We start from the raw sequence: 112,500 nt of genomic DNA, 5'->3' as shown, positions 1-112,500 counted from the left end.
CCGCGCCTGCGGCGTCCCCGGCCGCGCCGACGACCGCGGCGGACGAGGCCCCGCTGCATCTGCTGCGCCGCCGCGTCGGGCAGGCCGTCTCCGGGGGGCGCCGGGTGCTGGCCTTCCCGGACGCCGGTTCTGCCGACGGCGGACGGCTGCGCGCGGCGGGGATGGCCACCGCCGGGGATCTGCTCGACGAGCTCCGGGCCGCCGCCGCGGACCGCTCACGGGACGCCTTCGGACGGCTCCTCCCGGCCGACACCGCCCGGTTCACCCGTGCCTGGCTGGCGTCCGCGTGCTATCTGGCCGAGGCCGAGCGGGCCCTGTGCACGGCGGCGTGGGGCGGCGGTGCCATGCGGGACGTGACGGCTCCCGCCCCGGCCGGAGGGAGGTGAGCACGGGCTCCCGCGCGGACGGTGAAAACGCGTCGACAGCGGACGGTCCGGCCCGGCAGGGTGGCTGCCCATGACGAGCAGCGACCTGTGGGACCGTGCCACCGCCGAGCGTTACGACGCCGAGGAGACCGAGCGGTCCTCGGCCGCCGTGCTCGGGCCGACCCTGGACTTCCTGGCCGGGCTGGCCGGGAGCGGCCGGGCCCTGGAGTTCGCCATCGGCACCGGGCGGGTGGGGGTCCCGCTGCGGGAGCGCGGGGTGCCCGTGGCGGGCATCGAACTGTCCGAGCACATGGCGGCGGTCCTGCGGCGCAAGGCCGGCGAGGAGACGCTCCCGGTGACCATCGGGGACATGGCGACGACCGTCGTCGCGGGTGAGTTCGCCCTGGTCTACGTCGTCTACAACACGATCGCGAACCTGCTCACCCAGGACGAGCAGGTCGAGTGCTTCCGCAACGCCGCGCGTCATCTGGCTCCGGGCGGCAGGTTCGTGGTGGAGCTGCTGGTGCCGCCGCTGCGACTCCTGCCGCCCGGTCAGGTCGCGGTGCCCTTCGACGTCTCGGAGCGGCACCTGGGCTTCGACACCTACGACCTGGTCGAGCAGCGGCTCGTCTCGCACCACTTCACCCGCGACGGTGAGGACGGCCGTTACCGGCGCGGCAGCTCCCGGCAGCGGTACGCGTGGCCCGCCGAGCTCGATCTGATGGCGCGGATCGCGGGCCTCGCGCCGGAGCGGCGCGTCGCGGACTGGGACGGCTCACCGTTCACGGCGGATTCCCCGAAGCACGTCTCGGTGTGGCGCAAGCCGCTGTGAACCCGCCGTGCGGCGCCGGGGCGCGGCACGCGGGGGCTGCTATCCGAGGAACGACAGGCGCACCTGGCGCCGGGGGTTGTCCTTGTTCGTGTCCACCAGGCACACCGACTGCCAGGTGCCCAGCTCCAGCCGTCCGTCCACGACCGGGAGCGTCGCGTGGGGCGGGACGAGGGCCGGCAGGACGTGGTCGCGGCCGTGGCCCGGGCTGCCGTGGCGGTGCTGCCAGCGGTCGTCGGCGGGCAGGAGGGTGTGCAGGGCGGCGAGGAGGTCGTCGTCGCTGCCCGCGCCGGTCTCGATGACCGCGACACCCGCGGTGGCATGCGGGACGAAGACGTTGAGCAGTCCGTCGCGGCCCGCGGCCGTCTCGCGCAGGAACGCCTCGCAGTCGCGGGTGAGGTCGACGACGGCCTCGCGGGAGCCGGAGGAGATGGTCAGGACCCGGGTGGTGAACGCAGCTGGCATGACCTCATCCTCGTCCATCGGCCCGCCCGGTGGCGCGGGAAGATCCTCGCATCCGGCACCGTTGGTTGATACGTGAACGACATGCGTGAGGTCGAGGTGGCCGTCCTCGGGGCCGGGCAGGCCGGTCTGTCCGCGGCCTATCACCTGCGGCGCACCGGCTTCGTGCCGGAGCGCGGCTTCGTGGTGCTGGACCACTCCCCGGGGCCCGGGGGCGCGTGGCAGTTCCGGTGGCCGTCGCTGACGTACGGCAAGGTGCACGGGATGCACTCGCTGCCGGGCATGGAGCTGACCGGCGCCGATCCGGCACGGCCGTCGTCGCAGGTGGTCGCCGGGTACTTCGCCGCCTACGAGCGTGCCTTCGGGCTGCGGGTGCGACGCCCCGTGGACGTCCGCGCCGTCCGGGACGACGCGGACGGACGGCTGCTGGTGGAGACCTCGGCCGGCACCTGGTCGGCACGTGCGGTGATCAACGCGACGGGCACCTGGGACCGGCCGTTCTGGCCGCGCTACCCGGGCCGGGAGACTTTCCGGGGACGTCAGCTGCACACCGCGGGGTACCCGGGGCCGGAGGCCTTCGCCGGGCTGCGGGTGGTCGTGGTGGGCGGGGGCGCCTCGGGGACCCAGCATCTGCTGGAGATCGCCCCGTACGCGGCCGCCACCACCTGGGTCACCCGGCGGCCGCCGGTGTTCCGGGAGGGTCCCTTCGACGAGGGCGCGGGGCGCGCCGCGGTGGCCCTCGTCGAGGACCGGGTGCGGCAGGGGCTGCCGCCCCGGAGCGTGGTGTCCGTGACCGGCCTGCCGCTCAGCGATGCGGTCCGGCAGGGCCTCGCGGACGGGGTGCTGGACCGGCTGCCGGTGTTCGACCGGATCACGCCCACCGGTGTGGAGTGGGACGACGGGCGGCGCGTGGACGCCGATGTCATCCTGTGGGCGACCGGTTTCCGGCCCGCCGTCGGCCATCTCGGGCCGCTGCGGCTGCGCGAGCCGGGCGGCGGTATCCGGGTCGAGGGGACCAGGGCGGTCTCCGACCGGCGGGTCCATCTCGTCGGATACGGTCCTTCGGCCAGCACGGTCGGCGCCAACCGTGCCGGCCGCGCGGCGGTACGGGACATCAGGAAACTGCTGGCCGGGGAGCCCGTCACCGTCTGACGCCCCTCCGGGTCACTTCGCCGCCGAGGGGTTCGCACTCCGCTGTGCCGCGTTGAACTCGGCCACGTTGCGCTGGTGTTCGGCGAAGTCGGCGGTGAAGCGGGTGTCTCCGGGCCTGACCGTGACGAAGTACAGCCAGTCGCCCGGCGGCGGGTTGACCGCCGCGTGCATGGCGTCCTCGCCCGGGTTGCCGATGGGCGTGGGCGGCAGCCCCATGCGCCGGTAGGAGTTGTACGGGCTGTCGAGCCCGGTGTCGCCGACCGTGGTCTTCAGCGTGCTGCGGTTGAGCGCGTAGTTCAGGGTGGAGTCCATCTGGAGCGGCATGCCTCTGGCGAGTCTGTTGAAGACGACCCGGGCCACCTTGCCCATGTCGGCCTTCGTCGCGGCCTCGGCCTGCACGATGCTGGCGACGGTGACGGCCTGGTAGACGTTCATGGCGTTGCGCTGTGCGCCCGCCGCGACCGGGGCACCGTTGAACCTGCGGTTCGCCGTGTCGACCATGACCGACAGCAGTTTCTGCGGAGCCGTCTTCCCGGGATCGGCGGGAAGCGGGTACGTGGCGGGGAAGAGGTAGCCCTCGGGGTTGCCGTCGGCGTCGTCCGGGAGTCTGAGGCCGGCCTTGGCGACCGACTTCTGGGTGCTGCCGGGCGGCAGGGCGAGGGCCTTGTCGACGGCCTGGTAGACGCGGCTCGCGCGCCAGCCCTCCGGGATCACCAGGGCGGTGGGCCGGGTCTCCTCGGCGCCGCCGAGCACCAGCAGCGGCACCGCCACGGCGGTGCCGGCCACTACGGCCCCGGTCGCGACCAGGACGAGACGGCCCCGGCGCGTCAGCCGGATCGTGCTCCGTGGCGGAGTGTTCGTCTGCATGCGGGCACGGTAACCCGCATACCGTCAAAAACCTGGCATATCGTCAGCTCGTCGGCTCCAGTCGGGCGTCCCGGCGCACCAGTGCCGCGTACCGTCCGTCGACACCGAGGAGTTCCTCGTGGGTGCCGCGTTCGGCCGTGTGCCCGGAGTCGAGGACCACGATCTGGTCGGCGCCGCGGACCGTGGACAGCCGGTGCGCGATGGTGAGCGTGGTGCGGTTGGCGGACAGGGCGTCGATGGCCTCCTGCACGGCGTGCTCGGTGCGGGTGTCCAGGGCGCTGGTCGCCTCGTCGAGGATGAGGACCGGCGGGTCGCGCAGGATGGTGCGGGCGATGGCCAGGCGCTGCTTCTCACCTCCCGAGAAGCGGTGCCCGCGCTCACCGACCACGGTGTCGTAGCCGTCGGGCAGCGCGGCTATGTGGTCGTGGATCTGGGCCGCCTCGGCCGCCGCCCGCAGTTCGCCGTCGGTGGCGTCGGGCTTGGCGAAGCGGAGGTTGTCGGCGACGGACGCGTGGAAGAGGTACGTCTCCTGGGAGACGACGCCGACCGCACGGGCGAGGGTGTCGAAGTCGAGGTCGCGCACGTCGACCCCGTCCAGGGTGACGCGTCCGCCGGTCACGTCGTAGAGCCGGGGCACCAGATAGCCCAGGGTCGACTTCCCGGCACCGGTCGGGCCGACGATCGCGAGACTGCCCCCGGCGGGGACGGTGATGTCGACGCCGTCGAGGACGGGACCGCTCCTGCCGTCGTAGCGGAACTCGACGTTCTCGAACCGCACCTCGCCCTTGATCCGGTCGAGGTGGACCGGGTCCTCGCGCTCGGTGATGTCGACCGGCAGGTCGAGGTACTCGAAGATGCGCTGGAACAGGGCGAGCGAGGTCTGTATCTGGACTCCCGTCGCCAGCAGGCTGACCGTGGGCCGGAACAGACCCTGCTGGAGCGAGACGAAGGCGACGATCGTGCCGATGGACGCCTGCGGACCGCCGAACTGGAGGGCCATCCCGGCGGTCCAGTAGATGACGGCGGGCATCGCGGCCATCACGATCGTGATCACGGCCATGCGCCAGCGGCCGGCCATGTTCGACCTCACCTCGAGGTCGACCAGACGCTCGGACTCGTCCGCGAAGGACGCCGTGAGCGACTCGGCACGGCCCATGGTGCGGCCGAGCAGGATGCCGCTGACCGAGAGCGACTCGGTGACGGTGGCGGCCATCGCGGCCATCTGCTTCTGGCGCTGGGTGGTGATCCTCTTGCGCTCGTTGCCCACCCGGCGGCTGATCCACACGAAGACCGGCAGCAGGAGCAGCGAGACCAGGGTCAGCCGCCAGTCGAGGGCGATCATCGCGACGACGGTGGCGACCACGCTGGTGAGGTTGGAGACCAGCGAGGTGGCGGTGGAGGTGACGGTGGCCTGCATGCCGCCGATGTCGTTGGCGATGCGGGACTGGACCTCGCCGGTGCGGGTGCGCGTGAAGAACGCGAGCGACATGCGCTGCAGCCGGCCGTAGACCGCCGTGCGCAGGTCGTGCATGACACGCTGCCCGACGGTCGTGGAGATCAGGGTCTGCAGCACTCCGAAGATGCTCGTCAGCACGGCGCTGAGGATCATGCCGAGGGCGAGCAGGCTCAGCAGACCCGTGCGCCGCTGGGGGATGGCGGTGTCGAGGATGGCCTTGAGCAGGAAGGGCGAGGCGACCGAGACCAGCGAGGCGGCGGCGACGAGGACACCGACGACCGCGAGACGGCCGCGGTAGGGACGGAAGAGCCGGAGGATGCGCCGCACCTGCCGGGGCTGTTCCCCGGCGTCGGCGGGCGGGGTCCAGGAGGGTTGACTGTCGGGATGCATGGGCTCCTACGGAGAGGTCGGCGCCGGCCGCGGACCCTGCCGGACCGGTTCACGGCCGGTGCCGGCGGTCCTGCCGACGGTGACTGACGGATCGCAGCTCATTGTTACCTATACTCACAATGAACCGCATCCTGTTATTGTTCCCGCATGACCTCCCCGGACAGCGACGCCCTGCTCGCCGAGCAACTGCTGCGTCTCACCCGCCGGGTGCACCGCATCCAGAAGCGTCATCTGGAACAGCGCGACCTGGGCATCACCCCGGCCCAGTCCCGGCTGCTGCGCACCCTTGCGCACTACGGCTCGCCGCCCCGCATGGCAGATCTGGCCGAGCGGCTGGAGGTGGTGCCCCGGGCCGTGACGACGCTGGTCGACGGCCTGGAGGCGAACGGCAAGGTGCGCCGGGCCCCCGACCCGACCAACCGGCGGGTCATCCGCATAGAACTCACCGAGGACGGCCGCAGGGCGCTGCGCGAACTGCGCGGCGCACGCCGGTCGGCGGCGGAGGAGATCCTGGCGCCGCTGACCGACGAACAGCGAGCGGTGTTCGGCGGCCTGCTGGACACCCTGATGGACGGGGACGCCGCCCGCCTCTGCTGACCCCGGGCACCCCGTGCGCGCCGGGCGCACGGGCCGCTCAGGGTCTTCCGGCCGGCTCCCGCCCCGGCCGCGCGGTCCGCCGACGCGCCGCCCGCCTGCCCCCGGTGCACCGCCGCGCACCGGTCCGCGGCGGCATCGCGCTCCGGATGATGGGACAGGGATCCGGGGGCGGCCGGACCTGCACGGCGGACAGCCGGTGCGGTGCGCCGACGTGACGGTTCCGTGCGCCGCTGTGGAAAACCGTTTGATTTCGTCGGCGTCCCGGCGCCAGTCTGTCAGCTCGCCGCCACCCGCCCCGCGGCGTCCCCCTCCCGTTCCCCTCCCCCTGACACGACGAGCCACTGGGACGTCATGCAGATCCAAGACCTACCGTTCTCCGACCCCGGTGTGCCGGACACGCGCTCGGGTCCCCGGTTCCTGTGGTGGCTGGGCCGGAACCAGCTGGGCGGCCAGTTCAGGTCGCTGGCCTGGGGGCTGGTGCACTTCATCGCTGTCTCCGGCCTCCCGTTCCTCGTGGGCCGTGCCGTGCAGGCGGTGGTGGACCGTTCGGGCACCCGGCTCGCCCTGACCGGCGGTCTGATGGTGCTGTGCGGCGCGGCGATCGCGCTGGGCGACACCTTTCTGCACCGGGCCGCGATCACCAACTGGATCACTGCCGCGGCCCGGGTCCAGCAGCTGCTCGCCCGCAAGGCCGCCGGGCTCGGCTCCGCCCTCACCCGGCGGGTCGCGGCCGGTGAGGTGGTGGCCGTCTCCACCGGTGACGTCGAGAAGATCGGCTGGTTCGTGGAGTCCGTCTCCCGTTTCACCGCCGCCGCCCTGACCGTCGTGGCGGTCTGCGTCGCCCTGCTGGTCTACCAGCCCGCCCTCGGCGTGATCGTCGCCGTCGGCCTGCCCGTGATGGCCCTCGCGGTGCTGCCGCTGCTGCCCCGCGCCACCCGGCGGGCCGACCTGCAGCGCGAGAAGGCGGGCCGCGCCACCGAACTGGCCTCGGACACCGTGGCCGGGCTGCGGGTGCTGCGCGGCATCGGCGGGGAGGAGCTCTTCCTCGACCGCTACCGCCGCGCCTCCCAGGAGGTCCGCCACGCCGCCGTGCGCAGCGCCCGGATGTGGTCTCTCATCTCCGCGATCCAGGTGCTGATGCCGGGACTGCTGCTGATCGCCGTCGTGTGGTACGGCGTCCGGCTGGCCCGCGAGGGCCGGATCGGCGTGGGCGAACTGGTCACCGTCTACAGCTCGGTGATGGTCCTCACCTATCCTTTGCGGCATTTCGAGGAGATCGCCATGGCGTACTCCTTCTCCCGCCCGTCGGCCCGGCGTGCCGCACACGTGCTGTCGCTGGAGCGCCCCACCGGCGCCGGGGGCGGGGGCGCGCGGGGGGCGGAACCGCCGTCCGGCAGCGATCTGTACGACCCCGCCACCGGTCTGCTGGCCCCCGCGGGCCTGCTCACCGCGGTGGTGTGCGGCGACCCCGACGCGGCGGGCCGGCTCGCGGAGCGGCTCGGCGGGCACCCCGCGGAGGGCGGCCCGTCGGTCCTGCTGGGCGGTGTACCGCTGGACGGGCTCCCCCTGGACACGGCCCGCAGGGCCGTCCTCGTCCAGGACAAGGACCCGGTGCTGCTCTCCGGTTCGCTGCGCGAACTCCTCGACGTGCCCGCCTCCGGCGGCGTGGGCGCCGGGGACGCGCTGGCCGCCGCACACTGCGAGGACGTCCTCGCGTCGCTCGTCGAGGGGTCGCTGGACGCCGCCGACCCGATGGACGCGCGGATCACCGAGCGCGGCAGATCCCTGTCGGGCGGCCAGCGCCAGCGGCTCGCGCTGGCCCGCTCGCTGCTGACGGACCCGGAGGTCCTCGTGCTCGACGAGCCGACCTCCGCGGTGGACTCCCATACCGAGGCCCGGGTCGCGGAGGGCGTACGGCGGCTGCGGGCAGGACGCACGACGGTCGTGTTCACCTCCTCACCGCTCCTCCTGGACCGCGCCGACCGGGTGGTGCTCGTCCACGCGGGCGAGGTGCGGGCGGTGGGCACGCACCGCGAACTGGTCCGCGCCGAGCCGCGGTACCGGGCGGTGGTGACCAGGGAGACCGGCGCCGAGCCCGGCGGCACCGCGGACGACGCGCCGGACACCCTGGAAGAGCTGGAGAAGCTGGAAGAGATCGAGGAAAGCGCATGATCGGCGTCGCACCACCGGTGTACGACCCCGCGGCGCCGACGACGGCGACCACACTGCCCGTCGGCGGCCCCGCGACGGTGCGCGCCTACGTGGCCGAGCTGCTGCGCAGACACCGCCGTGCCTTTGTGCTGCTCATCGCGGTGAACACGGCCGCGGTGCTCGCCTCGATGACCGGTCCGTGGCTGCTGGGCGACCTCGTCGAGCGGGTGTCGCACCCCGCGCGCGAGCTGCGCCTCGGGCCGACCGTCGCGGTGTTCACGGCAGCTCTGCTGGTCCAGGCCGTCTTCGTACGGCAGGTACGGCTTCGGGGCGCGGTTCTCGGCGAGCGGATGCTGGCCGACCTGCGCGAGGACTTCCTGGTGCGCTCGGTCGGGCTGCCGCCGGGCGTCCTGGAGCGCGCGGGCACCGGCGACCTGCTCTCCCGCATCACGACGGACATCGACCGGCTGGCCAACGCCATGCGGGAGGCCGTGCCCCAGCTCACGATCGGCGTGATGTGGGTGGTGCTGCTGCTGGGCGGTCTCGTGGTCACCGCCCCGCCGCTGGCCGCCGCGGTGCTGCTGGCCGTACCGGCGATGGTGATCGGCTGCCGCTGGTACTTCCGCCGGGCACCGTCCGCGTACCGTTCCGAGGCCGCGGGATACGCGGCCGTGGCCGCCGCCCTCGCCGAGACCGTGGACGCCGGACGCACCGTCGAGGCCCACCGTCTCGGGCGCCGCCGTGTCGAGCTGTCTGAGCGGCGGGTCAAGGAGTGGACCGCCTGGGAGAACTACACGCTGTGGCTGCGGTCGGTCCTCTTCCCGGTCATCAATCTCACCCATGTGACCGTCCTCCTGTCCGTGCTCATGGTCGGCGGGGTGTTCGTCCTGCACGGCTGGGTCGGCGTCGGCCAGCTGACGACGGGCGCGCTCATCGCGCAGATGCTCGTCGATCCGGTGAACCTGATCCTGCGCTGGTACGACGAACTCCAGGTGGCGCAGGTGTCGCTGGCCCGTCTGGTCGGCGTCCGGGACATCGAGCCGGAGGCGGGTGACGCCGGACCGGCGCCGGAGGGCCGGCAGGTGCACGCGGACCGGGTGCGTTTCGGCTACCGCGAGGGTGTCGACGTACTGCGCCGGGTGTCCCTCGAGGTGGCGCCCGGCACCCGGCTGGCCCTCGTCGGGCCCTCGGGGGCCGGCAAGTCCACGCTCGGGCGGCTGCTCGCCGGGATCTACGCGCCCCGGGAGGGGCGGGTCACCCTCGGCGGCGCCGAGCTGTCCCGGATGCCCGCCGAACGCGTCCGTGCGCATGTCGCCCTGGTCAACCAGGAGCACCACGTCTTCGTGGGTCCCCTGCGCGACAACCTGCTGCTGGCCCGCACGGACGCCACGGACACCGAGCTGTGGGCGGCACTCGGCGCGGTCGACGCGGACGGCTGGGCGCGGGCTCTGGACGACGGGCTCGACACCGAGGTCGGCTCGGGCGGACTCGCGCTCACTCCGGCCCAGGCCCAGCAGGTCGCGCTGGCCCGGCTGGTGCTGGCCGACCCGCACACGCTGGTCCTGGACGAGGCGACCTCCCTCCTCGATCCGCGTGCGGCACGCCATCTGGAACGGTCCCTGGCCCGTGTCCTCGACGGCCGCACCGTGGTCGCCATCGCCCACCGGCTGCACACGGCCCACGACGCCGACGTCATCGCCGTCGTCGAGGACGGCCGCATCTCCGAAGTGGGCAGCCACCGGGAACTGGTCGACGCGGAGGGCGCGTACGCGGCGCTGTGGAGATCCTGGCACGGGTGAGCCGGCGGCCGGGCGGCGCGCGGCGGGACACCTCGCGGCGGGGCGCCCTGCCGCGGGGCCGGGAAACGGCGGGGGACCGCGGCGGTCCGGAACGCGGCGGTGCGGACCTGCCGTCCGCGGTGTGCCCCCGCGGCCGTTCGGCCGGGACGCGGGCCCGGGTCGTCACCAGCGGGCGCAGGCGGCACGCGGTGACGTTGCGCGAGAGCGATCCCGGGTGGAAGGCTGGAGACGGCACCGGCTCGGGAAACGTCCGCGGGCCCAGCGGTCCGGCCACGGGGACGGTCGGTGTCCCGGGAGCCGGCGGGCCCGCCGCGGGCCGTGGCGACGGCCCCGTCCCCACCATCTGGAGGTAGCCGTGAACAGCGTCGAGGGATGGGGTGACGACGTCTACCAGCCCGACGGGTCCGAGATCCGCGAGGACTCGGGACTGCTCGACGTGGAGGACACCCTGGAGAACGACGGGGTCGATGATCCTCTCGACCGCGGCTGGTCCCCGCCCGAGCGGCCCTGGGCCGTGGAGCGCCCGGACGTGACGGCCGCGGAGCGGTTCCGTGGGGAGACCCTCGACCAGCGGCTCGCGGAGGAGGTGCCCGACATCACGGCACCCGACGGTGACGGCATCGGTGACTGTCCGGGCTCGGACGGCGAGGCCCTCGACAACGAGGTGGGCGCCCTGCGCTCGGGCCGTCTGGTGGCGCCCGACGAAGGGGCGCACGAGGACGACGAGAGCGCGCTGATCGCCACGGACGTCGGCATCGACGGCGCGGCCGCCTCCGCCGAGGAGGCCGCCATGCACATCGTGGACGAGGACTCCCTCTCCGGCTGACCACGGCCGGCCCGCACCGGCTGGAGGGGACGCACGTCCGGTACGGCCCGTGCCCCGGGCCGTACCGGACGTGCGGACCGTACCGGACGTGCCGGTCAGATCACATTGAGCGCGGCCGCGCAGCCCACTCCGCCGAGCACCATGAACACCGGCATGAGCACCTTGATCTCGACCCAGCTGCCGGCCCGGAAGCGCATGCCCTTGGGCGGGCCGATCGGGTACCAGCGCTTGCGGCCCAGCGGTATCGGCCACAGGATCGGGCAGCCCGAGACGGTCAGCGCGTCCCCGACGCAGTGCACCAGCGACCCCAGGAAGACCGGCAGGCCCAGCCACAGGTACCCCTGGCCCGGCTGGGAGAAGAGCCAGTCCGAACCGTTGCCCGGCTTGTCCAGGGTGCCCGCGAGGATCCACGCGCTGGTCGCCGCCAGCAGCCACACCAGGACGTCGCTGCTGGAGCCGCGGGCCGCCCGCCACAGCAGGCCCTCGATGGCGAGCACCATGAACACGAACAGGATCGCCAGCACCGCCCACCGGCCCCCGGCGATCGCCGCCGCCGAGCACACCGCTCCGGTCAGCACCGCCCAGAGCCAGGTGTGCGTGAGCGTGCGGTGACCGCCCGAACGGCGCGGGTCGCCCGGCTTGCGCGTCGACTTGTAGGCGGCGTAGGACAGTTTGTCCACCACTTCGCAGAGCCAGGTCGACACGGGGCCGAAGGCGCGGGAGATCGTGGCGGCCTTGTGGTCGAGGTCCGGGGCCAGTGCGGCGCCGGCGCATATCAGCGCGCCTACCAGCAGCACCGGCCAGGGCATCGTGTGACCGGCGGCGGCCGCGGCCGCTCCGACCCCGAGCCAGGCCGCGGCCCCCGACAGTGAGTGTGCTGGTCCCATCATGGCCGTTGCCCGCCCTATTCCTCGTGTACCGCTGTCCGGTTGACCGGGTGCGCCGATGCTGTGTCGGCGGGACAGCGTACCCGTCATGATCGTCGTACCGACATCCGATTCCCCTCAGGGGGACGACGGCAGGCAAGATGGGGGCGTGACCCTCATCGATCAGCTGCCGCCGACCGCCGACCCAGACGCCCTCTACGAAGCCTTCGAGTCGTGGGCGCAGGAGCGGGGTCTCACGCTCTACCCCCATCAGGAGGAGGCGCTGATCGAGGCGGTGTCCGGCGCGAACGTGATCGTGTCGACGCCCACCGGATCGGGAAAGAGCCTGATCGCGGCGGGGGCGCACTTCGCGGCGCTGGCCCGCGACGAGGTCACCTTCTACACGGCACCGATCAAGGCCCTGGTGTCGGAGAAGTTCTTCGAGCTGTGCAAGCTCTTCGGCACCGAGAACGTCGGCATGCTCACCGGCGACGCGTCCGTGAACGCGGACGCGCCCGTCATCTGCTGCACGGCCGAGGTGCTCGCGTCGATCGCGCTGCGCGACGGCAGGGCCGCGGACGTCGGCCAGGTCGTCATGGACGAGTTCCACTTCTACGCGGAACCGGACCGGGGCTGGGCCTGGCAGATCCCGCTGCTCGAACTGCCCCAGGCCCAGTTCGTCCTGATGTCGGCCACCCTCGGTGACGTCTCCTTCTTCGAGAAGGACCTCGCCCGCCGCACCGGCCGGCCCACCTCCGTCGTCCGCTCCGCGACCCGCCCGGTGCCGCTCTCCTACGAGTACCGGCTCACCCCGATGACCGAGACGCTCACCGATCTGCTGGAGACCCGGCAGGCACCGGTCTACATCGTGCACTTCACCCAGGCGCAGGCCGTGGAACGCGCACAGGCCCTGATGAGCATCAACATGTGCTCGCGCGAGGAGAAGGACCAGATCGCCGGGCTCATCGGCAATTTCCGCTTCACCACCAAGTTCGGCCGCAACCTGTCCCGCTACGTCCGGCACGGCATCGGTGTCCACCACGCCGGGATGCTGCCCAAGTACCGGCGGCTGGTGGAGAAGCTGGCGCAGGCCGGTCTGCTGAAGGTGATCTGCGGGACGGACACGCTCGGCGTGGGCGTCAACGTGCCCATCCGCACGGTGCTGTTCACCGCCCTGACCAAGTACGACGGCAGCCGCGTCCGCACCCTGCGGGCCCGGGAGTTCCACCAGATCGCGGGGCGGGCCGGGCGGGCCGGGTTCGACACGGCGGGTTTCGTCGTCGCGCAGGCGCCCGAGCATGTCATCGAGAACGAGAAGGCGCTCGCCAAGGCGGGCGACGACCCGAAGAAGCGCCGCAAGGTGGTCCGCAAGAAGGCGCCCGAAGGGTTCGTCGGCTGGACGGACAACACCTTCGAGAAGCTGATCGCCTCCGAACCGGAGCCGCTGACCTCCCGCTTCCGGGTGACGCACACGATGCTGCTGTCGGTCATCGCCCGCCCCGGCAACGCCTTCGAGGCGATGCGCCGGCTGCTGGAGGACAACCACGAGCCGCGCAGGCAGCAGCTGCGCCACATCCGGCGCGCCATCGCGATCTACCGGTCGCTGCTGGACGGCGGCATCGTCGAGAAGCTCGACGAACCCGACGCCGAGGGCCGTGTCGTCCGCCTCACGGTCGACCTCCAGCAGGACTTCGCGCTCAACCAGCCGCTGTCCACGTTCGCGCTCGCCGCCTTCGAACTGCTGGACCCCGAATCGCCGTCGTACGCACTGGACATGGTGTCGGTCGTGGAGTCGACGCTCGACGATCCGCGGCAGATCCTCGCCGCCCAGCAGAACAAGGCGCGGGGCGAGGCGGTGGCCGCGATGAAGGCGGACGGCGTCGAGTACGAGGAGCGCATGGCGCGCCTCCAGGACGTCACCTACCCCAAGCCGCTGGAGGAGCTGCTCTTCCACGCCTACCACACGTACCGCAGGAGCCACCCCTGGGTGGGCGACCACCCTCTGTCGCCGAAGTCCGTCGTCCGGGACATGTACGAGCGTGCGCTGTCGTTCACGGAGCTGGTGTCGCTCTACGAACTGGCGCGTACCGAGGGCATCGTGCTGCGCTACCTCGCCAGCGCCTACAAGGCGCTCGACCACACGATCCCCGACGACCTCAAGTCCGAGGACCTGCAGGACCTGATCGAGTGGCTCGGCGAGACGGTGCGCCAGGTCGACTCGAGCCTGCTGGACGAATGGGAACAGCTCGCGAACCCGGAGGAGATGACCGCCGAGGAGGCCCAGGAGAGGGCCGACGAGGTCAAGCCGGTGACCGCCAACGCGCGCGCCTTCCGTGTCCTGGTGCGCAACGCCATGTTCCGCCGTGTCGAGCTCGCCGCTCTGGACCAGGTGGACGAACTGGGCGAGATGGACGCCGAGTCCGGCTGGGACGCGGCGGCCTGGGGCGAGGCGATGGACAAGTACTGGGACGAGTACGAGGAGCTGGGCACCGGCCCCGACGCCCGCGGCCCCAAGCTGCTCATGATCGAGGAGGAGCCGCAGAACGCGCTGTGGCGCGTCCGGCAGATCTTCGACGACCCGAACGACGACCACGACTGGGGCATCAGCGCGGAGATCGACCTGACGGCGTCGGACGCCGAGGGCCGTGCGATCGTCCGCGTCACCGATGTCGGCCAGCTGTGAGCCGAGGAGAGCTTCGCCCATGACGAACCCGGCCGAGAGACTCGTCGACCTGCTGGACCTCGAGCGGATCGAGGTCGACATCTTCCGTGGCCGAAGTCCGCAGGAGTCGCTGCAGCGGGTCTTCGGCGGCCAGGTGGCCGGGCAGGCGCTGGTCGCCGCCGGACGCACCACGGACGGCGAACGACCGGTGCATTCCCTGCACGCGTACTTCCTGCGCCCCGGGCGCCCCGGTGTGCCGATCGTGTACCAGGTCGAACGGGTCCGGGACGGGCGCTCGTTCACGACGCGCCGGGTCGTCGCCGTACAGCAGGGCCGCACGATCTTCACTCTCACCGCCTCCTTTCACCGGCCCGAGGAAGGGCCGTTCGAGCACCAGCTGCCGCCGGCCCGCCAGGTGCCGGACCCGGAGTCCCTGCCGACGGTCGCGCAGGAGATCCGGGAGCATCTGGGCGAGCTGCCGGAACAGCTCGAGCGGATGGCGCGCCGTCAGCCCTTCGACCTCCGGTACGTGGACGGGCTGCGCTGGAACGCCGAGGACGTCAAGGGCGCCGAACCGCGCAGCGCGGTGTGGATGCGTGCGGTCGGCCCGCTGGGCGACGATCCCCTCGTGCACACCTGCGCGCTCACCTACGCCAGCGACATGACGCTCCTCGACGCGGTCCGCATCCCGGTCGAGCCGCTGTGGGGTCCGCGGAACTTCGACATGGCCTCGCTCGACCACGCCATGTGGTTCCACCGTCCGTTCCGCGCGGACGAGTGGCTGCTGTACGACCAGGAGTCACCGATCGCGACGGGCGGCCGGGGTCTGGCCCGCGGTCGCATCTACGATCTGCGGGGTCGGCTGCTGGTCTCGGTGGTCCAGGAGGGCCTGTTCAGACGGGTGTAGGACACCGGCCGGGCACGGCCGCGCCCTCTCTCCCGGCGCCGGCCGGGTCACGCCGTCGTGCGGCGGGGCACTCTGCGGCGCAGCCGGTCCAGCAGTCCCCGTGAGCGTCGCGGGGACCGTTCCGGTCGGCTCTCCGGGAGCACGCGGGCTTCCCGCCGTTCCGGTCCCGTCGTCGCGCCGGTGTCCGTCCGCGGCGCGGGCGGCACCGCCCGCGCCGCGGGACACGGCACGGGCCGCTGCGTACGGGCCTCCCGCAGGGCCTGGGCGAGGTCGGCGCTCAGCCAGTCGATCTCGTCCGGTGCGTCCGCCGTCATGAGCGTCCCGGCGAGCCGGGCGGCGGGGGATCCGGGTGCGCCGTGGGCGGGCGGTTGTGGACGGAGGCGGAGCAGTCGGGCCAGCTCGCCGGGATCCCCGACGAGGTCCGCGAGCCGCGCGGGGGCGAGGAAGGCCGCGACGGCCCCGGCTCGCTGCCAGGGGTCCTGGGCCTGCCGCAGCAGAAAGCCGAGATGGCGTGCGCGCCAGTTGCGGGGCCGCAGGTCGAGGCCCCCGGCCGGCTCGGCCCGCGGTCCCTCGGAGAGCCGGCCGGTCAGCAGCCGGGCGGCGTCCTGCCGGGTGGTGAACCGGGACAGTTCCTCGACGAGATACAGCCAGACCACGGTGCGGTAGCGGTTCAGACAGAACGTCGCGGGCACCAGCAGGCCCAGGCGTGCCAGACGGGTGAAGCGGGCCCGGGGCACCCCGAGTACGGCCGCGGCCTGGGCCGTGCCCACGACCCGGACACTGTCGCGCAGCGTGCTGGGGAAGCCGTCCGCCGAGCGCAGCCGGTCGATCTCGGCGCGGGGCACCCGGCGGCCCCGGGCTCCTTCACCGGGTACGGTGCGGATCCGTCCGAGGCGCACGCCGAGGTCCGGTTCGCTGCGTCTGAGGCCCAGTTCCCGGGCCGCACGGCCCGGGGCGTGGGCGAGGTGGTGCGGGCGTGTGACGGTGTCACCGGACATGGTCGGTCTCCCCCGTGGAGTGAACGGCCCGCGCCGTGTGCGCCGGGCTCCGGGAAAAACCGTAGCCGCACCCGCGACATCCGTGGCGGCCCTGTGGACAACTCCACGGTCGGGCGAAAACGCGCAGGTCAGAAGTCCGCGAAGGGGATGTTCTCGGGCTGGCGCGCATCCACGTCGAGGTGTTCGCCGACGCGGTTGACGAGAAGTGTCATCTCGTAGGCGATCTGACCGATGTCGGTTTCCGCACCGCTGAGCACGCACAGGCAGCTGGCGTTGCCGGCCGCGGTGACGAACAGGACGGCGTCGTCGTACTCGATCATCGTCTGGCGTACCCGGCCCGCGCCGAAGTGGCGGCCCGAGCCTTTGGCCAGGCTGTGCAGTCCCGACGCGACGGCGGCGAGGTGTTCCGCGTCCTCGCGGCGTAATCCGGTGCTCGCGCCTGTCACGAGCCCGTCGTTGGACAGCACCAGCGCGTGCCGTACGTGTTCGACACGTGCGGTCAGGTCGTCCAGCAGCCAGCCGAGTTTCTGGTTCTGTGCCATGGTCCGCTCTCCCCGTGAGACGTCTCCCCCGGCCCGGGGGAACTCGCCGCCAGCCTTCCCCACGTCGGGCGCCCGGGCAAGGAGGACGGAGTCATGGTCCGGAAGACGACCCACGGCGAGCGGCGGACGTTCGTCCCCCGGGGCACCCCGACCGGTCCTCTCCCGGTCCGGCCGGCTCGGGCGGCGCGGCTGTCCGGGACGGTGCGATCCGGCACGGTCGCGCACGCTCCGGTGACGGACCGGGAGCGTTTGGGGCGCCGGTACGGGATCATGCGTCGTATGAGCGACGACCACACGCACGTGCAGGAGTTCTTCGGCGCCCGCGCGGCCCACTGGGACAGCCGGTTCCCCGACGACGGTCCGGCCTACGCCGCCGCGGTCGCCGCGCTCGGACTGTGCGCGGGCGACCGGGTGCTCGACGCGGGCTGCGGCACGGGGCGGGCGCTGCCGCCGTTGCGCGCGGCCGTGGGGGCGTCGGGAGTCGTCGTCGGCGCCGATCTGACACCGGCCATGCTGGAGGCCGCCGTGCGGGCCGGCCGGGACCGTGCGGGGTGGCTGCTGCTGACCGATGTCGCCGCGCTGCCGCTGCGTTCCGGGTCGCTGGACGCCGTGTTCGCGGCGGGTCTCGTCGCACATCTGGCGCATCCGGCAGAGAACCTGAGGGAGCTGCGCCGGGTGGTGCGGCCCGGCGGCGCACTCGCGCTGTTCCATCCCGTCGGCCGGGCCGCGCTCGCTGCCCGCCAGGGGCGCCGCCTCACCCCGGACGACCTGCGCGCGGAGGCGAACCTCCGCCCGCTGCTCGCCGGTTCGGGATGGCGCATGACGTCGTACACCGACGAGGACGACCGGTTCCTGGCCCTGGCCGTCCGGGAGGACTGAGGGTTCCGTCCCGGGCAGGTGCGGCCGAGGGGGCTCCGGGCGCCGGCGTGGTCCCGGGCGAACCCGTGGGCGGCGGCGGGCGGCGGATCGGTACGCCGCGTATTGCACACCTCGTGACAACCGTGCCGGGTCCGCAATAGGGTGCGCGCCGTTGGACGAACCCCTGGGGAGGCTGGGATGGCCGGGACGGACGAGGACGCCGCCGTCACCGCCGCCGACGACGCGCTCTATGTGCTGACGGCGGTGCTGCTGACGCCCGCGCAGTTCCCGAGCGTGCTCGGCGACGACTATCCGGAGGCCTGCGCGGCACTCGGGCTGGCGCCGCTGACCGGCGGGTACGGACTGGTGATCGGACAGGACGGCGACGGTGCGCGCTGGACGGTGGTCGTCGACGACGTGTCGCTGGTCGCCGTCGCCATCGCGTCGTGGGACTGCGGGATGGAGTACGACCTGTCCCCCGGCGAGCGCACGGTGGTCGCCGCTCTTCCCGGCTGGCCCCTCGCGGTGGCCGTCGCCGCCCCGGGCGTTCCGGCCCCGCACGACCCCGGCCCCGATCTGGCGGACGGTCCCGTGCTGTCCCCGCCGGACACCGGCACCTGGGGGCCCGCGCAGCGCCGGCTGGGCGCCGACGAGATCGCACTGCGGTGGGCGGTGTGGCGGGAACAGATCGACGACGGCCTCTTCCTCCGCCGGCCCGAGCAGGTGTCCGGCGCCTCGGAGGACGCCTCGGGGACGCGGGACACCGGCCCGGAGGACGGTGACGGCCGCGCCGGCGGGAGCGGCGCCGGAAACGGACCGAGCGGCGGTACCGCGCAGGGCGAGGACGGGGTACCGCACGGTCACAGCGGCGTCCGGCGGGTTCTCGCCGAGGCACGCGCGTACGTGGATCGCCCGCCGCCCCCGGGCAGGGTCCGCTCCTCCTTCGCCCCGGGCGAGGCCCGGACCCTGCGGGCCGACGGTCCCGGCTGGTCGATGGTGGCCAGGACCGACGACATCGCCTTCGTGCTGCTCGACGACGAACCCGGCGAAGTGCTGCCGGTGGGCCGGGGTCCGCAGTTGCCCGGACTGCTGGAGGCCCTCGACAGACTGGCCGTGCGCCCCAGTTGAACCCGTGCGGGTCCGCCGGACGCGGCTGTCATGCCGTGCGGACCCTCTCCGAGAGGCCGGGGGCGGCCGGGACACTGCGGGTCAGCGGCCGATCTCCTTGCGGGTGACACGGCGCAGCCTGCGGCGCTGAGCGGGGTCCAGGGTGAGATAGGCGGCTGCCGGGACCCCCAGAACGATCAGGAGTGCGGCCCACCAGGGCAGCCAGATGAGCAGGATGAGACCGGCCGCCACTCCCCCTGCGGCGATCTTCGCGTTCTTCGACATGAGCGTCGCCTCCTTCGCGGCCACTGCCGCTCTCTGATGGGAGAACGGCCGCATGCCCGTCGCGGTTCCGGACCTCGTCCCTGAGACAACCCTGAGGTCCGTCCCCTACTGGTAGGACGCCCGGCAGGCCGGAAAGGATGATCCGCCGAGCGGGTGACGCCGGGTGTTCACCCCGCCGTCGTGCGGCGTTCCGGACGGAAGCCAACTCTGTTCGTTGTCACCGTTTTTGAGCACTGGAGGCCAGATGTCCCCGTACGCCACCGGCCGGCGCCGCGTCCACCGTTCCGTAGCGGCGGGTGTCCCCCTCGCCGTGCTGGCAGCCCTGGTGGCGGCCGCTCCGGCCTCCGGCGCCGGTCGGACAGACGGCGGTGAGGGCGCGTACGTCACCCGCCGGGCGACGCTCGGCGACATCCCGCTGGGGTCGTTCAGCAACGCGCTGCTGCCCGGGTCGGTGGCCGACGACCGGGGCATCGACCTCGGCGGCATCGGCAGCGACATCTACCCGGCGGGCCGCAAAGGTGAGTTCTGGACGGTCACCGACCGCGGGCCCAACGGCCAGATCAAGGTGGACGGCAAGAAGCGCCGCACGTTCCCGGTGCCGGGCTTCGACCCGGCGATCGTGAAGATCAAGGTGTCCGGCAGCTCGGTGAAGGTGCTCGACGCCGTTCCGATCACCACGGCGTCCGGCAGGGCCGTCACCGGGCTGCCCGATCAGGCCGGCCGCGACGAGGCACCGTACTCGTACGACGCCGGCACCCCGCTGTCGTACGACCCGGACGGTCTGGACACCGAGGGCATCGTGCGGGCCGCCGACGGCTCCTTCTGGCTCGTCGACGAGTACGGGCCCTCGCTCGTCCATGTCTCCGCCGGGGGCAGGGTGCTCACGCGTTACGTGCCCAAGGGCCTGAACCTCACCGGTGCCGGCTACCGGGTGGTGGAGGCGCTGCCGTCGGTCCTGCTGCACCGGAAGATCAACCGCGGTTTCGAGGGCCTGGCCCAGTTGCCGTCCGGGGATCTGGTGATCGCGCTGCAGAGCCCGCTGTCCCTGCCCGACGCGAACGCCGGGGACGCCTCGCGGACCACCCGTCTGCTGCGTTTCTCGCCGCGGAAGCAGGCGGTCACGGCCGAGTACGCGTACCGGTTCGACCCGGTCGACGTGGTCGACCCGAGCGAGGACGACACGTCCGAGCTCAAGATCTCGTCGGTGGTCGCCGTGGGCGGTGACCGGTTGCTGGTGGAGGAGCGCACCGACAAGGCGGCCCGGCTGCAACTGGTGCGGCTGGACCGCGGGTCGGACATCCTCGGTGGCCCCTGGGACGACGACACCACGTCCCCGTCCCTGGAGCAGCTCGCGGACCCGGCGGCCTCGGGCGTGCCGGTGCTCGGCAAGCGGCTGGTCGTGGACCTGGGCACGGTCCCCGGTGTGCCGGGGAAGATCGAGGGTGTCGCGCGTGTGGACCGCGACACGATAGCGGTCGTCAACGACAACGACTTCGGCATGACGGACGGCGCGGGCGCGTTCGACGCGCAGGGCCGACTGGTCGACAGCGGCATCGAGACGGCGGTGACGTACGTGCGGCTGCCGCACGGCATCTGACGGCCTCCGGGAGCGGGCGCCTTCAGGGGCGCCCGCCGCCCAGCACGAACGGGACGAGCGAGTCGAGATCGCTGGGCAGTTCGCTGGGCGGCTTCGTCGACGCCCCGCTCGGCAGCTCGCCCGACGCCCCGCTCGGCAGCCCTGAGGGCAGTGCGCCGGGAAGGCCGGTCGACAGCCTGGTCGGCGGTGCCGAAGGCGGTTCACCGGACGGCTCCGCCGGCAGGCTCGGCGAGAGTTCGGGAGAGGGGCCGGTACCGGCGTCGCTCCGCGCGGGTGGCCTGCCGTCCGCGGATCCACCGCCCGCCGATGTCATGAACAGCACCGCGGCGACGGCCGCCACGGCGACCAGCGCCGCCACCACGAGCAGCAGCGGGCCCGGGCGCCGCCCGGTACTCGGAGGTCCGGGCGGCTGCGACGGCAGGGACGGCATGTTCATGCCGTCAAGGATCTCCGGGCGGCGCCCGACACGCGACCCCCGGGCGGAGGTCGATATCCGCCGGTGCCGGGCTCGGGACGGTTTCGGGTCGATCGGGAAGCCTGCCGGAGAGCAGCCGGACCGGCCCCTCGCGGGGACCGGTCCGATGATGTGTGATGACGCGTACGCGCGCGCTGCCGGCAGCAACGGCGGCGCGCGCGTACGCGCGTGGGTCAGCCCCGGGCGCCGAGCAGGTGGTCCATGGCCAGCTGGTCGAGGCGCTCGAAGGCCATGCCGCGTGCCCCGGCCGCCTCGACGTCGAAGTCCTCGAACGCCGAGCGGTCGGCGAGCAGCGCCTGAAGACCGTCCGCGGCGGTCGGCTGGGTCAGCTCGTCCAGACGCGAGGCGCGCAGCGCCTCCTGGACCTCCGGGTCGGCGCGGAAGGCGGCGGCGCGCTCCTTCAGCATCAGGTAGTTGCGCATGCAGCCCGCGGCGGACGCCCAGACGCCGTCGAAGTCCTCGGTCCGCGGCGGCTTGAAGTCGAAGTGCCGCGGGCCGGTGTAGCCGGCGGTCTCCAGCAGGTCGACGAGCCAGAAGGCGGCCCGCAGGTCGCCGGCGCCGAAACGCAGGTCCTGGTCGTACTTGATGCCGGACTGACCGTTGAGGTCGATGTGGAAGAGCTTGCCCGCCCACAGGGCCTGGGCGATGCCGTGCGGGAAGTTGAGCCCGGCCATCTGCTCGTGGCCGACCTCGGGGTTGACCCCGTAGAGCTCGGGACGCTCGAGGCGCTCGATGAACGCCAGCGCGTGGCCGACGGTGGGCAGCAGAATGTCGCCGCGCGGCTCGTTCGGCTTCGGCTCGATCGCGAAGCGCAGGTCGTAGCCCTGCGAGGTGACGTACTCGCCGAGGAGGTCGAAGGCCTCCTTCATGCGGTCGAGGGCGACCCGCACGTCCTTGGCGCCACCGGACTCGGCACCCTCACGGCCGCCCCAGGCGACATACGTCTTCGCGCCGAGCTCGACCGCGAGGTCGATGTTGCGGATCACCTTGCGCAGCGCGTAGCGGCGCACGTCGCGGTCGTTGGCGGTGAACCCGCCGTCCTTGAAGACCGGGTGGGTGAAGAGGTTGGTGGTGGCCATCGGCACGGTCATGCCGGTGGACTCGAGGGCCTGGCGGAAGCGCTTGATGTGCGCCTCGCGTTCGGTGTCGGAGGACCCGAAGGGGATCAGGTCGTCGTCGTGGAAGGTCACTCCGTACGCGCCGAGCTCGGCCAGGCGCTGCACCGACTCGACCGGGTCGAGGGCGGGGCGGGTGGCGTCGCCGAAGGGGTCCCTTCCCTGCCAGCCGACGGTCCACAGGCCGAAGGTGAACCTGTCCTCGGGGGTGGGCTGGTAGTTCATGCCGCGGCTCCTTGCTTGCGACTATTTCGTCAGGGCGGTTTACAAATTAGTATGCCGACGCATCTCTGGGAAGGGACCGTGGTCCCGAAGAGGTGCTGCCCGGGACGTCCAGGTCCCGGGCATCCTGGAAAACTGCAGGTAGATCCCGCAGAGCCGCGGAAAAAATTAGGGAGAGCCCGATGTCAGCAGCCGAGGGTCCGCTCGTCGTCGGCGTGGACTCGTCCACCCAGTCCACCAAGGCACTGGTCGTGGACGCGGCCACCGGGCAGGTCGTGGCGAGCGGCCAGGCGCCGCACACCGTCACCTCCGGGGCAGGCCGGGAGAGCGATCCGCGCCAGTGGTGGGACGCCCTGTGCGCGGCGCTGGAGCAGTGCGGCGACGCCGCGCGCGAGGCCGCCGCCGTGTCGGTCGGCGGCCAGCAGCACGGCCTGGTGACGCTGGACCGGCACGGCGAGCCCGTGCGGCCCGCTCTGCTGTGGAACGACGTGCGCTCCGCCCCGCAGGCGCGCCGGCTGATCGACGAGCTGGGCGGCCCCAAGGCATGGGCGGACCGCACGGGCAGCGTGCCCGGTGCCTCGTTCACGGTGACGAAGTGGGCCTGGCTGGCCGAGCACGAGCCGGACGCGGTCCGGGCGACCGCGGCGGTACGGCTGCCGCACGACTACCTCACCGAGCGCCTGACCGGCCAGGGCACCACGGACCGCGGCGACGCCTCCGGCACCGGCTGGTGGGCGTCGGCGACCGAGACCTACGACGAGGAGATCCTGCGGCACGTCGGCCTCGACCCCGCGCTGCTGCCGCGCGTGGTGCGGCCCGGCGAGGTGGCGGGAACGGTGCGCGACAGCCACGACCTGCCGTTCGCCAAGGGCACCCTGGTGGCCCCGGGCACCGGTGACAACGCCGCGGCGGCCCTGGGTCTCGGGCTGCACCCGGGGACGCCGGTGCTGAGCCTCGGCACGTCGGGCACGGTCTACGCGGTTTCCCGGCGCCGACCCGCCGACCCGACCGGCACCGTCGCGGGCTTCGCCGACGCGCACGGCGACTGGCTGCCCCTCGCGTGCACCCTGAACTGCACGCTCGCCGTCGACCGCGTCGCGGCCCTGCTCGGCCTGGAACGTGAGGCGGTGGAGTCCGGCACCTCGGTCACCCTGCTGCCCTACCTCGACGGCGAACGCACCCCGAACCTGCCCCACGCGTCGGGACTGCTGCACGGCCTGCGCCACGACACGACGCCGGGACAGCTGCTCCAGGCGGCCTACGACGGGGCCGTCCACTCGCTCCTCGGCGCCCTGGACCTGGTCCTGGACGAGGACGCGGACCGCACCGCTCCGCTGCTGCTGATCGGCGGAGGAGCCCGGGGCACGGCCTGGCAGCAGACCGTACGGCGGCTGTCGGGCCGCCCGGTCCAGGTGCCCGGGGCCAGGGAACTGGTCGCCCTCGGCGCCGCGGCACAGGCGGCCGGACTGCTCACCGGCGAGGCCCCCGCGGCGGTCGCCCGCCGCTGGAACACCACCGCGGGCCCGGTCCTGGACGCCGTGGAACGCGACGAGGAGACGCTGGCCAGGATCTCCGGGGTACTCTCCGACGCGGCCCCGCTCCTGGACCGCGACGGGGACACCCGCTGACGGTACGTCCGACGGGACGGACCGCACCGGGTGTACGCCATCGACGAGGACTGAGGGAGGCATGGCCGCACCGCCGCACGAGACCCGTCCCGCCGGGCCCGGCCGCGCACTGCCCGACACCCAGCAGGGCATGCGCCGCCGCAACCTCGCCCGGGTCATGCACACCGTCAGCGCCGAGGGACCCCTGTCCCGGGCCGCCGTGGCCTCGCACATAGGACTGACGCGAGCGGCGGTCTCGACCCTGGTCGACGAGCTGATCCGTTCGGGGCTGCTGGAGGAACTCGGCCCCGAGCGGCCCGGCCGGGTGGGCCGGCCCGGGTCCGCGCTCGCCGTCAGCGGGCGCGGACCGGCCGGGATCGGCGCGGAGGTCGGGGTGGACCATCTCGCGGTGTACGCGGTCGACCTGCGCGGCGAGGTGCGGGCCCGGGCCGTGCGGCACGTCGCCAACCGGGGCCGCTCCCCCGAACCGGTCGTCGGCGAACTCAGCGCGCTGATACGCCGGGTCGTCGCCGACGCCGAGCGCGAGGGCCTGTGGCCCGCGGGCCTCGCGGTGGCCGTGCCGGGTCTGGTGGCCGGTGACGCCCGTACGGTGGTGCGCGCACCGAACCTGGGGTGGCACCGCACCGATCTGGGCGCCCTCCTGCCCGCCGGGTATCCGCTGGCCGTGGACAACGAGGCCAACTTCGGTGCCCTCGCCGAACTCTGGCTGGGCGAAGGGACCCCGCGCGACTTCCTGCACGTGTCGGCGGAGATCGGCATCGGCGGCGCGGTCGTGGTGGACGGCCGGCTGCTGCGCGGGACGCGCGGGTTCGCGGGCGAGCTGGGACATGTACCGGTCCGGCCGGAGGGCCCGCCGTGCGCGTGCGGCGGGCGCGGCTGCCTGGAGCAGTACGCCGGTGAGGAGGCCGTGCTGCGCGCCGCCGGCCTGGAACCGGGCGGGGACCGGGTCGGTCTGCTCGCCGCGCGGGCCACCGAGGGCGACGAGGCCGTACGGCGGGCCCTGAGCGAGGCCGGCAGGGCGCTCGGGATCGCACTGACCGGGGCCGTCAATCTGCTCGACCCCGAGGCGGTCGTGCTCGGCGGCGAGCTGGCCGGTGTGGCGCCGTGGCTGTTGCCCTCGCTGGAGGCCGAGCTGGCAGGGCGGACGGCACTGCCCGCAGTGCCGGTGTCGGTGTCGCGGCTGGGCCCCGAGGGTCCGCTGCTGGGGGCCGCCCACTCCGTGGTGCGCGGGGTGCTGGACGATCCGGCGGCCGTGGCGGAACGGGGCTGAGGGCCGCGGGTCCGGGAGCAACGCACCCGGAGAAGGGCTGAGTTCACCCGTTCGAGTGGCAGAGTTGTCCACACTCCGGGAGCCGTCCACCGGACCGTGTCATGTCCTTCTGCCCGGCCCGCGGTCGTCGTACCGTGATACGCACGAGACCCCGCCGCAGCGTGAGATGACGGGGCGTCACCCGCGGCCGGACGGTCCGCCGCGGACCCGGCACAGCGGGACACGGCAGGGCACGGCCGGTTCCCCTCAGGGGAATTCACCGGATCGGACTACGCGCGTTCGCAACTCCCGCCGTCGCGCCAGCGTTCTCCCCACGTACGGCGCCGTCCCCGCCCCACCCCAGAAAGGTCATCGCTCACGATGAACACGACGACGGACACATCACGACCGTTGCCGGGCAGGCGACGGCTCCTGAAGGCGGCGGCCCTCGCCGTCGTCCCGTACGCACTGCTCCCGGACGCACGGGCCGGTGCGCAGCCCCAGCCGGTCGACTACCCGCTCGCCGAGTGGCAGCCGGCGAGCACGTCCAACTACACCGTTTCCAGCCGTCCCAAGTCCTATCCCCTCGATCATGTGATCATCCACGTCACCCAGGAGACCTATCCGAGCACTCTGTCGATCTTCCAGAACCCGCAGAAGCAGGTGTCCGCGCACTATGTCGTGCGCTCGGCCGACGGGCATGTCGCCCAGTGCGTCCGCGAGGCGGACGTGGCCTGGCACGCGGGCAACTGGGACTACAACACCCGCAGCATCGGCATCGAGCACGAGGGTTGGGTCGACCGGCCCGCGTACTTCACCGACGCGCTCTACGAGCAGTCCGCACTGCTCACCGCTGCGGTCTGCGACACGTACGGCATTCCGAAGGACCGGGCGCACATCCTCGGGCACTACGAGGTCCCGGGCACCGACCACACGGACCCCGGCCCGAACTGGGACTGGACACGCTACATCAGACTGGTCAACGCGGTCTGAGCCGAGGACGACCGGGAGCGGTCCGCCGCGGTACACCCGAAGGAGTGCGGTTTCTGAGCCGTTGGCGCGTCATTGGCGCACTGTGACCCCCGGCCGCCACCGTGCCCTGGTGCACTTCCCCCTGCATCCTGCGACAGTCGACGCGACCTCAGGGGAATCGATGACGCTACGTCAGAAGTGCTCCACGGCAGGCAGAACGGCGCTGGCCAGAACGGCGCCGGCGGTCCTCACGGTGCTCGGTACGGTGATCGGCACGGCCCTGGCGGGGGCGGCACCGGCCGACGCCGCGGCGGGCACCGAGATCGCGCCGGGGGTGACGTACGAGCAGTTCGACATCCTCGCGGCCAGAGGCACGACACACGCCCACGTACTGAGCGTGGACCTGCGCAACCGGCAGGTGCGGCTCGATCTGCTCCACCCGGGAGCGGTGGCCGCCCGTGCCACCGTCTCCGCGCTGGCCCGCTCCGCGGGTGCCGTGGCCGCGGTCAACGGCGACTTCTTCGACATCACCGAGACCCAGCATCCCGGCGTGGCGGCGACGGGCGCGAGCGACGGCCCGGCGATCGCGAGCGGGCGGGTGCTCAAGGCGGCGGTACCGGACGGACAGCGTTTCGGTCCCGCACTGCCGCCCGGCACCACCACGAAGGACGTGCTCGGCGTCGGCACCGACCGCCGGGCCCGGCTGGACCGCCTCACACTGAAGGGGTCGGTCCGCGCGCCGGGGATGCGGTTGCCGCTGGGCGGGCTCAACCAGTTCGCCCTGCCGGTCGGCTCGGTCGGCGCGTTCACCTCGCGCTGGGGCGGCGTCTCCCGGGCCCGCGCCGTCTGCGGCACGGACACGGACCGGGCGGCGCCGTGCAGCACCGACACCTATGAGGTGACGGTCCGGCACGGGCGGGTGGTGTCGGCCTCGGCGGCCCCGGGCAGCGGTGCCATCGCGCGCGGCACCACCGTACTGGTGGGGCGTGAGGCGGGGGCGCGGAAGTTGCGGAGACTGTTCACCGGCGAGCATGTGACCGTACGGCAGCGACTGGTGGCCTCGGCGTCCCGGGGGGCGTACCGCTTCGCCGTCGGGGGCTTTCCGGTCCTCCGGCACGGGCGGCCACTGCCCGGCCTCGACACCACCGCCTCCGCGGTCCGTACGGCGGTGGGCGTCGCGGACGGCGGGCACCGTCTGCTGCTGCTCGCGCTGGACGGCGCGCCGGAGTACCGCTCCGGACTGACCCTCGCCGAGGTGGCGGTCGTCCTGCGGTCACTGGGCTCGTTGGACGGCTTCGGCCTGGACGGCGGCGGGTCGTCGACGCTGGTCGCCCGGCAGCGGGGAGCGTCGGCCGTCTCGGTGCGCAACCATCCGTCGGGCGGCGCGGAACGGCCGGTGCCCAACGGCATCGGGGTGTTCTCCACGCCCTGACACGGGCACCTGGCCGACGGACACCGGACCAGCGGGCAGCGGGCCGACGGACACCGGATTCACGGCCGCAGGCTGCTGACCAGGTCGGCGGTCGCGGTGAGCCCCTGGCTGATGGTCGGCGCCATGCTGGAGCCGGCCAGGAAGAACCCGAGCAGCACACAGACCAGGGCATGGGAGGGCTTCAGCCCCGCATTGCGCAGGTAGATCACTGCCAGAAGCAGCAGCAGGAGCACCAGAGAGATCGAAATCGCCATCGCGTACCTCCTCCGCCACGCCACGTCCGCTTCGCGGCGTTCGGCCGCAAGTGTGGCGTAGCGGAGGTTTCGTCCGGGCGGCTGACGTGTCCGCCGAACGAGTGGTGTCCCCACCGGCCGGATCCGGAGGGGCCGTCCGGCCGTGGCGAGGTGCCGAGGAAGGTCTGCCGGCCGTCGAGGCCATCGGTGGGGACGCGGTCCGGGCCGACGGCGAGCAGTCCGGTCCGCAAGGTGCCACCCGGCGGGACGGGTGCGGCCCCGCTCCGGGCGGGGCGGGGCCGCGCGGGAGAGCCCGGCCGGCCGGGTCAGGGCGCCTGGAGATCGGCCAGTCCGGCCAGGGCCGTGCGGTGGGCGCCGGCCGTGCCGTAGGCGATCGAGTCGGCCTTGGCCCGCTTGAGGCCGAGGTGGACCGGATGCTCCCAGGTCATCCCGATGCCGCCGTGGAGCTGCAGGGCCTCCTCGGCGGCGTGCACGGCGACAGGCGCCGCGTACGCCTGGGCGACGGCGACGGTCAGGTCGGTGTCCTGGCCGGTGGTCAGCGCGTCGGCGGCCGCGCGGGCGGCGGCACGGAGGTTGACGACCTCCAGCCAGAGCCGGGCCAGCCGGTGCTTGAGTGCCTGGAACCCGCCGACGGGCCGGTTGAACTGTCTGCGTTCCTTCAGGTACCGGACCGTTTCCGTCAGCGCTCCCTCGGCGAGGCCGAGTTGCTCGGAGGCGAGCAGTCCGGCGGCGGAGCGCAGGGCGTGTCCGACGGCGGGTCCGGCAGCGCCCAGACGGCGCCCCGGAGCGCCGTCGAAGGCCACGCGGGCCAGCGGCCGGGTCAGGTCGAGCGAGGTCTGCGGGGTCACGGTGGCATCGGCCGCCCGGACGGCGTACAGGCCACCGTCCGTGGCCGGCACCAGCAGGACGTCGGCGGCCACGGCGTCGGCGATGCCGGTCAGCTCGCCGTGCAGCCGGCCGTCCTCGGCCCGTACGGCCGGGAAGGGCGCGCCCGGGGCGAGGTGCAGGCCGACGGCGAGAGCGCCGACGGTGCGGCCGGAGGCGAGCGAGGTGAGCAGTTCGTCGTCGCCGCAGACCAGGAGCGCCTCGGTCGCCACGACGGCACTAATCAGATACGGCACCGGGGCGACGGCCCGGCCCAGTTCCTCCAGGACGACGGCGGCCTCGCGAGGGGTGGCGCCCTGACCGCCCAGCGACTCGGGCACCAGGAGTCCGGCGAGGCCCATGCCCTCGGTGAGCGCCTTCCACAGGGCCGGGTCGTGCGGCGTGTCCGACTCGGTGCGGGCGATCACACCGTGCGCGTCGCAGTGGTCGGTGAGCAGGTCACGGACGGCGGCGCGCAGCGCCTCTTCCTCCTCGGAGTAGAGCAGATCCGTCATCGGGCGAGGTCCTTCCAGGCGACGTCCTTGTCGGTGCGCGGCTCGGCGGGCAGGCCGAGGACCCGCTCGGCGACGATGTTCAGCAGGATCTCGCTGGTGCCGCCCTCGATGCTGTTGCCCTTGGCGCGCAGATAGCGGTAGCCGGCGTCGCGGCCGGTGAAGTCCACCAGTTCGGGGCGGCGCATGGTCCAGTCGTCGTACAGGAGGCCCTCGGCGCCCCGGAGTTCGACCTCGAGACCGCTGATCTCCTGGTTGAGCCGGGCGAAACCGAGTTTCATGCCGGAGCCCTCGTGACCGGGCTGCCCTGCGGCGAGCTGCTGGCGCAGCCGTTCGGCGGTGAGGCGGGAGACCTCGGACTCGACCCACAGCCGGAGAAGGCGCTGATGGAGGTCGTGGGTGCGCAGTTCGGGGCGTTCGCGCCAGGTCTTCGCGACGGGGCCGATCATGCCGCCCTCGCGGGGCAGCCGCATGCCGCCGATGGAGACCCGTTCGTTCATGAGGGTGGTCTGGGCGACCCGCCAGCCGTCGCCGACGTCGCCGAGGCGGCGGTCGTCGGGGATACGGACGCCGGTGAGGAAGACCTCGTTGAACTCGGCCTCGCCGGTGATCTGGCGCAGCGGCCGGACCTCGACGCCCGGGTCGGTCATGTCGCAGACGAAGTAGGTGATGCCGGCGTGCTTGGGGACGTCCGGGTCGGTGCGGGCGAGGAGGATGGCGAAGCGGGCGAGATGGGCGCTGGAGGTCCACACCTTCTGACCGTCGACCACCCAGTCTCCCCCGTCCTCGCGGACGGCGCGGGTGCCGAGGGCGGCCAGGTCGGATCCGGCGCCGGGCTCGCTGAAGAGCTGGCACCAGACTTCCTCGCCGGTCCACAGCGGCCGCAGATAGCGGCGCTTCTGCTCCTCGGTGCCGTAGCGCAGGAGGGTCGGCGCGGCCATGCCGAGGCCGATCCCGATGCGCCGCGGGTCGTTGTCGGGGGCGCCGGCGGCCTCCAGCCCGGCGTCCACGACGGCCTGGAGGGAGCGCGGGGCACCGAGGCCGCCGAGGCCCTCCGGGTAGTGCACCCAGGCGAGCCCGGCGTCGAAACGGGCCCGCAGGAAGTCGAGGCGGCCGGTCGTGGCGGGGGGATGCGCGGCCAGCAGCTCGGCGGTGCGGCGGCGCAGTCCGGCTGCGTCGGTCATGCCGCGGCTCCGTTCGCCGGGGCGGGCAGGACGGCGATACGGCCGGTGCTGGCGCCGTCGGCGACACGCTGCACGGCCGCCGCCGCTCCGGCCAGCGGTACCCGCTCGCTGACCAGCGGCTTGATCACGCCGCGGGCGGCCAGGTCGGTGAGCTGTTCGTGGCAGTGCCGCACCAGCTTGGGGTTCCTGGTGTTGTAGAGGCCCCAGTGCAGGCCGAGGATCGAGTAGTTCTTCACCAGCGCGTGGTTGAGGGCGGGGGCGGGGATGGTGCCGCCGGCGAAGCCGACGACGACGATGCGGCCCTCGAAGGCGACGACCTTGGCGGACTGGGTGTACGCCTCGCCGCCGACCGGGTCGTAGACCACGTCGGCGCCCCGGCCGCCGGTGGCCTCCTTGACGGCGGCCACGACGTCCTCGGCATGCCGGTCCACCACCGCGTCGCAGCCCAGCTCCCGGGCGACGGCGGCCTTGCCGGCGCCTCCGACGACGCCGATGACGGTGGCCCCGGCCGCCTTGCCGAGCTGTACGGCGGCGCTGCCCACCCCGCCCGCGGCGGCATGCACCAGGAGGGTCTCGCCCGCTTCCAGCCCGGCTCTGCGGTGCAGTCCGAACCAGCCGGTCTGGTAGCCGATGTGCAGGGCCGCGGCCTCGGCGTCGTCCAGGGCGTCGGGCGCGGGGAGCAGGGCGGCGGCGTCCGCGACGGCGTACTCGGCGAAGCCGCCGTACGGCAGGGCCGGGGTGGCGAGCACCCGGCGGCCGTCCCCGGTCTCGCCGCAGATCTCCACGCCGGGGGTGAAGGGCAGCGGGGGGCGGACCTGGTACTGGCCGCGGCACATCAGCACGTCGGGGAAGTTGATGTTGGCGGCGCGCACCTTCAGCAGGACCTGGCCGTCACCCGGGGCGGGCGCCGGTGTCTCCCCCAGGCGCATCACCTCACCGGGCTCGCCGTTCTCGTGCACTTGCCATGCCTGCATGCGGAGCCTCCAGGGGACTGCTGCGTCTGCGTCGTCCGGCCCGGTCCGTCGGACCGGGCCCTTCGCATACTAAGCGGTCGCTTGCTACCAGGGAACAGCTCGCCGCGGAAGAGCCCACCGGGTACCGGACGACAGCCACCGGCCCCTCGGGAGGACCGCAGGACGGGAGGGCCGCAGGACGGGTTGCGGGGAGGTCACCCCTTGCCGGGCCGTGCCCGTACGTGCATCCGTTCCCCCTGCGGCCCGAACAGGCTCAGGAACTCCACCGGCCCTTCCCCCGTCGACCCGAACCAGTGCGGTACCCGCGTGTCGAACTCCGCCGCCTCGCCCGCCGTCAGCACCACGTCGTGCTCCCCCAGCACCAGCCGCAGCCGTCCGGCGAGCACGTAGATCCACTCGTAGCCCTCGTGCGTACGCGGTTCGGGCTCGCTCCGGCCGCGCGGGATCAGGATCTTGAACGCCTGGAGGCCGCCCGGCTGGCGGGTCAGCGGCAGATAGGTGCGGCCGTGCCGCACGACCGGCTTGGCCCGCACCCGCGGGTCGCCGACCGGGGGCGCGCCGACCAGTTCGTCGAGCGGCACCTGATGGGCCTGGGCGATCGGCAGCAGCAGTTCCAGGCTGGGTCTGCGCAGCCCGGACTCCAGCCGCGAGAGGGTGCTGACGGAGATGCCGGTCACCTCGGACAGCGCGGCCAGGGTCACCTCCCGCTCCTTGCGGATACGGCGGAGCCGGGACCCCACGCCGGCGAGGACGTCATCGGTGTCGCTCATGCCCGTCATTGCAGATTCGGCAAGTGATTTTGTCAATCCGGCAGATCGTTCACCAGGCCGTCCGGCAGACCGACACGCCAGGCCGGCATGCCTGCTCGGCACAGCAGGCCGATACGTCAGACCGGTCCCGCCGCCGCGACGCCGGCCCGGCCCGGGTGTGTTCCGGCCGCCGCCGTAGCACCATGGCTGCATGCTGCTGGCCCGGCTCGCCCGTGTCTCCCAGGAGATCGCCGCCGCCTCGGCGCGGTCCCGCAAGACCGCCCTGCTCGCCGGCCTCTTCCGGGACGCGGAACCGGACGACGTACCGGTGGTCATCCCCTACCTGGCCGGGCGGCTGCCGCAGGGGCGGCTCGGCATCGGCTGGAAGGTGCTGGCCCGGCCGGTCGCCCCGGCCTCCGGCGCCACTCTGACCGTCCGTGAGGTGGACGCCCGGCTCACCGCGCTGGGCAAGGTCTCGGGCCCCGGTTCGCAGGCCGAACGGGTACGCCTGGCCGGTGCGTCGATGGGCGCCGCCAGCGAGGCGGAGCAGCGGTTCCTGCGCGGTCTGATCACCGGCGAGGTGCGGCAGGGCGCGCTGGACGCGCTCGCCGCGGAGGGCCTGGCCGCGGCCACCGGGGTGCCGGCCGCGGACGTACGGCGGGCGGTGATGCCGGCCGGATCCCTGGCGGTGGTGGCGCAGGCCCTGCTCACGGACGGGCCCGGGGCACTGGCCCGTTTCCGGCTGACCGTCGGCCGGCCGGTGCTGCCGATGCTCGCGCGGACCGCCTCCTCGGTGGCCGAGGCGGTGGGGAGACTGGGCGCGTGCGCGGTCGAGGAGAAGCTCGACGGTGTCCGCGTCCAGCTGCACCGGGACGGCGACACGGTCCGCGTCCACACCCGCACCCTCGACGACATCACCGGCCGGCTGCCGGAGCTGACCGCTGCCGCGCTGGAACTGCCGGACGAGCGGTTCGTGCTGGACGGCGAGGTGCTGTCCTTCGGGCCGGACGGGCGGCCCCGGCCCTTCCAGGAGACCGCCGGACGGGTCGGGTCCCGGCTGGACGTGGCGACGGCGGCCGCGGCGGTCCCGGTCGCCCCGGTGTTCTTCGACGTGCTGTCCGCCGGTGACCGCGATCTGCTCGACCTGCCCCTGACCGAGCGGCACGCGGAGCCGGCGCGGCTGGTACCGGAGCCGCTGCGGGTACGGCGGGCGCTGGTGGCGGGACCCCCGGACGTCGCCGCGGCGGAGGCGTTCCTCGCCCGGACGCTGGGGCGCGGGCACGAGGGTGTGGTGGTCAAGGCCCTGGACGCCGCCTACAGCGCGGGCCGGCGCGGCGCGTCCTGGTTGAAGGTCAAACCCGTCCACACGCTGGACCTGGTCGTCCTGGCCGCCGAATGGGGACACGGCCGCCGCACCGGCAGGCTCTCCGACCTCCATCTGGGCGCCCGCGCCCCGGACGGCTCCTTCGCCATGCTCGGCAAGACCTTCAAGGGGCTCACCGATGCCACCCTGGCCTGGCAGACCGAGCGGCTGCTGGCCCTGGCCGTCGAGGACGACGGCCGGGTGGTGACCGTACGGCCGGAACTCGTCGTGGAGATCGCCTACGACGGGCTCCAGCGGTCCACGCGCTACCCGGCGGGCGTGACCCTGCGCTTCGCCCGCGTGCTGCGTTACCGCGAGGACAAACGCCCCGAGGAGGCGGACACCGTGCGGAGTCTGCTGGCGGCACACCCGGAGGTACGGCCGTGACGGATCCCGGCCCCGGCGAGCCGCGTCCCGCGGCCGGTCGGCGCAGCGCCGGGCTGCTCCTGTTCCGGCACACCGCCGACGGCCCACAGGTGCTGCTCGGCCATATGGGCGGCCCCTACTTCGCGAAGAAGGACGCCGGGGCGTGGACGCTCCCGAAGGGCGAGTACGAGCCCGGCGAGACGGCCTGGGACGCCGCCCGCCGCGAGTTCCGTGAGGAGCTGGGGCTCCCGCCACCCGACGGGCGGGCCGTGCCGCTGGGCGAGATCACGCAGGCGGGCGGCAAGATCGTCACGGCGTGGGCCGTCGAGGCGGACCTGGACCCGGCGACGGCCGTGCCCGGCACCTTCACCATGGAGTGGCCGCCGCGCTCGGGGCGGATCTGCGAGTTCCCCGAGCTGGACCGGGTGGCGTGGTTCGGTGTCGGCCGGGCCCGTGAGGTGATCGTCAAGGCGCAGGCCATGTTTCTGGACCGGCTGACGGAGAACTCGCCGCAGTAGCCGTCAAAGCAGTCGCCGGCTGCCGTTGCGGTCGTCCCGTCCGCGCGGGAAGGTCGGATCAGATCCGCTCTCAGGGAGGTCGGTCATGCCCATCGCAACGGTGAACCCGGCGAACGGCGAGACGCTGAAGACGTACGAGGCCATGGGCGAGGAGGAGATCGAGCGCAGGCTCCAGCTCGCGGAGGCCACGTTCCGCACGTACCGGACGTCGTCGTTCGCCGAACGCGCCCGCCTTCTCGGCAGGGCCGCCGACCTGCTGGACGAGGACCGGGACGAGATCGGGCGCACCATGACGACCGAGATGGGCAAGCCGCTCGGCCAGGCCCGCGCGGAGGCGGCGAAGTGTGCCAGGGCGATGCGCTGGTACGCCGCCAACGCCGAGGCTCTGCTGGCCGACGAGGAGCCGGCGGAGTCCGACGTACGGGACTCGGGCGCCGCCCGGGCCACGGTGCGTTACCGGCCGCTCGGCCCGGTGCTGGCGGTGATGCCGTGGAACTTCCCGCTGTGGCAGGTGATCCGCTTCGCGGCCCCGGCGCTGATGGCGGGCAACGTCGGCCTGCTCAAGCACGCCTCCAACGTCCCGCAGACCGCCCTGTACCTGGAGGACCTGTTCCACCGGGCCGGCTTCACCGAGGGCTGTTTCCAGACGCTGCTGATCGGTTCGGGAGCCGTCGACGCCGTCCTGCGCGACGAACGCGTCAGGGCGGCGACGCTGACCGGGAGCGAGCCGGCGGGCCGGGCGGTCGCGGCCACCGCGGGAGAAATGATCAAGAAGACGGTGCTCGAGCTCGGCGGCAGCGACCCGTTCGTCGTGATGCCGTCCGCCGATCTGGACCGGGCCGCCCGGACCGCGGTGACCGCACGGGTGCAGAACAACGGTCAGTCGTGCATCGCCGCCAAGCGGTTCATCGTGCACACCGATGTCTACGACGCCTTCGCCGAGCGGTTCACGGCGGGCATGCGGGCGCTGCGGACGGGCGACCCGATGGCCGAGGAGACCGAGGTCGGGCCGCTGGCCACGGAGCAGGGGCGGGCCGACGTCGAGGAGTTGGTCGACGACGCGAGGCGCAGCGGGGCCCAGGTGCTGTGCGGGGGTGAACGGCCCGACGGGCCGGGCTGGTTCTACCCGCCGACCGTCCTCGCCGGCATCACCCGCGAGATGCGCATCCACCGCGAGGAGGCGTTCGGCCCGGTCGCCACGCTGTACCGGGCCGGTGACCTCGACGAGGCCGTGCTGATCGCCAACGACACGCCGTTCGGTCTGAGTTCGAACGTCTGGACCCGTGACGAGGCCGAAGTGGACCGGTTCGTAAGGGACCTGGAGGCGGGCGGCGTGTTCTTCAACGGGATGACCGCGTCCCATCCGGCGTTCCCGTTCGGCGGGGTCAAGCGGTCCGGGTACGGGCGTGAGCTGTCCGGGCACGGAATCCGCGAGTTCTGCAACATCACGACGGTTTGGCACGGTGCGTAGGGGTTGCGCGGCTACCATCCCCTTCGTGAACCGCGAAGTGACTCTGCCTCTGATCGTCGACGACCGCGGTGCCCTGCGGGTGGCCGCCGCCGATGTGAGCAAGCTGCTCCGCACGGTCGGCGGCCGGTGGCTCCGGCTGGTCGAGGACGGCGAGCGGGGGCTCGACGAGGACACGGTGGCCGCACTCACCATCGAGCTCGCCAAGCTGGCCGACCGGATCGACGTGGCGTGCATCGCGCACAGCAGCGGCGCGCCGTGAGCCGCGGCCGGCCGGCGACGCGGCCCGGGTTCCGAGCGGGCACCGGCCTGCCGGCCCGGCCGGACGGACCGCCGGCCTGATCCGGCGGTCCGCCGGTTTGGCCCAGCAGTCCGCCGGTCCGGTGGTCCGGCAATCCGGCAATCCGGTAGTCCGGTCGGACACGTCGTCAGTCCCGCGCGGCAGTCCGCCGGTCCGGCCCCGGCGGGCCCGGAGGCGTGCGTGCGGCTCCGGTTCAGGGGCATTCGGCGAGCGCGGCCCAGAAACCGGTCTCGTAGCTCTGCAGCAGCCGGCCGTACGTGGTGGCGAGGCGCTCGTCGAGGGTGCCCGTGTCCAGTGCCTCCCGTACGGCCGCCTCGGCGCGGCGGTCCAGCTCCGGGGCGGGCTCGGCGAAGAAGTCGAAGAACGCGCACGCCTCGTCCGGGAAGCCGTAGCGGCCGCGCAGTGCCTCGGCGATGGTCGCGCAGGAGTCGCCCCAGGCCGAGAAGTTGGCCGTCAGGGCGAGCACGGCGTCGGCGGGCGCCGCGTTGAGGGCGAGCCAGGCGACGCAGCCGGGGTACGCCTGGCAGCCGGGCCGGGGTTCGTAGGCGGCGGCCTGCCGCCCGTCCGCGCCGCAGGCCGCCGTGTACGCGGTGAGCCGCTCCAGTGCGAGGGTCTCGCCCTCGGCCAGCAGGGTGAAGAATCCGGCCGACTCCGGGGCGCCGGCGGCGCGCTGGGCCAGACGGAGGAACGCGCGGCGGTCCGCCGGGATCACCCAGCCCTGCTCCAGGCCGAGCGCGGCGAGCGTCGCGCGGTCCGCCTCACCGCGGGCGATCAGCGGGACGAGGGGGTTGGCGTGCGGGTCGGGGGCGAGCCTGTGGGCCATGCCGGCGAGCAGGTCCCCGGCCGTGTGCGCCATGGTGTCCTCCGTGGTCGTACGCCGCCGTACGCCGGCCGTACGCGGTTGCCGTGGCCCGTTCCGTGCGGCCACGGGCGGGTCCTGGGCCGAACGTACCGCCCCGGTGGGACCCTCGCCTGCCGGGTCAGGAGGTTCTCGCCCCCGCCGCCCCTTCCCGTCCCGTCACGGGGGCTCCGCCCCCGCACCCCTGCTCCTCAAACGCCGGAGGGGCTGAAAAGCAGCAGCCGGAGGAGTTGCGGGGCGGAGGCCGGAGGGGGGTTCCCTACCGGATCGGCATGCCGGAGAGGGTGCGGGCTATCACCAGGCGCTGGATCTCGCTGGTGCCCTCGAAGATGGTGTAGATGGCCGCGTCGCGGTGCATCCGCTCCACCGGGTACTCCCGGGTGTATCCGTTGCCGCCGAGGATCTGGACGGCCTGCGCGGTCACCTGCTTGGCGGTCTCGCTGGCGAACAGCTTCGACATCGATCCCTCGGCCGCGGTGAACCGCCTGCCGCTGACCGCCATCCAGGAGGCGCGCCACACCAGGAGGCGGGCGGCGTCGATCCGGGTGCGCATGTCGGCGATCTGGAAGGCGACGCCCTGGTTGTCGATGATCGGGCGGCCGAACTGCTCACGGGTCTTCGCGTAGTCGAGGGCGACCTCGTAGGCGGCGCGCGCGGTGCCGACGGCCATGGCGCCGACGGCCGGACGGGACGCCTCGAAGGTGGCCATCGCCGCGTTCTTCACCCTCTCGCCGCCGGACCTGGCCCTCTCGCGGGCCCGGGCCAGGCGCTCGTCCAGCTTCGCCTTGCCGCCCAGCAGGCAGGAGCCGGGCACGCGCACGCCGTCGAGGACCACCTCGGCGGTGTGGGAGGCGCGGATGCCGTGCTTCTTGAACTTCTGGCCCTGGGCGAGGCCCGGGGTGCCGGGCGGGACGATGAAGGAGGCGTGGCCCTTGGAGCCGAGCTCAGGGTCGACCACGGCGACGACCACATGGACGTTGGCGATGCCGCCGTTGGTCGCCCAGGTCTTGGTGCCGTCGATCACCCACTCGTCCTTGGCCTCGTCGTAGACGGCGCGGGTGCGCATCGAGGCCACGTCGGAGCCGGCGTCCGGCTCGGAGGAGCAGAAGGCGGCGACCTTGACATCGTTCGCGTCGCCGTACATCTGCGGGATCCAGGTGCCGATCTGCTCCTCGGTGCCGTTGGCGAGGACGCCCACGGCGGCGAGGCCGGTGCCGACGATGGACAGCGCGATGCCCGCGTCGCCCCAGAACAGCTCCTCCATCGCCATGGGGATGCCGAGGCCGGTGGGGTCGAAGTACTGCTGGGCGTAGAAGTCGAGGGAGTAGATGCCGACCTTGGCGGCCTCCTGGATGACCGGCCAGGGAGTCTCCTCACGCTCGTCCCATTCGGCGGCCGCGGGACGGATCACATCGGCGGCGAAGCCGTGCAGCCAGTCCCGGACCTCCTTCTGTTCGTCGTTGAGCTCCATGGTGAACTCGGCCATGTCCCCTCCAGCGGCGGCAGTGCATGTTACTTGCGGTAACAGGAGTCTGTTACCGGTCGGTAGGAAAAGTCAACTCCTGACGTCAGATCGGCAGCCAGTTCGATGGGGGACCCCCGGTCAGTGTTAGTTTGCGCAGGCGTCACCGAAACAGCACGGGTGGGGAGAGCACATGGACACCACGCAGCGGACCGAGCAGCAGCGGTCCGCCGACCGCCGACGGCGCGAACTGCTGGAGGCCGCCGACAGAGTGGTGCTGCGCGACGGTCCGCAGGCGTCGATGAACGCCATCGCCGCCGAGGCGGGCATCACCAAGCCGATCCTCTACCGGCACTTCGGCGACAAGGGCGGGCTGTACGCCGCGCTCGCCAAGCGGCACACCGACGCGCTGCTCGACTCGCTGCGGGCGGCACTGGACGCCCCGGCGGACCGGCGTGAGCGGGTCGAGGCCACCCTGGACACCTATCTCTCCGCCATAGAGGCCCGTCCCCAGGTCTACCGCTTCCTCATGCATCCGGCCGAGGGCTCCCAGAACGACCAGGGCTTCGACGTCGGCAAGCACAGCGCGCCCCTGCTGCGCAGGATGGGCGAGGACCTGGCGCAGGTCGTCGAGGAACGGCTGGACCTCGGCCCGGACAGCGAGCGGGTGGCACGGGTGTGGGGCCACGGGATCGTCGGCATGATGCACGCCGCAGGCGACTGGTGGCTCGGCGAACGGCCGTGCTCCCGCGCGGAACTGGTCAGGAGCCTCGCCGACCTCCTCTGGGGCCGGCTCGCGGCGGCCGGCGACCGGATCGGCGGTCCGGGATTCTGATCCTCCCGCAGCTCCGGGCCGCCGCGGCGAAGTCAGCGGTGCCACTCGGCGCGCGCCACCTGCCGCATCAGCCGCCGTCTGCGCCGGCCGGTGAGAAGGTCGGCGTAGAGCCTGCCCTCGAGGTGGTCGCACTCGTGTTGCAGACAGCGCGCGAAGAAACCCGTGCCGTGCACGGTCACCGGCTCGCCCGTCACCGTGAAACCCTCGACGACCGCGTGGTCGTGGCGTTCCGTCCCCGCCTCGAGACCCGGCAGGGACAGACACCCCTCCGGCCCCCGGACGACCACTCCGTCGGCCTCGACCAGGCGGGGGTTGACCAGATGGCCCAGGTGGCGCAGATCGTCGTCGTCGGGACAGTCGTACACGAACACGCGCAGCGGCACACCGATCTGGTTCGCCGCGAGACCCACTCCCCGCGACGCGTACATCGTGGCGAACAGGTCCTCCACGAGCGCCGCGAGGTCCGGGCCGAAGGCGGTGACCTCCTGGCACGGGGTGTGCAGGGTGTCCCCGCCGAGGAGGGTGAGGGGTCTCACGCGCCCGTGGGCGCCCGGGATCGAGCCGTGTCGCATGCCGGCAAGGGTACGGTCCTGTATGACACGCGCATGTCGCACGGGCCCGCGCGGCCCGCGCGGGAATTCGGGCGTGCGAATGTATCTCGATAGGCTGACCACCAACGTTGCCGTCAGGCAGAGGCACGGCGCGTACGCAAGGAGGATCGAGAACTGATGTCAGGCAACTCGGACCCGCTCACGCCGCGGGCCAAGCTGGCAGTGACCGCCGGCAAAGCGGTCGCAGCGGCGTCGCGTGCCGCCGGACGCGGCAGCGGATCGGTGATCGGCGGCCGGGTGGCATTGAAACTCGACCCCGACCTCCTCGGGCGGCTCGCCCAGCACCTGGACTGTGTCCTGGTCTCGGCGACCAACGGCAAGACCACGACCACCCGGCTGATCGCCGAGGCGCTGCGCGCCGCGGGCCCGGTCGTGTCCAACGCGCTCGGCGCCAACATGCCGGCCGGCATCACCTCCGCCCTCGCGGGCGGTTCGGACGCCAAGTTCGCGGTCATCGAGGTCGACGAGAAGTACCTCGCCGGAGTCGCCCGGGACACCGATCCCAAGTGCATCGCCCTGCTCAACCTCTCGCGCGACCAGCTCGACCGGGCCGCCGAGACCCGGATGCTCGCCGAGAACTGGCGCGAGGGCCTGGCCGGCACGAAGGCCTTCGTCGTCGCCAACTGCGACGACCCGCTGGTGGTGTGGGCCGCGTCGTCCTCGCCGAACGTGGTCTGGGTGGCCGCCGGGCAGATGTGGAAGGACGACGCCTGGTCCTGCCCGTCCTGCGGCGGTGTGATGCAGCGTCCGGGCGACGACTGGTTCTGCGGCGAGTGCGGCTTCCGCCGTCCCACGCCGAGCTGGGCCCTGTCCGGTGACCACGTCCTCGACCCGCACGGTTCCGCGTGGCCGATCCACCTCCAGCTGCCCGGCCGCGCCAACAAGGCCAACGCCGCCAGTTCCGCGGCCGTCGCCGCCGTGTTCGGCGTCCCGCCGCAGGTCGCCCTGGAGCGGATGTACCAGGTGCAGGCCGTCGCCGGACGCTACGACGTCGTCCAGTTCATGGACCGCGACCTGCGTCTGCTGCTGGCGAAGAACCCCGCGGGCTGGCTCGAGACGTTCTCCCTGATCGACCCGCCGCCGACCCCGGTGATCCTCTCGGTCAACGCCCGCGGCGCGGACGGCACCGACACCTCCTGGCTCTGGGACGTCGACTACACACGGCTGAGCGGCCACCCGATCTTCGTGGTCGGCGACCGCAAGCTGGACCTCGCGGTCCGCCTCGAGGTGGCGAACCAGCGCTTCCAGGTCTGCGACAACCTCGACCAGGCGGTGCAGCAGGCCCCGCCCGGCCGCATCGAGGTCATCGCGAACTACACCGCGTTCCAGGACCTGCGCCGCCGCGTCGGCAACTGACCACGAAGGGCGATCACTTGATGAGCGACAACCAACTGCGGCTGGTGTGGATCTACCCGGATCTGCTCAGCACCTACGGCGATCAGGGCAACGCCCTCGTCGTGGAGCGCCGTGCGCGGCAGCGCGGTCTGGACGTGGCGCGCCTCGACGTACGCAGCGACCAGCCGATCCCCACGTCCGGCGACATCTATCTGATCGGCGGCGGTGAGGACCGGCCGCAGCGGCTCGCGGCCGAGCGGCTGCGCCGGGACGGGCAGCTGTACCGGGCGGTGGAGAACGGCGCGATCGTGTTCTCCGTGTGCGCGGGCTACCAGATCCTCGGCCACGAGTTCATCAACGACCTCGGCCAGCGCGAGCCCGGCCTCGGCCTGCTCGACGTGACGACGGTGCGGGGCGAGGGCGAGCGGTGCGTCGGCGACGTCCTCGGGGACATCGACCCGCGGCTCGGTCTGCCCCCGCTGACCGGCTTCGAGAACCACCAGGGCGTCACCCGGCTCGGCCCCACGGCCCGCCCCTTCGCCACGGTCAAGCTCGGCCGGGGCAACGGCACCGGGGACGGCACCGAGGGCGCGTACAACGAGACGGTGTTCGGCACCTACATGCACGGCCCCGTCCTCGCCCGCAACCCGCTGATCGCCGACCTGCTGCTGAAGCTGGCCCTGGACGTGAACGCGCTGCCGCCGATCGACGACCGCTGGTACGAGGCGCTGCGCAACGAGCGCATCGCCTCGGCCCAGCAGCCCGCCTGAGGCCCGTCCGGCGGATCGGCCCGGAGACACCCGGGGCGTCCGTCGGGTGCCGCCGGCCGACGAACCCGACGGCACCCGACGGACGGGTGAGGGTGGTTCGGCTGCGCGGCGGGCGCAACGTCGGCGCGCCGGGTGTTCCTCCTCCGCGAACGCACCGGAGCGCACCGGACCGCGGCGAAGCCGGCGGGGGACGGAGGAGCCGGCGGGGGACGGCGAGGCGGCATCCCTCCGGCGGCGGACCGACGAGGACCGCCGGACGGGTGATGTCCGCCCGGCCTCCCGCGTGGTGCGGGCCGGGACCGGGAACCCGTGCAGGAACCTTCTGGCAGCCCGACGGCACGGTCGTCCCGGGCCCGCCTGATGACCGGTCCGCTCACCTGAGTGGACGCGTCCATCAGGCGGACGCCCGATGTGGAGACCCCCCGCCCGCCGTTAGGCTGGCCGGGACACGGCCGGACGACGTGGTCCGGTCCCCGGCTCCCACTGCGAAGGTATTCGGGCCATGCGCATCGGTGTCCTCACCTCCGGCGGCGACTGCCCCGGCCTCAACGCCGTCATCCGGTCCGTCGTGCACCGTGCCCTCGCCGACCACGGCGACGAGGTCATCGGTTTCCGGGACGGCTGGAAGGGCCTCCTGGAGTGCGACTACCTCAAGCTCGACCTCGACGCGGTGAGCGGCATCCTCGCCCGCGGCGGCACCGTCCTCGGCTCCTCGCGGGTCCAGCCCTCCCATCTGCGGGACGGCGTGGAGCGGGCCAGGGGACACGTCGAGGAACTCGGGCTCGACGCGATCATCCCCATCGGCGGTGAGGGCACGCTCAAGGCGGCCCGGCTGATGTCCGACAGCGGCCTGCCCGTCGTGGGCGTGCCGAAGACCATCGACAACGACATCGCGGTCACCGACGTCACCTTCGGTTTCGACACCGCCGTGGGCGTCGCCACCGAGGCGCTGGACCGGCTGAAGACCACCGCCGAGTCGCATCAGCGGGTGCTGGTGGTGGAGGTCATGGGCCGCCACACCGGCTGGATCGCACTGCACTCCGGCATGGCGGCCGGCGCCCACGCCATCGTCGTACCGGAACGTCCGTTCGACATCGAGGAACTGGCCCGCCGGGTCGGCGCACGGTTCGAGGCGGGCAAGCGGTTCGCCATCGTCGTCGCCGCGGAGGGTGCCAAGCCGCTGCCCGGCACCATGGCCTTCGAGGAGGGCGGCACGGACGTCTACGGCCACGAGCGCTTCGCCGGGATAGCGCGCCAGCTCTCCGACGAGCTGGAGCGGCGGTTGGGCAAGGAGGCACGGCCGGTCATCCTCGGACATGTCCAGCGGGGCGGCACCCCGACCGCGTACGACCGGGTGCTCGCCACGCGCTTCGGCTGGCACGCGGTGGAGGCCGTGCACCGCGGGGAGTTCGGGACGATGACCGCGCTGCGCGACACACGCATCGTGACGGTGCCGCTCGCCGAGGCGGTGGAGACGCTGAAGACGGTGCCCGCGGACCGCTACGCGGAGGCGGAGACCGTCCTCTGACAGCGCCCCGCGCAGCTCGCACCGCCCCCGGTCACAGAGCCGACCGGGGGCGGTTCTAGTCTGGTGCGGACAGACGGGCACGACCCCCAGGGAGCAGGAGCCGGCGGATGGACCACAGCGGGCACGGGATGACCATGGATCTGCCGCCGTTCACCCTGGGGCGCGGGCTCCAGTGGTCGGCGGACCCGTTCTTCCTGGTCGCCTGTGTGCTGGCGCTGGGACTGTACGCGTGGGGCGTGGTGCGGCTGCGGCGGCGCGGCGACAGCTGGTCGGCGGCCCGCACGGTGTCGTTCTTCACCGGGGTGCTGACCGTCGGACTGGTGATGTGCACCGCGCTGAACGACTACGGCATGGTCATGTTCAGCGTGCACATGGTGCAGCACATGGTGATCAGCATGCTGTCGCCGATCCTGGTCCTGCTCGGCGCCCCGATGACGCTGGCGCTGCGCGCACTGCCGGTGGCCGCCACCAAGGGCCGCAAGGGGCCGCGCGAGCTGCTGCTGATGCTGCTGCACAGCCACTACATGCGGTTCATCACCCATCCGCTGTTCACGATCCCGATCTTCATCGCGAGCCTGTACGCGCTGTACTTCACCCCGCTGTTCGACTTCCTGATGGGGTCGAGGACCGGACACATCGCGATGATGGTGCACTTCTTCGCCGTGGGCATGGTGTTCTTCTGGCCCATCATCGGCGTGGACCCCGGCCCCCGCCGGCCCGGGTACCTGATGCGGATGCTGGAGCTGTTCGCGGGCATGCCGTTCCACGCGTTCTTCGGCATCGCGCTGATGATGGCGTCGGCTCCGATGGTCGAGACGTTCAAGGACCCGTCCGCCTCGCTCGGCATCGACGCGCTGTCCGACCAGAACGCGGCCGGCGGCATCGCCTGGGCGTTCAGCGAGATCCCGACGGTGCTGGTGCTGATCGCGCTGCTGTTCCAGTGGTACGGCTCCGAACAGCGGCAGGCCAGGCGCGAGGACCGGGCCGCGGACCGGGACGGCGACAAGGAACTGCAGGCGTACAACGCCTACCTGGCCTCGCTGAACACGCAGGGCGGCCGCTGAGCCGTTCCCGGACGCCGTCCGGCCGCCGTGAGATCCCGGCCGGACACAGCCGGTACGGAGGCCGTGTTCCGGGGCACCATGGAAGGGAACCGACCCAGAGGAGGGTGTCGCGATGCCCGGTTCCACGGATGGTTCCACGGACGGCTCCACGAAGACCATGGGGGTGCTCACCGTGGGGGGACTCGTCGCGGTGACGGCCTACACGGTGGCACTCGGCAGCAACGGCTGGCTGTGGTTCGGCTGGGTCGTGCTCGGTCTGATCACCCTCGGCATGATCGCCATGCGGTCGCTGTGACGGTGCCGGTCGCCGTGACGGTACCGGTCCGGGTCACGGTGCCGGTCAGCGGCCTCACTGTCCTGCGATGCGGCCCGCCGAGTGCACCCCGGGCTGGTACTTCGGCAGCCGTACGGTGATCTTCATCCCCGCCCCGGCCGCGGTCTCGATGACGAGGCCGTGGCCGTCGCCGTAGACCTGCCGCAGCCGGTCGTCGACGTTGGACAGGCCGATGCCGCCGGACGGGCTGGCGTGGTCCGCGAGGATACGGCGCAGCAGCACGGGGTCCATGCCCGCGCCGTCGTCCTCGATGACGACCAGGGCCTCGGCGCCGGCGTCCTGGGCGGTGATGGAGATGTGGCACTTGCCGGCCTTGCCCTCCAGACCGTGCTTGACGGCGTTCTCGACGAGCGGTTGCAGGCAGAGGAACGGCAGCGCGACGGGGAGCACCTCGGGGGCGATCTGCAGGACGAGGGAGAGGCGGTCGCCGAAGCGTGCCCGGACGAGGGCGAGGTACTGGTCGATGGCGTGGAGCTCGTCGGCGAGGGTGGTGAAGTCGCCGTGCCTGCGGAACGAGTAGCGGGTGAAGTCGGCGAACTCCAGCAGCAGTTCGCGGGCGCGCTCGGGGTCGGTGCGCACGAACGACGCGATCACGGCGAGCGAGTTGAAGATGAAGTGCGGGGAGATCTGGGCGCGCAGGGCCTTGATCTCGGCCTCGATGAGCCGGGTGCGGGACCGGTCGAGGTCGGCCAGCTCCAGCTGCACGGAGACCCAGCGGGCCACCTCGCCGGCCGCCCTGACGAGGACGGCGGACTCGCGCGGCGCGCAGGCGACCAGGACGCCGTGCACCCGCTCGTCGACGGTGAGCGGGGCCACGACGGCCCAGCGCACCGGGCAGTCCGGGAGGTCGCACCGCAGCCGGAACGCCTCGCCCCGGCCGCTCTCCAGAGGCCCGGCGAGCCGTTCCGTGATCTCGGCGCGATGGTGGCCGCCCACGCCGTCCCAGACCAGGACCTCCTTGTCGTCGGCCAGGCACAGTGCGTCGGTGCCGAGCAGGCTGCGCAGCCGCCGGGCCGACCTGCGGGCGGTCTCCTCGGTGAGACCGGCCCGCAGCGGGGGCGCCGCGAGCGAGGCGGTGTGCAGGGTCTGGAAGGTGGCGTGCTCGACGGGCGTACCGAGCCCGCCGAGGTTCTCCGGCCGGGCGGTGCGCCGTCCCAGCCAGAATCCGGCGGCCAGCAACGGCAGCACCGCGACCAGGAGACCGGCCAGGAACCCGCTCACGGCGCCGTCTCCCGCAGCTCCTCCGTCAGGAGTTCCTCCGTGAGCAGTTCCTCCGGCAGATGGAAGCGGGCCAGGATCGCCGCCGTTCCCGCGGGCACCCGGGCCGGGGTGGCCAGGGACACCACGATCATCGTGAGGAAGGCCAGGGGGACCGACCAGAGGGCGGGCCAGGCGAGGAGGGCGTGCAGGGTGCCGCCGCCGGGAAGACCCGCCATGGTCACCGTGACGGCGGCGAAGGCCGAACCGCCGCCGACCAGCATCCCCGCGGCCGCGCCGGGCGGGGTCAGCCGGCGCCACCAGATGCCGAGGAGGAGCAGCGGGCAGAAGGAGGACGCCGAGACGGCGAAGGCGAGCCCGACGGAGTCCGCGACGGGCAGGGCGCCCGTCAGGGCCCCGGCGGCGAGCGGGACGGCCATGGCGAGGACGGTGCCGAGCCGGAAGTGCCGTACGCCCCGGGACGGCAGGACGTCCTGGGTGAGGACCCCGGCCACGGCCATGGTCAGGCCGGAGGCGGTGGACAGGAACGCCGCGAAGGCGCCGCCGGCGATCAGCGCGCCCAGCAGGTCGCCGCCGGTCTTGCCGATCATGCGGTCGGGCAGCAGCAGTACGGCGGCGTCGGCGTCGCCGGTGAGGGTCAGTTCGGGGGTGTAGATCCTGCCGAGGGCGCCGTACACCGGGGGGAGCAGGTAGAAGACGCCGATCAGGGCGAGCACGGCGACGGTGGCGCGGCGGGCGGCGACCCCGTGCGGACTGGTGTAGAAGCGCACCACGACGTGCGGCAGGCCCATGGTGCCGAGGAAGGTGGCGAGGATCAGCCCGTACGTCGCGTACAGCGGCCGTTCCTGGCGGCTCTCGGCGAGCGAGGGCGACATGCCGCCGCTGCCGCCCCGGTCGGCGGTGGGGACGGGGTCGCCCGCGGCGAAGGTGAGCCGGGTGCCGGCGGCGATGCGGTGCGGTCCGGCGGGGAGGCGGACCGGGGCCGCGGTGTGCCGGTGCCCGTCGACGGTGCCGGTCACGGTGACCGTCAGCGGGCGGTCGAGCCGCAGGTCGAGGGTGTCGGCGACGCGGACGGTGCGTGCCTCGCGGAAGGCGGCGGGTTCCTCGAAGGCACCGCGGGGGGCTCCGTCGTTCTGCCAGGCGAGGACGAGGAAGAGGGCGGGGACGAGGAGCGCGGTGAGTTTGAGCCAGTACTGGAACGCCTGGACGAAGGTGATGCTGCGCATGCCGCCCGCGGCGACCGTGGCGACCACGACGACGGCGACGATGACCCCGCCGAGCCAGTCGGGCGCGCCGGTGAGCACGGTGAGGGTCAGCCCGGCGCCCTGCAGCTGGGGCAGCAGATACAGCCAGCCGATGCCGACGACGAGGGCCCCGGCGAGGCGCCGTACGGCCTGCGAGGCGAGCCGGGCCTCGGCGAAGTCGGGCAGGGTGTAGGCGCCGGAGCGGCGCAGCGGGGCGGCGACGAACAGCAGCAGCACCAGGTAGCCGGCGGTGTAGCCGACCGGGTACCAGAGCATGTCGGGGCCCTGCACCAGGACCAGTCCGGCGATGCCGAGGAAGGAGGCCGCGGAGAGGTACTCACCGCTTATGGCGGCGGCGTTGAGGCGGGGGCCCACGGTGCGGGAGGCGACGTAGAAGTCGGAGGTGGTGCGGGATATGCGCAGGCCGAAGGCGCCGACGAGCACGGTGGCGACGACGACGAGGGCGACGGCGGGGACGGCGTAACCGGGGTTCACGGAGCTCAGCGGTCCTCCACGAGCCGCACGAAGTCACGTTCGTTGCGTTCGGCGCGGCGCACGTACCAGCGGGCGAGCAGCACCATGGGCGCGTACAGGGCGAAGCCCAGCACCGCCCATTCGAGGCGGGCGGCGTGCGCGGTCGCGGCGAACACCAGCGGGAGCGGGCCGACGAGCAGTGCGAGGACGGCGGCACCGGTGAGGCCGGCGCGCAGCTGGCTGCGCATGAGGGAACGGACGTAGGTGTGGCCGAGGGTGGTCTGCTCGTCGATCTCGGTGCGCGGCCGGTAGCCGGAGGCCCGGCGGGCCCGGCGGGGCGGTCCGGTGACGACGACGCGGCGCTCGGTGGGATCCACTGCGGCCTCCTTACCCGGCGGTCCGGCGCATCAGCAGGTCCCGCAGCTCGCGTGCGTGGCGGCGGCTGACCTGGAGTTCCTCGGCGCCGACCAGGACGCTGACGGTGCCGGCGTCGAGGCGGAGCTCGCCGATGTGGCGCAGGGCGACCAGATGGCGGCGGTGGATGCGGACGAAGCCGCGGGCACGCCAGCGCTCCTCCAGGGTGGAGAGGGGGATGCGGACGAGGTGGCTGCCCTTGCCGGTGTGCAGGCGGGCGTAGTCGCCGCGGGCCTCGACGTGGGTGATGTCGCCGACGGCGACGAAGCGGGTGACGCCGCCCAGCTCCACCGGTATGTGGTCGGGGTCGGGTTCGTGGACGGGGATGCGCGGGGCGGCGCCGCGCAGTTCGCCGGCGCGGCGCACGGCTTCGGCGAGGCGTTCCTTGCGGACGGGCTTGAGGACGTAGTCGACGGCGTCCAGGTCGAAGGCGCGTACCGCGAAGTCCTCGTGGGCGGTGACGAAGACGACCAGCGGCGGGCGGGCGAAGCCGGTGAGCAGGCGGGCCAGCTCCAGGCCGTCGAGGCCGGGCATCTGCACGTCGAGGAAGACGACGTCGACGGCCTCGGGTCCGTCGGGTCCCGACTCCAGGGCGCGGGTGATGCGGCGCAGCGCCTCGGTGGCGTCGCTCGCGCCCTCCGCGCTGCCGATGCGGGGGTCCGCGTGCAGCAGGTACAGCAGTTCCTCCAGGGAGGGGCGTTCGTCGTCGACGGCGAGGGCGCGCAGCATGAACGTGGAGTGTAGGGGCGATCCGGACGGCTGCACATGTATCCGGCGTCACCCTTGCGGCCGGCCGCGACGGACGGCGCGGCGGATCCGGGGCCGTACCGTGCTGGATACAGTGCCGCCATGAACAGCAGGAACGTTCCGTTCGACGACCTCGACCGGAAGATCGTCACCGCCCTGATGGCGAACGCGAGGAGCAGTTTCGCCGAGATCGGCACGGACATCGGACTGTCGGCGACCGCGGTCAAGCGGCGGGTGGACCGGCTGCGCGAGACGGGGGTGATCACCGGGTTCACGGCGACGGTGCGGCCGGCCGCGCTGGGCTGGCGCACGGAGGCGTACGTCGAGGTGTACTGCGAGGGCGCGGCCCCGCCGCGGCGGCTGACGGAAGTGGTCCGCAACCATCCGGAGATCACCGCGGCGATGACGGTGACCGGCGGCGCGGACGCGCTGCTGCATGTGCGGGCGCGCGACGTGGAGCACTTCGAGGAGGTACTGGAGCGGATCCGCACCGAGCCGTTCATCCGCAAGACGATCAGTGTGATGGTGCTGTCCCATCTCCTCCCGGACGCCCCGGAGGCCGGCGCCAGCCAGCCCGCACCAGACGTGCGCTGAACCGGCGAAACAAGCAGCGTTCCTGCGTGGACGCGCATGAATCTTCACTTGTCGCGCGCCTAGTTCATTCTTACCGTTGTGTCAACCCTCGCCCGACATCCGCAGGAAAGCGGAGGAATACCTCTGTGCCCGACACCCGTGTGCCGCGCCCCAGGCGCTTCCTCGTATGCGAGCCCAGACATTTCACCGTCCGGTACGCCATCAATCCCTGGATGCATCCCGATGTCCGCGTCGACGTCGACCTGGCCCGGGAGCAGTGGCAGGCGCTGATCAGCGCCTACCGTGCCCACGGCCACGCCGTCGACGCCGTCGACCCGGTCCCCGGGCTGCCGGACATGGTCTTCGCGGCCAACTCCGCGGTCGTCGTGGGCGGCCGTGTCTTCGGTTCCCTCTTCCACGCGCCCGAGCGGCGCCCCGAGTCCGATCACTACGACTCCTGGTTCCGCGGCGCGGGCTACGCCGTGCACCGGCCCGGCTCGGTGTCCGAGGGCGAGGGAGACCTCGTCTGGACGGGCCGCTATCTGCTGGCGGGCCACGGTTTCCGCACGACGCGTGAGGCGCACCGCGAGGCGCAGGAGTTCTTCGGGCACCCGGTGATCAGCCTGACCCTGGTCGACCCGTACTTCTACCATCTGGACACGGCGCTGTTCGTGCTGGACGACGGCGGGGCCACCGGCCGCGGCAACAACATCGTGTACTACCCCGAGGCGTTCTCGGCGGGCAGCCGTGAGGTGCTGCGGCGGCTGTACCCGGGCGCCGTGGAGGCCACCCGCGACGACGCGCTGGCGTGGGGTCTGAACTCCGTGTCCGACGGCCGTCATGTGTTCATCGCACCGCAGGCCGAGGCGCTGGCCGTCCGCCTCACCGCCCGCGGCTACGTCCCGGTCCCCGTCGACCTGTCCGAGTTCCACAAGGCAGGCGGCGGTATCAAGTGCTGCACCCAGGAGATCCGCTGATGACCGCACCCGTCCGTACCCGTACGTCCGCCGAGCTGATCCGTGCCGAGGAGCCGGTCCTCGCGCACAACTACCATCCGCTGCCGGTGGTCGTCGCTCATGCCGAGGGCGCCTGGGTGGAGGACGTCGAGGGCCGCCGCTACCTCGACATGCTGGCCGGTTACTCGGCCCTCAACTTCGGTCACCGCCACCCGGCGCTGATCGAGGCGGCACACCGCCAGCTGGACCTGCTGACGCTGACCTCACGGGCCTTCCACAACGACCGGCTGGCCGTGTTCGCGGAGCGTCTGGTGGCGCTGACCGGCCAGGACATGATGCTGCCGATGAACACGGGCGCGGAGGCGGTGGAGAGCGCCATCAAGATCGCCCGCAAGTGGGCGTACGAGGTGAAGGGCGTCCCCGCCGACCGGGCGACCGTCGTGGTCGCGGCGGACAACTTCCACGGCCGGACGACGACGATCGTCAGCTTCTCCACCGACGAGACCGCCCGGGCCGGCTTCGGGCCCTTCACGCCCGGGTTCAGAATCGTCCCCTACAACGACCTGGCCGCGCTGGAGGCCGCCGTCGACGAGACGACGGCGGCGGTGCTGATCGAGCCGGTCCAGGGCGAGGCCGGGGTGATCGTCCCGGACGACGGCTATCTGGCCGGGGTGCGGGAGCTGACCCGGCGGGCGGGGTGCCTGTTCGTCGCCGACGAGATCCAGTCGGGGCTCGGGCGCACCGGGCGGACACTCGCCGTGGAGCACGAGGGCGTGGTACCGGACCTGGTGCTGCTGGGGAAGGCCCTGGGCGGCGGCATCGTGCCGGTGTCTGCGGTGGTCGGACGCCGGGACGTGCTGGGCGTGCTGCGGCCGGGCGAGCACGGCTCGACGTTCGGCGGCAACCCGCTGGCGGCGGCGGTCGGCACGGCGGTCGTCGAGCTGCTGGAGACCGGCGAGTTCCAGCACCGGGCGGCCGAGCTGGGCACGGTGCTGCGGGACGGGCTGACGGAGCTGGTCGGCGAGGGCGTCGTCGGGTTCCGCTCGCGGGGCCTGTGGGCGGGCGTGGACGTCGACCCGGCGATCGGTACGGGGCGTGAGGTCAGTGAGCGGCTGATGGCGGCGGGCGTGCTGGTCAAGGACACCCACGGCTCCACGATCCGGCTGGCGCCGCCGCTGACCGTCACCGCGGAGGAACTGCGGTCGGCGCTGGGGACGCTGAAGGGGGTCCTCGCACAGGGGGCACTCACCCAGGGGGCGTGAGGGCCGGACCGGGCCGGACCGGGCCGCCGGCTTGCGTCCGGCGGTCCGGCCGGGGCCGGCAGGGGCACGGCACGGTCCGGTGACCCCGGCAGGCGCGCGCGGCCGGGGCACGGCGGTGGCAGGCCGGCGGTGCGGGCCGGGGCCGGGAGAGGACCGCGTCGTCCAGGTCCGGGACCGGGTCAGGGTCCGCGTCCGGCACCGTCCGACGGGCGAATGGCGAACGAACGTTCACTCGCATGAAGATTCGCTCGGTGTGTGCCAGCATCTGCCTGACGGGACCGGCAGCCGGCACACCGCACGCCACCGGTCCCGGACCGGCTCCGCGACCGGTTCCGGCGGCTCGCACCTGCGCCTACACTGCACCCCACCGTGCGCCGGGTGACCTGCCGGAACGCGGCGGTCGAGCCGATCCGGCCAGAGTGAGGAGCGTCCCCTTGTTCTACTACGTACTCAAATATGTGCTCCTGGGACCCCTGCTGAGACTGCTGTTCCGCCCGCGTATCGAGGGCCTGGAACATGTGCCGCCGGACGGTCCGGCGATCATCGCCGGCAACCATCTGTCCTTCTCGGACCACTTCCTGATGCCCGCGATCCTCAGACGGCGCATCACCTTCCTCGCGAAGGCCGAGTACTTCACGGGCCGCGGCGTCAAGGGCCGACTCACCGCGGCGTTCTTCCGCAGTGTGGGCCAGATACCCGTCGACCGGTCCGGCAAGGAGGCGGGCCGGGCGGCGATCCGCGAGGGCCTCGGGGTACTGGGCAGGGGCGAACTGCTCGGCATCTACCCGGAGGGCACCCGCTCGCACGACGGACGGCTCTACAAGGGCAAGGTCGGCGTCGCCGTGATGGCGCTCAGGGCCCAGGTGCCGGTGGTCCCCTGCGCGATGATCGGCACCTTCGAGGCGCAGCCGCCGGGCCAGGTCGTCCCGAGCCTGCGGCCGGTGCTGATCCGCTTCGGCAAGCCCCTCGACTTCTCGCGCTACGCGGGCATGGAGCACGAGAAGGCCGTCCTGCGCGCCGTCACCGACGAGATCATGTACGCGATCCTGACGCTGTCCGACCAGGAGTACGTCGACCAGTACGCGGCCGTCGCCAAGGCCGAGGAAGCGGCGGCGAAGGGCGGGAAGGAGCGCAGGTTCCCGCGCGCTCCGATCAGTTGACGCCGGTCCCGGCGGAGGAACGGGTGAGGGGCGGCCGGGAGTCCCCGGCCGCCCCTCGCCGCGTACTGCTGCGGCTACGGCTGCGGCGTGGCGTGCGGTGTGCAGGTCACGTCGGCGGCGTCCAGCTTGCCGGTGAGCAGGTAGCTGTCGACCCGGCTGTTGATGCACGGGTTGACCAGACCGGTCACCCCGTGGGAGCCCGCGTCCTTCTCGGTGATCAGGCGGGAGCCCTTGAACCGCTTGTGCAGTTCGACGGCGCCGTCGTACGGCGTGGCGGCGTCACGGGTGGACTGCACGATCAGGACCGGCGGCAGGCCCTTGCCGGTCTTCACCTCCACCGGCGTCTGCTGCTTGACCGGCCAGGTGGCGCACGGCAGGTTCAGCCACGCGTTGGCCCACGTCATGAACGGGTAGTCCCGGTTGAGCAGGGTGTTGTCGCGGTCCCACTTGCGCCAGCTGGTGGGCCACTTGGCGTCGGTGCACTCGACGGCCGTGTAGACGGCGTTGCCGTTCTCCGCGGAGATGTTGCCCGCGGTGTCGGACATGTCGGGGGCGGCGGCGTCGACCAGCGCCTGGGTGTCCCCGGCGAAGTACTGGCTGAGCAACGTGGCGGCCGGCACCCACGAGGAGTCGTAGTACGGGGCGAGCTGGAAGGCGCCGATCAGCTCGGCCGGGCCGACCACCCCGCCGATGGGGTGCTGCTTGGCCGTGGCGCGCAGCTGGAGCCACTTGGCCTGCACGGCGGCCCGGGTGGTGCCGAGGTGGAAGGCGGCGTCGTGGGAGGCGACCCAGTCCTCCCAGTCCTTCCAGCGGCTCTCGAAGGCGACGTCCTGGTCCAGGTTGGCCTGGTACCAGATCTTCTCCCGGGACGGGTTGACGACGCTGTCCACGATCATCCGGCGCAGATGGCCGGGGAACAGGGTGCCGTAGACGGCGCCGATGTAGGTGCCGTAGGAGACGCCGAGGTAGTTGAGCTTCTTCTCGCCGAGGGCGGCGCGGATGACGTCGAGGTCGCGCACCGTGTTCGGCGTGGTCATCTGGGCCAGCACCGCCTTGCCGCTGCGCTCGGCGCAGCCCTCGGCGTACTCACGGGCGAGCTTGCGCTGGGCGAGCTTGTCGGCCTCCGTGTCGGGCACCGGGTCCGCCTTGGGCGCCTTCACGTACTCCTGCGGGTCGATGCAGGAGATGGGGGCCGAGTGGCCGACGCCGCGGGGGTCGAAGCCCACGAAGTCGTAGGCCTTGGAGGTGTTGACCCACAGTGGGTTCTTGGTGGTGACCCGGCGCGGGAAGCGCAGGCCGGAGCCACCGGGACCGCCGGGGTTGTAGACGAGGGCGCCCTGGCGCTCCTCGGGGGTGCCCGTGCTGCCGATGCGGTCGACGGCGAGCTTGATCTTCCGGCCGTCCGGCTTGGCGTAGTCGAGCGGGACGGTGACCCAGCCGCACTGGATCGGCTTCTCGAGCCCCCAGTCGGCGGGGCAGTCCTGCCAGTCGATGCCGGCCCTGGCGGCGCGGGCGGCGGCGACGGCCGCGCCGTGTGCCTCACGGTCCTGTCCGTGGCCGGCGTTCGCGCTGGCGGCGGGGGCCGTGACGGCCCCGGCGATCAGCGTCGCGGTGACCAGTGCCCCGGCCGAACCGAGCGCGAATATCCGGCTCTTCGGTCTGTTGTCCCTCAAGTGGGCCCCTCCCCCTACATGGTGACGAATGGTCACGGGGATCCTCGCGGCTGTGGGGCCGCTGAGAACAGGGGCCGTTGACCTTCTTTACCAATCCGATAACCGGAATCCGCTGTCCTGCTGAGCGGTTCCGCGGTGGGCTCAGCCGAGCAGGGCGAGCGCCTCGTCGAGGATCCGGCGCAGCCTCAGCCCGTCCGGCGCCACGGCGCTGACCAGTACGGCGGGCCCGGCGAGCGGCATCAGCGCGGCGCTCTCCCCGAGCATCCTGGCCTCCATCACCGGGTCCGCGAACTCCGGACGTACCACGACGAGTTGCCCGACGGCCCGATGGCCGTCGAGCACGGCGGGGCCGTCCCACCCGCCCGGTGCCCCGCCCCCGCAGTCCAGTTCCTGGTCCAGCACCACGCGGCCCGCCACCCGTACCGTGAGCCGGCTGGTCAGCCGCCCCGGCTCCTCCCCCGTCCGCCCGAGGATCTGCTCCTCACGCAGCACCAGACGGGCCGTACGACCGAGTTCGACCCGAGTCCGCACCCGCAGTTCGCTGCCGGCCGCCGAGATCAACGGCTCCGGCAGCCACCGCAGTTCGCAGCCGTCGGCGGCCCGGAGCCGTACGTCGTACTCGGCGGCGTCCTTGGCCTGGCCGGGCAGCGCGATGGTGGCGGCGGCCGATCCGACCCGCAGTCGTCCGCCCTCCTCGGCCGCCGCGTCCACACCGAACCGGTCGCCGCCGAGGGGCCCGCTCATGGCGCCGACGAGCAGCACCCGGGCCTCGTCGTCGCCGCCCCGCGTCCGCCGCACCGCGAGCGGTCCCCGGCCCTCGAGCACGGGCAGCACCGTTGCGCCCCGGCCGTCTCCCCGGGCGAGGATCCGCGCCCGGGCGACGACCCCGCTGCCCACCGGCCCCGTCATACGGTCGTCCACGCGGCGAGCCGCGCCCGCACCCAGCCGGCGACGTCACCGGCGCCCGCCCCGCTCCGCAGCGACTGGAACACGACCGGCAGGCCGCCCCGCGCGGCCTCGGCGTCGGCCGCCATCCGCGCGAGGTCGGAACCGACGTACGGCGCGAGGTCGGTCTTGTTGACGACGAGCAGGTCGGCGGTGGTGACGCCGGGGCCGCCCTTGCGCGGGATGTCGTCGCCTCCGGCCACGTCGATCACGAAGATCTGGGCGTCGACGAGCCCTCTGGAGAACGTGGCCGTGAGGTTGTCCCCGCCCGACTCGACCAGCACGAGGTCCAGCGGCCCGGCCTCGTCCTCCAGGTCCTCCACGGCTTCGAGGTTCGCGGAGATGTCGTCGCGGATCGCGGTGTGCGGACAGGCGCCGGTCTCCACCGCGACGATCCGCTCGGGCGGCAGCACGGCCTCCCGCAGCAGGAACTCGGCGTCCTCACGCGTGTAGATGTCATTGGTGACGACACCGAGCGAGAACTCGTCCCGCAGCACCCGGCACAGGGCGGCCACGGTGGCGGTCTTCCCGGACCCCACCGGCCCCCCGAGCCCCACCCGCAGGGCCCGCAACCGCCCGTCCGGCCGCCGTGCGTCGGCACTGAGCGCGGCGGAGGAGGAATGAGAATGACCAAGGTGCATGAACGGCTCCTGACAGCTTCCGGATCGTGTGACACACCGGGCTCCGGGGCAGAACCCCCGGGACCGGGAACAGGTAGGGGCGGCGGGCGGCTCCCTAGGACGCGAACAGCCGCGACCCCCACCTCGCGTGCGCCTCCGCCGCGATCTCCACGAGGGGCGCGCCCCCCGCCGGAAGCGCGTCGGTCCCCTCCGACACCGCCCGCCGAGCCGCGCCCACGGCCCGGTCGGCCACCGCGTCCAGTTCCGGGGCCAGCCGGGCCAGCACCCCCGTCCCGTCGAACGGATCAAGGCTCAGCAGCCGCACGGCCGCCGAGACCGGCCCGCTCACACACTCGTACGCGGCGCAGTACGCCGCATCGGCCGCCCCTAGCCCCGCCGACCGGGCGACCACCCCCAGCACCAGGCACTGATGCGCCCCCTTGGGGAACTCCCTCACGACGGCGTCGAGTTCGTCCGAAGGCCAGGCGGCCCGGGCGGCCCGCACCAACTGCCGCCCCAGCCGCCGGGAGACGGCCCGCAGCGCGGGGGACGGCGTGCGGGCGTCCACCACCGCGTCCAGGTCCCGCACGGACACCCCGAGCGCGGCGGCGGCCGCCGGTGAGGCCGCGACGAGCCCCGCCGTGTGCAGCCGTCCCCGGCAGAAGTCCTCCAGGCTCTCCGCACCGGTGATCCGTCCGGCCCGTACCGCGGCCTCGGCCCCGCCGGAGTGCGCATGCCCTCCGGCGGGGAAACGCCCGTCGGTGAGGACCAGCAGCGCCGCCCGGGTCATCGCGCACCCGCCTCCACCCGTGTCGTCACGCCGCCCTCAGAAGAGGAAGTACCGCTGGGCCATGGGCAGTTCCGCCGCAGGCGTGGCCTCGACCAGTTCCCCGTCGATGGACACGGCGAAGCTGTCGGGATCGACCCGTACCGACGGCCGCGCGTCGTTCTCCCGCATGTCCGCCTTGGTCACCCCCCGCGTCGACTCGATGGCCGTGAACCGCTTCCCGAGCCCCAGCCGTTCCGGCAGCCCGTCCTCGACGGCGAGCGGTGCCACGAAGTTGACCGAGTTGGCGGCCGGTGCCCGCCCGATCGCGCCGAACATCGGACGCGGCAGGATCGGCTGCGGGGTCGGGATCGAGGCGTTGGCATCACCCATCTGCGCGTACGCGATCTGGCCGCCCTTGACGACCAGGTACGGTTTGACGCCGAAGAACGCCGGCTCCCACAGCACGAGGTCGGCGAGCTTGCCGCTCTCCACGGAGCCCACCTCGCGGGCCAGGCCCTGCGCCAGCGCCGGGTTGATCGTGTACTTGGCGACATAGCGCCGTACCCGGTGGTTGTCCGCGCGCCCGTCACCCGGCAGGGCGCCCCGGCGGCGCTTCATCACATGGGCCGTCTGCCAGGTGCGCAGGACGACCTCTCCCACCCGGCCCATGGCCTGCGAGTCGGACGAGATGATCGAGATGGCGCCGAGGTCGTGGAGGATGTCCTCCGCGCCGATGGTGGAGGGCCGGATGCGCGACTCGGCGAACGCCAGGTCCTCCGGCACCGCCGGGTTGAGGTGGTGGCACACCATCAGCATGTCGAGGTGTTCCTCGGCGGTGTTGACGGTGTACGGCCGGGTGGGGTTCGTCGAGCTCGGCAGCACGTGCGGCTCGGAGACGACGGTCATGATGTCCGGCGCGTGGCCGCCGCCCGCGCCCTCGGTGTGGTAGGCGTGGATGCCGCGCCCGGCGATCGCGGCGAGCGTGTCGCCGACGAAACCGGCCTCGTTGAGGGTGTCCGTGTGGATGGCGACCTGGATGCCGGTGCGGTCGGCGACCGTCAGCGAGGCGTCGATGACGGCGGGGGTGGAGCCCCAGTCCTCGTGCAGTTTGAGGCCGACCGCGCCGCCGCGGATCTGGGAGAGCATCGCCTCGTGGGAGACGGTGTTGCCCTTGCCGAGGAACCCGATGTTCAGCGGGTACTGCTCCATCGCCTCCAGCATCCGGGCCAGATGCCAGGGCCCCGGGGTGACGGTGGTGGCCTTCGACCCCTCGGCCGGTCCGGTGCCGCCGCCGACCAGGGTGGTGATGCCCGCCGACAGGGCCTCGTCGGCGATCTGCGGGCAGATGAAGTGGACGTGCGCGTCGATCGCGCCCGCAGTGAGGATGCGCCCGTTGCCGGCGATGATCTCCGTCTCCGGGCCGATCACCAGGTCCGGGTGGACGCCGTCCATGGTGTCGGGGTTGCCGGCCTTGGCGATGCCGGTGATCCGCCCGTCGCGGATGCCGACGTCGGCCTTGACGACGCCCCAGTGGTCCACGATCACCGCGCCGGTGATCACGGTGTCCGGGGTGCCCTCGGCGCGGGTGGCACGTGCCTGTCCCATGGACTCGCGGATGACCTTGCCGCCGCCGAAGACCGCCTCGTCCCCGGAGAGTCCGGGGCCGCCGCTGCGGTCCTCCTCGATCTCGATCAGCAGATCGGTGTCGGCCAGCCGAATGCGGTCACCGGTGGTGGGACCGAACAGGTCGGCGTACACCGCGCGCGGGATCTCAGCCATCGAGGGCACCCCCCGTCTCCCCGCGCAGTCCCGGTACGACCCGGGCCCCGCCGATCGGTACGAGTTCGACGTCGACCGGGATGCCGGGCTCGAAGCGCACCGCGGTGCCCGCGGCGACGTTGAGCCGTTTGCCGTACGCGGCGGCGCGGTCGAACTCGAGGCCGGGGTTGGCCTCGGCGAAGTGATAGTGGGAGCCGACCTGGACCGGCCGGTCGGCGGCGTTGAGCACGGTGAGCGGGGTGACCTCGCGGCCCTCGTTGCAGACGACCGGGTCGTCGGCGTAGAGGATCTCCCCGGGGATCACGGTCTCCTGGGACGTCATGGCGGCCTCCCCCGTCAGACGATCGGGTCGTGGACGGTGACGAGCTTGGTGCCGTCGGGGAAGGTCGCCTCGACCTGGACGTCGTGGATCATCCCGGGCACGCCCGCCATGACGTCGTCCCGGGTGAGCAGCGTGCGGCCGGAGGACATGAGTTCGGCAACGGTGCGGCCGTCACGGGCACCCTCGAGGATGTGCGACGTGATGAGCGCGACGGCCTCGGGGTGGTTCAGCCTCAGCCCGCGCGCCCTGCGTTTCTCGGCCACGTCGGCCGCCACGTGGATCAGCAGCCTCTCCTGCTCGTGCGGGGTCAGTTGCACGTCCCACCTCACCGTCCTCGCCCGGACCGTGCGGGGTCCGGTTGCCGCAGCCCCGGGGCAAACTCCCTGGTGGCATGGACGGGCAGGCTAGTTGGACCGCGTTTCAGACGCGTTAAGGCAGCGATCACATCCCGTCGGCGTCAGGAACGCGGGTCCCGCATGCTCATCAGCGCCCGCAGCCCGTTCACGAGCGTCTCCTCGGGCATGCCGCCCAGCACCGCCTCCTGCGCGACGAGTCCCTGGGCCAGCGCGATCATCACGCGTGCCATGGCGTCGGCATCGGCCGAACGGGGGATCAGCCCGGCCGCCCTGTAGCTCGCCACGACCCGCTCCCAGGAGGCGCGCACGGCGTCATGACCGGCGTGCACCCGTGCGGCGGGTTCCGCGTCGCGCACGATCTCGGCCCACACCTGGAGGATCAGCCGGGGGTAGGCCCACGCCCCGCCGTCCAGCACGCCGGGTCTGATCTCCCGCAGACGGGTCAGGGCACGGGAGACCAGGACATCGGGCAGCGGCGGCGGGATGGCCACGGCGGCGTCCGCGCAGACCTGCCGCAGCACCTCGAGGACCTCGCCGACGACCGCTTCGATCAGTTCGTCCTTGCCGTCGAAGTAGCGGTAGACGGCCCCGGCGGAGAGGCCGATCTCCTTGAGCACGTCCTGCACGGACGTGGCGTGGAAGCCGCCTCGGGCGAAGCAGAGAGCGGCGCCGTCCAGGATCTGACGGCGGCGGGCGTCGAGGTGCGCCTGGGACACGCGGGCCATGATCCGCAACGTAGAACGAACATTCCTTCCGGCCAAGCGGCCACGCCGCACGCAAGCCCCCCTCCGGGCCCGGACCCGTCCGCCTCCTCCTGCGTCACCGGCTTGCCGCGCCGCCACCCGCAACTCCCCGGAGGACGGGACCGTATACGGCACGCCGGCCGCGGCCCGCTCGTACGGCTCACCGGCCGGGAACCGGTGAGCGGGGACATCGGACGCGACAGGGTCCTGGACGCACGGGCCGCCGTGGGGTAGGGCTTGGTGAACCGGATCGTCCCCGGCCGCGGTACGGCACGCACCACGGCCGGCGCTCCGGACACCCCGGGTGCACCCGTCCCGGGCCCGCCCGCCGTTCCCGGGGCGAGGTGAGGTTCCGGTGCCGGCCCCGGGCCGCCGCCGCTGCCCGCTCCGGCACGCGCCGGGGGTGAGCTGATCGGCCGTCACCCGGAGGTGTTCGATCCGCCGGGCCGGATCCGTCCGGCGCACCCCGGTGACACCTGCCGGGGACCGCGCGCCGCCCGGGCCCCGGCGGCGCGGGCGGCCGAGCCGCGGGACGCACCGGAGCCGACGCACCGCCGGGGCGGGACGGAGCCGCCCGCGCCGGCCCCGGCGCGGGCGCTGCGGGTGCCGGCCGGCGAGCGCCGCGCGGCACGCCGTCACGATGCCACCCGGCTCCGCGAGTTGACGTACCGCCGACGGGACGGGCGGACGGCCGGCCCGGCCACCTCACCCGACGGTGTCCGGTCGGGGACGGAAACGGACCGGACGGGTTACCGCTGTTCGGTGGAGGTTCACCTCCTTTTCCTGGCCCGTTCCGGTTGCGCAACGCGCCTGGCCCCAGGGCGGAATGAGGCATTCCGACGCAGGTCCGGGACTGGTCAGGGCCGTCGACGTCCACTCGAACACCCCACTGTCCACCCGAACGGGTGAGTGGTGAGTAACAACACAAATCCCCGGTTCCGTTGGGATTTTCCGACTTCGGTAGGTGAAGATCCCTGTCTGACGACAAGCCCCCGCCACAGCGGCGGGGCGGTCCGGGCGGACGCCGAGTCCTGCCGCCGCCCGGATGACCGGTCGACAGGAGTGGATCGGCAGGAGTGGAGGACCCAAGCAGTCCGGGTCGCCGGGACGGTCACGCCATGACCGGTCCGCGCAGCCCTCGGGGTGAAGCCGCGGCAACGCGGCCGGGCAACTTCGCCAGCCCGAATCCGACAGGTCATCCTTCACAGGCGGCTGACGAAGGGTTGCGCATGACTGCGCTCAATCGTGTCCCGTCGCTCATGGCCAGGGCCGGTACGGCCTCGGCCTTCGCCATCGCCGCCGTGGGCGGTTCGGTCGTGGTCCCCGGGGTCGCCCCGGACGCCGCGGCCGCGACGCCCGCGACCAAGGCACTCCAGATCGCGGCCTCCAAGAAGGGCTCCCCGTACCAGTGGGGCGCCACGGGGCCCCGGAGGTTCGACTGCTCCGGGCTGACGCTGTACTCGTTCAAGAAGGCGGGCAAGAAGCTGCCGCGTACGGCCGCCGCGCAGTACAACAAGACGCACCACATCTCCGCCAAGAGCCGCAAGGCCGGAGACCTGGTGTTCTTCCATTACGGCTCCAGCGTGTACCACGTGGGCATCTACGCCGGAAAGGGGAAGATCTGGCACGCCCCGAAGACCGGGGACGTCGTGAAGCTGCAGAAGATCTGGACGAAGAGCGTCTGGTACGGCCGGGTGAGCTGACCGGTCCGGGGCGGTGACGGCGTCCTGACCCGCCGTCACCGGCCCGGAAGCCCGGCAGCGGCTTTCCCCGCCTCCCCGGGCCCTTCCGGGCCTCCCGGGGCCTTCCCGGCCTTCCTCGGGCCTTCCTGGCCGCTTCGCGCGGCCCGGCGGGCGCCAGGAGGCCCTGGGGCCCTTGGAGGCCCGCCCGCCCGCTTCCGACGCGTCAGGGCTCCCGCCCGGGGCCCGGCGCGTCTCCCCGGGCCTCCTACGGCTCCTGCCGCCCCGCCCCCGGCAACGGACCCCCCGGGACCGCACGCGCCGCCGCCGGCCGCACCAAAGCCGTCCAGGGCAGCTCGACGAACACCGTCTTCCCGCCCTCCCCCGTCGGCCGGACCCGGAGTTTCCCGCCGCACTCGGCGGTCAGCCAGCGGATGATGACCATGCCGCGGCCGTTGTCCTGCTGGACGGCGGCCGGCAGCCGTCTCGGGAAACGCGGATGGCTGTCGGTGACGCCGACCCGCAGGTGTTCGTCACGCTCGAGCTCGGTCTCCACCGTGAACGTGGGCGACTGCCCGAAGGTGTGCTGCACGGCGTTGGTGGCGAGTTCGGAGACGATGAGGCGGACGGTGTCGGCGACGTCCGAGTCCGCGGGCATCCCCCACTCGGCGAGAGTGCTGAGCACGAACGCGCGGGCGGCGGCCACCGAGGCGGGTTCGCTCGGCAGAGTGACGGATGTTTCCAGGTGGTCTGCCATGGCGACGTCGTCCCTTTCCCACGGGACCGCGCTCCGGCATCCGGCAGAGAGCGGATGGTTCGAGTACGGTCCCGGACTGGTGCTTCATCGCCAGCCTGCCATTTCCGCGTCTCCAGCGGGTGGTGATCCGCCAAGATATGCATATATCTGTCGCTCGATGCGGTGAACTCTGCGACGGCAGAGCGTTTTCGGGCGGCTCGCAAGGAGTAAGGAGTAGCCCATGCAGCACGGCCCCGCGGTGCGCCGCCGGAAACTGGGCGCGGAACTGCGCGCGCTGCGCACGGGTGCGCGCCTGACGAGCGGTGAGGCGGCCCGTCTGGTGGGCTGGCACCAGTCGAAGGTGAGCCGTATCGAGACCGGCGCCAGTGGGGTGAAACCGGCCGATGTGCGGTTACTGCTGGACGCCTACGGGGTGGAGGATCCGCAGCTGCGCGAGTTGCTCCTGGTGCTGGCGGGATCGGAGCACATAGGTGAGAGGCACCGCTGGTGGCACGCGTACCGGGAGGTGCTGCCGCCCGCGTACCGGGATTTCATCAGTCTGGAGTCCCAGGCGAACCGGATGCGGACGCTGGAGACGTCGGTCGTGCCGGGGCTGCTGCAGACGCCGGAATACGCACGGGCGGTGACCCGCGCCGCCGTGGGCGGCGGGTCCGGCGAGCTCGGCGAACGGCTGGAGACGCTGGTCCGGGTACGGCTGGCCAGGCAGGACGTGCTCCGGTCGCAGCCGCCGCTGGAACTGAGCGCGGTGCTGGACGAGGCGGTGCTGCGCCGGGAGGTCGGCGGTCCGGGGGTGATGGAGCGTCAGCTGGAAAGGCTGCTCACCGCGGGACGGACACCTCAAGTAAGGCTCCAGGTACTGCCGTTCGGGGCCGGCGAGCATATCGGCATCACCGGTCCTTTCGTTATTTTCTCATTTCCGAGCATCTCTGATCTGGACGTGGTTGTTCTCGACCACTTGACGAGTAGCCTCTATCTCGAAGGGAAGGAAGACCTCCGGGCGTACTCAGAGGCCTTCAACACCCTTCAGATCCACGCCCTTTCCCCCGAGGACTCGTTGGATTACATCGCCGCGATCCATGACGGCGCGTAGGGAGGCACCATGACCGCACTGCCTCGGAACGTCCCCTCCGGCACCGCCCCGGCCGGCCTGCGATGGCTGCGCAGCAGCCACAGCACGGGAGCGAACAACTGCGTCGAGACAGCCGTCCCGGCTTCCGGCAACTGGGCCGGTCTGCTCGCCGTACGCGATTCCAAGGACCCGGCCGGACCCGCCCTGCTCTTCTCCCCCGAGAGCTGGACGGGTTTCCTCGCCGCGATCCGCTAGTGCCGCAGCAGGCAATGTCCGGCCCGCTCGGCACCCTGTCGGCATCCTCGCCGGGTCCCGCAGCACCCGTGGAACCGGCTCGTGGCCGGGTGCCGGCCGTGTCACTCCGACGGCCGGCCGTGTTCCGGCCGGGCATCGACGATCACCCGTACGGCGTGGTCGAGCTGTGCCTCGGAGAGGTCCGCGCGGGCGGTGAGCCTGAGCCGTGAGATGCCGTCCGGCACGGAAGGAGGCCGGAAGCAGCCCACACCCAGGCCCGCCGACCGGCATGCGGCCGCCCAGCGCACGGCCCCCTCCGGGGACGGCGCGCGCACGGAGACCACCGCGGCGTCGGGCCGTACCGCCTCCAGACCCGCAGCGGTCAGACGGGCGTGCAGACCGTCCGCCACGGCCCTGGCGCGTGCCGCGCGCCAGGGCTCACGGCCGAGCAGCCGGAGGGCGGCGAGGGCCGCGCCGGCCGCCGCCGGAGCGAGTCCGGTGTCGAAAATGAACGTTCGTGCGACGTTGACCAGATGGTCGATCACCCGGACCGGGCCGAGGACGGCGCCCCCCTGGCTGCCCAGCGACTTGGACAGGGTCACCGTGGCGACGACGTCGTCGGCGCCCGCGAGACCCGCCGCGTACGGCGCGCCCCGGCCGCCGTCGCCCAGGACTCCCAGACCGTGCGCGTCGTCGACGACCAGCCCGGCGCCGTACGCGCGGCAGGCCGCGGCGTAGCCGGTGAGCGGGGCGGCGTCCCCGTCGACGGAGAACACCGTGTCGGAGACGACGACCGCCTCACCGTCGTGCCCGGCCAGCGCCTTGCGCACCGCCTCCGTGTCGCCGTGGCCGACGATCAGGGTGGTGCCCCCGGCCAGCCGGCAGCCGTCGATCAGCGAGGCGTGGTTGCCCGCGTCGGAGACGATGAGCGAGCCGTGCGGGGCGAGCGCGGTGACGGCGGCGAGGTTGGCGGCGTACCCGGAGGAGAAGACGAGGGCCGCCTCGAAGCCGCAGAACGCGGCCAGTTCGCGCTCCAGTCCGGCGTGCAGCTCGGTCGTCCCGGTGACCAGCCGTGACCCGGTGGAACCGCCGCCCCAGGTACGGGCCGCCGCTGCGGCCCCCTCGGCGACCTCCGGATGCCGCGTCAGGCCCAGGTAGTCGTTGCCCGCGAGGTCGAGCAGGGGCGGGGCGGCGGGGCGGGGCCGCAGGGTCCGTACCAGCCCGGCGCGGCGACGCAGCAGCGCCTGCTCGTCGATCCAGCCGAACGCCATGGGTCCTCCGGGGATTTTGTAGGTAGCGCACAGACAGTAGCCGGACGGCCTGCCGCCCAGGATGTGGCAATACCCACACGTCGAACCGACACTGTTGTGTGAACTCTCCTTGGCCCGGGGCCCCCGCGTAGGCCAGGATCGGACCTCATGGACCTGCTGAACACGCTGGTGGACAAGGGGCTTCGGCGCGAGCCGCCGACCCGCGGGGAAGCACTCGCCGTCCTCGCCACTTCCGACGACGACCTGCTCGATGTGGTGACCGCGGCGGGCAAGGTGCGTCGTCACTGGTTCGGCCGACGGGTGAAACTGAACTATCTCGTCAACCTCAAGTCCGGCCTGTGTCCGGAGGACTGCTCCTACTGCTCACAGCGGCTGGGCTCCACGGCCGGCATCCTCAAGTACACGTGGCTGAAGCCCGAGGAGGCATCCGGGGCCGCCGCGGCGGGGCTCGCCGGGGGCGCCAAACGGGTGTGTCTCGTGGCCAGCGGGCGCGGTCCGACCGACCGGGACGTGGACCGGGTCTCCGAGACCATCAGGACGATCAAGGACCAGAACGAGGGCGTCGAGGTCTGCGCGTGTCTCGGCCTGCTGTCGGACGGTCAGGCCGAGCGGCTGCGGGAGGCCGGGGCCGACGCCTACAACCACAACCTCAACACCTCCGAGGCGACGTACGGCGGCATCACGACGACGCACACCTACGCCGACCGGGTGGACACCGTGCGCAAGGCGCACTCCGCGGGCCTCTCCGCCTGCTCGGGGCTGATCGCGGGGATGGGCGAGAGCGACGAGGACCTGGTCGACGTGGTCTTCTCGCTGCGTGAGCTGGACCCGGACTCGGTGCCGGTGAACTTCCTGATCCCGTTCGAGGGCACCCCGCTGGCGCAGGAGTGGAACCTCACCCCGCAGCGCTGTCTGCGGATCCTGGCGATGGTGCGGTTCGTGTGCCCGGACGCCGAGGTGCGCATCGCGGGCGGCCGCGAGGTCCATCTGCGCAGCTTGCAGCCGCTGGCGCTGCATCTGGCGAACTCGGTCTTCCTGGGCGACTACCTCACGAGCGAGGGCCAGGCGGGCCGGGCCGACCTGGAGATGATCGCCGACGCGGGGTTCGAGGTCGAGGGCGCCGACCAGGTGACTCTCCCTCCGCACCGGGCGGCGGGTGCGGGCGGTGGCTGCGGGCCGGGGCAGGACACCGCGAGCGGGTCGCACCCGGGCGGCGCGTGCGGATCGCATGAGGACGGCGGTACCGGCTGCGGGCCGCAGGAGGGCGGCGGCGGGGTGTGCGGGTCGCACGCGGGCGGCGGGGTGTGCGGTACGGCCGCCGCGGCCGGCGCTCCCGCTCCGGGGCGGACGGCCGACGGGCCGCGCCCGGACCTGGTCGCGGTACGCCGCCGCGGCGCCGGAACGGATCTCGCTCCCAATGCCTGAACCGGGCGTTCCCGAGCTGCTCGAGCTGGACCGGCGGCACGTGTGGCATCCGTACGGCCCGATGCCCGGCCGTACGGAACCGCTGGTCGTCGAGTCGGCGAGCGGTGTGCGGCTGAGACTCGCGGACGGCTCCGGCGAGCTGGTGGACGGCATGTCGTCGTGGTGGTCGGCGATCCACGGCTACAACCACCCGGTGCTCAACGACGCCGTCCGCGAGCAGCTGGGGCGGATGAGTCATGTGATGTTCGGCGGGCTCACCCATGAGCCCGCGGTCCGGCTGGCGAAGCTCCTTGTCGACATGTCACCCGAGGGTCTGGAGCATGTGTTCCTGGCCGACTCGGGTTCGGTGTCGGTGGAGGTCGCGGTCAAGATGTGCCTGCAGTACTGGCGTTCGCTCGGCCGGCCGGACAGGCGGCGGCTGCTGACCTGGCGCGGCGGCTACCACGGCGACACCTGGCATCCGATGTCGGTGTGCGATCCCGAGGGCGGGATGCACGAGCTGTGGAGCGGGGCGCTGCCGCGCCAGGTGTTCGCGGACGCCCCGCCCGCCGAGTACCAGGAGCCGTACGCCGACCACCTCCGTGAGCTGATCGCGCGGCACGCGGGCGAGCTGGCCGCGGTGATCGTGGAGCCGGTGGTGCAGGGCGCGGGCGGGATGCGCTTCCACGCGCCGGAGTATCTGCGGGTGCTGCGGGAGGCGTGCGACGCGCACGACGTGCTGCTGGTGTTCGACGAGATCGCCACCGGGTTCGGCCGGACGGGTGCGCTGTTCGCGGCGGACCACGCGGCGGTGGCACCGGACGTGATGTGCGTCGGCAAGGCACTGACCGGCGGCTATCTGAGCATGGCGGCGACGCTGTGCACGGCGCGGGTGGCCGACGGGATCTCCCGCGGCGAGGTGCCGGTGCTGGCGCACGGGCCGACGTTCATGGGCAATCCGCTGGCGGCGGCCGTGGCATGCGCCTCCCTGGAGCTGCTGCTCGGTCAGGACTGGCGGGCGGAGACCGGGCGCATCGAGGCGGGACTGCGGGCGGGGCTGGCCGGTGCCGCGGCACTCGACGGGGTGAAGGACGTGCGGGTGCTCGGTGCGATCGGGGTGGTCCAGCTGGACCATGACGTCGACATGGCGGCGGCGACGCGGGCCGCGGTGCGCGAGGGCGTGTGGCTGCGGCCGTTCCGCGACCTGGTCTACACGATGCCGCCGTACGTCACGGGGGACGCCGATGTGGCACGGATCGCCCGCGCGGTGTGCGCGGCGGCACGGGAGGGATGACATGCCGGTCCTGGTGATCACGGGCACGGGCACGGAGATCGGCAAGACGGTCACCACGGCCGCGGTCGCCGCCGCGGCCCTGGCGGCGGGCCGATCGGTGGCCGTGCTGAAAGCGGCGCAGACGGGGGTACGGCCCGGGGAGCGCGGCGACGCCGAGGAGGTCGCGCGGCTCGCGGGCGCCGTGACGACGGCCGAACTGGCCCGGTACCCGGAGCCGTTGGCGCCCGGTACGGCGGCGCACCGGGCGGGGCTCGCCCCGGTGCGGCCCTACCGGGTGGCGGAGGCGGCACAGAAGCTGGCGGCGGAGCACGACCTGGTGCTGGTGGAGGGCGCGGGCGGCCTGCTGGTGCGGTTCGACCGGGCGGGCGGCACGCTGGCCGACGCGGCGCGGCTGCTGGGCGCCCCGGTGCTGGTGGTGGCCCCGGCCGGGCTCGGCACCCTCAACACGACGGAGCTGACGGCGCGTGAACTGCGGTCGCGGGAGATCGAGCTGCTGGGTGTGGTGATCGGCAGCTGGCCGGCCGATCCCGGCCTGGCGGACCGCTGCAACGTCCTGGACCTCCCGGAGGTGGCGAACGCCCCCCTCCTCGGCGCCCTCCCCGCGGCCGTCGGCGCCCTGGCCCCGGCGGTCTTCCGGAGCACGGCGCCCACCTGGCTCGCCCCGCGTCTGCACGGCTCGTGGGACGCGGAGGCGTTCCGCGCGCGGGAGGCTCCTCCGGCCTTCGGGTGACGACCGCCAGGACGGGCGGCCGGGGCCCTCCGGCGCTTCCTCACCCCTGTCCCCTCCGGCGCTTCCTCGCCCCTGCGCCCGCTTGCGACAATGGCGGCAGCCGTCGGCGCGAGGAGGTCCGTCATGCCGTCGCGAGGGTCGCGGGACGCCGTACGTCACCCTGTCTTCGCCCGTTGCTACGCCCGGTTCAGTGCGGCCGCCGAGCCGGGGTTCGGGCCGTACCGGAGGAAGCTGCTGGCGGGGCTGTCCGGGCGGGTCGTCGAGATCGGGGCGGGCAACGGCCTGAACTTCGCGCACTTCCCGGGCACCGTGTCCGGGGTCGTGGCGATCGAGCCGGAGCGCACGCTGCGGCAGCTGGCGGTGACCGCCGCCGCGCGGGCCGGGGTCCCGGTGGATGTGGTGCCGGGGGCCGCGGAGGCGCTGCCGGTCAGGAGCGGGGCGTTCGACGCGGCGGTGCTGTCGCTGGTGCTGTGCAGTGTCCGGGACGTGGAGCGGACGCTCCGGGAGGTCCGGAGGGTGCTGCGGCCGGGTGGTGAGGTGCGGTTCCTGGAGCACGGGCTCGGCGGCGGGCCGGTGATGCGGCGGACCCAGCGGACGCTGGACCGGGCGGGCTGGCCGCTGCTGTTCGGGGGCTGCCATGTGAGCCGGGAGCCGGTGGCCGCGTTCCGGGCGGCCGGTCTCGAGCTGGGCCCGTACCGGCGGCTGCTCCTCCCGGAGCGGGGTCCCGTCCTGCCCACGTCGTACTTCGTGCAGGGCACGGCATGGCGGCCCGCCGGCTGAGCCGGCGGCGGCGCTTCACGGCCCCCAGAGCCGCAGCCGTCCCGCGATGTCGTGCACCGAGGCGTCACCGCTCTTCACCAGCCTCGCCAGGTCGCGCACCTGCTCGGGCGAGGCCGCGACCTTGACACCGCTGGCCACCAGATACGCGTGGGCCACGGCGCAGGCGAACAGGGCGTTGGACCGCTCGAGGGCGGGGACGTGGATGAGCAGCTGCAGCAGAGAGGCGGCGCGGGTGTACGGGGTGTCGTAGACGGGGACGTCGAATATCTCGGCGCGGTGGCGGGCGACGGCGGCGACGAGCGCGCCCCAGTCGGTGACCTGCGGGTCGCCGGGGGTGCGCTGTTCGGCGAGCATCAGGAGCCAGGCGAGGTCGATGCTGAGGTCGTTCAAGGGATCAGTGGCGGCCTTCGGGCAGGGACCGGCTGCCGGGGGCGGGGTCCGTGCCGAACTCCTCGGCGAACACGGCCTCGTAGCGTTTCATGAAGTCGGCGGCCGCCTCCACGAAGGTGTGGCCGGCCTCGCCGGTGTCCTGCCGGACGAGTTCCTCTATGTAACGGTTGACGCTCATGCCGCGGGCCAGCGCTCGCTCGCGGGCCGCGCGGGCGGTGTGCTCGTCCACGCGCACGTTCAGCTGGGTCTTCGCCATGTCTCGACGCTAGCGCCGGGGCGCTAGCAACGGCAAGACCCGGCCGCGTTCCCGGCACCGCCGCGGACCCCGTTCTGTGCCCGGCCCCGGGCCGCCTCCGCCTCCGCCTCCGCCTCCGCCTCCGCCTCCGCCTCCGGGACGGAGCATGCCCCTTACACCGGCTCCCGGGGCTGGGCCTGCGGGTGGAGCCGGTCTCGGCCCCCTGGGGGATACCGGCCGTGGTCCCGGTCACACTAGGCTCGGCCGGGACAAAAGAGTCATGACGCCAGGAGTGCCGTGGCTCCCGGGAACGTGCTAGGAGGCCGTCTTGTCCACACCTGTTGCGGGGCTCGTGCCGGGCCGTTCCGTGCCCGGCGGGACGGCGGCCCGCGCCCGGAGTCTGACCAAGGCGTACGGCACGGGCGAGACGACGGTGCTCGCGCTGGACTCGGTGGACGTGGACATCGCACGCGGCCGGTTCACCGCCGTGATGGGGCCGTCGGGTTCGGGCAAATCCACGCTGATGCACTGCCTGGCGGGGCTCGACACGGTGTCGGCCGGTCAGGTGTGGCTCGGCGACACCGAGATCACCGGGCTGAAGGACCGTGAGCTGACCCGGCTGCGCCGGGACCGGATCGGTTTCGTCTTCCAGTCGTTCAATCTGATCCCGACACTCAACGCACTCGAGAACATCACCCTTCCGATGGACATCGCGGGCCAGAGACCCGACGAGAAGTGGCTCGACCAGGTCATCGACACCCTCGGGCTGCGGGACCGGCTGAGGCACCGCCCCTCACAGCTGTCCGGCGGTCAGCAGCAGCGCGTCGCCTGTGCCCGCGCGCTGGCCTCCCGGCCCGAGCTGATCTTCGCCGACGAGCCGACCGGGAACCTCGACTCCCGGGCCGGGCTCGAGGTGCTGAGCTTCCTGCGCGAGTCGGTCGACAGCCTCGGGCAGACCGTCGTCATGGTGACCCACGATCCCGGCGCGGCGGCCCATTCCGATCTGGTGCTGTTCCTCGCGGACGGGCGGATCGTGGACGAGATGGAGCGTCCCACGGCGGACGCCGTCCTGGAACGCCTGAAGCGGTTCGACGTGATCCGCGACCGGTCCGAGGGCGCCGGTACGGCGAGGACCGGCCAGGACGGCGGGAGCGCCCCGCAGACCGCGCCGGGGGGCGGCGGCACTCCGCAGACCGCGCCGGAGGACGCCGGAGCCGCCGACGTCTCCGATCAGGCCACGGCCCCGGAAGGGGAGTGACCCGGTGCTCAGAGCGACGCTGCGCAGCTTCCTCGCGCACAAGGGGCGGCTGCTGCTGTCCGCGCTGGCCGTCGTGCTGTCCGTGGCGTTCGTCGCGGGCAGCCTGATCTTCTCCGACACGGTCACCCGCACCTTCGACCGGCTCTTCGCGTCCACCGCGGCCGACGTGACCGTCGAGCCCCGGCAGGACCTCAAGTCGTCCGTGCCGACCGGCGCGACCCCCACGGTGCCCGCGGCCCTCGCCGCGACCGTGCGCAAGGTCGACGGGGTCGCCGCGGCCCACATCGACGCGGCCACCCAGCAGATCGCGGTCGTCGACAGCAGACACCGGCCGGTCGGCCCCACCACCGGCGCGCCCACCATCGTCACCAACTGGTACGTCACCGACCGCAGCCCGGTGAAGCTGACCTCCGGGCACGCGCCGCACGGCCCCGCCGAGGCGCTCCTGGACGCGGACACCGCCGGCCGCAGGCATCTGAAGATCGGTGACACCCTGTCGGTGCAGGCCCAGCCCGGCACCTTCGACGTGAAGATCGTCGGCATCGCCACCTTCACCACCACCAATCCCGGTGCCGCCCTGGTCTTCCTCGACACCCCGACCGCGCAGACCAGGCTGCTCGGTTCGGCCACCAGGGCGACCGGCATCTCGGTGGACGGCGCGAAGGGCGTGGCCGACGCCGTGCTCAAGCACCGCATCACCGAGGTGATCGGCACGGGCGGCTACGACGTCAAGACCGCCGGGGAACAGGCCAAGTCCTCCGCCGCGCAGCTCGGCGGGTTCCTGGACGTCATCAAGTACGTGATGCTCGGTTTCGCCGGGATCGCGGTCCTGGTCGGCGTCTTCCTGATCGTCAACACGTTCTCCATGCTGATCGCGCAGCGCACCCGCGAACTGGGGCTGCTGCGCGCCCTGGGCGCCGACCGCCGGCAGGTGCGCCGCTCGGTGCTCACCGAGGCGGTCCTGCTCGGCCTGGTCGGCTCGACGGCGGGCCTGGCGGCCGGGATCGGGCTCGCGGCCGGACTGATCCGCCTGATCAGCGCGTTCGGCATGAATCTGAAGACCACGGAGATGGTGATCGGCTGGCCGACGCCCGTCGCGGCCTATGTCGTCGGGGTCGGGGTCACCTTCGTCGCGGCCTATCTCCCGGCGCGCCGGGCGGCGGGCGTGTCGCCGATGGCGGCCCTGGCGGACGCCGACGTCGCCGGGGTGGGGCGGCCGCTGAAGGTGCGCGCCGTCGCCGGCGGGATCGTGGGCGCGCTCGGCGCGGCCGCGCTCGCCGGGTGCGCCGCCTCCTCGAAGACCGCTTCGGCCGCCTCCCTGCTGGGTCTCGGCGTGGTCCTGACCCTGATCGCGACCGTCGTCGCGGGCCCGCTGCTGGTACGCCCGGTGATCCGGGTGCTGGGCGGCGCGTTCCCTGCCCTGTTCGGCTCCGTCGGCCGGATGAGCCAGCGCAACGCGCTGCGCAATCCGCGCCGTACGGGCGCCACCGCGTCGGCGCTGATGGTGGGACTCGCCCTGGTGGGCGGTATGTCGGTGGCCAGTGCCTCCATGACGCGGTCGTTCGACGAACAGATCGACAAGACGCTGGGAGCCGACTTCATCGTGCAGAACGGCAACTTCCTGCCGTTCTCCCCGGAGGTCACCGACAAGGTGCGCGCCACGCCGGGCGTCGGGCTCGTCGTACGGCAGCGGTTCGCGCCGCTCGCCCTGCGGCTGCCGGACGGCAAGCGGATCGAGACCACGGCCTCCGGGTACGACGACGGAGTGGACGACGTCGCGCACGTGAAGTACGCGGCGGGCGACACGGCGGCCGCGCTGGCACCCGGGAATCTCGCCATGGACGTGGGCTTCGCGCGGAAGCACGGCGTGCGGATCGGCAGCGTCCTGCCCGTCGAGTTCCAGGGGAACCGCACCACGAGGCTGAAGGTCGGCGCGCTCACCGACCAGGGCAGCTCCGACGGCTTCGGCATGCAGGGCGGGCTGTACTTCGGCATCGCCACCGCCGAGAGGTACGTCCCCGGCGGGCAGGACTCCGCCCTGTACGTCAACCGCTCCCCCGGCACCGGAGCCGACCGGCTGCGCAGCGGCCTGAAACACACACTGGAGGCGTATCCGCAGGTCCAGGTCCGCGACCAGGCCGACTACAAGAAGCTGGTCCACGACCAGATCGCGGTGCTGCTGTATCTCGTGTACGCGCTGCTCGGTCTGGCGATCGTCATCGCGGTGCTCGGTGTCGTCAACACCCTGGCGCTGTCGGTGGTGGAGCGGACCCGGGAGATCGGGCTGCTGCGCGCCATCGGGCTCGCCCGGCGGCAGCTGCGCCGGATGATCCGGCTGGAGTCGGTGGTGATCGCGGTGTTCGGCGCGGTGCTGGGCCTCGGGCTCGGGCTGGTGTGGGGCGTCTGCATACAGCAGGTGCTGGCGCTGCAGGGCATGAAGGCCCTCGCGGTCCCGTGGGGCACCGTCGTCGCGGTCGTGATCGGGTCGGCTGTGGTCGGCGTGGTCGCGGCCCTGCTGCCCGCGCTGCGGGCGTCCCGGATGAACGTGCTGGCGGCGATCGCGCACGAGTGACACCGGCCCGCGAGCCGGTGGTGCCGTCCCTTCCGGAGGCTCACGAAACCGGCACATCGCGGCATGGTGATCACGGCATGGTCCCGGTGGGGCCGGGTCGACCCGGTGCACGCGGCCGAGGCTTTCGACAGCGCCGTCGTCCGGAAGGACCGGCACGCGCGCGTGCTCCCCGACGGCGCGGCCTCGCCCACCCGGCGCATCCCGCCCGGCGCATCCCGCTCAGCGGTCACGTCACCGGGCGCGCCCACGCGGCAGAGCGGGGCCGCCGGGGAGTCCCGTCCGGCGAAATCCGCTCGCCGGACGGCTCGTCGTCCTGGTTGCCTCGTCCCATGGACGAAACGTGTATCCGCCCCGCCCTCCCCTCCGACATCGACACCGTGCTGGCGTTCTGGCGGGAGGCCGCCGAGGGCACGAGCATCAGCGACGACCGGGACGGTGTCGAGCGGCTGATCTCCCGTGATCCCGGGGCGCTGCTGCTGGCCGAGTCGGGCGGCGCGCTCGTCGGCACCGTGATCGCCGGGTTCGACGGCTGGCGCTGCCACCTCTACCGGCTCGCGGTGCACCCCGGGCACCGGCGCCGGGGTGCCGGTACGGCGCTGCTCGCCGCCGCCGAGGAACGGTTCGGGCGGCTGGGCGGACGGCGCGGGGACGCCATGGTGCTCGTCCGGAACGAGACCGCCCACCATGCCTGGCGTGCGGCCGGGTATGCGCCCGAGGAGCAGTGGCGGCGCTGGGTGAAGCCCCTGTCCGGATGAGGCCGGACGGGGCCGGATGCGGCGGGACGAGGCCGACGCCGGTTGTCCACAGCCTCCGACGGGACGCTTTGCCGATCCTTTACCCTTGGGGGATCGTCCGGCTTCCGGCCGATGTCCTGCCGGTCTCCTGCCGTGTCCTGCCGATCTCCTGCCGAAAGGTGTGAACGTCCGCCCATGGGCGAGCCTCCCGCTACCCCCCTCATCCGACACCGCGCACTCCTGCCCGCCCTGCCCGACCATGGGACGGAGGTGAACCCATGACCGAGGTGCTCCTGCTCTTCGTCGCGGTCCTGCTGTCCCTGGCCTGCGGCGCGTTCGTCGCCGCCGAGTTCTCGCTGACCACGGTCGAGCGCGCCGACCTCGAACGGGCCGCGGAGCGCGGCGAGCACGGCGCGTCCGGCGCACTGAAGGCCGTACGGAACCTGACGTTCCAGCTGTCCGGGGCCCAGCTCGGCATCACCGTCACCAACCTGGTCGTCGGCATGCTCGCCGAACCGTCGATCGCCGCGCTGCTCACCGGGCCGCTGGAGTCGCTCGGCATATCGGGATCGGCGGCGGGCACGGTCGGCCTGGTCGTGGGCACCGCGCTGTCCACGGTGTTCCTGATGGTCGTCGGCGAACTGGTGCCCAAGAACTGGGCCATCTCCTCCCCGCTGGCGGTGGCCAAGAAGGTGGGCAACGCGCAGCGCTGGTTCAGCGCGGCCTTCCGGCCCTTCATCAGCCACCTCAACAACACCGCCAACCGCGTCGTACGGCGTTTCGGTGTGGAGCCCGCCGAGGAGCTGGCGTCCGCGCGCGGGCCGCAGGAACTGGCCGCGCTGGCCCGGCACTCCGCCAAGGCGGGCGCCCTGGAGGCGGACACCGCCGAGCTGTTCGTACGGACGCTGAACCTGGCCGACCTGACCGCGGAGAACGTGATGACACCGCGCGTCCAGGTCGTCGCCCTCGACGCGCAGGCCACCTGTGAGGACGTGGCGAACGCGACCCGGGCCACCGGTCTGTCGCGGTTCCCGGTGTACCGGGGCAGCCTGGACTCCGTCGTGGGCACCGCGCACATCAAGGACGTCCTGGCGGTACCGGCGGCGCGGCGCGCGCGGGTGTCCGTGGCCGAGCTGATGCGCGAGCCGCTGCTGGTGCCGGAGTCGCTCACCGTGGACCGGCTGCTCGACCGGCTCTCCGGCAAGCGCACGATGGCCGTCGTCATCGACGAGTACGGCGGCACCGCCGGGGTCGCCACCCTGGAGGACATCGTCGAGGAGGTCGTCGGCGAGGTGCGCGACGAGCACGACCCGCACGAGACGCCCGACCTGGTGCTCACCGGGGCCGACGCAGAGGGCCGCGACCTCTGGTCCGCCGACGGCGCCGCCCGCACCGACCAGCTCGCCCGTGTCGGACTGAGGGTGCCGCACGGGCCGTACGAGACGCTCGCCGGACTCGTCGCCACCGGCCTCGGCCGCATACCCGTGGCCGGGGACAGTGTCGAGGTCGCCGGGTGGCGTCTCGACGTCGTGGACGCGGCGGGACACCGGGCCGCCCGCGTCCTGATGCACGCGCCGCTCACCGCGGCCACCGCGCCGGAGGAGGAGCGATGACCACCGTCCAGTTGCTGATCGGTCTCGTGTCACTGGTCGTCAACGCGTTCTTCGTGGGCGCGGAGTTCTCCCTGATCTCCGTACGGCGCGCGCAGGTCGAGCAGTACGCCGAAGAGGCGCCGGACGGCGGCAGGCGGGCGCGCAGCGTGCTGTGGGGCCTGGAACACGTGTCGGCGCTGCTGGCGGCCGCCCAGCTGGGCATCACCCTGTGCACGCTGGTCCTCGGCGTGGTCGCGGAACCGGCGATCGCGCATCTGCTGGAGCCGGTGTTCCACGCGGTGGGTGTCTCGACGGGGGCCGGGCACGCCGTCTCCTTCGTGATCGCGCTGACCCTGGCGACGTATCTGCACATGCTGCTCGGCGAGATGGTGCCGAAGAATCTCGCGCTGGCCGAGCCGGTGCGCAGCGCGCTGCTGCTCGGACCGCCGCTGGTCGCCCTCGCCCGTGCCCTGCGCCCGGTGATCTTCACGGTGAACGCCTTCGCGAACACCCTGCTCAGGCTGTTGCGCGTGGAGATCAAGGACGAGGTCACGGCGACGTTCTCGGACGACGAACTGGCACGTCTGGTGAAGGACTCCGGGGAAGCGGGCCTGATCGACGAGCGGGCCCGGGAGCGGCTGCACGACGCCCTGGAGCTCGGCCGACGGCCGGTGCGCGAGGTGATGCTGCCGCTGGAGCGGGTCTCGCGCGTGGACATCGGCATCACCCCGGAACGGCTGGAGGCGATATCGGCCGAGACCGGCTTCTCCCGCTTCCCCGTGGTCGACACCGAGCGGCGCATCATCGGGTACCTGCACGTCAAGGACGCGCTGGACCGGGTGCCGCGAAACACGCCGTTCCCGATGCGCGACATGCGGCCCATCGCACGGGTGCTCGAGTCCGCCCCGCTCGACGACGTCCTCACCGCGATGCGGGGCTCCCGTACACACCTGGCGGCGGTCCAGAACGCGGACGGCCGGCTGGCGGGTCTGGTGACCATGGCGGACGTACTGCGGGAGCTCTTCGGGCAGCCGGTCTGAGCCCCTGCGGCCGGGCGGGGAGACCGACCGACCGGCGGGTACGGGAAGGGGGATAGCATCGCTGACGCCATGCAGACGAATCCCACGTACTCCAGCCTCGTCGCGGTCGGCGACTCCTTCACCGAGGGCATGTCGGACCTGTTGCCGGACGGTTCCTACCGCGGCTGGGCGGACATCCTCGCGGCCCGGATGGCCGCCCACACTCCCGGTTTCCGCTACGCCAACCTCGCCGTGCGCGGCAAGCTGATCCGGCAGATCGTCGACGAGCAGGTCGAGGTCGCGGCGGCCATGAAGCCCGACGTGATCACCCTGGTCGGCGGTCTGAACGACACACTGCGGCCCAAGTGCGACATGGGCCGGGTGACGGAACTGCTGACGGAGGCGGTGGAACGGCTGGCGCCGGCCTGCGGGCAGCTGGTGCTGATGCGCAGTCCCGGCCGCCAGGGGCCCGTGCTGGAACGGTTCCGGCCGCGCATGGAGGAGCTGTTCGCCTGCGTCGACGAGCTCGCCGGGCGGCACGGCGCGGTCGTGGTCGATCTGTACGGCGCACCGTCGCTGGCGGACCCGCGGATGTGGGACGTGGACCGGCTGCACCTCACGGCGGACGGGCACCGACGGGTCGCGGAGGCGGTGTGGCAGCGCCTCGGGTACGCGCCGGAGGATGCCGACTGGCATCTGCCCATGCCGGCGACGGCACCTCCCGGGTGGGTCGCGCGCCGGGTCGCCGACGTGAGCTTCACCCGGCAGCATCTGCTGCCGTGGATAGCGCGGCGGCTGACCGGGCGGTCGTCGGGAGACGGACGCCCGGCGAAGCGGGCGGAACTGCTGCCGTACGAGGTGCCTCCGGCGTAGGGGGAGTGGGCAGTGCTAGTGCCCGTGCGGGCTGCGGTGCGGGTGCGGGTGTGGCGCAGGGCCGTACCCGGGTGGTGTCGCCCCCGCCGCCCCTTCCCTTTCCCGTCCCCCAGGGGCTCCGCCCCTTCGACCCCACCAGGGGGCTCCGCCCCCGGCCCCCGGCGGGGCTCCGCCCCCGCACCCCGGTAGGGCTGCGCACACCGCACCCCCGTGGGGCTCCGCCCGCATCCCGGTGGGGCTTCGCGGGGGTCGGGGGCGGCGGCGCTGCGGGGCTTCGGGGCTGTCGGGTGGGGTGGGGTGCGGGTCCCGCAGGTCGCGGCCAGGGTGGCTGGGGCACTGGCCTGGGCCGATCGCCAGTAGAATCCGGTCACGTGACTTCTGCGCCTGCCAAGCCCCGTATCCCGAACGTCCTCGCCGGACGCTACGCCTCGACCGAGCTGGCCGTGCTCTGGTCGCCCGAGCACAAGGTGCGGCTGGAGCGGCAGCTCTGGCTCGCCGTCCTGCGCGCCCAGAAGGACCTCGGGATCGAGGTGCCGGACGCGGCGATCGCCGACTACGAGCGCGTCCTCGACACCGTGGACCTGGCCTCCATCGCGGAGCGCGAGAAGGTCACCCGGCACGATGTGAAGGCCCGGATCGAGGAGTTCAACGACCTCGCGGGGCACGAGCACGTGCACAAGGGGATGACCTCCCGCGATCTCACCGAGAACGTGGAGCAACTGCAGATCCGGCTCTCGCTGGAGCTGATGCGTGACCGTACGGTCGCCGTCCTGGCCCGGCTCGGCAAGCTGGCCGCGGAGTACGGCGAGCTGGTCATGGCCGGCCGCTCCCACAACGTGGCCGCCCAGGCCACCACCCTCGGCAAGCGCTTCGCGACCGGTGCCGACGAGCTGCTCGTGGCCTTCGGCCGGGTCCAGGAACTCCTGGGCCGCTACCCGCTGCGCGGCATCAAGGGCCCGGTCGGCACCGCGCAGGACATGCTGGACCTGCTCGGCGGCGACGCGGCCAGGCTCGCCGAACTGGAGCAGCGGATCGCCTCGCACCTGGGCTTCTCCCAGGCCTTCACCTCGGTCGGGCAGGTCTACCCGCGCTCGCTGGACTACGAGGTCGTCACCGCGCTGGTGCAGCTGGCGGCGGCGCCGTCCTCACTGGCCAAGACCGTCCGGCTGATGGCCGGGCACGAGCTGGTGACCGAGGGCTTCAAACCGGGCCAGGTCGGCTCCTCCGCGATGCCGCACAAGATGAACACCCGCTCCTGCGAGCGCGTGAACGGCCTCATGGTCGTTCTGCGCGGCTACGCCTCGATGACCGGCGAGCTGGCGGGTGACCAGTGGAACGAGGGCGACGTGTCCTGCTCGGTGGTGCGCCGGGTGGCGCTGCCGGACGCGTTCTTCGCCCTGGACGGTCTGCTGGAGACCTTCCTCACGGTGCTCGACGAGTTCGGTGCCTTCCCGGCGGTCGTGGCCCGTGAGCTGGACCGCTATCTGCCGTTCCTCGCCACCACCAAGGTGCTGATGGGCGCGGTGCGGGCCGGGGTCGGCCGGGAGGTGGCCCACGAGGCCATCAAGGAGAACGCCGTCGCCACCGCGCTGGCGATGCGTGAGCAGGGCGCGGAGCGCAACGACCTGCTCGGGAAGCTGGCCGCCGACGAACGCCTCCCGCTCGACCACGCGCAGCTCGACGCGCTGATGGCGGACAAGCTGTCCTTCACCGGCGCCGCCGCCGATCAGGTCGGAGCGGTCGTCGGCCGGATCGAGGAGATCCTGAAGCAGTATCCCGCGGCGGCCGGGTACACCCCGGGGGCGATCCTCTGAACCCGGCCGGGAACGCGCCCGCCGGGCCTGCCGGACCGGCGGGTTCACCCGGCCCGCGGCGCTTCACGCCGGCCGAGCTGGAGGCCGCCCGCGGCCGGCTCGTCCCGGATGTGCTGGCGGACGGGCTCGATGTGCTGTTCTGCGGCATCAACCCCGGTCTGATGACCGCCGCGACCGGCCACCACTTCGCCCGCCCCGGCAACCGCTTCTGGCCGGTGCTGCTTCTCTGCACTTCACCCTCACGGGTGAGTTGGCGTACGTAGCCACTCAAGGCGCGGCGCCGCCCCGGCCTTCAAGCAACGACGCCAGCCCGGGACCCGGCATCGTGTGGATGCCGCGCTGGCACGTTAACCCAAGGCCGAGTTGTCTCGCCACTACTTCTGGTGTCGCCCACGTGCGCGCATGATCTACGCTCAGCGGTTACGACCAAAAGTCCCCTCTGATCTCAGCCATGTGATCTTCTTGGCGAGCTCGCTGATCCCAGCTTTCCGAAATCCTCCGGAGCAACCGCTGTGTGCGAGGCCAGCGGACTCCGACGGCTTGGGCGAACTTCTGATACTTGTCCGCAAGGACTCTTTCTTGCTCTCCTCCGGCGTCAAGTGATCGCCATGTCGCCCCCCTACTGTTCATCACGGCAATTGCGAAGCCATTTTCAATGTCCTGGCTTCGAACGCTATCAATTATTTGACATACTTGCAGAGGGGGCCACTCGGCCGTCGAACCAGAAGCATGGAACAGCATTTCCCCGATGAAGCCGTCTCCGTACCGGAGCAGCTTCTTCTCCAGGAGCAGTCGCCGCGTCTCCGTGATCCAATCAGCCAGTACGGGCCCCTCTCCATCCCCCTCAAAGCGAGGAGCGCCCTTCCATGACTTGAGCAAAGAATATGCCTGCTTGGCCTTATTCTTCATCTCTTCAGTGACTTCAACCTCGACATCCCCACTACCTTGAGGAGGGAAGATCAAAGCAATCAAATCGACAAAAAACGAAGGATTCTGAGCCATCTCCTCATGCAAAATCAAGGCGGGTGACTCCAGGCCATCCCCCAGGACCGGCAGGAATTTCCACTCGACTTGCGCCAGAAGCCCCCGAATAACCCCCGGAGTTCTACGAGCGTGGGCCAGGAGTTCTTTCAATTCGTAAACGACAGAGGAAATTGATTCCGAAGTCTGCTCCTCGAATGATGCTTGATGTAGGGCATAAAGCATTTTATTGACGTCGAAATCATCACCTTTCCCCCTGGCGATCCAAAAGAGAGGGATCGTCCTTTCAAAGAGTTCCATCTCCAGGAGCGTGTCAACGGCCTCCCGGCGGTCCGACTCGGACTCTAGCTGGTAGAGGTTGAATCGACTCCAGTACGCTTTCTTCACTCCATCGTCGCACTGTCCGGCGAGAGCGAAAGTAGCATTCCCCGGAGGTAGGGCGAGCAAAAATCGAACAACCCTTTCCTGCGGCCATTCCGCAAACCTATCGGAGAACGTTGAAACCCACGACCAGCCCTCTACCGAAAATCGAGAGATGACGTAGCCGAATGCCACCCTACCGACAGGGTCTTCGGGCGATTCAAGCGCGCCAAGCATTTCCTCATCAAACTCACGAGCGATGGCTCCGAGTGCAATTCCAAGCCGTTCCGGTGCCTTACACTTAACAGCCAGGCTCCATACTCCTTCCAGTCCAAGATCGCTTACTACGCTCCGCGCTACTTCTTCTTGCTTCTCCTGCACCGCAGTGAGGTAGTTGGCGTCTGACACGCTGAGTCCTGGAAGCTCCGGATGGTAGGAAAAAGCCGAGGCCAACTCCTCTGTCTGATCCCCATTATTCAGTCGGTCAAGTTCACGCTCGACTCGGGACACCTTTTCTTCAGGTAGTGCCCAGCCAGCGGATGCATATTTCCGGTGCTGATGAACCAGTTCCCGAAGTTGGCGGAGAATTGCGTCCAAGCTGTCGGGGTCGACCGAGGAAATCGTTACGTTACTGAGATCTCCGAGTACTGCATCGAACTGCTCATCGGGAAGTTGCGGCAATGCCTTGATTAGGTTAATCCACCCCGACTGATGAGTATAGACGTCCTCCAGGAGACGGTCCACGAGTTCACGGCAATGTCGAATAATTTCCGAGCCGGTCAGGCCTGCCGGCTCGTCGTCCGGCTGCCATTCCCTCCATTTTGGACTGTAGGTATTTTCCGCAAATGTAAGCGGCGACGGGAGAAGTGCCACCATGAGGTCCCAGGCCGCGCGGGGTGCGGCCGCTCGAATAGCATCCAGCACCAAGTACCGCTCGTCGAAACCGGCTGACGTTTGGGGATGCCAGGGTAGGAAGATCTGTTGCAGGCTACGAGCAGGGCGGTTGCTCCAGCGCCCTCCAGGCTCTCGCTCTGCAAGGAGGGCAAGAATAACGGCAGAAGTTCCGAGGTGGTCTGGTGCCCATGCCAATGCTTCAAGACCCCAGAGCAGGCCAGTGTGTTTGGGATGTCCGAAGAAAACCTTTTCAGCCTCGGGATTGAATACGGCTAGGATGCTCCCATCCTCAAGGGCGCGGTCAACCATTTCTAGATACATATCGGGTGACGCTTCAGCCAGCAACGGGAGGGCATAGTCGAGGGAGGGCCACAGAAGCCGAGATTCATCCGCAGTTGCTCGGTCCAGCACCTCCCTAACAATGGAGTCTACAAAGCTCTGTCCGGTCATTCCGTTGGGAAAGGTGAAGTCTCCAGTGCTGGTGGCAATCAGTGCGAGGCTATCCGCTACGTTTGCCATTAGGTTACTAGTCCAGGGCAGCGAATGACCATACAGCCCCGCAGCCCAGCGCTTATCAACCTCCAGTGAAAGGGCAGGGTCGGGGGTCGTCAGCATGTTCACCGCAAGCTTACGGAAGTTTGCCAAAGTGCTGGCAGTTGCGTAACGCGCCACGAGTCCCCATGAATCCCGTTTCGATACACAGAACCACTGCGCGCCCTCTCGGCGCACTGGCATGTCACTTTGCCCCGACCAGCGGGCACAAGCGGCACTAACCTCAGCATAGGACTTAGAGCTGATTTCACTCAAAAATTGCTCATCGCCAGTAGCCCCCTCCTGCCATGCTCCTGCAAGAATAAGGGGAACGATCTCAGCAGCATTCTCGGGAGCCGCCCATGCGGGAACACTGGTTGCGTTAGCGGAGACCCGCCTCCTAAACATGAGCAAACTGCGACGTGCAATTCCTGCGAGATCATGAGCCTCCGACTCAGATACGCCCACGCTGACGAGAGCTTCCGCCGCCGGCTGGCGTTTGATCCGGGGAAGCGGGATACATGAGCCGGAAGTCGGCGCGTTCAGATCGGCAGGAACAGCAACTTGATGACCGATGTCTGCCGCTTCGACTGCTGGAGGCTGACTGAATGTCGGGATCAGCAGCAAGCGCGTATCTGACGAAACTCGTGCGATCACCTCGTCCCACGCTTTAGGGGAGTCGACCACCAGAGCGCGTCGCGTTACCAACTCCTGCGAATCCGGCGGAAGCGACAGGATGGTGGCCGCAATGAAGGCAAAGGATTCTTCAGCAGACTCCGCTTGGACTGTGATTACTGATGGCTCACTCTGCAACCAGGCAACGAGTTCTTCGGCCGCCGCCTCACGACCAGCTGTTACCAGAGCAGGAGGGACCGGTGGCAGAGTAGCGAGGGACCACCGATTCCATGCAGTGCGGAGATCACTTGCGCCGTCCGGATCACGGCCCAGCATTTTGGTTACTCGGGCGTGGACCGCAGGATTACTGTCAAGCCAAGCCTCCAACGTGTCAGCGTCGTAGGCCCGAACGTCTTTCCAGACTTTTTCTGCGCGCTTGGTTGCAGCCCAGTTGTCCCTCATAGGCCAGCGCCTCGGAGTTACGAAGATGAATGTGGTCTCTGACGGCACCACACCCTGAGGATCTTTGGTCCGAGCAGCGTAATCGCTATCTGCTTTATCAGTTACGTCCTCGTTGACGCCCATTTCCCAGACGGATTTCCCGACTGGAACCCAAGGGTTTCCCTGGACGGTATCCGCCTGTCCGTCCCAGCCGGGCATCCCGATTCCTTCACCCGAACGAAAGTCGACCGACAACAACTCAGCGGTTGAACCGATGACGAGGGTTCGGATCAGCCCAGGCAGCTCGTCACGCGCCACGAGACGCTCAGCCCACCCCTCCAGCTCCAGGGCGTCCACCAGCCAGCCGCGTGTCCCCCGGAACCTTGTAGGTGCTGGCGTTTGTGGGGTCGGCTGCTGGTCTAGCGCGGCTCGCACCTCGTCGATGTTGAATCGGCGATGCCCGCCCGGAGTCGTATCGAAAGGGATCCGCCCGTTGCGGGCGTACCGCTGCACCGTCGCGGGACGCAGGCCTAGCGCAGCCGCTACCGCGGAGGAGGTTGCTGTGCGAGCTGGAGTCATGAAAACACGCTAGCACGGATTTCACGATTTACTACAGGCTTCCTAGCTACGCTCCGTAGCCCAACGCTCGCGTGTTTCGAGCCAGCTTCAGACAGACTTGCCGCTTGCAGCGGTCCATGCGCTGGGCGGGGATCTCCCCGGCGCCGTCGAGCATCAGGCGGCGCTCGAGGAGCCGGAGGTGGACTGCGGGCGCGGCGGGTGTAGCCGATGCCGCGTCATACGGCCTGGCCCCCGTCGAGTGCGGTCTGCTCGGCGTCGTTCAGTTCGGCAGTGCGGCGGAAGTCGGCGACCTTGCCGGGCATGTCGAGGGTGATGCGCAGGTTCGGGGCCAGGGCAACCTCGTCGGCGACGTGCTCGGGCAGAAGGCCAGCGACAGCGGTGCGGATGGCTCCGCGGTTGATGTCGTGGTCGCGGGCAAGGGCGGTGATGGCCCGCCTTCCAGGTAGCCGGTGCGCACGACGTCGGCCTTGTCCGCCGCGATGGCAAGGCGGCGCCCGCCCTTGTTGCCCTTGGCCTTGGCAGCCCGCAGCCCGTCATACGTCAGCTCCCGCTGGAGGTCGAGTTGGAGTTCGCCAGCCGTGGCGAGGGCCTGCACCATGAACTTCACGGTGGACAGCAGCTCCTCGATGCGCGGATGGCGGCAGTGGGGTCCATGCTGGAGAACGCCGTCGTGGATGCGCAGAGCGAGCCGGTCGCGGTGCAGGACATCGAGCATGTCGAGGAGGTGCCCGGTGCTGCGTTCGAGGCGGAACATGTCGGAGATGTGCACCATGTCGCCAGCCGCGCGTACGCCAGCAGTTCGCCGAACTTTGGCCGTTCCAGCGGGTGGAGGCGGCTGGAGGTGCCGTCGACCCTGCTGTCAGCAGACCCTGTCAGCAGCCGCCATCGGATAGTCCGGGTTCATTCCACACCTGCGGCGCCTGTCGTCATTACGACACGCCTGGCTGCCCAGCAAGAGATGGCCCCCCACCGCTCCGGTGGCGGTGGGGCCATCTCTACGCTCCTTGGTTACCGGGCAGCCCTGCGCGGGGCAGGTCGTCGGGGTCCTCCGAGCGTGGGGAGCCGCTTGGTGTCGAGCGGGCGCAAGACCGTTCCGATCCGGCCCTCGATCCTGCGCACGAGGCCTTCCTCGGTGTCCGCTGCCAGCGGGACGACCATCAGGCGGGTCCACCGATCGGCGCGTCCGCGCAGTACCTGCTCTTGGACGCGGTCACCGACCGATCCCTGACGGATCGCGCTCCCGATGTAGCGGATGACGTTCGCCGAGTCGGCGGCGATGTAGACACCCGTCGAGAATTCGTTCCAAGCTGCATCCTCTGTGATCTGCAGGATCGTCGAGGCGGCCGGGATGCGCCGGAGCAGCGCGGTTCCAGCGAGATCGCACGCGGTGTTGTAGTTCTCCGGAGTGAGCGTGTACGCGGAGTGCTTCATCGAGCGTCACCACTCTCGTCCAGGTCGGCCCGCATACGGTCGGCCCGGCGGCGAGTGCCCCGCCATTCCGAGACAAGGTCAGTGATCTCGACGAGCGTGTTCCGCACGCTGGAGTTGTCGTACCCCAACGTGTCCACCAGCGCCACGCCGTCCTGGCCGATTACGCCGCCGACCTGCTGGGCCGCGTCAAGCAGGTCGTCGAGGCGTGCCTGGAAGTCCTTGAGCGCCATCGCGAATCGGTCCTCGGGGCTGGCGTGCGTGATGCCTTCCTCCTCGAACAGGTCGGCGAGTTCACGCAGCCGCTCAGGGGTGAGGATGTCGGCGTCCGCGATCTGCTTGTCCTGCGGCATGGTGCCCTTGGCCAGCTCCTGCGGGTCCCGTCCCGCCCGGCCGTCCAGAACGATCTGGCACAGCTGCCGCAGGCCGACGTCGGTCTTGGCCAGCTGCCGCATGATCTGCTGGGGCTCGGTGTTGCTGCCGCGGCCGCCGAACTCGGAGCGGGTCAGCAGCTGGGTTCGGCCTCCGACCAGGTGGTAGCTGGCCAGCGCGGCGAGCTCGGCGATGGCCGGCCCGGCGCCTTCTCCAGCCTGTACGAGCTCGCGAAGCGCCTCGGGCAGCAGGTCGAGCGGGGACCTGCGGGTGAGTTCGACGCCGCGCAGCACCGACCAGCGCCAGGCCCGGTCGAGCGACGAGCGCAGGGCGGTGAGCCGCTTGTCCGCGGGGAAGCCCCGCAGGGCGACCTCGGCGGCCAGCTGGGTGCGCTCCTCCAGCTTGGGCTTCGCGCCGGTGAGGTCGACGATCGCCTCGTTCACCGCGCGGGCCTGGCGCTTGTTCGGGTGAGGGTTCAGTGCGCCGCAGGCCAGGACGGCGACCTCGTCGGGGCGAAGGTCATGCTCGCGGTCCGAACCGTCGAGGATGTCGCGGACCCCTTCGGCGGTCATTCCGCCGGGGACGGGAAGCAGACCGCGTTCGTAGAGGTTGTCCACCGCGGCGTTCGCCTTGGCGTTCAGCGTCGTCGCGGTGGAGAAGTTCATGGGCGGCGCCATGTGGAGGTGCGCCACGAACCGCCGACGGGCCCGGTCGAACCCCCGCGGGGCCGAGAAGCCGATGATCACCCGGGCGTTGGGCATGATGGAGCAGCGGACCTTGCGGGCCTGCTCGTCCGTGACCATGTCGCTTCCAGCCCACTCCACGAGGTCCCGGAGCAGGTTGGTCGCGCGTCGGCTGCCGGGACGAAGGTTCCATGCGACGTCCTTGAACGTGATGCCGAGTCCCTCGTGGCTGGCCACAGTACGGCCGAAGCCATCCGTGGATTCAAGCCTCGTCACGACACCCAAGTCAGTGATCACCCGGACTGCACTTAGCCATCCCGGAGTTTCGATACCGCGGTCAAGGATGGAGCCGACGTGCGGGTTGTTCGCCACCATGTCGGCGATCCGCGGGGCCATGGCGTCGATCAGCTTGTCGGCCGAGTCCATCTCGAAGGTGAGCAGCGCCTGCCCCTCGACGGCCCCGAACCGAGGCATGCCGATCGTGCCGCGAGCGTGCTCGTCCTCGAAGCGGATATTGTCGGGCGACGGCAGAACGCGCCAGGTAACGACATCGAACTCGATGTACGCGAACTCCTCGGAGCCGAAACGCTGCACCTTCGGCGAGCGCAGGGCCCGGCGAAGCTGCTGCTGGTCGGCAGCGGCGGCGGCCAGCGTCTCGGCCAGCTCCTGGCTCAGCCCGGCCACGATCCCGGCGGCGACGCTCTTGTCGATCACTGCCTGAGAGGCTGGCGGACGCAGTTGAGCACCGATGCGTCGGTGATCGACAACGTCCGACTCGTTGCCGAAGGAAAGCTGCGGCTCGACGGCCGAAGTGGGTACAGACACGGGAGTCTTCCTCAGTCTCTCGACCTGCTCACCGATTTGGTGAGCAGAGGGCGAGGGCTGGGACCTGACTCGGCACCGTGCCCCCACCTGCCCTCCCGGCCGGGTGGCCGTCCAGGGTTGTGGCACACACCGCCCAACTCACCGCTCTTTCAGGACACCCGCCGGTCAATGACGGGTGGAGCCTTGGCTCGACCGGGCCACTCGGATGGCAACGGCCGTGCTGAGCACATGAACTGACGATGATGAAGCTAGCCGGAAACTGTAGCACCCGGTGGGTCATATTGAACAGGGTTGCTATCAGGGTCAGTTCCACCGACCTCGGCTGAGGGGGCATAGTGTCCATCGAAGTGACGGATCCCGGGCGGGGCCACGCTCCGACGGCCGGGCACGAGCCGCCCAGCACGGGGATACGACGTTCACGCCGGTCACGCAGCGCTACATGTCCAGTCGCCGAAGCTATACGAGAACAGGGCCGCCTGCGCCTGCGCCAGGCACGATTCACCCGTCCCCAGGCAGGCGGCGGGCCGGAATCCCCAGATCGACGGTCGGCCTCTGTGCCCGTCGTTGGGTCTCCTCGCGCTTCCCACGTAGGAAGGTGAGCGTGAGGTTGATGCCTTCGACCTCGCCGAGCCAGTTTTCTCCTTCGGCCTGCTGAAGGCGGGCGAGGAGGTCGGCTTCGAGCTCTTCGAGGCGACCGAGCATCTTCGGGTTGATGTGGAGCATCGGGCACCGGATGCAGGCGTGTTCGTGTTGGCAAGGGGTGCCATAGGGGCGTCCGCAGGATCCGAGTTCAACCTTGCGGCGGTCGAAGTGGTCCTCGAACTCGTCCCATTCCTGGTCCGTCGTGTCACGGTACTCGCCCTCAGGTCGGACCTCGCGGCGGTGGTGGATGAACTCCTGGTAGTGACGGATGACATCTTCGTCGAAGACCGCAACGTAACCACGGGTGGTCTGGACATCGAGATGACCCATGAGAGCGGCGCCAATGTGGATCGGCAAGCCGCTGTTGACCAACTCGGTGGCGAAGATTCTACGGAAGTCGTGCGGGGTGAACTTCAGCCCGCGGAACTCCTGGTGGATCTTGGCCAGCTGGTCGCAGATCCGGCCGAGCATGACCTGGATGGTTGCGGTGCTGAAGACCATGGGGGTGGTGCCGTTCTGGCGCTGGAAGAGGAACGGCATCGGGGCACTCCACACCTTGTCGTGGTAGTCGAACCGACTGACGAGCGGGATCGGACGGCCGGTGCGGGTGTGGCGGCGGACGATCGAGGCGATCACGTGGAAGAGCTCGGCAGACATCGGGATGACGCGCTCGCGGTCCGTCTTCGACGGTGCGATCACCAGCAGCGCGATGACCTCGCCGTTCGCCCGCTGGTACTGGCGGATGCTCAGGTGGGTCAGTTCACAGAGCTCCTCGATGCGCACGCCCGAATGGCGCAGGGTCTCGACGGCCGCCCATTCCCAAAAGGCGCCTTCCTCCTCCGTGCCGATGTGGATGATCCGGCCGCTTTCCACTTCCTGCACGCGGGTGGGAACGGCATCGCCGTGGCGGAGCAGTTTACGGTCGGCTTCGGTGCGAATCCGCCGGTACTCGGTGCCCTCATGGGTGAACACCTCGCCCTCGGCGGTCTTGTCGGCCTGCTCCAGGAGCAGACGGGCGCGGTCGTAGCGGGTTTCGACATGGTTGACGAGCAGAGGCAGGAGAGGCTGGCGTTGGCGGGTGCGGTCGGCGGAACGTTCGTTGATACGCCGGCGGCGCGCTCCGAGCCCGCGTAGTTCGCTGGGCGGGACGGGGCACGGCGCAACCCATGCCGCCCAGCGTTCGGGCTCTTCGGCGGCCCAGGTGTGCAGGTCGTAGTAGAAGGAGCGGAGCGCGATGACGATGCTGTCCTGGCCGACGCGAGGCTTGCCGTCGTCCTTGACTGTGATGACCTGGCGCCAAGCCGTGTAGGTCTCCGGCGAAATGCGCAGGTCCTTCTGGTCCGGGTTGATCTTCTCGATGTTCCTCCAGAAATGGCGGGTGAGCTTGCAGGCCAGGTCCTTCAGGGTGGAGTAGTCGGTGTCGGCCTTGCGGCGGGCGAGGTAGTCGATGAGCAGGCTGCGAACAGCCTGGTTGGTGATCTCGTACTGGTCGACGAGTTCCTCGACATTGAGCTGTCCGCGCAGCGAGGCGGCCCGCATGCTCTCCGGTGTGGAGGGCGGGAAGTGCCCCATGGCGTGCAGGACGTTCCAGATGCCTCGGCCGGCTAGGCGGTTGGATGCCTGGCTGCCGGGCCGCAGAACGCAGCGGGCCTTTCGGTTCTCGTGGGCGAAGTGCAGCAGAGCGGCCGGGGTGACGTCGCTCAGGGCGACGTCCTGGCTGGCCAGCACCATGCATACTTCGTTGATCGCGTCGCGGCGGTGGACGTGGCGGATCTGGTGGACGCGCACATGCTCGGCGAACGTGTCCAGGAGTGGGTCCTCCTGGGCGGCGATGAACGTCGGACCGAAGTTGGGCAGCGGGTTGCGGCGGAGAGCCAGCAGGGTGGGCCGGATGACCCGCAGGCAGTACAAAGCCCGGATCCCCGGGACGATGCTCGTCCCCGTGGTGCGGCGGGATGCGACTGCCTCGGCGTCGACCTCGCCTCGGCCGAGCGGACTGGCGTCCCACCGTTGCTGCCAGGTCTCACCGGGGAAGGTGAGGAGGTATTCGAGCAGCGTGCGCGTGGAGTGGGTCCAGTTCAGGCGGGTCGCGCGAGGTGTGTCGGGCCAGATCGCGGCAGCGCCGGCCACGCTCGACAGCTGCGAGGCGGAGGCGGTGGCGAACTCGCCGTGCGGCCGGGGCGGGGCAGCTGCGACGGCGGGCTCCGGCGTGATCGTTCCCCCGACGAAGCGGCTGGCGAACTGGAGCCCCTCCACGACCGGGCCGTGACGGCGACTGAGGCCGGTGGTACGAAGCTGTGTGTCAGGCACCGAACACCGCCGCGATGTCGTCGGCGTTGTAGCCGGAGGGGTAACTCCGTTCAGCACGCGGGGTGTTGTAGTGCTCGGTGAGCTTGTCGAAGATCTCCTCGATACGGACCGTTAGATAACGACTGGTGGTCTGGATGTTGGCGTGACGCAGAACGGCCTGCACCTCCGGCAGCGTCAGCTTGCCGCCGTTGGCCATGCGGCTCGCCGCGGTGTGCCGCAGGTCATGGAGGGTCCAGTTGGTGCCCAGAGCTTCGTTGGCCCGCTGGATGACGCGGCGCACCGCCCAGTAGGACATGGGCCGGTCCGGGCCGCGGCGGGTCCGCCACAGCGATTCGCCCGCCGCGAGCGTGCCGATCTCGTCCAGGTAAGAAGCCAGGCGGAGGAACGCCTGCGGTGAGGCCGGGACGGCCTGCCTGTCCCGCGTGCCCTTGGAGATCACGTAGACCTTCTGGCCGGCCCAGTCGACGTCCCCGATGCCGACACCGAGGAGTTCCTCGGCGCGGGCGCCACTGGAGACGTAAAACTCCAGCAGTGCGCGGTCGCGCTCGCACCCCATCCGCTCGAACAGCTCATCCCACAGACGATCGGGGATCGACCGCGGCGGACGGTCCGGAACCTTCTGCCGCAGACGGGCACGGCCCAACACCGGCTTGGGCTCCAGCGGGCTGCGGTGAGCGAGGGCCCGGCGCCTCTGCGGTGAGACCGGTACAGGGTTGGTGACCGGTCCGTTGCCCTGGTGGGCGTGGAATTCGTAGAAGCCGCTGACCACCGACAGTGCATGGTTGATCGTCCGCGGCGCGTACCCCACTCGCAGCACCGGCTTGCCGGTCCGCAGGTTCACCGAGCCCGGTACCGAGCCGCCAGCTGTCTTCCGCTGGCGCTGTGGGTTCGCCGCCGTCCGTAGCCACCCGGCCAGCACCGCTGTCTCGGCCTCGGTCGCTTTCTCCCAGGGCACCCCGAGCAGCCACAGCACCCTGAACCAGCGCAGCAACCCGTACCCGTAGCTGCGGACCGTCAGCGGACTACTGTCGTTCAGGGCCAGGTCACGCAGGTAAGCGGTGACTGGTTCGATCTCGTCGTCGTACCCGTTGACGACGATATAGGGAGGATGAACGCCCCTCGCCGGGAACACCGCCCCGACGCGGGGGATGTCCGCCCGCCCTTCCATGAGTTCATGTCGCAGGTCCACCTTCACTCTCCTCTGTCCTCTCGGGAACCGTCACCGATGCCAACGAGCAGGGATAGTGCAGATAACTGTGCACCTGTCCGGTTTCACCCCGCGGCTGCTGCGGCCCGCCGAGCAGCGGGAGTTGCTGTCGTACGGGCTCGGCATCACGAACGTGGTGGCGCGGGCGACGGCCCGGGCGGACGAGCTGACCGCCGAGGAGTACCGGGAGGGCGGGCGGCTGCTGGCGGCGAAGACGGCCCGGTCCGGGCCCCGCTGGCTGGCGGTGGTGGGCGTCACCGCCTACCGGGCCGCGTTCGGTGAGCGCACGGCCCGGGTGGGGCCGCAGGAGCGGACGTTCGGGGACACCCGGGTGTGGGTGCTGCCGAATCCGAGCGGGCTCAACGCGCACTGGACGGCGGGGACCATGGCGGAGGAGTTCGGACGGCTCCGGGCGGTCGCGCGGCCGGACCGCCGCCGGGTCTGATCGGGGCGGTCCGGAGGGCAGTGCGGCCGGAGCGGGCGGTCGGGCCGGGGCCGTCTCCGTGACCACCGCGAGGAGCTGGAACGGAAGTTCACGGTCCCACTGCGAGACCCCGAGGGCGACCCGGCGGTCCACGCGTCGGGTGCCGCACATGGACGTCCGGTACGTGCGCGCTGAGCGAGGCCCAGGGCTCCTCGGCGTCCTCATCGGGAGCGGTTCGCTCGAACGCGCTGTGCAGGCTGATCACTCGGGGCGCCCCCAGCGCTCGGCGAGCCGCTCACCCGGTCCGTCCCGCTCCGCCTCGAACTGCGCCCGGGTCTCCTCCCGTGCTGCCCCGCTCCGCGGGAAAGACCGTCCGCGCAGCGGATCGATGGCGGCGAACTGCTTCGCGATGTCCATCCGATCCGGTGCAGCGGCCACCACTGGCAATTGGTGGTACGTCAGCCGCGTCCCGTCCACCGGGTGGATCCGGACCGTCCGGTCCCACCCGGTCCGCCGGTCCGGTACCGGGTCCCCGTGCACCCGCACTCGCCGCTGCCCGCCGTGCCGAGTACGATCCGCCCCACACGCGCACGAGCTGGGAGGACGGACGTTGGGGCGGCTGACCGGCGGGGATCCCTCGCTGCTGCGAAGGATCAATTCCGCGGTGGTGCTGCACGCTCTGCGTGCCACGGACCGCGCGACACTGACCGAGATCACCAGGGTGACCGGGCTGTCCCGGCCGACCGTCGAGGGTGTGGTCGAGGGACTGATCGAGGCCGGCCTGGTGGTCGAGCAGGCGGCCGACGAGAGTGCCGTACGGCGGCAGGGGCGGCCCGCCCGGCGGTTCCGGTTCCGCGCCGAGGCCGGCCATCTGCTCGGTCTGGAGATCGGCCCGCACCGGGTCGCCGCGCTCCTCGCCGACCTGGACGGCCGGGTGCTCGCCTCCCAGGCGGGAGAGGTGGCCGCGACGGCCGACGCGGACGAACGCCTGGAGCGGCTGCGCACCGCCGTCACCGCCCTGCTGGGGCGGGCCGGTGTCCCGCGCGGGTCGCTGCGCGCGGTGGGCGTCGGCACGCCCGGCATCATCGAGGCGGACGGCACCGTACGGCTCAGCACGGCGCTGCCGCAGTGGACGGGGCTGCACCTCGGGGAGCGGCTCAGCCGCTCCTTCCGCTGCCCGGTGCTGGTCGAGAACGACGCCAACGCGGCCGCCCTCGCCGAGCACTGGAAGGGCTGCGCCACCGACTCCGACGACATGGTGTTCGTGCTGGCCGGGCTGAGCCCGGGGGCCGGTTCGCTGATCGGCGGCCGGCTGCACCGCGGCTTCGGCGGAGCCGCCGGCGAGATCGGCGCGCTGCATCTGCTGGGACGGGAGGTGACCCCGGAGACGCTGCTGTCCACGACCGACGAGCCGCTCCACCCGCTGGACGAGCAGGCGGTCGCCGAGGTGTTCGCCCTGGCGAAGAAGGGCGACCAGCGGGCCCGCGCGGCCGTCGACCGGTTCATCCAGCGGCTGGTGCACGATGTGGCCGCGCTCGTGCTGGCCCTGGATCCGGAGCTGGTCGTGGTCGGCGGATGGGCGGCGGGACTCGACGGTGTGCTGGAGCCGCTGCGCCGCGAACTGGCCCGCTACTGCCTGCGTCCGCCGAAGGTGGCCCTGTCCCTGCTGGGCGAGGCGGCGGTGGCGGCCGGCGCGCTGCGGCTCGCCCTCGACCATGTGGAGGAGCAGTTGTTCGCGGTCGAGGGCACGGCGGTGACGGGCCGCCGGTAGGGCACCCGGCCGCGGGCACCGCGCCCCCTGTGGTCCGCGGCCCACCACAGGACCGGCGCACGGACCGGCGCACCGACCGGTCCGGTGCAGGTCAGGACGCCCGGCGTTCCGGGCCCTCGTGGATCTCGACGCCGCCCGAGGCGCCGAAGGTGAGACGGCAGGTGTCCGCACGGTAGGTGGCCGTCGAGAGTGCGGCGGTGCGGCCGGACGCGACGAAGCGGGTCGTGACGACGAGGACGGGCGCCCCGGGCAGCCGGTCGAGTTCCCTGGCGTCGTCCGCGCGGGCCGAGCCGAGTTCCACGGCGCGGTCCTGGTCCTCCAGCGGCAGGTGCTGCAGTTCGCGCAGCACGGCACGCGCGCGTGCCGCTCCGGACGGCGTGTCGATCCCGGAGAGATCGGGGACGGACGTCGCGGGGATGTAGAGCAGTTCGGCGGCGACCTGCTGACCGTGCGATGTGCGGGTGCGGCGCACCGTGTGGACGGGTTCGTCCGCGGGGATCTCCAGCGCGGCGGCGACCGCCGCCGGCGGCACAGCGGTGACGCAGTCCACCGGCTGCCAGGCGTCGCCCGCGGTGCCGGGCCAGGCATGCCGCTCCGTGCCGACGGCCACGCCGACCCGCGGCGGGGCGACGGTCGTACCGACGCCGCGCCTGCGTTGCAGCCGGCCCTCCAGCTCCAGTTGCTCGAGCGCCTGCCGGAGCGTGGCACGGGCCACGCCGAAGCGGGCGGCGAGATCGCGCTCGTTGGGCAGGATCTCGCCCACGGCGAACTCGGAGTCCAGTGCCTCACTGAGCACGGTCTTCAGATGCCAGTACTTCGGCTCCGGCACCGGTTCCAGCTGCGTGGTCCCCACCCTGTCCTCCGCAATAACCGTGGTCCGGCGGCGTTCTTAAGGCGCCCTTGAATATGAAAGGTTGTTGCACTTCTCAGCGACCATAGGGCGGCCCCCATCCTTGGTCAATACCAATCGTTGTTCCCATAGTGGGTGCACAGGGGCCGGGCAACAGAGCGTTCATACAGCGTTCGCGACCGGCCGGGCAGGACGGCGCGTCGCGGCGTGTCGGACCGCCGGCAGGCGCGGGCGCGGGCACCATCAGGGGGCTACCCGTCAGTAGCGATTACTGCCAAGCTGTCTGCCTGCCCGGCCGTCGGCATGCCCGCCGCGCCGGTGTCCTCCGCCGCACCGGCGCCCGTTCGCGAGTCCCAGACGAGGAGCAGCCCCCATGCCGTCCGCCACCGTGTCCTACGAGGTCCCCTCCCCGCTCGGTCCGCAGCCCGTGACGGTGTCGTACACGCGTACCGGCCACGGTGAGCCGCTGCTCCTGCTGCACGGGATCGGCCATCACCGGCAGGCGTGGGACCCGGTGGCCGGCATCCTCGCCGCCGAGCGCGACGTGATCGCGGTGGACCTGCCGGGATTCGGTGACTCCCCCGCCCTGCCGGACGGCCTCGCCCACGACCTGCCCACGGTGAACGCCGCCCTGGCGGGGCTCTGCGCCGAACTGGGCGTCGAACGGCCCCACGTGGCGGGCAACTCGCTCGGCGGGCTGCTGGCCCTGGAACTCGGCCGGGAGAAGCTCGTACGGTCCGTCACGGCGTTGTCACCGGCGGGGTTCTGGTCCGACGCCGAGCGGCGCTACGCCTTCGGTGTGCTGCTGACGATGCGGCACCTCTCGCGGCGGCTGCCCCTTCCGCTGGTGGAGCGGCTGTCACGTTCCGCGGCCGGCCGCACGCTCCTGACCAGCACCATCTACGCCCGTCCGGGCCGCCGCTCACCGGAGGCGGTGGTCGCCGAGACGCTGGCGCTGGCGAACGCCACCGGGTTCGAGCGGACGCTGGGCGCGGGTGCGGCGGTCCGGTGGACCGAGGACATCCCGGGCATCCCCGTCACCGTGGCCTGGGGCACCCGGGACCTGCTGCTGGTCCGCCGCCAGGGGGTGCGTGCCAAGCACGTCATCCCGCGCGCCCGCCTGGTGAGCCTGCCCGGCTGCGGGCACTGCCCGATGAACGACGACCCCGCGCTGGTCGCCCGCGTGATCCTCGACGGCAGCCGCTGACCGCTCGCCGCGAGGGGCAGCGCCTCGTCCACGCGCCTCGTCCACGCCCACCGGCCGCGCACGGCGGCCGGGCACGGCGGCCGGGCACGGCGGCCGGGCACGGCGGGCCGCGTACGGCCCCTGTGCATCAGCCGCACCGCCAAAAGCCATGGTCCCGGAAAGCCGCCGCCACGGTCCGCTCGTCGACCGCTGCCGGACCCCCGCATCGCGGCATCACGCCCGAGCACCTGCCGAGCCGGGGGACCGGGGGCGGATCTGTTCACTCCTGGTTTCCGTGTGCGCCGCGGCACCCCAGTAGGTGTGGCTGTGCACACCGGCCGGAACCCGTTCCATGGAGGCACAGCCATGACACACCGTCCGTTCCCCGGGCGCCGCGGCGTACTGCGCGGCTCCCTCGCCGCCTCGGCGGCCCTGACCCTGCCCGGCACGCTCGGCGCCGCCCCGGCGTTCGCCCGCTCCGGACGGCCCTCGGCCGACTGGGGTGTGCAGACCGGCGACGTGACCGCCGACTCCGGTCTGGTGTGGGTGCGTTCCGACCGCCCGGCCCGGATGATCGTGCAGACCGCCGCCACCGAGTCGTTCCGCAACCCGCACACCTGGCACGGCCCGCTGCTCGGCGCCGGCACCGACTTCACCGGCACCACCCGGCTGCACGGTCTGCCGTCCGGCGAGCAGATCCACTACCGGGTGCTCCTCGCCGATCCCGACGACCCGCGCCGCACCGGCGAGCCGGTCACCGGGACCTTCCGCACCGTCCCCGCCCAGCGCCGCAGGGGCGTGCGCTTCCTGTGGTCCGGCGATCTGGCGGGTCAGGGCTGGGGCATCAACCCGGACTTCGGCGGCTACACCATCTACCGCGCGATGGAGAAGCTGGACCCGGACTTCTTCCTCTGCAGCGGCGACAACATCTACGCGGACGGCCCGCTCTCCGCCACCCAGGCGCTGCCCGACGGCAGTCTCTGGCGCAACGTCACCACCGAGGAGAAGTCCAAGGTCGCCGAGACGCCGGCCGAGTTCCGCGGCAACTTCCGCTACAACCTGCTCGACGCGAACCTGCGCCGGTTCAACGCCCGGGTCCCGTCGGTGATCCAGTGGGACGACCACGAGGTGCGCAACAACTGGTACCCGGGCGAGGTGATCGCGAGCACCGACACGCGGTACACCGAGAAGAGCGTCGACGTGCTGGCGGCGCGGGCACGCCGGGCGTTCAGCGAGTACTTCCCGGTCTCCACGCTGCGGCCGGGCGCGAAGGAGGGCCGGGTGCAGCGAGTGATGCGGCACGGGCCGCTGCTGGACCTGTTCGTCCTGGACATGCGCACCTACCGCGACGCCAACTCCCCCGACGACCGGACCACCGACCCGCAGGGCATCCTGGGCGCCGAGCAGCTGGAATGGCTCAAACGCGAGCTGTCGCGTTCCCGGGCGGTGTGGAAGGTGATCGCCGCCGACATGCCGCTCGGCCTCGTGGTGCCCGACACGACGGAGGGCAGGCCGAACTTCGAGGCGGTGGCGCAGGGCGACCCGGGCGCGCCCCTGGGCCGTGAGCTGCAGATCGCCGAACTCCTGCGGTACGTCAAGCACCGCCGGATCACCGGCACGGTGTGGCTGACGGCCGATGTGCACCACACCTCGGCGCAGCATTACCAGCCCTCACGGGCGGCGTTCACGGACTTCGAGCCGTTCTGGGAGTTCGTCTCCGGCCCGCTGAACGCCGGCGCCTTCCCCGCCAGCGCCCTGGACGGCACGTTCGGCCCGGAGCGGGTGTTCGTGAAGGCGCCGACCGCCTCCAACGTGTCCCCGGCCGGGGGGTACCAGTTCTTCGGCGAGGTCGACATCGACGGCGACAGCGGCGAGCTGACCGTACGGCTGCGCGAGCAGGACGGCACGGTCCTGTTCACCAAGGTGCTGCAGCCCGGTCTCGTGGGGCAGTGAGCTCCGCGGTTACGGCGGCCGCGGCCGGATACCGCAGGTAACCCACCGGGTAAGTACAAGAAAAAACAACAAATCAGCCATAAGCGTGCTTAACCCATCAGTCACAATGCGTTTGTGATCACGCAACACCTTTCCTTCACAGTGGCTGCATGAATCGAGACATGACTGGTGCGACGCACGCCGACGACGACCGTCCCGGACCCGGCCGCCGGACCGCGCCGGCCGGGCTCGCCGGCCTCCTCACGGGCCTGCGCACACGGTGGACACGGCGCCACGGTCACGCGCCGCCCAGGGACGACACCGGTGCCGCCGGTACGGGTACCGGTGCCGGTACCGGCGGCACCGCACCCGCTCCGGACATGCTGTGGCGGATGCGGACCACGGTCAGGGACGCGCCGGGCTCGCTGGCCGCCCTGTGCGCCGCGCTGGCCGGGCGCGAGGTCGACATCCTGAGCCTCCAGGCCCACCCGCTGGCGGTCGGCACGGTCGACGAGTTCCTGCTGCGGGCCCCCGCCGCGCTCGCGGCGCCGGAGATCACCGACGCGGTATCCTCGGCCGGTGGCGCGGACACCTGGATCGAGCGGGCCGACGCCCACGATCTGGTGGACGCCCCGACCCGGATCCTCGGTCTCGCCACCCGCACCGCCCTCGACGCCGCGGAACTGCCGCTCGCGCTGCGGCAGTTGCTGGGACGCTGCACCATCCGTTCGCTGCCCGCGCGACCGGTGTCCGGCGTCCCCGGTGCCGTCGAGGCACCCGCCGAGGGCGTGCTGGAGGACACCGTGATGCGACTGCGGGCACCGGAAGGCGGAGTGATCACCGTGGAGCGGCCGTATCTGCCGTTCACCCCGACCGAGTTCGCGCGGGCCCGCGCGCTGGTGGAGCTGGACTCCCGGCTGGGCATGCGCATACCGCGCGGCCAGGACGTGCTGACCCTGCCGGAGGGTCATGACATCACCGTGAGCCGTGCCGGAACGGACGACCTGGCGGCGGCCAGGGAGATGCACGAGCGTTGCTCCACCGGCACGCTGAGCAGGCGTTACCACGGTCCGGTCGGCGACGCGGACCGCTATCTCAACCACCTGCTCAGCCCCCGCTTCGGCCGCACCCTCGCCGCCCGGACGGCCTCCGGGCGGATCGTCGGTCTCGGCCATCTGCTCTGGGACGGCGACGAGACCGAGATCGCGCTCCTCGTCGAGGACGAGTGGCAGCGGCGCGGCATCGGCGGCGAACTGCTGGAGCGCCTGGTGGCGATGGCCGTCGAGGCGGACTGCGCGAGCGTGTACGCCGTGACGCAGGCGTCCAACACCGGGATGGTCGCCGCGATGCGCGGTCTCGGCCTCCCGCTCGACTACCAGATCGAGGAGGGCACGCTGGTCATCACCGCCCGCCTGGACGCCGTCCCGGCCGCGGTGCGGGCGGAACGGTTCGGCCGGTACGTCCTGCGGGACTGAGGCCCCCGGGACGACGAGACGCGGTGGCCGCCCCGGCGGACGCCGGCGGTGGCCCGGTGCGACCGGGCGGGCGACTCGCCGCAGCGGGACGCCGTGTGGACCGCACGCCCGGCGAGAACCCACGGGAAGTCTCGAGCCCGGTACGCGTGACACCTGACGCCCTGCACCACCACGCGGGCCGCGCCCCCGTGAGGCCGCGGCCCGCAGGACGGATCCGCGGCAGCGGGGCCGGACGGGTTCGCGGCAGCCGACGGCCCGGACCGGAACCCGGCCGGTCTTCCGGCCGTGGGGGTGCGGCCCGCCGCCGCCCGGGCGCGGACAGCGGCGGCGGCACCGGCGCGCCCCGGCGGAATCCGGGTGACGCGGGCGTCACCACCGTACGAGGATGGCCGCATGTCTGACTTCACCAGCCCGCTGCCCCGTCAGGTCGCCGACGGCTACGTCGACGCACTCATCGCCCTGGATCCGGTCACCGGTACGTATCTCGGGGTGCCGGAGAGTTCGAGCCGGCTGCCCGACACCTCACCCGCGGGGCAGGAGGCCCTGGCGGACCTGGCCCGCACCACCCTCGCGCGGCTCGACGAGGCGGAACGCGGGCCCGGCGCGGACAGCGGCATCGAGCGGCGCTGTGGCCGGCTGCTGCGCGAGCGGCTCACCGCCGAGCTCGCGGTGCACGACGCCGACGAGGGCCTGCGCCATGTCGGCAACCTGGACACGGCCCCGCACCGGGTGCGCGAGGTGCTCACCGTGACGCCGGACCGGACCGAGGAGGACTGGGCCGCGATCGCCGAACGGCTGCGCGCCGTGCCCGCCGCGTTCGCCGGGTACCGCGAGTCGCTGCGCCTCGGTCTCGACCGCGGGCTGCCGGCGGGCCCCCGCCCGACCGCCACGTTCACCGGTCAGCTCACCGAGTGGGCGGCCCCGGACGGCTCCGGACACGGCTGGTTCGAGGGCTTCGCGGCGGCGGGCCCGGACGCGCTGCGCGGCGAGCTCGACGAGGCGGCCCGCGCGGCGACGGCGGCCGTGGTGGAGCTGCGGGACTGGATGCGCGACGTGTACGCGCCGGCGATCGAGGGTGCCCCGGACGCGGTGGGCCGGGAGCGGTACGCGCGCTGGTCGCGCTACTACAACGGCACCGATCTCGACCTCGACGAGGCGTACGCGTACGGCTGGGACGAGTACCACCGTCTCCTCACCGAGATGAAGCGGGAGGCCGGGAAGGTGCTGCCGGGCGCGGCCACGCCGTGGGCGGCGCTGGCGCACCTCGACGAGCACGGCCGGCACATCGAGGGCGTCGACGAGGTCCGCGACTGGCTGCAGGGCCTGATGGACAAGGCGATCGGGGAACTGGACGGCACGCACTTCGAACTCGCCGAGCGGGTGCGCAGGGTGGAGTCCTGCATCGCTCCGCCCGGCGGCGCCGCGGCGCCGTACTACACACCGCCGTCGGAGGACTTCTCCCGGCCGGGCCGCACCTGGCTGCCGACGATGGGGCAGACCCGGTTCCCGGTGTACGACCTCGTGTCGACCTGGTACCACGAGGGTGTCCCCGGCCACCATCTCCAGCTGGCCCAGTGGACGCATGTCGCCGGCGACCTGTCCCGTTACCAGGCCACGGTCGGCGGGGTGAGCGCCAACGCCGAGGGCTGGGCGCTGTACGCGGAGCGGCTGATGGACGAACTGGGCTTCCTCACGGACGCGGAGGAGAGGCTCGGGTACCTGGACGCGCAGATGATGCGGGCGACGCGGGTCATCGTCGACATCGGCATGCATCTGGAGCTGGAGATCCCGGCGCACTCCCCGTTCCGGCCGGGTGAGCGCTGGACGCCCGGGCTGGCGCAGGAGTTCTTCGGTGCGCACAGCAGCCGTCCGGCGGACTTCGTCGAGAGCGAGCTGACCCGCTATCTGACGATCCCGGGCCAGGCCATCGGTTACAAACTGGGCGAGCGGGCCTGGCTGCTGGGCCGTGAGAAGGCCCGCGAACGGCACGGTGACGCCTTCGACCTGAAGGCGTGGCACATGGCGGCACTGTCCCAGGGCTCTCTCGGTCTGGACGACCTCGTGGACGAGCTGTCCCGGCTGTAGCCGTCCCGGCCGGTGCCGCCGCCGGCCGCGGCACCGGTCAGCCGCCGGTGCCGCGCTGCCGCAGCGCGGAGCCCGATCTGCCCTTGACGACCTCCAGCTGGGCGTGGACACGGCGCCGCAGGTCGGGCACATGGCTGACGATGCCCACGCTGCGGTCGCGTTCCCGCAGCGAGTCGAGGACGTCCAGGACCTCGTCCAGGGTCTGGTCGTCGAGGCTGCCGAAGCCCTCGTCGACGAAGAGGGTGTCGAGCCGGACCCCGCCCGCCTCGTCGGTGACCACGTCGGCCAGGCCCAGGGCCAGGGCGAGCGAGGCGAAGAAGGTCTCGCCGCCGGACAGGGTCGCGGTGTCGCGCTCGCGGCCGGTCCAGGCGTCCACGACGTGCAGCCCCAGCCCGCTGCGGCCGCGTCCGGAGCGGCCGTCGGAGTGCACGAGGGTGTAGCGGCCGGACGACATCCGGCTCAGCCGCGTGGTCGCGGCGGCGGCGACCTGCTCCAGACGGGCGGCGAGGACGTACGACTCCAGGCGCATCTTGCGCTCGTTGTCGGCGGCCGTGCCCGCGGTGAGCGCGGCGAGGCGGGCCACCCGCTCGTACTCGGCGCGCAGCGGCGCCAGGGCCCGTACGCCCCCGGCGGCACGCGCGGCGAGCCGGTCGAGCTCGGTGCAGCGGCGGGCGGCGGCGTCGCACGCGGAGGCGGCGTCGCGCACCCGGCGGCCCGCGGCCGTGGCCGTCGCCTCGGCCGAGGCGACATCGGCGGGCGGCCGCCGGGCTGCGTCCGCGGTACCGGCCTCGGCGAGCACGGCACGGACGGCGGCCTCCTCGGCCTGCCAGGTGTCCAGGCGGCGCTGGAGGTCCCGGTGGGCGGCGTCGTCGAGGAGGGCGGCCGCCGCGTCCTGCGGGGTGCCGAACCCGGCGCGGACCGCGGCGTCGGCCAGCCGGACGTCGGCCTCCTCGAGGCGCTCGGCGGCGTCGGCGGCGGCGCGAGCCGCGTCGGCCGCCCCGGTGAGCAGAGCCGCCCGGCGCTCCAGCTGGGCGGCCCGGGCGGCCACGCTGCCGGCGGCACCCCGGGCCTGGGTCAGTTCCGTCTCGAGTTCGGCCTTCTCCCGGTCGAGGCCGTCACGGCGGGCCAGGCGGGAGGCGGCCCGGACGGCGGCCTCCTGACGCTCGGCCAGGCGCTGCTCGCGCTCGCGCTCGGCACGGCGCAGCTCCTCGTGGGCCCCGTGCAGCGCGGAGGCCTCGTGCCGGGCCTGCGCGTACCGCCGTTCCAGGTCGTCGGCCTCGGCGGCGAGCAGGTCGGTGGGCGTGTCGCCCGCCTCGGCGGTGGCGGCGGCGAGGGCCTCGCGGACGACGCCGAGCCGCTGCTCGTCCTCGGCCCGCCGCTCGTCGGCGTGCCGGTGCGCGGCGAGGGCCTGCTGTTCGGCCTGGCGGTCGACCTGGCCGGCGGCCTTGCGGGCGGGGGCGGGGTGGTCGGTTCCGCCGCAGACCGCGCAGGGTTCGCCGGGGACGAGGCGTTCGGCGAGTTCGGCGGCTATGCCGTCGAGCCGCTGTTCCCTGAGGTCCAGCCAGTGGGCGTGCGCGCGCAGGGCGCGACCGGCGGAGGCGGACGCCCGGTCCTGTGCCTCCCGGGTGTCCCCGGCGAGCTGGTCGCGCATCCGGGCCGCCGCGAGCCGCAGCCGCAGCGGCTCGCGCCGCTCGGCGAGCTGTTCGGCGCGGGTGGCGGCCTCCTGGGCGGCGTCGACACGGGTCTGCAGGGCCGTACGCGCCGTGTCCCACCCGGCGAGCCAGGCATCGGCGTCCTGGATGACGTCGTCGTCGGCACGCTCCTGGCGGTCGAGCCCGGCGCGCTCGGTGAGCAGCGCGGTCAGCCGCTGTTCGGCCCGGCGGGCCGACTCGAGGCCGCCGAGCTCCTCCGCGGCGCGGCGCGCGGCGGCGGCCAGGTCCGCGGCGGCAGAACCGGCGTCCGACGGCGGGAGCTGGGCTCGCGCGCGGGCGTCGGCCCCGGCGGCACGCCGGTGTCCGGCCTCTGCCGCGCGGCGCAGGTCGAGGGCGGGCGCGACCGTCTCGGCCTTGCGTGCCCGGTCCATGCGGGCGCGGTCCTGGTCATGGTCGCCGGCTCGGGCCTCCAGCCGCGCCGCCCGCTCCCGGGCCTCGGCGAACCGGCGCTGGAGGCGGGCCAGTTCGCGGGCCTCGTCCAGGATGTGCCCGGCGGTGGCCTGGGCGGACTCGGCCGCGGTGAGCCGGCAGCGGGCGACGGTGAGCTGTTCGCGGGCGGTGCTGCGGGCGACGGCGGCAGCGGTCAGGACGGCTTCGGCGAGGCCGGGAACGCCGGGGGCGAGGTCCGGCAGGGGCATGGCGTCGCCCGCCTCCTGCTGCATGCGGTGGGCGTCGGCGAGCAGCGCCGCGTCCCCCTCCCGCACCCTGGCCTCGGTGGTGCGGCGCCGCTCGGCGAGGCGCTTCTCGACCTCGGCGAAGCGCCGGGTGTCGAAGAGACGGCCGAGAAGTCTGCCGCGGGCCTCGGCGTCGGCGCGCAGGAACCGCGCGAAGTCGCCCTGGGGCAGCAGGACGACCTGGCAGAACTGCTCGCGGCTCATGCCGAGCAGCTGGGCGATCTCCTCGCCGATCTCCTGGTGCGAGCGGCCGAGGGCCTTCCAGGAACCGGTCCCGGCGTCGTACTCGCGCAGCCCGCTCTGCGCCTTCTCGACGGTGGTACCGGGGCGGCCCTTCTTCTTGGGGCGTTCCCAGGGCGGCTGCCGGGTGATCTCCAGGCGGCGTCCGGCGACGGTGAACTCCAGGCGGACCTCGGTACGGGTGGCGCCGTCGGCGTGGTCGCTGCGCAGGTTCATGCCCTGGCCGCTCTGCCGGGCACCGGGCACGGCGCCGTACAGCGCGTAGCACACGGCGTCCAGGACGGAGGTCTTTCCGGCACCGGTCGGGCCGTGCAGCAGGAACAGGCCCTCGGCGGCGAGGGCGTCGAAGTCGACGGACTGGCAGCCGCCGAACGGGCCGAAGGCCGTGAGGTCGAGACGGTGCAGCCTCACCGGCCGGCCTCCCGTACGGTGTCGTCGGTGCGGACGGCGTCGAACGCGTCGCGCAGCACGCCCCGTTCGGCACCGTCCGGTCCCGCGCCGCGCACATGGGCGACGAAGTCCTCGGCGATCTCCTGGTCGCTGCGCCCCGTGAGGCGGCGGGCGTACGACAGGCCCCGCTCGTCCTCGGCACGGTCGGGGTCGAAGACCAGGCTGAGGGTGTGCGGGAACCGCTCGGTGAGGCGTGCCATGGGTTCGCCGGGCCGGACCGGGTCGGTGAGGGTGGCCTCCACCCAGGACTCCCGGTGCCGGGCCAGCGCGGGGTCGGCCAGCAGTTCCTCCAGGGGACCGCGGATGCGGGCGAGCGGTCTGGGCACCGGACAGTCGACGCGCTCGGCGCTCACCGTCCCGTCCCCGCCGAGGTCGACGAGCCACATGCTCTTGCGGTGCGCGGCCTCGGAGAAGGAGTACGGCAGCGGCGAACCGGAGTAGCGCACGCGGTCGGTGAGGGTCTGGCAGCCGTGCAGATGCCCGAGCGCCACGTAGTCCACGCCGTCGAACACGCCGGACGGTACGGCGGCCACCCCGCCGACGGTGATGTCCCGCTCGCTGTCGCTGGGTTCGCCGCCGGTGACGAAGGCGTGCGCGAGGATCACGGAGCGGGTTCCGTGCGGGCGGGCGGCCAGGTCGGCGCGCACCCGGTCCACGGCGGCGGCGAGCACCGCCTCGTGGCCGGGTTTGTCCACCCCGAACTCGTCCTTGACGAGGGCCGGTTCGAGGTAGGGCAGGCCGTAGAAGGCGACGTCGCCGTGGTCGTCCCGGAGCACGACGGGCGTTCCGCAGGCCGCCGGGTCGGTGCGCAGGTGGATGCCCGCGCGCCCGATGAGCCCGGCGCCCACGCCGAGGCGGCGGGCGGAGTCGTGGTTGCCGGAGATCATCACCGTGGGCACGCCGAGGGCGGCGAGCCGGTGCAGGGCGTCGTCGAACAGTTCGACCGCGGCGAGGGAGGGCACCGCGCGGTCGTAGACGTCTCCCGACACGACCACCGCGTCCACCTCGCGCTCGCGCACGGTGCGCAGGAGGTGGCCGATGAACCCGGCCTGGGCCTCGAGCATGTCCACCCGGTGGAACGCCCGGCCCAGATGCCAGTCGGAAGTGTGCAGGAGCCTCATGATTCCCGAGACTAACGGCCGGGTCCGACATCGCGGCCGGCCACTCCCCTATCAACCGGTATCGACCGGCATCGACCGCTTGCCGGTCCCTGGGGCGCCCTGTGCGACAAAAAGCGCGTCACCGGCGGTGGCCCGCACCGCGGTCCGTCAGGCGTCCCCGTATGCCTCTCCGCCCAGTTCGAACCCGGCCGTTCCCGCGGTGGCGTCGGCCAGCCAGGCGCGGAAGGCGTCGACGTCGGCGTCCGGCAGCCCGATCTCGATGGTGACGGCCTCCCCGTACCGCACGTCGCGGACCGCGCGTCCGGTCGCGCGCAGGTCGTTCTGCACCTTGCCCGCGCGCTGGTGGTCGACGGTGACGGTGGCCAGCCGGAAGCGCCGGCGGGTGACGGTGCCGAGGTGGTCGACGGCCTCGCCGACCGCACCGCCGTAGGCCCTGATGAGGCCGCCGGCGCCGAGTTTGACGCCGCCGAAGTAGCGGGTGACGACGGCGACGACGTAACGCATGTCCCGGCGCAGCAGCATCTGGAGCATCGGGACGCCCGCCGTGCCGCCGGGTTCGCCGTCGTCGCTCGCCTTCTGGACGCCGGCGTCGGCGCCGATGACGTAGGCCCAGCAGTTGTGCGTGGCGTCGGCGTGTTCCTTGCGGACGGCGGCGACGAAGTCCTGGGCCTCGCGTTCGGTGGCCGCCGGGGCGAGCGCGCACAGGAAGCGGGAGCGGTTCACCTCGGTCTCGTGGACACCGGGCCGGGCGACGGTGCGGTACTCGTCCTGCATCCGGTCAGCTTATGTGCCGGACGGCGGCCTCTCCGCCACGGACACCGGCCGCGGGCGGCGGCGGGCGGTCAGCCGTGCTTCTTCCTCCCCCGGGGCACTGTCATGCCGGTGAGGAGGGCGGTGCCGGGAGCGAGGGCCTCCCAGCCGGGACCGTGCCAGGCCAGGACGGCGATCGCCGAGGTCGGGAACTTCGTGTGGAGCTGGTCGAGGGCGTCGTCGAGACCGTCCCCGGCGAGTTCGAGGACCAGTTCCTCCATGCCGGGGTTGTGCCCGACGATCAGCAGGGTCTCCACCTCCGGCGGTGTGTCGCGCACCACCTCGAGCAGGTCGGGGACCCCGGCGGCGTACAGCCGCGGGTCGAACCGCACCGGCGGCGGGGTGCCCCACTGGGCGGAGGCCAGCTGCCAGGTCTCGCGGGCGCGGACGGCGGTGGAGCACAGCGCGAGATCGGGCAGGCAGTCGGCCTCGGCTAGGGCGCGGCCGGCGGCGGGCGCGTCCCGCCGGCCGCGGGGCGCCAGCGGGCGTTCGTGGTCGGGGACGCCCACCGGCCAGGCCGACTTGGCGTGCCGCAGGACGACCAGCCGGCGCAGCGGTCCCGCTCCGGCGCGGGCGGTCATGCCGGGGATCCGAGGTCACGGGTGAGGTCGAGGCCCAGCAGCCGGTCGGCGTAGGCGTACGTCTCGAAGCGGGCGCCGTCCGGCAGGTCGGGATGCTCCGCCACGGTCTCCAGGATCTCCAGGACGGCCGGGACGTCCAGGTCGTCCTCCCAGGCCCGTCGCAGCCGGGCACGCACCTCGTCCGGTACCGGCCGCGAGGGGCGCCTGGCCCAGTCGGCCACGGCACGGCGCCGTCGGGCGAGGGTGTCACGGGCCGCGTCGAGGACCGCGGCGTCCAGGTGCAGGGGGTCGGCGTGGTGCCGGGAGAGCAGGGCGAGACGCGGTACGGCGGGGTCGGTGCCGCCGGCCGGGTACACGGGTGCCGGACCGGCGGGCGTGACGGGGGCGACGGCGACGACCACGCCGCCCGGGTCCTGCAGGCGGGCGGCGGTGTCGGCGGCGGCCACATGGACGACCTGGGCCTCGCCGAGACCCTCGCCCAGTCCGCGGCTGTCCTCGAAGGGGCGGATGCCGAGAGCGGCGCCCGCCGCGCGCAGGTCGGCCTGGTGGCGGTCCCCGTCGAGCAGCGCCCAGACGGGGGTGCCGCCGATCTCCAGGGCGCGCTGCAACAGGTCGGCGACCAGGAGCACCCGCAGGGCCGTGGTGGTGAAGTCCCGGGTGTGGACCTCGATCCGGGTGAGGCCGCGGCGGGCCGGGACCGGATCGGCGGATTCGCCCGTGCGGGCGTCGGTGATGCGCAGCACGGGGCGAGCGTAGGCGGACGGCGGGCCGGCCGCAGGCAACTCGCGACGATTCGGGACGCCGCGCCCTGGATCATGCCGAAGAGCTTCGGAACCGGGCATCGGCCACCCCTTTCCCGTACCGGGGAATCACCGTATACCCTGCGCTGTTGCCCCGGTGAGGACCCCCTGGGGCAGCCTTTGCCCATCCCTTTCCCAGGCCGGAGGAGGCCGCGGTGCACGGCGACGCAGCGACGATCCGCACGATCCTGACCGAACTCGGTGACACCTGGGCGGTGGTGGGCCTGTCGAACAACGAGCGGCGCGCGGCGTACGGCGTCGCGGAGGTGCTGCGGCGGCACGGCAAGCGTGTCGTGCCGGTGCATCCCAAGGCGGAGACGGTGCACGGCGAGCAGGGGTACACCTCGCTGGCGGACATCCCGTTCGCCGTGGACGTGGTCGACGTCTTCGTCAACAGCGGCCTCGCCGGGCAGGTCGCCGACGAGGCGGTCGGCAAGCGCGCGAAGGCGGTGTGGTTCCAGCTGGGCGTCGTCGACGAGGCGGCGTACGAGCGCACCCGCGCGGCGGGGCTCGAGATGGTCATGGACCGCTGCCCGGCCATCGAGTACCCGCGCCTGGGCTGAACCGTACCGGCCCCGGCCCGGGGCTCAGGCCACTCCGAGGCCGTCCAGGACGACCGCGCCGGGCAGGTCGGCGAAGGCCTTTCCCGGCAGGAGGAGTTTTCCGGCGCGGCGGCCGCTGCCGACGAGGACCCAGGGCAGGTCGACGACGGCGGAGTCGATGAGCAGGGGCCAGCCGGCGGGCAGTCCGACCGGGGTGATGCCGCCGTACTCCATGCCGGTCTCCCCCGTCGCCGTGTCCGCCGGGGCGAACGACGCCTTGCGCACGCCGAGCCGGCGGCGGACCGTGCCGTTGACGTCGACCCGGGTGGTGGAGAGCACCAGGCAGGCGGCGAGGGTGGTCTCGCCGCCCCGCCTGCCCGCGACGACGACGCAGTTGGCGGACCGTTCCAGGAGTTCGCGGCCGTAGTGCTCGACGAAGACGGCGGTGTCGGCCCAGCGCGGGTCGGTCTCGACGTGGAGGATCTGGTCGGCGGGCACGCCGCCGGACCAGCCGCGCACGGCGTCGGCGACCGGCGGGACGAGGTCGGCGAGGCAGTCGGGGGCGGGGCGGACGGTGTCGAAGTCTCCGATGGGTGCGCGCATGACGGCACGCTAACAGCCGTGTCCGGCCGCGCGGCCGGGCGTTTTCCCGCGGCGAGGGCCGCCTCAGCGGACGGGCGGCACCGAGACGGCCATGACCATCCGCATCGGCTCGTCGCCGTCGTTGGCGTAGGTGTGGGGGGTGTCGGCCTCGAAGGAGGCGCTGGCGCCCGCCGGGACGCGGTACTCGATGCCGTCCACGGTGAGGGTCAGCTCACCCGCCGTGACATGGACCATCTCGACCGTGCCCGTGGGGTGCGGATCGGAGGGGCTGCCCTCGCCCGGCATCAGCCGCCAGTCCCACATCTCCAGCGGGCCGGGGGCCTCGGTGCCCGCGAGGAGGCGGTTGTAGCTGCCCGCGTCCGTGTGCCACAGCCGTACGGCCTGGTCGGCGGGGACGATCCGGACGGCGGGGCCCTGTTCGTAGTCGAGCAGGGTGGTGATGCTCACGCCGAGCGCGTCGCCGATCTTGACCACGGTGCCGATGCTGGGGTTGGTGCGCGCCTGCTCGATCTGGATGAGCATGCCGCGGCTGACCCCGGCGCGGCCGGCCAGCGTGTCGAGCGTGAAGCCCCGTTCGGTGCGCCAGCGCTTCACGTTGCGCGCGAGGGACTGGGTCAGCAGGTCGAGGTCCGACACGTTCCGTCCGTGGTCTCGGTGGGCCTGAGGGTGGTGGGTGAAGGCCAGTGGCCCGATAGTGCAATATTATGTATGACAGAGTGCACCTCACCGAACTATGGTGGGGTGCACCCCCTTGTTCACCGAACTGTACTGTGAGGCGACCCGTGACCGTGTTCTTCGCCCTGGCCACCAGCCTTCTGTGGGGACTGGCCGACTTCGGCGGCGGACTGCTGAGCAGGCGCGCACCGGCACTGACCGTGGTCGTCGTCTCCCAGGGGATCGCCACGGCCGTCCTCGGCGCGATCGTGGTGGCGACCGGCGCCTGGAGCGAGGCCGGACCACGGCTGTGGTTCGCGGTCGCGGCGGGTCTGATCGGCCCGGTGGCGATGATCTGCTTCTACGAGGCGCTGGCACTCGGCCCGATGGGCGTGGTCTCGCCGCTGGCCACCCTCAGTGTCGCCGTCCCGGTCGGCGCCGGGCTGCTGTTCGGCGAACGTCCGGGCCCCTGGCAGGCCGCGGGCATCGCGGTGGCCGTCGCCGGAGTGGTGCTGGCGGGCGGCCCTCAGCTGCGGGGTGCGCCGGTGCAGCGGCGGGCGATCGTACTGACGCTGGTCGCCGCCCTCGGCTTCGGCATGGTGTTCGTGCTGATCGCCGCCGCGTCGACGACCGTCACGGGACTGTTCCTCGCCCTGTTCGTGCAGCGGGTGGCCAATGTGGTGGCGGGCGGCGCGGGCCTCGGGGCCATGGTGGCGCGCGGTACGCCGGTGCTTCCGGCGGGCGGCTTCCCGTGGGGCTCGCTCCCGGCGCTGGCGTTCGTCGGTCTCGCCGACGTCGCGGCGAACGGCACCTACTCGACGGCGGCGCGGCTCGGCCCGGTCACCGTGGCCGCGGTGCTGGCCTCGCTCTACCCGGTGGTGACGGCGCTGGCGGCCCGGGGCTTCCTCAGCGAACGGCTGCGCGTGATCCAGGCGGCGGGCGCGGGCCTCGCCCTGCTGGGCACGCTGCTGCTGGCAACGGGGTGAACCGCCGGCGGGTGGCGGGTGGCGGTCACGGCAGGCGAAGGGCGGTACGGGGAACGGGGCGGAGGGCGGCGGCGCCCGGGCCGGGTCAGCCGTCGGCGAGGGTCCCGGCGTCCAGCTCCGTGAGACGGGCGACCGCGGCCTCGTCCAGGTCGGCGAGGGCCCGCAGCTGACCCGGGGTGGTGCCCTCGGGTATGGGCACCGGCGCCGGGGTGCGCAGCGGGGGCTGCCAGCCCTCGGCGGGCGTCCAGCGGCGGACGACACGGGCAGGCGCCCCGGCCACCACGGCGTGGTCGGGGACCGCGCCCCGGACCACGGCACCGGCGGCCACCACGGCGTTCCGGCCGATCCTCGCCCCCGGCAGGATCACCGCACCGGTGCCGATCCAGCAGCCGGGGCCGATCTCCACCGGTTCCATCCTCGGCCACTGCTTGCCGATGGGCTGATGGGGATCGTCGTAGGAGTGGTTCGTGGACGTGATGTAGACGTACGGCCCGAAGTAGCAGTCGCTGCCGATGGTGACGGCCGTGTCCGCGATGACATGGCTGCCGCGGCCGAGGACCACCCCGTCACCGATGCGCAGGATGGGGTCGGGACCCAGGTCGAGGTCGGGCATCAGGCCGGCCGTGAGGGTGACCTGTTCGCCGATGATGCAGTGCGAGCCGACGTGGATCCACGGTTCGCCGAAGACCGTGCCCAGCGGGAAGGCCAGCCGGGTGGCCGGTCCGAGGGCGCCGAAGCGGAACCGCCCGGGGTGATCGGCCGTGACGGAGCCGGTCCGCTGCGCCCAGGCCCAGCCCGCGTGGACGGCGCGCTGGGCGAGGCGGCGCCGCCATGACGAGAACGTGTTCCTGCTTCCGGGCACCCGCACACCGTACTCAGCGCGCGCCGGGGGCCAGGAGACGGGCGGGCTGTGATCTTCGCCCCACCGGATGGGTACGGTGCGGGGGACCGGAGCCGCCCGGCGGACACGGACGGCGAGAAGACACGGACGAGGAGACACGGATGACGACGCACCGCGCGCTGGTCACGGGCATCGGCGGACGGGAACCGCGGATCGACGGCACGGCCTTCGTGGCGCCGACGGCCTCGGTGATCGGCGAGGTGACGCTCGGGGCGGGGGCGAGCGTCTGGTACGGCGCGGTGCTGCGCGGCGACACCGAGCGGATCACCGTCGGCGCGGAGAGCAACGTCCAGGACAACTGCACCCTGCACGCCGACCCCGGCTTCCCGGTCACGGTCGGCGAGCGGGTCTCGGTGGGGCACAACGCGGTGGTGCACGGGGCCACGGTGGAGGACGACTGCCTGATCGGCATGGGCGCGACGGTGCTCAACGGCGCGGTGATCGGAGCCGGTTCGCTCGTCGCCGCGCAGGCGCTGGTGCCGCAGGGAACGGTGGTGCCGCCGGGGTCGCTGGTCGCGGGGGTCCCGGCGAAGGTGCGGCGGGAGCTGACGCCGGAGGAGCGCGAGGGCATCACGCTGAACGGCACGAGGTACGCGGACCTGGGCAAGGCACACCAGGAGGTGCACCGACAGGGGTAGACCGGCGCGGGCCGCCGCAGCGGGGTCCCGCAGCGGCGGCCCGCGCTCACGTGCGGTCAGACGCGCGAGGTCATTCG

103 protein-coding genes, 2 pseudogenes and 1 riboswitch (2 of these 106 cut by a window edge) are annotated in these 112,500 nt (G+C 72.3%); of the genes and pseudogenes, 55 read left to right on the top strand and 50 right to left on the bottom strand.

Translation table 11 applies throughout. The annotated features are described in order from the left end of the window. Positions 1 to 386, top strand: the 3' end of a protein-coding gene (locus tag ABZ862_RS15840) for a hypothetical protein (RefSeq protein ID WP_360957812.1). Its footprint begins 1,444 nt before the window's first position; 386 of the gene's 1,830 nt are visible here — the last part of the coding sequence; the start codon falls outside the window, past its left edge; it ends in the stop codon at positions 384 to 386. A gap of 70 nt (positions 387 to 456) precedes the next feature. Continuing rightward, positions 457 to 1,197: a class I SAM-dependent methyltransferase gene (locus ABZ862_RS15835; protein WP_360957809.1), complete on the top strand. Its 741-nt coding sequence runs from the start codon at positions 457 to 459 to the stop codon at positions 1,195 to 1,197. A 39-nt stretch (positions 1,198 to 1,236) separates the two neighbouring features. On the opposite strand, the gene ABZ862_RS15830 is transcribed toward ABZ862_RS15835, so the two are convergent. Beyond that, positions 1,237 to 1,659 carry a secondary thiamine-phosphate synthase enzyme YjbQ gene (locus ABZ862_RS15830; protein WP_360957806.1) on the bottom strand — a complete coding sequence of 141 codons (423 nt, stop codon included), beginning with the start codon at positions 1,657 to 1,659 and terminating at the stop codon, positions 1,237 to 1,239. 72 nt (positions 1,660 to 1,731) lie between these two features. Between ABZ862_RS15830 and ABZ862_RS15825 the strand changes: the two genes are divergently transcribed. Beyond that, positions 1,732 to 2,808 carry an NAD(P)-binding domain-containing protein gene (locus tag ABZ862_RS15825; RefSeq protein WP_360957803.1) on the top strand — a complete coding sequence of 359 codons (1,077 nt, stop codon included), beginning with the start codon at positions 1,732 to 1,734 and terminating at the stop codon, positions 2,806 to 2,808. Between the two features lie 12 nt (positions 2,809 to 2,820). On the opposite strand, the gene mltG is transcribed toward ABZ862_RS15825, so the two are convergent. Continuing rightward, the gene (gene mltG / locus ABZ862_RS15820; protein ID WP_360957800.1) at positions 2,821 to 3,675 is read right to left on the bottom strand and encodes an endolytic transglycosylase MltG; all 855 of its coding nucleotides are present in this window, start codon (positions 3,673 to 3,675) and stop codon (positions 2,821 to 2,823) included. A gap of 43 nt (positions 3,676 to 3,718) precedes the next feature. After that, complete coding sequence (locus ABZ862_RS15815) at positions 3,719 to 5,521, bottom strand: ABC transporter ATP-binding protein (protein WP_360957797.1); 1,803 nt, start codon at positions 5,519 to 5,521, stop codon at positions 3,719 to 3,721. Between the two features lie 147 nt (positions 5,522 to 5,668). Here ABZ862_RS15815 and ABZ862_RS15810 point away from each other — a divergent pair, with 147 nt between their 5' ends. The 4 genes from ABZ862_RS15810 (at position 5,669) to ABZ862_RS15795 (ending at position 10,894) form a co-directional block, all read left to right on the top strand. After that, complete coding sequence (locus tag ABZ862_RS15810) at positions 5,669 to 6,118, top strand: MarR family transcriptional regulator (RefSeq protein ID WP_360957794.1); 450 nt, start codon at positions 5,669 to 5,671, stop codon at positions 6,116 to 6,118. Between the two features lie 351 nt (positions 6,119 to 6,469). After that, positions 6,470 to 8,290 (top strand): ABC transporter ATP-binding protein, encoded by a 1,821-nt coding sequence (locus tag ABZ862_RS15805; protein ID WP_360957792.1) that lies wholly within the window; start codon positions 6,470 to 6,472, stop codon positions 8,288 to 8,290. Beyond that, positions 8,287 to 10,068 carry an ABC transporter ATP-binding protein gene (locus ABZ862_RS15800; protein ID WP_360957789.1) on the top strand — a complete coding sequence of 594 codons (1,782 nt, stop codon included), beginning with the start codon at positions 8,287 to 8,289 and terminating at the stop codon, positions 10,066 to 10,068. Before ABZ862_RS15805 ends, ABZ862_RS15800 begins: the two co-directional genes overlap by 4 nt. A 355-nt stretch (positions 10,069 to 10,423) precedes the next feature. Then, positions 10,424 to 10,894, top strand: coding sequence for a DUF5709 domain-containing protein (locus tag ABZ862_RS15795; protein WP_360957786.1), 471 nt, complete (start codon positions 10,424 to 10,426; stop codon positions 10,892 to 10,894). A gap of 95 nt (positions 10,895 to 10,989) precedes the next feature. Here the strand turns inward: ABZ862_RS15795 and ABZ862_RS15790 are convergent, their stop codons facing one another. Further along, positions 10,990 to 11,784, bottom strand: a complete 795-nt coding sequence (locus tag ABZ862_RS15790) for a metal-dependent hydrolase (protein ID WP_360957783.1) — start codon at positions 11,782 to 11,784, stop codon at positions 10,990 to 10,992. Positions 11,785 to 11,929: 145 nt separating this feature from the next. On the opposite strand from ABZ862_RS15790, the gene ABZ862_RS15785 reads away from it, so the two are divergent. Together ABZ862_RS15785 and ABZ862_RS15780 are read left to right on the top strand one after the other, a co-directional pair. After that, on the top strand, positions 11,930 to 14,443 hold the full coding sequence (locus ABZ862_RS15785) for a DUF3516 domain-containing protein (protein ID WP_360957780.1): 2,514 nt from the start codon (positions 11,930 to 11,932) through the stop codon (positions 14,441 to 14,443). Between the two features lie 19 nt (positions 14,444 to 14,462). Further along, entirely contained in the window at positions 14,463 to 15,329 is an 867-nt protein-coding gene (locus ABZ862_RS15780; RefSeq protein WP_360957777.1) for an acyl-CoA thioesterase II, read from the top strand. Between the two features lie 47 nt (positions 15,330 to 15,376). Here the strand turns inward: ABZ862_RS15780 and ABZ862_RS15775 are convergent, their stop codons facing one another. After that, positions 15,377 to 16,327 (bottom strand): DUF6397 family protein, encoded by a 951-nt coding sequence (locus ABZ862_RS15775; protein ID WP_360957774.1) that lies wholly within the window; start codon positions 16,325 to 16,327, stop codon positions 15,377 to 15,379. A gap of 128 nt (positions 16,328 to 16,455) precedes the next feature. Continuing rightward, complete coding sequence (locus ABZ862_RS15770; protein ID WP_360957771.1) at positions 16,456 to 16,869, bottom strand: roadblock/LC7 domain-containing protein; 414 nt, start codon at positions 16,867 to 16,869, stop codon at positions 16,456 to 16,458. A gap of 279 nt (positions 16,870 to 17,148) precedes the next feature. Here ABZ862_RS15770 and ABZ862_RS15765 point away from each other — a divergent pair, with 279 nt between their 5' ends. Together ABZ862_RS15765 and ABZ862_RS15760 are read left to right on the top strand one after the other, a co-directional pair. Next, positions 17,149 to 17,748 carry a class I SAM-dependent methyltransferase gene (locus tag ABZ862_RS15765; protein WP_360957768.1) on the top strand — a complete coding sequence of 200 codons (600 nt, stop codon included), beginning with the start codon at positions 17,149 to 17,151 and terminating at the stop codon, positions 17,746 to 17,748. Between the two features lie 177 nt (positions 17,749 to 17,925). After that, entirely contained in the window at positions 17,926 to 18,855 is a 930-nt protein-coding gene (locus tag ABZ862_RS15760) for a hypothetical protein (protein WP_360957766.1), read from the top strand. Positions 18,856 to 18,936: 81 nt separating this feature from the next. Here ABZ862_RS15760 and ABZ862_RS15755 read toward each other — a convergent pair whose 3' ends face one another. After that, the gene (locus ABZ862_RS15755) at positions 18,937 to 19,119 is read right to left on the bottom strand and encodes a hypothetical protein (protein ID WP_360957763.1); all 183 of its coding nucleotides are present in this window, start codon (positions 19,117 to 19,119) and stop codon (positions 18,937 to 18,939) included. Between the two features lie 244 nt (positions 19,120 to 19,363). Here ABZ862_RS15755 and ABZ862_RS15750 point away from each other — a divergent pair, with 244 nt between their 5' ends. After that, positions 19,364 to 20,716 carry an esterase-like activity of phytase family protein gene (locus ABZ862_RS15750; protein ID WP_360957760.1) on the top strand — a complete coding sequence of 451 codons (1,353 nt, stop codon included), beginning with the start codon at positions 19,364 to 19,366 and terminating at the stop codon, positions 20,714 to 20,716. A gap of 22 nt (positions 20,717 to 20,738) precedes the next feature. Here the strand turns inward: ABZ862_RS15750 and ABZ862_RS15745 are convergent, their stop codons facing one another. Further along, positions 20,739 to 21,152 (bottom strand): hypothetical protein, encoded by a 414-nt coding sequence (locus ABZ862_RS15745; protein WP_360957757.1) that lies wholly within the window; start codon positions 21,150 to 21,152, stop codon positions 20,739 to 20,741. A 212-nt stretch (positions 21,153 to 21,364) separates the two neighbouring features. Beyond that, entirely contained in the window at positions 21,365 to 22,531 is a 1,167-nt protein-coding gene (xylA, locus tag ABZ862_RS15740; protein WP_360957754.1) for a xylose isomerase, read from the bottom strand. Between the two features lie 179 nt (positions 22,532 to 22,710). Between xylA and xylB the strand changes: the two genes are divergently transcribed. The 4 genes from xylB (at position 22,711) to ABZ862_RS15720 (ending at position 27,809) form a co-directional block, all read left to right on the top strand. Next, positions 22,711 to 24,156 (top strand): xylulokinase, encoded by a 1,446-nt coding sequence (gene xylB / locus ABZ862_RS15735; protein ID WP_360957751.1) that lies wholly within the window; start codon positions 22,711 to 22,713, stop codon positions 24,154 to 24,156. 61 nt (positions 24,157 to 24,217) lie between these two features. Further along, positions 24,218 to 25,426, top strand: coding sequence for an ROK family transcriptional regulator (locus tag ABZ862_RS15730; RefSeq protein ID WP_360957748.1), 1,209 nt, complete (start codon positions 24,218 to 24,220; stop codon positions 25,424 to 25,426). Between the two features lie 360 nt (positions 25,427 to 25,786). Further along, positions 25,787 to 26,398 (top strand): N-acetylmuramoyl-L-alanine amidase, encoded by a 612-nt coding sequence (locus ABZ862_RS15725; protein ID WP_360957745.1) that lies wholly within the window; start codon positions 25,787 to 25,789, stop codon positions 26,396 to 26,398. Positions 26,399 to 26,558: 160 nt separating this feature from the next. Next, the gene (locus tag ABZ862_RS15720) at positions 26,559 to 27,809 is read left to right on the top strand and encodes a phosphodiester glycosidase family protein (protein ID WP_360957742.1); all 1,251 of its coding nucleotides are present in this window, start codon (positions 26,559 to 26,561) and stop codon (positions 27,807 to 27,809) included. A gap of 59 nt (positions 27,810 to 27,868) precedes the next feature. Here ABZ862_RS15720 and ABZ862_RS15715 read toward each other — a convergent pair whose 3' ends face one another. From ABZ862_RS15715 to ABZ862_RS15695, 5 genes are all read right to left on the bottom strand, one after another. Continuing rightward, entirely contained in the window at positions 27,869 to 28,063 is a 195-nt protein-coding gene (locus ABZ862_RS15715) for a hypothetical protein (RefSeq protein ID WP_360957739.1), read from the bottom strand. 305 nt (positions 28,064 to 28,368) lie between these two features. Further along, a complete protein-coding gene (locus ABZ862_RS15710; protein ID WP_360957736.1) occupies positions 28,369 to 29,442 on the bottom strand; it encodes an acyl-CoA dehydrogenase family protein in 1,074 nt (357 codons plus the stop codon). After that, positions 29,439 to 30,623 (bottom strand): acyl-CoA dehydrogenase family protein, encoded by a 1,185-nt coding sequence (locus ABZ862_RS15705; RefSeq protein WP_360957733.1) that lies wholly within the window; start codon positions 30,621 to 30,623, stop codon positions 29,439 to 29,441. Before ABZ862_RS15705 ends, ABZ862_RS15710 begins: the two co-directional genes overlap by 4 nt. Then, the gene (locus ABZ862_RS15700; protein ID WP_360957730.1) at positions 30,620 to 31,597 is read right to left on the bottom strand and encodes an NADPH:quinone oxidoreductase family protein; all 978 of its coding nucleotides are present in this window, start codon (positions 31,595 to 31,597) and stop codon (positions 30,620 to 30,622) included. Before ABZ862_RS15700 ends, ABZ862_RS15705 begins: the two co-directional genes overlap by 4 nt. Positions 31,598 to 31,791: 194 nt before the next feature. Next, on the bottom strand, positions 31,792 to 32,367 hold the full coding sequence (locus ABZ862_RS15695) for an XRE family transcriptional regulator (RefSeq protein WP_360957727.1): 576 nt from the start codon (positions 32,365 to 32,367) through the stop codon (positions 31,792 to 31,794). Positions 32,368 to 32,557: 190 nt separating this feature from the next. Here ABZ862_RS15695 and ABZ862_RS15690 point away from each other — a divergent pair, with 190 nt between their 5' ends. The 4 genes from ABZ862_RS15690 (at position 32,558) to ABZ862_RS15675 (ending at position 36,323) form a co-directional block, all read left to right on the top strand. Then, a complete protein-coding gene (locus ABZ862_RS15690; RefSeq protein WP_360957724.1) occupies positions 32,558 to 34,096 on the top strand; it encodes an ATP-dependent DNA ligase in 1,539 nt (512 codons plus the stop codon). Further along, positions 34,093 to 34,593, top strand: a complete 501-nt coding sequence (locus ABZ862_RS15685; RefSeq protein ID WP_360957721.1) for an NUDIX domain-containing protein — start codon at positions 34,093 to 34,095, stop codon at positions 34,591 to 34,593. The genes ABZ862_RS15690 and ABZ862_RS15685 overlap by 4 nt, the downstream gene beginning before the upstream one ends. A gap of 85 nt (positions 34,594 to 34,678) precedes the next feature. Beyond that, a complete protein-coding gene (locus ABZ862_RS15680) occupies positions 34,679 to 36,064 on the top strand; it encodes an NADP-dependent succinic semialdehyde dehydrogenase (RefSeq protein ID WP_360957719.1) in 1,386 nt (461 codons plus the stop codon). A gap of 25 nt (positions 36,065 to 36,089) precedes the next feature. After that, positions 36,090 to 36,323, top strand: coding sequence for a DUF6213 family protein (locus tag ABZ862_RS15675; protein ID WP_360957716.1), 234 nt, complete (start codon positions 36,090 to 36,092; stop codon positions 36,321 to 36,323). Between the two features lie 232 nt (positions 36,324 to 36,555). Here ABZ862_RS15675 and ABZ862_RS15670 read toward each other — a convergent pair whose 3' ends face one another. Together ABZ862_RS15670 and ABZ862_RS15665 are read right to left on the bottom strand one after the other, a co-directional pair. Beyond that, entirely contained in the window at positions 36,556 to 37,218 is a 663-nt protein-coding gene (locus ABZ862_RS15670; protein ID WP_360957714.1) for a transcriptional regulator, read from the bottom strand. A gap of 262 nt (positions 37,219 to 37,480) precedes the next feature. Next, complete coding sequence (locus ABZ862_RS15665) at positions 37,481 to 38,707, bottom strand: acyl-CoA dehydrogenase family protein (RefSeq protein ID WP_360957711.1); 1,227 nt, start codon at positions 38,705 to 38,707, stop codon at positions 37,481 to 37,483. A 169-nt stretch (positions 38,708 to 38,876) separates the two neighbouring features. Between ABZ862_RS15665 and ABZ862_RS15660 the strand changes: the two genes are divergently transcribed. Beyond that, entirely contained in the window at positions 38,877 to 39,518 is a 642-nt protein-coding gene (locus tag ABZ862_RS15660; protein ID WP_360957708.1) for a TetR family transcriptional regulator, read from the top strand. 32 nt (positions 39,519 to 39,550) lie between these two features. On the opposite strand, the gene def is transcribed toward ABZ862_RS15660, so the two are convergent. Then, a complete protein-coding gene (gene def / locus ABZ862_RS15655) occupies positions 39,551 to 40,090 on the bottom strand; it encodes a peptide deformylase (RefSeq protein ID WP_360957705.1) in 540 nt (179 codons plus the stop codon). A 156-nt stretch (positions 40,091 to 40,246) separates the two neighbouring features. On the opposite strand from def, the gene ABZ862_RS15650 reads away from it, so the two are divergent. The 5 genes from ABZ862_RS15650 to ABZ862_RS15630 all read left to right on the top strand — a co-directional run bounded on the left by ABZ862_RS15650 (position 40,247) and on the right by ABZ862_RS15630 (position 45,121). Next, a complete protein-coding gene (locus ABZ862_RS15650) occupies positions 40,247 to 41,485 on the top strand; it encodes a MurT ligase domain-containing protein (RefSeq protein ID WP_360957703.1) in 1,239 nt (412 codons plus the stop codon). A 20-nt stretch (positions 41,486 to 41,505) separates the two neighbouring features. Further along, positions 41,506 to 42,234, top strand: coding sequence for a glutamine amidotransferase (locus ABZ862_RS15645; protein WP_360957700.1), 729 nt, complete (start codon positions 41,506 to 41,508; stop codon positions 42,232 to 42,234). Positions 42,235 to 42,736: 502 nt separating this feature from the next. Next, positions 42,737 to 43,762 carry a 6-phosphofructokinase gene (locus ABZ862_RS15640; protein ID WP_360957697.1) on the top strand — a complete coding sequence of 342 codons (1,026 nt, stop codon included), beginning with the start codon at positions 42,737 to 42,739 and terminating at the stop codon, positions 43,760 to 43,762. Positions 43,763 to 43,869: 107 nt separating this feature from the next. Continuing rightward, positions 43,870 to 44,826 (top strand): cytochrome c oxidase assembly protein, encoded by a 957-nt coding sequence (locus ABZ862_RS15635; RefSeq protein WP_360957694.1) that lies wholly within the window; start codon positions 43,870 to 43,872, stop codon positions 44,824 to 44,826. A 112-nt stretch (positions 44,827 to 44,938) separates the two neighbouring features. Then, positions 44,939 to 45,121, top strand: coding sequence for a hypothetical protein (locus ABZ862_RS15630; RefSeq protein WP_360957691.1), 183 nt, complete (start codon positions 44,939 to 44,941; stop codon positions 45,119 to 45,121). A gap of 54 nt (positions 45,122 to 45,175) precedes the next feature. Here the strand turns inward: ABZ862_RS15630 and ABZ862_RS15625 are convergent, their stop codons facing one another. From ABZ862_RS15625 to ABZ862_RS15610, 4 genes are read right to left on the bottom strand one after another with little or no spacing between them, the layout of a single operon-like run. Next, positions 45,176 to 46,381 (bottom strand): histidine kinase, encoded by a 1,206-nt coding sequence (locus tag ABZ862_RS15625; protein WP_360957688.1) that lies wholly within the window; start codon positions 46,379 to 46,381, stop codon positions 45,176 to 45,178. Beyond that, positions 46,378 to 48,117: a cation acetate symporter gene (locus ABZ862_RS15620; RefSeq protein WP_360957685.1), complete on the bottom strand. Its 1,740-nt coding sequence runs from the start codon at positions 48,115 to 48,117 to the stop codon at positions 46,378 to 46,380. Before ABZ862_RS15620 ends, ABZ862_RS15625 begins: the two co-directional genes overlap by 4 nt. Before the next feature lie 5 nt (positions 48,118 to 48,122). Continuing rightward, positions 48,123 to 48,473 carry a hypothetical protein gene (locus ABZ862_RS15615; RefSeq protein WP_360957682.1) on the bottom strand — a complete coding sequence of 117 codons (351 nt, stop codon included), beginning with the start codon at positions 48,471 to 48,473 and terminating at the stop codon, positions 48,123 to 48,125. Between the two features lie 10 nt (positions 48,474 to 48,483). Then, the gene (locus tag ABZ862_RS15610) at positions 48,484 to 49,239 is read right to left on the bottom strand and encodes a LytTR family transcriptional regulator DNA-binding domain-containing protein (protein WP_360957679.1); all 756 of its coding nucleotides are present in this window, start codon (positions 49,237 to 49,239) and stop codon (positions 48,484 to 48,486) included. A gap of 120 nt (positions 49,240 to 49,359) precedes the next feature. On the opposite strand from ABZ862_RS15610, the gene ABZ862_RS15605 reads away from it, so the two are divergent. The 4 genes from ABZ862_RS15605 to ABZ862_RS15590 all read left to right on the top strand — a co-directional run bounded on the left by ABZ862_RS15605 (position 49,360) and on the right by ABZ862_RS15590 (position 53,208). Then, a complete protein-coding gene (locus tag ABZ862_RS15605) occupies positions 49,360 to 49,851 on the top strand; it encodes an Lrp/AsnC family transcriptional regulator (protein ID WP_360957676.1) in 492 nt (163 codons plus the stop codon). A gap of 125 nt (positions 49,852 to 49,976) precedes the next feature. Next, the gene (ddaH, locus tag ABZ862_RS15600) at positions 49,977 to 50,807 is read left to right on the top strand and encodes a dimethylargininase (protein WP_360957673.1); all 831 of its coding nucleotides are present in this window, start codon (positions 49,977 to 49,979) and stop codon (positions 50,805 to 50,807) included. After that, positions 50,807 to 52,048: an ornithine--oxo-acid transaminase gene (rocD, locus tag ABZ862_RS15595; RefSeq protein ID WP_360957670.1), complete on the top strand. Its 1,242-nt coding sequence runs from the start codon at positions 50,807 to 50,809 to the stop codon at positions 52,046 to 52,048. The genes ddaH and rocD overlap by 1 nt, the downstream gene beginning before the upstream one ends. 434 nt (positions 52,049 to 52,482) lie before the next feature. Continuing rightward, a complete protein-coding gene (locus tag ABZ862_RS15590) occupies positions 52,483 to 53,208 on the top strand; it encodes a lysophospholipid acyltransferase family protein (protein WP_360957667.1) in 726 nt (241 codons plus the stop codon). Between the two features lie 74 nt (positions 53,209 to 53,282). Here ABZ862_RS15590 and ABZ862_RS15585 read toward each other — a convergent pair whose 3' ends face one another. From ABZ862_RS15585 to ABZ862_RS15550, 8 genes are all read right to left on the bottom strand, one after another. Continuing rightward, positions 53,283 to 54,881, bottom strand: coding sequence for an alpha/beta hydrolase (locus ABZ862_RS15585; protein WP_360957664.1), 1,599 nt, complete (start codon positions 54,879 to 54,881; stop codon positions 53,283 to 53,285). A 141-nt stretch (positions 54,882 to 55,022) separates the two neighbouring features. Continuing rightward, positions 55,023 to 55,790: an urease accessory protein UreD gene (locus ABZ862_RS15580; protein ID WP_360957661.1), complete on the bottom strand. Its 768-nt coding sequence runs from the start codon at positions 55,788 to 55,790 to the stop codon at positions 55,023 to 55,025. Continuing rightward, entirely contained in the window at positions 55,787 to 56,467 is a 681-nt protein-coding gene (gene ureG / locus ABZ862_RS15575) for an urease accessory protein UreG (protein ID WP_360957659.1), read from the bottom strand. Before ureG ends, ABZ862_RS15580 begins: the two co-directional genes overlap by 4 nt. A 94-nt stretch (positions 56,468 to 56,561) precedes the next feature. Continuing rightward, entirely contained in the window at positions 56,562 to 57,236 is a 675-nt protein-coding gene (locus tag ABZ862_RS15570; protein WP_360957657.1) for an urease accessory UreF family protein, read from the bottom strand. A gap of 36 nt (positions 57,237 to 57,272) precedes the next feature. Beyond that, positions 57,273 to 58,994 carry an urease subunit alpha gene (locus ABZ862_RS15565; protein ID WP_360957655.1) on the bottom strand — a complete coding sequence of 574 codons (1,722 nt, stop codon included), beginning with the start codon at positions 58,992 to 58,994 and terminating at the stop codon, positions 57,273 to 57,275. After that, positions 58,987 to 59,298 (bottom strand): urease subunit beta, encoded by a 312-nt coding sequence (locus ABZ862_RS15560; RefSeq protein ID WP_360958159.1) that lies wholly within the window; start codon positions 59,296 to 59,298, stop codon positions 58,987 to 58,989. Before ABZ862_RS15560 ends, ABZ862_RS15565 begins: the two co-directional genes overlap by 8 nt. A gap of 32 nt (positions 59,299 to 59,330) precedes the next feature. Continuing rightward, the gene (locus ABZ862_RS15555; RefSeq protein WP_360957652.1) at positions 59,331 to 59,633 is read right to left on the bottom strand and encodes an urease subunit gamma; all 303 of its coding nucleotides are present in this window, start codon (positions 59,631 to 59,633) and stop codon (positions 59,331 to 59,333) included. A gap of 140 nt (positions 59,634 to 59,773) precedes the next feature. Then, positions 59,774 to 60,397, bottom strand: a complete 624-nt coding sequence (locus tag ABZ862_RS15550) for a TetR/AcrR family transcriptional regulator (protein WP_360957649.1) — start codon at positions 60,395 to 60,397, stop codon at positions 59,774 to 59,776. A gap of 396 nt (positions 60,398 to 60,793) precedes the next feature. Here ABZ862_RS15550 and ABZ862_RS15545 point away from each other — a divergent pair. After that, positions 60,794 to 61,079 (top strand): annotated as a pseudogene (locus ABZ862_RS15545) (hypothetical protein). Positions 61,080 to 61,427: 348 nt separating this feature from the next. After that, a riboswitch (cyclic di-AMP (ydaO/yuaA leader) is annotated at positions 61,428 to 61,641 on the top strand. A gap of 3 nt (positions 61,642 to 61,644) precedes the next feature. Further along, positions 61,645 to 62,118, top strand: coding sequence for a C40 family peptidase (locus ABZ862_RS15540; protein ID WP_360957647.1), 474 nt, complete (start codon positions 61,645 to 61,647; stop codon positions 62,116 to 62,118). Between the two features lie 244 nt (positions 62,119 to 62,362). Here the strand turns inward: ABZ862_RS15540 and ABZ862_RS15535 are convergent, their stop codons facing one another. Then, on the bottom strand, positions 62,363 to 62,851 hold the full coding sequence (locus ABZ862_RS15535) for an ATP-binding protein (RefSeq protein WP_360957644.1): 489 nt from the start codon (positions 62,849 to 62,851) through the stop codon (positions 62,363 to 62,365). A 220-nt stretch (positions 62,852 to 63,071) separates the two neighbouring features. Between ABZ862_RS15535 and ABZ862_RS15530 the strand changes: the two genes are divergently transcribed. Further along, complete coding sequence (locus ABZ862_RS15530) at positions 63,072 to 63,941, top strand: helix-turn-helix transcriptional regulator (protein ID WP_360957642.1); 870 nt, start codon at positions 63,072 to 63,074, stop codon at positions 63,939 to 63,941. Positions 63,942 to 63,950: 9 nt separating this feature from the next. After that, complete coding sequence (locus ABZ862_RS15525; RefSeq protein ID WP_360957639.1) at positions 63,951 to 64,175, top strand: DUF397 domain-containing protein; 225 nt, start codon at positions 63,951 to 63,953, stop codon at positions 64,173 to 64,175. Between the two features lie 101 nt (positions 64,176 to 64,276). Here ABZ862_RS15525 and ABZ862_RS15520 read toward each other — a convergent pair whose 3' ends face one another. Beyond that, positions 64,277 to 65,425 carry an 8-amino-7-oxononanoate synthase gene (locus tag ABZ862_RS15520; RefSeq protein WP_360957637.1) on the bottom strand — a complete coding sequence of 383 codons (1,149 nt, stop codon included), beginning with the start codon at positions 65,423 to 65,425 and terminating at the stop codon, positions 64,277 to 64,279. Between the two features lie 147 nt (positions 65,426 to 65,572). Here ABZ862_RS15520 and bioB point away from each other — a divergent pair, with 147 nt between their 5' ends. From bioB to ABZ862_RS15500, 4 genes are all read left to right on the top strand, one after another. Further along, entirely contained in the window at positions 65,573 to 66,850 is a 1,278-nt protein-coding gene (gene bioB / locus ABZ862_RS15515) for a biotin synthase BioB (RefSeq protein ID WP_360957634.1), read from the top strand. After that, positions 66,843 to 68,123 carry an adenosylmethionine--8-amino-7-oxononanoate transaminase gene (locus tag ABZ862_RS15510; protein WP_360957631.1) on the top strand — a complete coding sequence of 427 codons (1,281 nt, stop codon included), beginning with the start codon at positions 66,843 to 66,845 and terminating at the stop codon, positions 68,121 to 68,123. Before bioB ends, ABZ862_RS15510 begins: the two co-directional genes overlap by 8 nt. Before the next feature lies 1 nt (position 68,124). After that, a complete protein-coding gene (gene bioD / locus ABZ862_RS15505) occupies positions 68,125 to 68,853 on the top strand; it encodes a dethiobiotin synthase (RefSeq protein ID WP_360957629.1) in 729 nt (242 codons plus the stop codon). A gap of 123 nt (positions 68,854 to 68,976) precedes the next feature. Next, positions 68,977 to 69,633, top strand: coding sequence for a class I SAM-dependent methyltransferase (locus ABZ862_RS15500; protein ID WP_360957626.1), 657 nt, complete (start codon positions 68,977 to 68,979; stop codon positions 69,631 to 69,633). Positions 69,634 to 69,648: 15 nt separating this feature from the next. On the opposite strand, the gene ABZ862_RS15495 is transcribed toward ABZ862_RS15500, so the two are convergent. Both ABZ862_RS15495 and ABZ862_RS15490 read right to left on the bottom strand, forming a co-directional pair. Continuing rightward, positions 69,649 to 70,023, bottom strand: coding sequence for a fic family toxin-antitoxin system, toxin component (locus ABZ862_RS15495; protein ID WP_360957623.1), 375 nt, complete (start codon positions 70,021 to 70,023; stop codon positions 69,649 to 69,651). A 4-nt stretch (positions 70,024 to 70,027) separates the two neighbouring features. Beyond that, positions 70,028 to 70,279 carry a toxin-antitoxin system HicB family antitoxin gene (locus tag ABZ862_RS15490; RefSeq protein ID WP_360957620.1) on the bottom strand — a complete coding sequence of 84 codons (252 nt, stop codon included), beginning with the start codon at positions 70,277 to 70,279 and terminating at the stop codon, positions 70,028 to 70,030. 307 nt (positions 70,280 to 70,586) lie between these two features. Here ABZ862_RS15490 and ABZ862_RS15485 point away from each other — a divergent pair, with 307 nt between their 5' ends. From ABZ862_RS15485 to ABZ862_RS15450, 8 genes and pseudogenes are all read left to right on the top strand, one after another. Continuing rightward, positions 70,587 to 71,516: an ABC transporter ATP-binding protein gene (locus ABZ862_RS15485; RefSeq protein ID WP_360957617.1), complete on the top strand. Its 930-nt coding sequence runs from the start codon at positions 70,587 to 70,589 to the stop codon at positions 71,514 to 71,516. Between the two features lie 4 nt (positions 71,517 to 71,520). Beyond that, positions 71,521 to 74,088 (top strand): ABC transporter permease, encoded by a 2,568-nt coding sequence (locus ABZ862_RS15480; RefSeq protein WP_360957614.1) that lies wholly within the window; start codon positions 71,521 to 71,523, stop codon positions 74,086 to 74,088. Between the two features lie 329 nt (positions 74,089 to 74,417). Beyond that, the gene (locus ABZ862_RS15475; protein ID WP_360957611.1) at positions 74,418 to 74,843 is read left to right on the top strand and encodes a GNAT family N-acetyltransferase; all 426 of its coding nucleotides are present in this window, start codon (positions 74,418 to 74,420) and stop codon (positions 74,841 to 74,843) included. A gap of 257 nt (positions 74,844 to 75,100) precedes the next feature. Further along, positions 75,101 to 76,435: a hemolysin family protein gene (locus ABZ862_RS15470; RefSeq protein ID WP_360957608.1), complete on the top strand. Its 1,335-nt coding sequence runs from the start codon at positions 75,101 to 75,103 to the stop codon at positions 76,433 to 76,435. Further along, entirely contained in the window at positions 76,432 to 77,454 is a 1,023-nt protein-coding gene (locus tag ABZ862_RS15465; protein ID WP_360957607.1) for a hemolysin family protein, read from the top strand. The genes ABZ862_RS15470 and ABZ862_RS15465 overlap by 4 nt, the downstream gene beginning before the upstream one ends. A 69-nt stretch (positions 77,455 to 77,523) precedes the next feature. Continuing rightward, positions 77,524 to 78,306 carry an SGNH/GDSL hydrolase family protein gene (locus tag ABZ862_RS15460; protein ID WP_360957606.1) on the top strand — a complete coding sequence of 261 codons (783 nt, stop codon included), beginning with the start codon at positions 77,524 to 77,526 and terminating at the stop codon, positions 78,304 to 78,306. A gap of 371 nt (positions 78,307 to 78,677) precedes the next feature. Next, positions 78,678 to 80,120 carry an adenylosuccinate lyase gene (gene purB, locus ABZ862_RS15455; protein WP_360957604.1) on the top strand — a complete coding sequence of 481 codons (1,443 nt, stop codon included), beginning with the start codon at positions 78,678 to 78,680 and terminating at the stop codon, positions 80,118 to 80,120. A gap of 77 nt (positions 80,121 to 80,197) precedes the next feature. Further along, positions 80,198 to 80,341 (top strand): annotated as a pseudogene (locus ABZ862_RS15450) (uracil-DNA glycosylase family protein); the annotation flags it as partial. Between the two features lie 199 nt (positions 80,342 to 80,540). Here ABZ862_RS15450 and ABZ862_RS15445 read toward each other — a convergent pair. The 6 genes from ABZ862_RS15445 to ABZ862_RS15420 form a co-directional block, all read right to left on the bottom strand. Then, positions 80,541 to 84,521 carry a helix-turn-helix domain-containing protein gene (locus ABZ862_RS15445; RefSeq protein WP_360957601.1) on the bottom strand — a complete coding sequence of 1,327 codons (3,981 nt, stop codon included), beginning with the start codon at positions 84,519 to 84,521 and terminating at the stop codon, positions 80,541 to 80,543. 259 nt (positions 84,522 to 84,780) lie between these two features. Next, on the bottom strand, positions 84,781 to 85,293 hold the full coding sequence (locus ABZ862_RS15440) for a recombinase family protein (protein ID WP_360957598.1): 513 nt from the start codon (positions 85,291 to 85,293) through the stop codon (positions 84,781 to 84,783). Positions 85,294 to 85,529: 236 nt separating this feature from the next. Then, positions 85,530 to 85,952: a hypothetical protein gene (locus ABZ862_RS15435; protein ID WP_360957595.1), complete on the bottom strand. Its 423-nt coding sequence runs from the start codon at positions 85,950 to 85,952 to the stop codon at positions 85,530 to 85,532. Next, positions 85,949 to 87,829, bottom strand: a complete 1,881-nt coding sequence (locus ABZ862_RS15430; RefSeq protein WP_360957593.1) for a hypothetical protein — start codon at positions 87,827 to 87,829, stop codon at positions 85,949 to 85,951. The genes ABZ862_RS15435 and ABZ862_RS15430 overlap by 4 nt, the downstream gene beginning before the upstream one ends. Before the next feature lie 498 nt (positions 87,830 to 88,327). Next, positions 88,328 to 90,727, bottom strand: a complete 2,400-nt coding sequence (locus ABZ862_RS15425; RefSeq protein ID WP_360957591.1) for a site-specific integrase — start codon at positions 90,725 to 90,727, stop codon at positions 88,328 to 88,330. 46 nt (positions 90,728 to 90,773) lie between these two features. Further along, the gene (locus ABZ862_RS15420) at positions 90,774 to 91,970 is read right to left on the bottom strand and encodes a tyrosine-type recombinase/integrase (RefSeq protein WP_360957588.1); all 1,197 of its coding nucleotides are present in this window, start codon (positions 91,968 to 91,970) and stop codon (positions 90,774 to 90,776) included. Positions 91,971 to 92,025: 55 nt separating this feature from the next. Here ABZ862_RS15420 and ABZ862_RS15415 point away from each other — a divergent pair, with 55 nt between their 5' ends. Then, positions 92,026 to 92,433 (top strand): mismatch-specific DNA-glycosylase, encoded by a 408-nt coding sequence (locus ABZ862_RS15415; protein WP_360957585.1) that lies wholly within the window; start codon positions 92,026 to 92,028, stop codon positions 92,431 to 92,433. Between the two features lie 240 nt (positions 92,434 to 92,673). On the opposite strand, the gene ABZ862_RS15410 is transcribed toward ABZ862_RS15415, so the two are convergent. Beyond that, positions 92,674 to 92,829 (bottom strand): hypothetical protein, encoded by a 156-nt coding sequence (locus ABZ862_RS15410; protein WP_360957581.1) that lies wholly within the window; start codon positions 92,827 to 92,829, stop codon positions 92,674 to 92,676. Between the two features lie 193 nt (positions 92,830 to 93,022). On the opposite strand from ABZ862_RS15410, the gene ABZ862_RS15405 reads away from it, so the two are divergent. Further along, positions 93,023 to 94,183, top strand: a complete 1,161-nt coding sequence (locus tag ABZ862_RS15405; RefSeq protein ID WP_360957578.1) for an ROK family transcriptional regulator — start codon at positions 93,023 to 93,025, stop codon at positions 94,181 to 94,183. 91 nt (positions 94,184 to 94,274) lie between these two features. Here ABZ862_RS15405 and ABZ862_RS15400 read toward each other — a convergent pair whose 3' ends face one another. Next, the gene (locus ABZ862_RS15400) at positions 94,275 to 95,036 is read right to left on the bottom strand and encodes a GntR family transcriptional regulator (RefSeq protein WP_360957575.1); all 762 of its coding nucleotides are present in this window, start codon (positions 95,034 to 95,036) and stop codon (positions 94,275 to 94,277) included. A 370-nt stretch (positions 95,037 to 95,406) separates the two neighbouring features. On the opposite strand from ABZ862_RS15400, the gene ABZ862_RS15395 reads away from it, so the two are divergent. The 4 genes from ABZ862_RS15395 (at position 95,407) to ABZ862_RS15380 (ending at position 101,711) form a co-directional block, all read left to right on the top strand. Next, positions 95,407 to 96,240 carry an alpha/beta fold hydrolase gene (locus ABZ862_RS15395; protein ID WP_360957572.1) on the top strand — a complete coding sequence of 278 codons (834 nt, stop codon included), beginning with the start codon at positions 95,407 to 95,409 and terminating at the stop codon, positions 96,238 to 96,240. 345 nt (positions 96,241 to 96,585) lie between these two features. Next, entirely contained in the window at positions 96,586 to 98,172 is a 1,587-nt protein-coding gene (locus ABZ862_RS15390; protein WP_360957569.1) for an alkaline phosphatase D family protein, read from the top strand. 161 nt (positions 98,173 to 98,333) lie between these two features. Further along, positions 98,334 to 99,626 carry a GNAT family N-acetyltransferase gene (locus ABZ862_RS15385; protein WP_360957566.1) on the top strand — a complete coding sequence of 431 codons (1,293 nt, stop codon included), beginning with the start codon at positions 98,334 to 98,336 and terminating at the stop codon, positions 99,624 to 99,626. Positions 99,627 to 100,019: 393 nt separating this feature from the next. After that, entirely contained in the window at positions 100,020 to 101,711 is a 1,692-nt protein-coding gene (locus tag ABZ862_RS15380; RefSeq protein WP_360957563.1) for a DUF885 domain-containing protein, read from the top strand. Between the two features lie 37 nt (positions 101,712 to 101,748). On the opposite strand, the gene ABZ862_RS15375 is transcribed toward ABZ862_RS15380, so the two are convergent. The 5 genes from ABZ862_RS15375 to ABZ862_RS15355 all read right to left on the bottom strand — a co-directional run bounded on the left by ABZ862_RS15375 (position 101,749) and on the right by ABZ862_RS15355 (position 108,042). After that, positions 101,749 to 104,748, bottom strand: a complete 3,000-nt coding sequence (locus tag ABZ862_RS15375; protein ID WP_360957560.1) for an SMC family ATPase — start codon at positions 104,746 to 104,748, stop codon at positions 101,749 to 101,751. Then, complete coding sequence (locus ABZ862_RS15370; RefSeq protein WP_360957558.1) at positions 104,745 to 105,908, bottom strand: exonuclease SbcCD subunit D; 1,164 nt, start codon at positions 105,906 to 105,908, stop codon at positions 104,745 to 104,747. Before ABZ862_RS15370 ends, ABZ862_RS15375 begins: the two co-directional genes overlap by 4 nt. Positions 105,909 to 106,055: 147 nt before the next feature. Further along, on the bottom strand, positions 106,056 to 106,682 hold the full coding sequence (locus ABZ862_RS15365; protein WP_360957555.1) for a YigZ family protein: 627 nt from the start codon (positions 106,680 to 106,682) through the stop codon (positions 106,056 to 106,058). Positions 106,683 to 106,750: 68 nt separating this feature from the next. After that, a complete protein-coding gene (locus ABZ862_RS15360; RefSeq protein ID WP_360957552.1) occupies positions 106,751 to 107,299 on the bottom strand; it encodes a histidine phosphatase family protein in 549 nt (182 codons plus the stop codon). After that, positions 107,296 to 108,042: a hypothetical protein gene (locus ABZ862_RS15355; protein ID WP_360957549.1), complete on the bottom strand. Its 747-nt coding sequence runs from the start codon at positions 108,040 to 108,042 to the stop codon at positions 107,296 to 107,298. Before ABZ862_RS15355 ends, ABZ862_RS15360 begins: the two co-directional genes overlap by 4 nt. A gap of 212 nt (positions 108,043 to 108,254) precedes the next feature. Here ABZ862_RS15355 and ABZ862_RS15350 point away from each other — a divergent pair, with 212 nt between their 5' ends. Continuing rightward, positions 108,255 to 108,662 carry a CoA-binding protein gene (locus tag ABZ862_RS15350; RefSeq protein WP_360957546.1) on the top strand — a complete coding sequence of 136 codons (408 nt, stop codon included), beginning with the start codon at positions 108,255 to 108,257 and terminating at the stop codon, positions 108,660 to 108,662. A 24-nt stretch (positions 108,663 to 108,686) separates the two neighbouring features. On the opposite strand, the gene ABZ862_RS15345 is transcribed toward ABZ862_RS15350, so the two are convergent. Next, positions 108,687 to 109,244, bottom strand: coding sequence for a YbaK/EbsC family protein (locus ABZ862_RS15345; RefSeq protein WP_360957543.1), 558 nt, complete (start codon positions 109,242 to 109,244; stop codon positions 108,687 to 108,689). Between the two features lie 63 nt (positions 109,245 to 109,307). Continuing rightward, positions 109,308 to 109,880: an XRE family transcriptional regulator gene (locus ABZ862_RS15340; protein WP_360957540.1), complete on the bottom strand. Its 573-nt coding sequence runs from the start codon at positions 109,878 to 109,880 to the stop codon at positions 109,308 to 109,310. Between the two features lie 146 nt (positions 109,881 to 110,026). Here ABZ862_RS15340 and ABZ862_RS15335 point away from each other — a divergent pair, with 146 nt between their 5' ends. Continuing rightward, the gene (locus tag ABZ862_RS15335) at positions 110,027 to 110,884 is read left to right on the top strand and encodes a DMT family transporter (RefSeq protein WP_360957537.1); all 858 of its coding nucleotides are present in this window, start codon (positions 110,027 to 110,029) and stop codon (positions 110,882 to 110,884) included. Positions 110,885 to 110,969: 85 nt separating this feature from the next. Here ABZ862_RS15335 and ABZ862_RS15330 read toward each other — a convergent pair whose 3' ends face one another. Continuing rightward, positions 110,970 to 111,746: an acyltransferase gene (locus tag ABZ862_RS15330; protein ID WP_360957534.1), complete on the bottom strand. Its 777-nt coding sequence runs from the start codon at positions 111,744 to 111,746 to the stop codon at positions 110,970 to 110,972. Positions 111,747 to 111,886: 140 nt separating this feature from the next. On the opposite strand from ABZ862_RS15330, the gene ABZ862_RS15325 reads away from it, so the two are divergent. Then, positions 111,887 to 112,423 carry a gamma carbonic anhydrase family protein gene (locus ABZ862_RS15325; RefSeq protein ID WP_360957531.1) on the top strand — a complete coding sequence of 179 codons (537 nt, stop codon included), beginning with the start codon at positions 111,887 to 111,889 and terminating at the stop codon, positions 112,421 to 112,423. 70 nt (positions 112,424 to 112,493) lie between these two features. Here the strand turns inward: ABZ862_RS15325 and ABZ862_RS15320 are convergent, their stop codons facing one another. Continuing rightward, a protein-coding gene (locus ABZ862_RS15320) for a DedA family protein (protein ID WP_360957528.1) crosses the window boundary here: on the bottom strand, positions 112,494 to 112,500 show its end. It continues 653 nt past the right edge of the window; only the last 7 of its 660 coding nucleotides appear in the window; its start codon lies off the right edge, out of view; its stop codon occupies positions 112,494 to 112,496.

This window comes from Streptomyces sp. NPDC047000 (genome assembly GCF_040644295.1).
Taxonomy (GTDB): domain Bacteria; phylum Actinomycetota; class Actinomycetes; order Streptomycetales; family Streptomycetaceae; genus Streptomyces.
The sequence above is the reverse complement of the archived record's forward strand: the minus strand, read 5'-3'. Positions and strand labels throughout refer to the sequence as shown.

Excerpts from the sequence above, each read along its gene's own strand:
- ABZ862_RS15835 (WP_360957809.1), top strand. The coding sequence starts at position 457 with ATGACGAGCAGCGACCTGTGGGACCGTGCCACCGCCGAGCGTTACGAC.
- ABZ862_RS15830 (WP_360957806.1), bottom strand. The coding sequence starts at position 1,659 with ATGCCAGCTGCGTTCACCACCCGGGTCCTGACCATCTCCTCCGGCTCC.
- mltG (WP_360957800.1), bottom strand. The coding sequence starts at position 3,675 with ATGCAGACGAACACTCCGCCACGGAGCACGATCCGGCTGACGCGCCGG.
- ABZ862_RS15815 (WP_360957797.1), bottom strand. The coding sequence starts at position 5,521 with ATGCATCCCGACAGTCAACCCTCCTGGACCCCGCCCGCCGACGCCGGG.
- ABZ862_RS15810 (WP_360957794.1), top strand. The coding sequence starts at position 5,669 with ATGACCTCCCCGGACAGCGACGCCCTGCTCGCCGAGCAACTGCTGCGT.
- ABZ862_RS15805 (WP_360957792.1), top strand. The coding sequence starts at position 6,470 with ATGCAGATCCAAGACCTACCGTTCTCCGACCCCGGTGTGCCGGACACG.
- ABZ862_RS15800 (WP_360957789.1), top strand. The coding sequence starts at position 8,287 with ATGATCGGCGTCGCACCACCGGTGTACGACCCCGCGGCGCCGACGACG.
- ABZ862_RS15790 (WP_360957783.1), bottom strand. The coding sequence starts at position 11,784 with ATGATGGGACCAGCACACTCACTGTCGGGGGCCGCGGCCTGGCTCGGG.
- ABZ862_RS15780 (WP_360957777.1), top strand. The coding sequence starts at position 14,463 with ATGACGAACCCGGCCGAGAGACTCGTCGACCTGCTGGACCTCGAGCGG.
- ABZ862_RS15775 (WP_360957774.1), bottom strand. The coding sequence starts at position 16,327 with ATGTCCGGTGACACCGTCACACGCCCGCACCACCTCGCCCACGCCCCG.
- ABZ862_RS15770 (WP_360957771.1), bottom strand. The coding sequence starts at position 16,869 with ATGGCACAGAACCAGAAACTCGGCTGGCTGCTGGACGACCTGACCGCA.
- ABZ862_RS15765 (WP_360957768.1), top strand. The coding sequence starts at position 17,149 with ATGAGCGACGACCACACGCACGTGCAGGAGTTCTTCGGCGCCCGCGCG.
- ABZ862_RS15760 (WP_360957766.1), top strand. The coding sequence starts at position 17,926 with ATGGCCGGGACGGACGAGGACGCCGCCGTCACCGCCGCCGACGACGCG.
- ABZ862_RS15755 (WP_360957763.1), bottom strand. The coding sequence starts at position 19,119 with ATGTCGAAGAACGCGAAGATCGCCGCAGGGGGAGTGGCGGCCGGTCTC.
- ABZ862_RS15750 (WP_360957760.1), top strand. The coding sequence starts at position 19,364 with ATGTCCCCGTACGCCACCGGCCGGCGCCGCGTCCACCGTTCCGTAGCG.
- ABZ862_RS15745 (WP_360957757.1), bottom strand. The coding sequence starts at position 21,152 with ATGAACATGCCGTCCCTGCCGTCGCAGCCGCCCGGACCTCCGAGTACC.
- xylA (WP_360957754.1), bottom strand. The coding sequence starts at position 22,531 with ATGAACTACCAGCCCACCCCCGAGGACAGGTTCACCTTCGGCCTGTGG.
- xylB (WP_360957751.1), top strand. The coding sequence starts at position 22,711 with ATGTCAGCAGCCGAGGGTCCGCTCGTCGTCGGCGTGGACTCGTCCACC.
- ABZ862_RS15730 (WP_360957748.1), top strand. The coding sequence starts at position 24,218 with ATGGCCGCACCGCCGCACGAGACCCGTCCCGCCGGGCCCGGCCGCGCA.
- ABZ862_RS15725 (WP_360957745.1), top strand. The coding sequence starts at position 25,787 with ATGAACACGACGACGGACACATCACGACCGTTGCCGGGCAGGCGACGG.
- ABZ862_RS15720 (WP_360957742.1), top strand. The coding sequence starts at position 26,559 with ATGACGCTACGTCAGAAGTGCTCCACGGCAGGCAGAACGGCGCTGGCC.
- ABZ862_RS15715 (WP_360957739.1), bottom strand. The coding sequence starts at position 28,063 with ATGGCGATTTCGATCTCTCTGGTGCTCCTGCTGCTGCTTCTGGCAGTG.
- ABZ862_RS15710 (WP_360957736.1), bottom strand. The coding sequence starts at position 29,442 with ATGACGGATCTGCTCTACTCCGAGGAGGAAGAGGCGCTGCGCGCCGCC.
- ABZ862_RS15705 (WP_360957733.1), bottom strand. The coding sequence starts at position 30,623 with ATGACCGACGCAGCCGGACTGCGCCGCCGCACCGCCGAGCTGCTGGCC.
- ABZ862_RS15700 (WP_360957730.1), bottom strand. The coding sequence starts at position 31,597 with ATGCAGGCATGGCAAGTGCACGAGAACGGCGAGCCCGGTGAGGTGATG.
- ABZ862_RS15695 (WP_360957727.1), bottom strand. The coding sequence starts at position 32,367 with ATGAGCGACACCGATGACGTCCTCGCCGGCGTGGGGTCCCGGCTCCGC.
- ABZ862_RS15690 (WP_360957724.1), top strand. The coding sequence starts at position 32,558 with ATGCTGCTGGCCCGGCTCGCCCGTGTCTCCCAGGAGATCGCCGCCGCC.
- ABZ862_RS15680 (WP_360957719.1), top strand. The coding sequence starts at position 34,679 with ATGCCCATCGCAACGGTGAACCCGGCGAACGGCGAGACGCTGAAGACG.
- ABZ862_RS15670 (WP_360957714.1), bottom strand. The coding sequence starts at position 37,218 with ATGGCGCACACGGCCGGGGACCTGCTCGCCGGCATGGCCCACAGGCTC.
- ABZ862_RS15665 (WP_360957711.1), bottom strand. The coding sequence starts at position 38,707 with ATGGCCGAGTTCACCATGGAGCTCAACGACGAACAGAAGGAGGTCCGG.
- ABZ862_RS15660 (WP_360957708.1), top strand. The coding sequence starts at position 38,877 with ATGGACACCACGCAGCGGACCGAGCAGCAGCGGTCCGCCGACCGCCGA.
- def (WP_360957705.1), bottom strand. The coding sequence starts at position 40,090 with ATGCGACACGGCTCGATCCCGGGCGCCCACGGGCGCGTGAGACCCCTC.
- ABZ862_RS15650 (WP_360957703.1), top strand. The coding sequence starts at position 40,247 with ATGTCAGGCAACTCGGACCCGCTCACGCCGCGGGCCAAGCTGGCAGTG.
- ABZ862_RS15645 (WP_360957700.1), top strand. The coding sequence starts at position 41,506 with ATGAGCGACAACCAACTGCGGCTGGTGTGGATCTACCCGGATCTGCTC.
- ABZ862_RS15640 (WP_360957697.1), top strand. The coding sequence starts at position 42,737 with ATGCGCATCGGTGTCCTCACCTCCGGCGGCGACTGCCCCGGCCTCAAC.
- ABZ862_RS15635 (WP_360957694.1), top strand. The coding sequence starts at position 43,870 with ATGGACCACAGCGGGCACGGGATGACCATGGATCTGCCGCCGTTCACC.
- ABZ862_RS15630 (WP_360957691.1), top strand. The coding sequence starts at position 44,939 with ATGCCCGGTTCCACGGATGGTTCCACGGACGGCTCCACGAAGACCATG.
- ABZ862_RS15610 (WP_360957679.1), bottom strand. The coding sequence starts at position 49,239 with ATGCTGCGCGCCCTCGCCGTCGACGACGAACGCCCCTCCCTGGAGGAA.
- ABZ862_RS15605 (WP_360957676.1), top strand. The coding sequence starts at position 49,360 with ATGAACAGCAGGAACGTTCCGTTCGACGACCTCGACCGGAAGATCGTC.
- rocD (WP_360957670.1), top strand. The coding sequence starts at position 50,807 with ATGACCGCACCCGTCCGTACCCGTACGTCCGCCGAGCTGATCCGTGCC.
- ABZ862_RS15580 (WP_360957661.1), bottom strand. The coding sequence starts at position 55,790 with ATGACGGGGCCGGTGGGCAGCGGGGTCGTCGCCCGGGCGCGGATCCTC.
- ureG (WP_360957659.1), bottom strand. The coding sequence starts at position 56,467 with ATGCACCTTGGTCATTCTCATTCCTCCTCCGCCGCGCTCAGTGCCGAC.
- ABZ862_RS15570 (WP_360957657.1), bottom strand. The coding sequence starts at position 57,236 with ATGACCCGGGCGGCGCTGCTGGTCCTCACCGACGGGCGTTTCCCCGCC.
- ABZ862_RS15565 (WP_360957655.1), bottom strand. The coding sequence starts at position 58,994 with ATGGCTGAGATCCCGCGCGCGGTGTACGCCGACCTGTTCGGTCCCACC.
- ABZ862_RS15550 (WP_360957649.1), bottom strand. The coding sequence starts at position 60,397 with ATGGCCCGCGTGTCCCAGGCGCACCTCGACGCCCGCCGCCGTCAGATC.
- ABZ862_RS15540 (WP_360957647.1), top strand. The coding sequence starts at position 61,645 with ATGACTGCGCTCAATCGTGTCCCGTCGCTCATGGCCAGGGCCGGTACG.
- ABZ862_RS15535 (WP_360957644.1), bottom strand. The coding sequence starts at position 62,851 with ATGGCAGACCACCTGGAAACATCCGTCACTCTGCCGAGCGAACCCGCC.
- ABZ862_RS15530 (WP_360957642.1), top strand. The coding sequence starts at position 63,072 with ATGCAGCACGGCCCCGCGGTGCGCCGCCGGAAACTGGGCGCGGAACTG.
- ABZ862_RS15525 (WP_360957639.1), top strand. The coding sequence starts at position 63,951 with ATGACCGCACTGCCTCGGAACGTCCCCTCCGGCACCGCCCCGGCCGGC.
- ABZ862_RS15520 (WP_360957637.1), bottom strand. The coding sequence starts at position 65,425 with ATGGCGTTCGGCTGGATCGACGAGCAGGCGCTGCTGCGTCGCCGCGCC.
- bioB (WP_360957634.1), top strand. The coding sequence starts at position 65,573 with ATGGACCTGCTGAACACGCTGGTGGACAAGGGGCTTCGGCGCGAGCCG.
- ABZ862_RS15510 (WP_360957631.1), top strand. The coding sequence starts at position 66,843 with ATGCCTGAACCGGGCGTTCCCGAGCTGCTCGAGCTGGACCGGCGGCAC.
- bioD (WP_360957629.1), top strand. The coding sequence starts at position 68,125 with ATGCCGGTCCTGGTGATCACGGGCACGGGCACGGAGATCGGCAAGACG.
- ABZ862_RS15500 (WP_360957626.1), top strand. The coding sequence starts at position 68,977 with ATGCCGTCGCGAGGGTCGCGGGACGCCGTACGTCACCCTGTCTTCGCC.
- ABZ862_RS15490 (WP_360957620.1), bottom strand. The coding sequence starts at position 70,279 with ATGGCGAAGACCCAGCTGAACGTGCGCGTGGACGAGCACACCGCCCGC.
- ABZ862_RS15475 (WP_360957611.1), top strand. The coding sequence starts at position 74,418 with ATGGACGAAACGTGTATCCGCCCCGCCCTCCCCTCCGACATCGACACC.
- ABZ862_RS15470 (WP_360957608.1), top strand. The coding sequence starts at position 75,101 with ATGACCGAGGTGCTCCTGCTCTTCGTCGCGGTCCTGCTGTCCCTGGCC.
- ABZ862_RS15465 (WP_360957607.1), top strand. The coding sequence starts at position 76,432 with ATGACCACCGTCCAGTTGCTGATCGGTCTCGTGTCACTGGTCGTCAAC.
- ABZ862_RS15460 (WP_360957606.1), top strand. The coding sequence starts at position 77,524 with ATGCAGACGAATCCCACGTACTCCAGCCTCGTCGCGGTCGGCGACTCC.
- ABZ862_RS15445 (WP_360957601.1), bottom strand. The coding sequence starts at position 84,521 with ATGACTCCAGCTCGCACAGCAACCTCCTCCGCGGTAGCGGCTGCGCTA.
- ABZ862_RS15440 (WP_360957598.1), bottom strand. The coding sequence starts at position 85,293 with ATGGTGCACATCTCCGACATGTTCCGCCTCGAACGCAGCACCGGGCAC.
- ABZ862_RS15435 (WP_360957595.1), bottom strand. The coding sequence starts at position 85,952 with ATGAAGCACTCCGCGTACACGCTCACTCCGGAGAACTACAACACCGCG.
- ABZ862_RS15410 (WP_360957581.1), bottom strand. The coding sequence starts at position 92,829 with ATGGACATCGCGAAGCAGTTCGCCGCCATCGATCCGCTGCGCGGACGG.
- ABZ862_RS15395 (WP_360957572.1), top strand. The coding sequence starts at position 95,407 with ATGCCGTCCGCCACCGTGTCCTACGAGGTCCCCTCCCCGCTCGGTCCG.
- ABZ862_RS15390 (WP_360957569.1), top strand. The coding sequence starts at position 96,586 with ATGACACACCGTCCGTTCCCCGGGCGCCGCGGCGTACTGCGCGGCTCC.
- ABZ862_RS15385 (WP_360957566.1), top strand. The coding sequence starts at position 98,334 with ATGACTGGTGCGACGCACGCCGACGACGACCGTCCCGGACCCGGCCGC.
- ABZ862_RS15380 (WP_360957563.1), top strand. The coding sequence starts at position 100,020 with ATGTCTGACTTCACCAGCCCGCTGCCCCGTCAGGTCGCCGACGGCTAC.
- ABZ862_RS15370 (WP_360957558.1), bottom strand. The coding sequence starts at position 105,908 with ATGAGGCTCCTGCACACTTCCGACTGGCATCTGGGCCGGGCGTTCCAC.
- ABZ862_RS15365 (WP_360957555.1), bottom strand. The coding sequence starts at position 106,682 with ATGCAGGACGAGTACCGCACCGTCGCCCGGCCCGGTGTCCACGAGACC.
- ABZ862_RS15360 (WP_360957552.1), bottom strand. The coding sequence starts at position 107,299 with ATGACCGCCCGCGCCGGAGCGGGACCGCTGCGCCGGCTGGTCGTCCTG.
- ABZ862_RS15345 (WP_360957543.1), bottom strand. The coding sequence starts at position 109,244 with ATGCGCGCACCCATCGGAGACTTCGACACCGTCCGCCCCGCCCCCGAC.
- ABZ862_RS15325 (WP_360957531.1), top strand. The coding sequence starts at position 111,887 with ATGACGACGCACCGCGCGCTGGTCACGGGCATCGGCGGACGGGAACCG.